At 68.3% G+C, this 115343-nt stretch carries 97 protein-coding genes and 2 tRNA genes (1 of these 99 running past the window's edge); 61 read left to right on the forward strand and 38 right to left on the reverse strand.

The genetic code is table 11. The annotated features are described in order from the left end of the window. Nucleotides 1–37: 37 nt before the first annotated feature. Nucleotides 38–1690, reverse strand: a complete 1653-nt coding sequence (locus ASE78_RS09210) for an alkaline phosphatase D family protein (protein ID WP_056495988.1) — start codon at nt 1688–1690, stop codon at nt 38–40. Between the two features lie 124 nt (nt 1691–1814). Here ASE78_RS09210 and ASE78_RS09215 point away from each other — a divergent pair, with 124 nt between their 5' ends. The 3 genes from ASE78_RS09215 (at nt 1815) to ASE78_RS09225 (ending at nt 8222) form a co-directional block, all read left to right on the forward strand. Beyond that, nucleotides 1815–4214: a TonB-dependent receptor gene (locus tag ASE78_RS09215; protein WP_056495990.1), complete on the forward strand. Its 2400-nt coding sequence runs from the start codon at nt 1815–1817 to the stop codon at nt 4212–4214. A gap of 241 nt (nt 4215–4455) precedes the next feature. Next, the gene (locus ASE78_RS09220; protein WP_235514964.1) at nt 4456–7194 is read left to right on the forward strand and encodes a TonB-dependent receptor; all 2739 of its coding nucleotides are present in this window, start codon (nt 4456–4458) and stop codon (nt 7192–7194) included. Continuing rightward, complete coding sequence (locus ASE78_RS09225; RefSeq protein WP_056495996.1) at nt 7194–8222, forward strand: phytase; 1029 nt, start codon at nt 7194–7196, stop codon at nt 8220–8222. The genes ASE78_RS09220 and ASE78_RS09225 overlap by 1 nt, the downstream gene beginning before the upstream one ends. A gap of 154 nt (nt 8223–8376) precedes the next feature. Here the strand turns inward: ASE78_RS09225 and ASE78_RS09230 are convergent, their stop codons facing one another. Together ASE78_RS09230 and ASE78_RS09235 are read right to left on the reverse strand one after the other, a co-directional pair. Further along, nucleotides 8377–9474, reverse strand: a complete 1098-nt coding sequence (locus tag ASE78_RS09230; RefSeq protein ID WP_055762882.1) for an alpha/beta hydrolase family esterase — start codon at nt 9472–9474, stop codon at nt 8377–8379. Between the two features lie 169 nt (nt 9475–9643). Next, a tRNA-Pro gene (locus ASE78_RS09235) sits at nt 9644–9720 on the reverse strand. A gap of 164 nt (nt 9721–9884) precedes the next feature. Between ASE78_RS09235 and lepA the strand changes: the two genes are divergently transcribed. The 6 genes from lepA to ASE78_RS09265 all read left to right on the forward strand — a co-directional run bounded on the left by lepA (nt 9885) and on the right by ASE78_RS09265 (nt 15385). Further along, nucleotides 9885–11693, forward strand: coding sequence for a translation elongation factor 4 (lepA, locus tag ASE78_RS09240; protein WP_055762970.1), 1809 nt, complete (start codon nt 9885–9887; stop codon nt 11691–11693). A gap of 471 nt (nt 11694–12164) precedes the next feature. After that, the gene (locus ASE78_RS09245; protein ID WP_055762967.1) at nt 12165–12506 is read left to right on the forward strand and encodes a phasin family protein; all 342 of its coding nucleotides are present in this window, start codon (nt 12165–12167) and stop codon (nt 12504–12506) included. Between the two features lie 67 nt (nt 12507–12573). Next, on the forward strand, nt 12574–13332 hold the full coding sequence (gene modA / locus ASE78_RS09250) for a molybdate ABC transporter substrate-binding protein (protein ID WP_056496454.1): 759 nt from the start codon (nt 12574–12576) through the stop codon (nt 13330–13332). Further along, on the forward strand, nt 13332–14021 hold the full coding sequence (modB, locus tag ASE78_RS09255; RefSeq protein WP_056495999.1) for a molybdate ABC transporter permease subunit: 690 nt from the start codon (nt 13332–13334) through the stop codon (nt 14019–14021). The genes modA and modB overlap by 1 nt, the downstream gene beginning before the upstream one ends. Further along, complete coding sequence (locus ASE78_RS09260; protein WP_056496003.1) at nt 14011–14631, forward strand: ATP-binding cassette domain-containing protein; 621 nt, start codon at nt 14011–14013, stop codon at nt 14629–14631. The genes modB and ASE78_RS09260 overlap by 11 nt, the downstream gene beginning before the upstream one ends. After that, nucleotides 14582–15385, forward strand: a complete 804-nt coding sequence (locus ASE78_RS09265; protein ID WP_056496006.1) for a hypothetical protein — start codon at nt 14582–14584, stop codon at nt 15383–15385. Before ASE78_RS09260 ends, ASE78_RS09265 begins: the two co-directional genes overlap by 50 nt. On the opposite strand, the gene ASE78_RS09270 is transcribed toward ASE78_RS09265, so the two are convergent. From ASE78_RS09270 to ASE78_RS09280, 3 genes are read right to left on the reverse strand one after another with little or no spacing between them, the layout of a single operon-like run. Continuing rightward, nucleotides 15372–15788, reverse strand: coding sequence for a hypothetical protein (locus ASE78_RS09270; RefSeq protein WP_056496009.1), 417 nt, complete (start codon nt 15786–15788; stop codon nt 15372–15374). The genes ASE78_RS09265 and ASE78_RS09270 overlap by 14 nt on opposite strands. Next, complete coding sequence (locus tag ASE78_RS09275) at nt 15776–16228, reverse strand: hypothetical protein (RefSeq protein ID WP_056496012.1); 453 nt, start codon at nt 16226–16228, stop codon at nt 15776–15778. Before ASE78_RS09275 ends, ASE78_RS09270 begins: the two co-directional genes overlap by 13 nt. Further along, nucleotides 16225–16785: a hypothetical protein gene (locus tag ASE78_RS09280; protein WP_056496014.1), complete on the reverse strand. Its 561-nt coding sequence runs from the start codon at nt 16783–16785 to the stop codon at nt 16225–16227. The genes ASE78_RS09275 and ASE78_RS09280 overlap by 4 nt, the downstream gene beginning before the upstream one ends. Before the next feature lie 170 nt (nt 16786–16955). Between ASE78_RS09280 and ASE78_RS09285 the strand changes: the two genes are divergently transcribed. Beyond that, entirely contained in the window at nt 16956–19448 is a 2493-nt protein-coding gene (locus ASE78_RS09285; protein ID WP_056496457.1) for a PhoX family protein, read from the forward strand. Between the two features lie 686 nt (nt 19449–20134). Here ASE78_RS09285 and gspD read toward each other — a convergent pair. The 5 genes from gspD to gspG form a co-directional block, all read right to left on the reverse strand. Continuing rightward, nucleotides 20135–22171, reverse strand: a complete 2037-nt coding sequence (gene gspD / locus ASE78_RS09290) for a type II secretion system secretin GspD (RefSeq protein ID WP_056496016.1) — start codon at nt 22169–22171, stop codon at nt 20135–20137. Nucleotides 22172–22181: 10 nt separating this feature from the next. Beyond that, nucleotides 22182–22949 (reverse strand): type II secretion system protein N, encoded by a 768-nt coding sequence (locus tag ASE78_RS09295; protein WP_156351386.1) that lies wholly within the window; start codon nt 22947–22949, stop codon nt 22182–22184. Further along, a partial coding sequence (gene gspI, locus ASE78_RS09300; RefSeq protein WP_268795706.1) for a type II secretion system minor pseudopilin GspI occupies nt 22946–23375 on the reverse strand: 430 nt, incomplete at its 5' end. The genes ASE78_RS09295 and gspI, both read right to left, overlap by 4 nt. A gap of 63 nt (nt 23376–23438) precedes the next feature. Next, nucleotides 23439–23939 carry a prepilin-type N-terminal cleavage/methylation domain-containing protein gene (locus ASE78_RS09305; RefSeq protein WP_268795707.1) on the reverse strand — a complete coding sequence of 167 codons (501 nt, stop codon included), beginning with the start codon at nt 23937–23939 and terminating at the stop codon, nt 23439–23441. 74 nt (nt 23940–24013) lie between these two features. Continuing rightward, nucleotides 24014–24466: a type II secretion system major pseudopilin GspG gene (gspG, locus tag ASE78_RS09310; protein ID WP_268795708.1), complete on the reverse strand. Its 453-nt coding sequence runs from the start codon at nt 24464–24466 to the stop codon at nt 24014–24016. Nucleotides 24467–24533: 67 nt separating this feature from the next. Here gspG and gspL point away from each other — a divergent pair, with 67 nt between their 5' ends. The 5 genes from gspL (at nt 24534) to glsA (ending at nt 30094) form a co-directional block, all read left to right on the forward strand. Next, nucleotides 24534–25616, forward strand: coding sequence for a type II secretion system protein GspL (gene gspL / locus ASE78_RS09315; protein WP_162236483.1), 1083 nt, complete (start codon nt 24534–24536; stop codon nt 25614–25616). Further along, nucleotides 25613–26107: a type II secretion system protein GspM gene (gene gspM / locus ASE78_RS09320; RefSeq protein WP_056496022.1), complete on the forward strand. Its 495-nt coding sequence runs from the start codon at nt 25613–25615 to the stop codon at nt 26105–26107. Before gspL ends, gspM begins: the two co-directional genes overlap by 4 nt. Continuing rightward, nucleotides 26104–27585 (forward strand): GspE/PulE family protein, encoded by a 1482-nt coding sequence (locus ASE78_RS09325; RefSeq protein WP_056496025.1) that lies wholly within the window; start codon nt 26104–26106, stop codon nt 27583–27585. The genes gspM and ASE78_RS09325 overlap by 4 nt, the downstream gene beginning before the upstream one ends. Nucleotides 27586–27724: 139 nt before the next feature. Then, nucleotides 27725–28951: a type II secretion system F family protein gene (locus ASE78_RS09330; protein WP_056496029.1), complete on the forward strand. Its 1227-nt coding sequence runs from the start codon at nt 27725–27727 to the stop codon at nt 28949–28951. A 231-nt stretch (nt 28952–29182) separates the two neighbouring features. Continuing rightward, nucleotides 29183–30094 (forward strand): glutaminase A, encoded by a 912-nt coding sequence (gene glsA, locus ASE78_RS09335; RefSeq protein ID WP_235514966.1) that lies wholly within the window; start codon nt 29183–29185, stop codon nt 30092–30094. 6 nt (nt 30095–30100) lie between these two features. Here the strand turns inward: glsA and ASE78_RS09340 are convergent, their stop codons facing one another. Then, a complete protein-coding gene (locus ASE78_RS09340) occupies nt 30101–31432 on the reverse strand; it encodes an amidohydrolase (protein ID WP_056496031.1) in 1332 nt (443 codons plus the stop codon). A gap of 499 nt (nt 31433–31931) precedes the next feature. On the opposite strand from ASE78_RS09340, the gene uvrB reads away from it, so the two are divergent. Both uvrB and ASE78_RS09350 read left to right on the forward strand, forming a co-directional pair. Then, nucleotides 31932–34136: an excinuclease ABC subunit UvrB gene (gene uvrB / locus ASE78_RS09345; RefSeq protein ID WP_056496033.1), complete on the forward strand. Its 2205-nt coding sequence runs from the start codon at nt 31932–31934 to the stop codon at nt 34134–34136. Between the two features lie 267 nt (nt 34137–34403). Next, a complete protein-coding gene (locus tag ASE78_RS09350) occupies nt 34404–35432 on the forward strand; it encodes a glycoside hydrolase family 5 protein (protein ID WP_235514967.1) in 1029 nt (342 codons plus the stop codon). 4 nt (nt 35433–35436) lie between these two features. Here the strand turns inward: ASE78_RS09350 and ASE78_RS09355 are convergent, their stop codons facing one another. After that, on the reverse strand, nt 35437–35715 hold the full coding sequence (locus ASE78_RS09355; protein ID WP_056496036.1) for a DUF2798 domain-containing protein: 279 nt from the start codon (nt 35713–35715) through the stop codon (nt 35437–35439). 172 nt (nt 35716–35887) lie between these two features. On the opposite strand from ASE78_RS09355, the gene ASE78_RS09360 reads away from it, so the two are divergent. From ASE78_RS09360 to ASE78_RS09400, 9 genes are all read left to right on the forward strand, one after another. Continuing rightward, the gene (locus ASE78_RS09360; protein ID WP_056496041.1) at nt 35888–37426 is read left to right on the forward strand and encodes a CoA-acylating methylmalonate-semialdehyde dehydrogenase; all 1539 of its coding nucleotides are present in this window, start codon (nt 35888–35890) and stop codon (nt 37424–37426) included. Next, nucleotides 37423–37905: a hypothetical protein gene (locus ASE78_RS09365; RefSeq protein WP_235514968.1), complete on the forward strand. Its 483-nt coding sequence runs from the start codon at nt 37423–37425 to the stop codon at nt 37903–37905. The genes ASE78_RS09360 and ASE78_RS09365 overlap by 4 nt, the downstream gene beginning before the upstream one ends. Beyond that, nucleotides 37902–38837 carry a polysaccharide deacetylase family protein gene (locus ASE78_RS09370; RefSeq protein ID WP_082467105.1) on the forward strand — a complete coding sequence of 312 codons (936 nt, stop codon included), beginning with the start codon at nt 37902–37904 and terminating at the stop codon, nt 38835–38837. Before ASE78_RS09365 ends, ASE78_RS09370 begins: the two co-directional genes overlap by 4 nt. Further along, nucleotides 38834–39223 carry a RidA family protein gene (locus tag ASE78_RS09375; protein ID WP_056496044.1) on the forward strand — a complete coding sequence of 130 codons (390 nt, stop codon included), beginning with the start codon at nt 38834–38836 and terminating at the stop codon, nt 39221–39223. Before ASE78_RS09370 ends, ASE78_RS09375 begins: the two co-directional genes overlap by 4 nt. Then, nucleotides 39220–40359 carry an acyl-CoA dehydrogenase family protein gene (locus ASE78_RS09380; protein ID WP_056496047.1) on the forward strand — a complete coding sequence of 380 codons (1140 nt, stop codon included), beginning with the start codon at nt 39220–39222 and terminating at the stop codon, nt 40357–40359. Before ASE78_RS09375 ends, ASE78_RS09380 begins: the two co-directional genes overlap by 4 nt. After that, complete coding sequence (locus tag ASE78_RS09385; RefSeq protein WP_056496049.1) at nt 40356–41393, forward strand: enoyl-CoA hydratase/isomerase family protein; 1038 nt, start codon at nt 40356–40358, stop codon at nt 41391–41393. The genes ASE78_RS09380 and ASE78_RS09385 overlap by 4 nt, the downstream gene beginning before the upstream one ends. Before the next feature lie 126 nt (nt 41394–41519). After that, nucleotides 41520–42296 carry an enoyl-CoA hydratase gene (locus ASE78_RS09390; RefSeq protein ID WP_056496052.1) on the forward strand — a complete coding sequence of 259 codons (777 nt, stop codon included), beginning with the start codon at nt 41520–41522 and terminating at the stop codon, nt 42294–42296. Then, nucleotides 42184–43227 carry a 3-hydroxyisobutyrate dehydrogenase gene (gene mmsB, locus ASE78_RS09395; protein WP_268795710.1) on the forward strand — a complete coding sequence of 348 codons (1044 nt, stop codon included), beginning with the start codon at nt 42184–42186 and terminating at the stop codon, nt 43225–43227. The genes ASE78_RS09390 and mmsB overlap by 113 nt, the downstream gene beginning before the upstream one ends. Nucleotides 43228–43453: 226 nt before the next feature. Then, the gene (locus ASE78_RS09400) at nt 43454–44386 is read left to right on the forward strand and encodes a right-handed parallel beta-helix repeat-containing protein (protein ID WP_056496477.1); all 933 of its coding nucleotides are present in this window, start codon (nt 43454–43456) and stop codon (nt 44384–44386) included. A 209-nt stretch (nt 44387–44595) separates the two neighbouring features. Here ASE78_RS09400 and ASE78_RS09405 read toward each other — a convergent pair whose 3' ends face one another. Beyond that, nucleotides 44596–45693: a DUF5694 domain-containing protein gene (locus tag ASE78_RS09405; protein ID WP_235514969.1), complete on the reverse strand. Its 1098-nt coding sequence runs from the start codon at nt 45691–45693 to the stop codon at nt 44596–44598. Nucleotides 45694–45853: 160 nt separating this feature from the next. Here ASE78_RS09405 and ASE78_RS09410 point away from each other — a divergent pair, with 160 nt between their 5' ends. From ASE78_RS09410 to ASE78_RS09460, 11 genes are all read left to right on the forward strand, one after another. Then, complete coding sequence (locus ASE78_RS09410; protein WP_056496057.1) at nt 45854–46888, forward strand: ATP-grasp domain-containing protein; 1035 nt, start codon at nt 45854–45856, stop codon at nt 46886–46888. A 110-nt stretch (nt 46889–46998) separates the two neighbouring features. After that, entirely contained in the window at nt 46999–47583 is a 585-nt protein-coding gene (locus ASE78_RS09415) for a TerD family protein (RefSeq protein WP_056496059.1), read from the forward strand. A gap of 28 nt (nt 47584–47611) precedes the next feature. Next, nucleotides 47612–48829 (forward strand): TerD family protein, encoded by a 1218-nt coding sequence (locus ASE78_RS09420; RefSeq protein ID WP_056496062.1) that lies wholly within the window; start codon nt 47612–47614, stop codon nt 48827–48829. Between the two features lie 19 nt (nt 48830–48848). Beyond that, on the forward strand, nt 48849–49427 hold the full coding sequence (locus ASE78_RS09425) for a TerD family protein (protein WP_055762799.1): 579 nt from the start codon (nt 48849–48851) through the stop codon (nt 49425–49427). A 29-nt stretch (nt 49428–49456) separates the two neighbouring features. Then, nucleotides 49457–50032, forward strand: a complete 576-nt coding sequence (locus ASE78_RS09430) for a TerD family protein (RefSeq protein WP_056496067.1) — start codon at nt 49457–49459, stop codon at nt 50030–50032. Between the two features lie 19 nt (nt 50033–50051). Then, a complete protein-coding gene (locus ASE78_RS09435; RefSeq protein WP_056496069.1) occupies nt 50052–51191 on the forward strand; it encodes a trypsin-like peptidase domain-containing protein in 1140 nt (379 codons plus the stop codon). 23 nt (nt 51192–51214) lie between these two features. Beyond that, nucleotides 51215–52288 carry a phosphoribosyltransferase domain-containing protein gene (locus tag ASE78_RS09440; protein WP_235514970.1) on the forward strand — a complete coding sequence of 358 codons (1074 nt, stop codon included), beginning with the start codon at nt 51215–51217 and terminating at the stop codon, nt 52286–52288. Next, nucleotides 52285–53034 (forward strand): hypothetical protein, encoded by a 750-nt coding sequence (locus ASE78_RS09445; RefSeq protein ID WP_056496486.1) that lies wholly within the window; start codon nt 52285–52287, stop codon nt 53032–53034. Before ASE78_RS09440 ends, ASE78_RS09445 begins: the two co-directional genes overlap by 4 nt. Beyond that, on the forward strand, nt 53024–54130 hold the full coding sequence (locus ASE78_RS09450) for a cysteine protease StiP family protein (protein WP_056496074.1): 1107 nt from the start codon (nt 53024–53026) through the stop codon (nt 54128–54130). The genes ASE78_RS09445 and ASE78_RS09450 overlap by 11 nt, the downstream gene beginning before the upstream one ends. Then, nucleotides 54127–55065 carry an HpcH/HpaI aldolase/citrate lyase family protein gene (locus tag ASE78_RS09455; RefSeq protein WP_056496077.1) on the forward strand — a complete coding sequence of 313 codons (939 nt, stop codon included), beginning with the start codon at nt 54127–54129 and terminating at the stop codon, nt 55063–55065. The genes ASE78_RS09450 and ASE78_RS09455 overlap by 4 nt, the downstream gene beginning before the upstream one ends. After that, entirely contained in the window at nt 55062–55853 is a 792-nt protein-coding gene (locus tag ASE78_RS09460) for an AIM24 family protein (protein WP_056496081.1), read from the forward strand. Before ASE78_RS09455 ends, ASE78_RS09460 begins: the two co-directional genes overlap by 4 nt. A gap of 110 nt (nt 55854–55963) precedes the next feature. On the opposite strand, the gene ASE78_RS09465 is transcribed toward ASE78_RS09460, so the two are convergent. From ASE78_RS09465 to ASE78_RS09480, 4 genes are all read right to left on the reverse strand, one after another. Continuing rightward, entirely contained in the window at nt 55964–56440 is a 477-nt protein-coding gene (locus ASE78_RS09465; protein ID WP_235514972.1) for a hypothetical protein, read from the reverse strand. A 66-nt stretch (nt 56441–56506) separates the two neighbouring features. Continuing rightward, nucleotides 56507–57343 carry a toxic anion resistance protein gene (locus ASE78_RS09470; RefSeq protein WP_056496084.1) on the reverse strand — a complete coding sequence of 279 codons (837 nt, stop codon included), beginning with the start codon at nt 57341–57343 and terminating at the stop codon, nt 56507–56509. A gap of 10 nt (nt 57344–57353) precedes the next feature. Further along, nucleotides 57354–58481 carry a sensor histidine kinase gene (locus tag ASE78_RS09475; RefSeq protein WP_056496087.1) on the reverse strand — a complete coding sequence of 376 codons (1128 nt, stop codon included), beginning with the start codon at nt 58479–58481 and terminating at the stop codon, nt 57354–57356. Between the two features lie 201 nt (nt 58482–58682). Continuing rightward, nucleotides 58683–59966 carry a response regulator gene (locus ASE78_RS09480; protein WP_082467109.1) on the reverse strand — a complete coding sequence of 428 codons (1284 nt, stop codon included), beginning with the start codon at nt 59964–59966 and terminating at the stop codon, nt 58683–58685. Between the two features lie 42 nt (nt 59967–60008). Here ASE78_RS09480 and ASE78_RS09485 point away from each other — a divergent pair, with 42 nt between their 5' ends. From ASE78_RS09485 to ASE78_RS09500, 4 genes are read left to right on the forward strand one after another with little or no spacing between them, the layout of a single operon-like run. Then, on the forward strand, nt 60009–61292 hold the full coding sequence (locus tag ASE78_RS09485) for an efflux RND transporter periplasmic adaptor subunit (RefSeq protein WP_235514974.1): 1284 nt from the start codon (nt 60009–60011) through the stop codon (nt 61290–61292). A gap of 11 nt (nt 61293–61303) precedes the next feature. After that, the gene (locus ASE78_RS09490; RefSeq protein ID WP_056496092.1) at nt 61304–61993 is read left to right on the forward strand and encodes an ABC transporter ATP-binding protein; all 690 of its coding nucleotides are present in this window, start codon (nt 61304–61306) and stop codon (nt 61991–61993) included. A gap of 16 nt (nt 61994–62009) precedes the next feature. After that, nucleotides 62010–64439, forward strand: a complete 2430-nt coding sequence (locus ASE78_RS09495; RefSeq protein ID WP_056496095.1) for an ABC transporter permease — start codon at nt 62010–62012, stop codon at nt 64437–64439. After that, the gene (locus ASE78_RS09500; protein ID WP_056496097.1) at nt 64432–65676 is read left to right on the forward strand and encodes a TolC family protein; all 1245 of its coding nucleotides are present in this window, start codon (nt 64432–64434) and stop codon (nt 65674–65676) included. Before ASE78_RS09495 ends, ASE78_RS09500 begins: the two co-directional genes overlap by 8 nt. Here the strand turns inward: ASE78_RS09500 and ASE78_RS09505 are convergent. Next, a complete protein-coding gene (locus ASE78_RS09505; protein WP_056496100.1) occupies nt 65667–66755 on the reverse strand; it encodes a helix-turn-helix domain-containing protein in 1089 nt (362 codons plus the stop codon). The two genes, ASE78_RS09500 and ASE78_RS09505, sit on opposite strands and share 10 nt — an antisense overlap. Nucleotides 66756–67050: 295 nt before the next feature. On the opposite strand from ASE78_RS09505, the gene ASE78_RS09510 reads away from it, so the two are divergent. Together ASE78_RS09510 and ASE78_RS09515 are read left to right on the forward strand one after the other, a co-directional pair. Next, entirely contained in the window at nt 67051–69864 is a 2814-nt protein-coding gene (locus ASE78_RS09510; RefSeq protein WP_055762759.1) for a TonB-dependent receptor, read from the forward strand. Beyond that, entirely contained in the window at nt 69864–71384 is a 1521-nt protein-coding gene (locus ASE78_RS09515) for a tryptophan halogenase family protein (protein ID WP_056496102.1), read from the forward strand. The genes ASE78_RS09510 and ASE78_RS09515 overlap by 1 nt, the downstream gene beginning before the upstream one ends. On the opposite strand, the gene ASE78_RS09520 is transcribed toward ASE78_RS09515, so the two are convergent. The 3 genes from ASE78_RS09520 to ASE78_RS09530 all read right to left on the reverse strand — a co-directional run bounded on the left by ASE78_RS09520 (nt 71353) and on the right by ASE78_RS09530 (nt 76508). Continuing rightward, nucleotides 71353–72096 carry an alpha/beta fold hydrolase gene (locus ASE78_RS09520; protein ID WP_056496105.1) on the reverse strand — a complete coding sequence of 248 codons (744 nt, stop codon included), beginning with the start codon at nt 72094–72096 and terminating at the stop codon, nt 71353–71355. The genes ASE78_RS09515 and ASE78_RS09520 overlap by 32 nt on opposite strands. Before the next feature lie 63 nt (nt 72097–72159). Beyond that, nucleotides 72160–73161 carry a glycosyl hydrolase gene (locus ASE78_RS09525; RefSeq protein ID WP_235514976.1) on the reverse strand — a complete coding sequence of 334 codons (1002 nt, stop codon included), beginning with the start codon at nt 73159–73161 and terminating at the stop codon, nt 72160–72162. Nucleotides 73162–73232: 71 nt separating this feature from the next. Then, a complete protein-coding gene (locus tag ASE78_RS09530) occupies nt 73233–76508 on the reverse strand; it encodes a TonB-dependent receptor (RefSeq protein ID WP_056496108.1) in 3276 nt (1091 codons plus the stop codon). Nucleotides 76509–76700: 192 nt separating this feature from the next. Between ASE78_RS09530 and ASE78_RS09535 the strand changes: the two genes are divergently transcribed. Genes ASE78_RS09535 through ASE78_RS09545 form a run of 3 tightly spaced genes read left to right on the forward strand, consistent with a single transcriptional unit; the run spans nt 76701 to nt 81021 of the window. Further along, entirely contained in the window at nt 76701–78194 is a 1494-nt protein-coding gene (locus tag ASE78_RS09535; RefSeq protein WP_268795709.1) for a tryptophan halogenase family protein, read from the forward strand. Beyond that, the gene (locus ASE78_RS09540) at nt 78191–79510 is read left to right on the forward strand and encodes a tryptophan 7-halogenase (protein WP_056496110.1); all 1320 of its coding nucleotides are present in this window, start codon (nt 78191–78193) and stop codon (nt 79508–79510) included. Before ASE78_RS09535 ends, ASE78_RS09540 begins: the two co-directional genes overlap by 4 nt. Next, nucleotides 79507–81021, forward strand: a complete 1515-nt coding sequence (locus ASE78_RS09545; RefSeq protein WP_056496113.1) for a tryptophan halogenase family protein — start codon at nt 79507–79509, stop codon at nt 81019–81021. Before ASE78_RS09540 ends, ASE78_RS09545 begins: the two co-directional genes overlap by 4 nt. A 358-nt stretch (nt 81022–81379) precedes the next feature. Here the strand turns inward: ASE78_RS09545 and ASE78_RS09550 are convergent, their stop codons facing one another. Then, a complete protein-coding gene (locus ASE78_RS09550; protein WP_056496117.1) occupies nt 81380–82390 on the reverse strand; it encodes a cupin-like domain-containing protein in 1011 nt (336 codons plus the stop codon). A 232-nt stretch (nt 82391–82622) separates the two neighbouring features. Here ASE78_RS09550 and ASE78_RS09555 point away from each other — a divergent pair, with 232 nt between their 5' ends. Together ASE78_RS09555 and guaA are read left to right on the forward strand one after the other, a co-directional pair. Further along, on the forward strand, nt 82623–84749 hold the full coding sequence (locus ASE78_RS09555) for a prolyl oligopeptidase family serine peptidase (RefSeq protein ID WP_056496121.1): 2127 nt from the start codon (nt 82623–82625) through the stop codon (nt 84747–84749). 307 nt (nt 84750–85056) lie between these two features. Continuing rightward, nucleotides 85057–86613, forward strand: a complete 1557-nt coding sequence (guaA, locus tag ASE78_RS09560; RefSeq protein ID WP_055762736.1) for a glutamine-hydrolyzing GMP synthase — start codon at nt 85057–85059, stop codon at nt 86611–86613. Nucleotides 86614–87225: 612 nt separating this feature from the next. On the opposite strand, the gene ASE78_RS09565 is transcribed toward guaA, so the two are convergent. Continuing rightward, nucleotides 87226–87301 (reverse strand) — tRNA-Ala (locus tag ASE78_RS09565). A gap of 244 nt (nt 87302–87545) precedes the next feature. Between ASE78_RS09565 and ASE78_RS09570 the strand changes: the two genes are divergently transcribed. Both ASE78_RS09570 and ASE78_RS09575 read left to right on the forward strand, forming a co-directional pair. Then, complete coding sequence (locus tag ASE78_RS09570; protein ID WP_055762733.1) at nt 87546–88742, forward strand: DUF2171 domain-containing protein; 1197 nt, start codon at nt 87546–87548, stop codon at nt 88740–88742. Between the two features lie 89 nt (nt 88743–88831). After that, complete coding sequence (locus ASE78_RS09575; RefSeq protein ID WP_082467110.1) at nt 88832–89821, forward strand: NADP-dependent oxidoreductase; 990 nt, start codon at nt 88832–88834, stop codon at nt 89819–89821. Between the two features lie 106 nt (nt 89822–89927). On the opposite strand, the gene ASE78_RS09580 is transcribed toward ASE78_RS09575, so the two are convergent. From ASE78_RS09580 to ASE78_RS09595, 4 genes are read right to left on the reverse strand one after another with little or no spacing between them, the layout of a single operon-like run. After that, entirely contained in the window at nt 89928–90107 is a 180-nt protein-coding gene (locus tag ASE78_RS09580) for a phage terminase small subunit-related protein (protein ID WP_055762730.1), read from the reverse strand. Nucleotides 90108–90117: 10 nt separating this feature from the next. Continuing rightward, entirely contained in the window at nt 90118–90567 is a 450-nt protein-coding gene (locus tag ASE78_RS09585; protein ID WP_082467129.1) for a YaiI/YqxD family protein, read from the reverse strand. Beyond that, the gene (locus ASE78_RS09590; protein ID WP_056496125.1) at nt 90567–91031 is read right to left on the reverse strand and encodes a GreA/GreB family elongation factor; all 465 of its coding nucleotides are present in this window, start codon (nt 91029–91031) and stop codon (nt 90567–90569) included. The genes ASE78_RS09585 and ASE78_RS09590 overlap by 1 nt, the downstream gene beginning before the upstream one ends. Beyond that, nucleotides 91031–91912 carry a neutral zinc metallopeptidase gene (locus ASE78_RS09595; RefSeq protein ID WP_056496127.1) on the reverse strand — a complete coding sequence of 294 codons (882 nt, stop codon included), beginning with the start codon at nt 91910–91912 and terminating at the stop codon, nt 91031–91033. Before ASE78_RS09595 ends, ASE78_RS09590 begins: the two co-directional genes overlap by 1 nt. A 129-nt stretch (nt 91913–92041) precedes the next feature. Between ASE78_RS09595 and ASE78_RS09600 the strand changes: the two genes are divergently transcribed. The 3 genes from ASE78_RS09600 to ASE78_RS09610 are packed head-to-tail and all read left to right on the forward strand — an operon-like array spanning nt 92042 to nt 94640. Further along, nucleotides 92042–93202: a patatin-like phospholipase family protein gene (locus tag ASE78_RS09600; RefSeq protein WP_056496129.1), complete on the forward strand. Its 1161-nt coding sequence runs from the start codon at nt 92042–92044 to the stop codon at nt 93200–93202. 3 nt (nt 93203–93205) lie between these two features. Then, complete coding sequence (locus ASE78_RS09605) at nt 93206–93991, forward strand: 3-hydroxybutyrate dehydrogenase (protein WP_056496132.1); 786 nt, start codon at nt 93206–93208, stop codon at nt 93989–93991. Between the two features lie 7 nt (nt 93992–93998). Beyond that, nucleotides 93999–94640 carry a DUF4893 domain-containing protein gene (locus ASE78_RS09610; RefSeq protein WP_235514977.1) on the forward strand — a complete coding sequence of 214 codons (642 nt, stop codon included), beginning with the start codon at nt 93999–94001 and terminating at the stop codon, nt 94638–94640. A gap of 29 nt (nt 94641–94669) precedes the next feature. Here ASE78_RS09610 and ASE78_RS09615 read toward each other — a convergent pair whose 3' ends face one another. After that, entirely contained in the window at nt 94670–95272 is a 603-nt protein-coding gene (locus tag ASE78_RS09615; RefSeq protein WP_082467111.1) for a hypothetical protein, read from the reverse strand. A 111-nt stretch (nt 95273–95383) separates the two neighbouring features. On the opposite strand from ASE78_RS09615, the gene ASE78_RS09620 reads away from it, so the two are divergent. Both ASE78_RS09620 and ASE78_RS09625 read left to right on the forward strand, forming a co-directional pair. Further along, nucleotides 95384–96046, forward strand: coding sequence for a response regulator transcription factor (locus ASE78_RS09620; protein ID WP_056496135.1), 663 nt, complete (start codon nt 95384–95386; stop codon nt 96044–96046). After that, the gene (locus tag ASE78_RS09625; RefSeq protein ID WP_235514978.1) at nt 96043–97395 is read left to right on the forward strand and encodes a sensor histidine kinase; all 1353 of its coding nucleotides are present in this window, start codon (nt 96043–96045) and stop codon (nt 97393–97395) included. The genes ASE78_RS09620 and ASE78_RS09625 overlap by 4 nt, the downstream gene beginning before the upstream one ends. Here the strand turns inward: ASE78_RS09625 and ASE78_RS09630 are convergent. Beyond that, nucleotides 97382–97861: a DUF6702 family protein gene (locus tag ASE78_RS09630; RefSeq protein WP_056496139.1), complete on the reverse strand. Its 480-nt coding sequence runs from the start codon at nt 97859–97861 to the stop codon at nt 97382–97384. The genes ASE78_RS09625 and ASE78_RS09630 overlap by 14 nt on opposite strands. Continuing rightward, a complete protein-coding gene (locus ASE78_RS09635; protein ID WP_156351392.1) occupies nt 97858–100329 on the reverse strand; it encodes a M1 family metallopeptidase in 2472 nt (823 codons plus the stop codon). Before ASE78_RS09635 ends, ASE78_RS09630 begins: the two co-directional genes overlap by 4 nt. A 44-nt stretch (nt 100330–100373) precedes the next feature. Between ASE78_RS09635 and ASE78_RS09640 the strand changes: the two genes are divergently transcribed. Genes ASE78_RS09640 through ASE78_RS09655 form a run of 4 tightly spaced genes read left to right on the forward strand, consistent with a single transcriptional unit; the run spans nt 100374 to nt 105035 of the window. Further along, on the forward strand, nt 100374–101372 hold the full coding sequence (locus ASE78_RS09640; protein ID WP_235514980.1) for a glycoside hydrolase family 43 protein: 999 nt from the start codon (nt 100374–100376) through the stop codon (nt 101370–101372). Between the two features lie 4 nt (nt 101373–101376). Further along, nucleotides 101377–103455, forward strand: a complete 2079-nt coding sequence (locus tag ASE78_RS09645; RefSeq protein ID WP_235514982.1) for an ATP-binding protein — start codon at nt 101377–101379, stop codon at nt 103453–103455. Between the two features lie 54 nt (nt 103456–103509). Then, nucleotides 103510–104031 (forward strand): lactoylglutathione lyase, encoded by a 522-nt coding sequence (gene gloA, locus ASE78_RS09650; protein ID WP_056496143.1) that lies wholly within the window; start codon nt 103510–103512, stop codon nt 104029–104031. Continuing rightward, nucleotides 104028–105035 carry a zinc-dependent alcohol dehydrogenase family protein gene (locus tag ASE78_RS09655; protein ID WP_056496146.1) on the forward strand — a complete coding sequence of 336 codons (1008 nt, stop codon included), beginning with the start codon at nt 104028–104030 and terminating at the stop codon, nt 105033–105035. Before gloA ends, ASE78_RS09655 begins: the two co-directional genes overlap by 4 nt. 135 nt (nt 105036–105170) lie before the next feature. On the opposite strand, the gene ASE78_RS09660 is transcribed toward ASE78_RS09655, so the two are convergent. Beyond that, on the reverse strand, nt 105171–106301 hold the full coding sequence (locus tag ASE78_RS09660) for a Gfo/Idh/MocA family protein (RefSeq protein WP_056496149.1): 1131 nt from the start codon (nt 106299–106301) through the stop codon (nt 105171–105173). Nucleotides 106302–106417: 116 nt separating this feature from the next. Between ASE78_RS09660 and ASE78_RS09665 the strand changes: the two genes are divergently transcribed. Further along, complete coding sequence (locus tag ASE78_RS09665) at nt 106418–108229, forward strand: glycoside hydrolase family 15 protein (RefSeq protein WP_056496151.1); 1812 nt, start codon at nt 106418–106420, stop codon at nt 108227–108229. Between the two features lie 60 nt (nt 108230–108289). Further along, nucleotides 108290–109093: an SDR family NAD(P)-dependent oxidoreductase gene (locus ASE78_RS09670; protein ID WP_056496153.1), complete on the forward strand. Its 804-nt coding sequence runs from the start codon at nt 108290–108292 to the stop codon at nt 109091–109093. Between the two features lie 38 nt (nt 109094–109131). Here the strand turns inward: ASE78_RS09670 and ASE78_RS09675 are convergent, their stop codons facing one another. The 6 genes from ASE78_RS09675 to ASE78_RS09700 all read right to left on the reverse strand — a co-directional run. Continuing rightward, entirely contained in the window at nt 109132–109770 is a 639-nt protein-coding gene (locus ASE78_RS09675; RefSeq protein ID WP_055762681.1) for a carbonic anhydrase, read from the reverse strand. Further along, complete coding sequence (locus ASE78_RS09680) at nt 109767–111356, reverse strand: SulP family inorganic anion transporter (protein WP_056496158.1); 1590 nt, start codon at nt 111354–111356, stop codon at nt 109767–109769. The genes ASE78_RS09675 and ASE78_RS09680 overlap by 4 nt, the downstream gene beginning before the upstream one ends. Nucleotides 111357–111488: 132 nt before the next feature. Next, complete coding sequence (locus ASE78_RS09685) at nt 111489–112184, reverse strand: carbonic anhydrase (RefSeq protein ID WP_055762675.1); 696 nt, start codon at nt 112182–112184, stop codon at nt 111489–111491. Nucleotides 112185–112285: 101 nt separating this feature from the next. Further along, a complete protein-coding gene (locus tag ASE78_RS09690; RefSeq protein WP_056496524.1) occupies nt 112286–113602 on the reverse strand; it encodes an ATP-binding protein in 1317 nt (438 codons plus the stop codon). 17 nt (nt 113603–113619) lie between these two features. Continuing rightward, nucleotides 113620–114330, reverse strand: a complete 711-nt coding sequence (locus ASE78_RS09695; protein WP_056496161.1) for a response regulator — start codon at nt 114328–114330, stop codon at nt 113620–113622. 49 nt (nt 114331–114379) lie between these two features. Next, nucleotides 114380–115343 carry the 3' portion of a M14 family metallopeptidase gene (locus ASE78_RS09700; protein WP_056496163.1) on the reverse strand. The gene runs 812 nt beyond the window's last position, so the window shows 964 of its 1776 coding nt (coding positions 813–1776); the start codon falls outside the window, past its right edge — the gene reads right to left on this strand; it ends in the stop codon at nt 114380–114382.

Consider the following 115343-nt stretch of genomic DNA (forward strand, 5'->3'; position numbering starts at 1 on the left):
AGGAAGCCATTTCGTTGAATGTCGATCGGCCCTAGTCCTACCCCTCGACGATCGGCGCGACGCTGCCCGCCGCGACCGACCAGCGCGCGGTGGTTTCGGTGGTGAAGGTCGGTTCGATCACGCTCGACACGGTGCGGAACTGCGCCTGCGCGCGCGTTGGCGTCAGGGTGAGCAGGAGATAGCCCTTGCGGTCCTGATCGCAGTAGCGGACTTCGGGGCTGCCATCGGCGATGATCGTGCCGATGCCGGGCAGGACCGAGCCATAGGACGGGCTGGAGATCGCGGTCGCGCCGAATTCGGCGGCGACGAGGCGGCCGGCATCGTCGTGCAGGTCGTTCGCCCAGCCGGCATGGCTGTCCCCCGACAGCACGATCGGCCGCGACCCCGCCCGGCGGAACGCGGCATAGAGCCGCTCGCGCGCCGGGGGATAGCCGTCCCAGCTATCGAAGTTGAACGGCAGGCCCGCCTTGTACGATGCCTGCCCCTCGGCGATCCGGTCGCGATAGGCGGCGGGTGCCTTGGCAAGAAACTCGGCATAGCCGGCATCGCCGAGGGCTGCAGCAAGGTCGGGACCGGGGACGCGCGCCATCACCACCTGATTGCCGAGCAACTGCCACGGCCGCTTCGCCGCGACCGACCGGGCCAGTTGCGCCTCGACCCAGTCCTGCTGGCCCTTGCCCAGCAGGTCGCGGTCGGGGCGGGCGCGGATCGCCATCATCCGTGCATAATCGTCGGGCGCGATGCCGGCCCCCTTGGGCGCGGCCTGTTCCGACCGGGCGAGCAGGCGGGTTTCGACCATCACCAGCGTCGCCAGATCGCCGAAGTCGAACGCGCGGTTGATCGCCGCCCATGGCTGGCCCGGCTTGGGATCGCGGATCGGCATCCATTCGAAATAGGCCTGCATCGCCGCCGCCTTGCGCTTGCCCCAGTCGCCCTCGGTCGCGGGATCGTGGTTCTCGGCCCCGCCGACCCAAGCGTCGTTGGCGCTCTCGTGATCGTCCCAGACGCAGAGGAACGCGGCGCGGGCGTGCGCCGCCTGCATCGCCGGGTCGCGCTTGGTCTGCGCATGGCGGGTGCGATAATCGGCGAGGGTGACGATCTCGTGCGCCGGTTCGGGCAGGCGGTTCAGCTTGCGGCCGATGTCGGCGCCATAGCCGTCGGGAGCATATTCATAGATATAGTCGCCAAGATGCAGCACCGCGTCCAGCCGGGGTTCGGCGGCGATCGCGGTATAGGCGTGCCAATAGCCGCCGGGATACAACTGGCACGACACCACCGCCAGCACGACATCGGCGGTGCGCCCACGCGGCAGGGTGCGGAACCGGCCGGTCGGCGAACGGGTGCCGTCACCGCAAGTGAACCAGTACCAATAGTCGCGCCCGGCGGTCAGCCGCGTGACCTCGACCTTGGCGGTGAAGTCGCGCGCGGCGCGGGCGGTGGCGCGGCCGCTGGCGACGGGTGTGCCATCCTCGCTGGTGGCGACATGCCAGTCGAGCGGAATGTCGCCCGTCGCGCCGGCGGGCGGCGTCGCGCGGGTCCACAGGATCGCGCCGTCCGCCGCCGGATCGCCGCTCGCCACGCCATGCCCGAACCGCGCGGGCGGGGTGGCCGCATGGGCCGTGACGGCGGGCAGCGCGAGCGCGGCGCTGCCGCCGATCGTGCGAAGGGCGGTGCGGCGGTTGATCGTCATGGGCGGCAAACCTTGGCAGAAACGGGATAGCCGCCCCCTATGTCGCTGATACGACAGGTCGATGACGTAACCGGACTGTCATTCCTTCCCCCTAGAGGCGGCGCCATCATTAGGGGGATATTGCATGTCGTTCTCGCGTCCGCTCGTCGCGCTGCTCGCGCTTGGTTGTTCGACCACCGCCTTCGCGCAGGCCAATGTCCAGCCGCGCACATCCGACGATGCCGATAGTGCCGCCGAGATCGTCGTGACCGCGCAAAAGATGGAACAGCGGATCGAGGACGTACCCCTCACCGTCACCGCCGTCACCGGCAAGCGGATGGCCGACCTCGGCGTATCGACGCTGGCCGATGTCGCGCAATATATCCCCGGCCTCGTCATCCAGGAACAGAGCGCCAATAATCCGGGCTTCGTGATCCGGGGCATCACGTCGGATTCGGGATCGGCGCAGCAGGGCGCGCGCGTCACTTTCTATTACAACGGCGTCGACATCAGCCGGTCGCGCGGGGCGTATCAGGACCTGTTCGACCTCGAACGGATCGAGGTGGTGAAGGGACCGCAGGCGACGCTGTTCGGCACCGCCGCCGCCGTGGGCGCGGTATCGATTATTTCCGCGCGGCCGCGCCCCGGTTTCTCGGTGGAGGCTGCTGCATCCCGGGGCAATTTCGACCGGACGCAGGTGTCGGGTGTCCTGAATGCGGGGGGCGACACGCTCGCCGGGCGGCTGGCGTTCGCGTATAAATACCGCGACGGCTATGTCCGCAACATCGCGGGCGATGCGACCATCCCGAACCAGAATCAGGGTCGGGTCGATCAGGACGACCTGAACGGGCAGGACCAGCGGGGCATTCGCGGATCGCTGCGCTGGACGCCGACCCCCGCCGTCACCGCCGACCTCGTGCTGACCTATGACGGGCAGCGCAATCCGGGCACCGCGTTCAAGAGCCGCGCGTTCGCGCCGACCGGCGGGCGGACCGGCGATTATGGCACTGCCGAACTGTCGGGATCGCCGCTCAGCGCCGAGGTGCTGGGCAAGCGCAAGCTGGGGCTCGACCGCGACGTGTATGACGCGAACCTGACCGTGCAGGTCGACCTCGCGCCGGGCGTCGTCTTCACCACGGTCAACGGCTATCGCCGCTTCAACAGCCTCGAAACGTTCGACGCCGATGGCGGCCCGGCATGGTATCTAGAATTTGCCGAGGATGCGAAGGGCGACCAGTGGAGCCACGAGGGCCGATTCGCCTTCACCGGTGAAAAGGCACGCGCGTCGTTCGGCTGGAACGCCTTCTTCGAGAATGGCTTTCAGCGCGTGCCGTTCTCGACCGAGGAAGGCACCTATCTCGCCTGTTCGGTCGCCGGGGCCTATGCCGGCGTCCGTGCCGGGCTGAACGCGGCGGGCGTGCCCACCGGCGCGGGCTGTGTCGCCGCCAACGGCACGATTCCGGCGACGCGCGCCACCGCGCTGCTGACGCGCGGGGCGGCCACCGTGCTGCCCTATGCGTCGGAATTCGCCAATTACGGCAACAACGACACCTATTCGGTATTCGCCGACGCGACATGGCTGCCGCTGCCGCAACTGGAGTTGACCGCCGGCGCGCGGGTGCTGATCGAAAATCGCCAGTCGCAGTACAGCTCGGTTCAGCCCTTCTCGCGCATCCTTGCCGGGGCCGGGGTGTTCACCAGCCTGCTCGGCACCGCGAGCACCGGGGGTGCGAAGTTCGAGGCCGAACGCAGCTTCGCCGCCGTGCTGCCGCGCTTCAACGCGCTGGTCCGCCTGAGCGATGCGGTGAACCTGTACGCGACGGTCAGCAAGGGCCGCCGTTCGCCGGTGGTGCAACTGGCCGCCGCGCGAACCGGCACGGCGGCGACCGCCGCCGTCGTTCCCGCGCTCCAGATCGTGCCGGAAGAACTGGTGTGGAACTACGAAGGCGGCATCAAGGGGCGGGTCGGGCCGTTCAGCGGAGCGGCGTCGGTCTTCTACCAACGCTATGACGGGTTTCAGGTCAGCGTGACCGACAATGGCGTGACGACCACCCGTTCGGCCGGGTCGGCCGACAACCTCGGCGTCGAGCTGGAAGGTAATCTCGCGATCGGGCGCGTCCTGTCGCTGTTCGGGACCTTCGCCTATCTCGACGGTGGGATCGGGGACGAAGCGACCAACGGCGTGTTCGCCGGCAACCGCTTCCGCCTCCAGCCCGACATGACCGCGTCGGGCGGCGCGAACCTGCGGGTGCCGCTCGGCGGGCTGACGCTATATGCGGTGCCGAGCGTCACCTATCGCTCGCGCGTGTTCTTCGAACTGCCGAACAATCCGGCGATCGCGCAGGGCGGCTATACGCTGGTCAACGCGCGTGCCGGCGTCGAGATCGGCCGCGACGGACGCTTCCTGATCGGCGGCTTCGCCCGCAACCTGACCAACGAACGCTATCTGATCGACGGCGGCAACACCGGCGGCGGCTTCGGCGTGCCCACCTATATCCGGGGCGAGCCGCGCTTCTACGGTATCGAGGTCGGCGCGCGTTTCTGATCGTACGGTGCGGGAGGCGGCCTGCTTCCCGCACCGGTTGTTGCCGATTGGCAACAGCCGCGATTGTAATGATTACGCAACGATCGCGTAACCATTCTGCCAAACCGGCCGGGCAGGGCCACCCCAACGAGAGAGCGCGACGACGTTCTCGAATGGGGAAACAGACATGGTTGGTATGTGGTCGCGGTCCGGTCGGGCCGTTTTCGTGCGCGCGCTCCTCGCCGGCGCTGCTTTCGTTCCCGTGAGCGCGTTCGCCGCACCGCGCGACGAGCCGGTCGTCGTGGTTGCCGCCGATCCGGCCGCCGTGCCCGAGGAGGATCAGGAAATCGTTGTGCGCGGATCGCGCCCGATCGCCGAATCCGAATCCGCCGCGCTCGAAATCCAGCGTAACAGCCCGGCGCTCGTGTCGGTCATCGCGTCGGACGCGGTCGGCCGTCTTCCCGACCAGAATATCGCCCAGGCGATCAGCCGCCTGCCCGGTGTCGGCGTCGAGCGCGATCAGGGGCAGGCACGCTATGTCAACCTGCGTGGCGCGCCCAAGCGCTGGACCACGCTGTCGTTCGACGGCGTCAACGTCGTCAGCCCCGAAGGCCGCGCCGCACGCTTCGATTCGATCCCCTCGGCGATCGCCAAGCAGATCGTCGTGCGCAAGGCGGTGACGCCCGACATGGTCGGCGAGACGATCTCGGGCAACGTCGACATCATCACCCGCTCGGCGTTCGACCACAACGGCCTGTTCGTCGCGGGCAAGGCCGGCGTCGGCTATGTCGAGCTGGGCGACCGTCGCGAATGGGAAGGCTCGCTGGTCGTGTCCGACCGGTTCGAAACCGGCATCGGCGAAGTCGGCATCGTGTCGTCGGCGACGATGTACCGGCGCGGCATGGTGACCGACAATTTCGAAACCGATTGGGAAGCGGTCAAGGAAGATGCCCGCCCCGGCTTCGGCGACCGCATCTGGGCGCGCGAGACCGAGAACAAGCTCTATCGCCTCGTCCGCAAGAATTATTCGCTGTCGACCCGGCTCGACTGGGAGCCGTCGGCGGGCCACCGCATCTTCGCCGAGACGATCTATTCGGCGTTTCAGGATGACGAACAGCGCAACAACTATATCTTCGATCTCGACGACCAGCAGTCGCGCACCCCGACCGGGACCGCGTCTTGCGTCGTCAACGCGACGCCGGCGGCCGGCACCACCGGCTATGCCGATGTCTGCACCGGCAACACGCCGCTGCGTGGCACCGTCTATGGCATCGATCTGAATTCCAACTTCACGGTTCGTGCCTACAAACAGTCGGTGTTCACCAACACGCTGGGCGGCGACCACGACCTCGATACGTGGCGCGTGTCGTGGCGCGCGAACTATACCCGCTCGATCGACGACCGGACGCAGCCGGCGCAGCTCAACTACGACAGCCCTTCGTTCGGCAGCAACGGCGCGAACGCCGCCAACCGGCTGACCGTCGCCTATGACCTGACCGATCCGCAACTGGCGAAGGTCGAGCTGTACCGCACCATCCGCAATGCCAATGGCACGCTGGGTCGCGGCGAGCGGGTGAGCGCAATCGAGAATTTTCCGCGCACGCTCAGCCGCCTGCGCTCGCTCTACGCCGCCGACACGACCGAGGCGTACACCGCGCGGCTCGACGTAAGCCACGACATTGATGGCCTGCTCGGCAACCGCACGACGATCGCCGCGGGCCTGCGCTTCGACGATCGCACCAAGTCGGTCGACGAACGCCTGCTCGAACTGAACAGCGCGGCGCAGTTCGCCGCTGCGGGCATCCCGACCGGCTATGACCAGATCGCGATCCCCGGCGGGTTTCAGGGTCAGGTTCCGCTGGGCTACACCTTCCAGTATTTCGGGCGCGACAAGCTCCTCGACCTCGTCGACCGGGCCAGGACGGTCGGGGTCTATCGCGACCAGACCGCCAATCTCTACAACGTGAACGAGCGCATCTATTCGGCCTATGCCATGGGCACCGTCACCACCGACTGGGGCAACGTGATCGGCGGCGCGCGGATCGAGCATATCCGCAACAATTCGTCGGCCGCCACGATCAACGGCGCGACTGGCGTCACCACTCCGATCAGCGTCGAGCGCGACATCACGCTCGTCTATCCGAGCCTGCACATCAATTATGACGTCAACGACCGGATGAAGGCGCGGCTGTCGTTCAACACCGGCGCGGCGCGGCCGGATTACGACCAGTTGCGGCCCAATCTGACGTTCAACGACGCCAATCTGACCGTGTCGGGTGGCAATCCCGACGCGAAGCCCGAAAAGGCGATGGGCGTCGATGCCTATGTCGAATATTATGTCCTGCCGCGCGGCTTCCTGTCGTTCGGTGCCTATTACAAGCGGCTGCGCGACGTGTTGTTCGATACGACGCGAACGTTCGGCAGCGATGTGCTGAACGCGAACGGGGTCGACCGCTCGCAATATGTCTATTCGACGATCGACAACGGCGGCGACGGATCGATCCTCGGCATCGAAGGCGCGATCCAGCAGCAGCTCGATCCGTTCGTCGCCGACCTTGGCCTGCCCGACTGGGTCGGCGGCTTTGGCGTGCAGGTGAACGCGACGCTGAACCGCAGCCGCGCCGAAACGCCCGATGGCCGCCGCGTGCCGCTGCCCGGCGCCTCGGACGCGGTCTACAACCTCGGCGTCTATTACGAAAAATACGGCTTCTCGGCACGGGTCCAGTATCAGAACCGCTCGCGCTGGCTCGACGATCTGGGCGATTTCCAGACGATCAACGGCGTGGTGCGCGGTGTCGACGGCGGCGATTTCTACTGGGCCAAGGACAATGAACTCGATGCGTCGGTCCGCTACGCGATCAACCAGAACGTCGAACTCTATGGCAATTTCAGCAACTTGCTGAACGGTCCGGGCCGCCGCTACGTCGGCGACACGCGCTATACGATCGAGCATGAAACCTTTGGCCCGCGCTATCAGGCCGGCGTACGGGTGACGTTCTGATGCGCGCCGCATTCCTTGCGCTGTTGCTCGGCGGATGTGCGGTGACGTCGTCGCCGGTGGCGATGCCCGTCGCAGCGCCGATGGTCGCGGCGGTGGCGGAGACCGATCCGGTCGACACCGCCGCCGATGCTGCCGACGATCCCGCGATCTGGCGCAACCGGCGCAACCCCGCCGCCAGTCTGGTGATCGGGACCGACAAGAAGGCGGGCATCCACGTCTACGACCTGTCGGGCAAGCGGTTGAGCTTCACGCCCGCCGCGCGGCTCAACAATGTCGATCTGCGCGAGATCGGCGGCCGGGTAATCGCGGTGGCGAGTGACCGCGCCGATGAAGCGCAGGCGCATGTGGCGTTGTTCACGCTCGACACGGTCGCGCGGCGGTTGGTGCCGATGGGGCGCTTTCCCGTAGGTGCGGGCGAGGCCTATGGCATGTGCCTGTGGACCCGCAAGGCGGACAAGGCGCTGTTCGGCTTCGTCGTGATGAAGGACGGGCGGATCGATCAGGTCGCGATCGACCTGCCGCCGGGCAAGCCGCCGGTAGTGCGGACGGTGCGGTCGATGAAACTCGGCACCCAGTCCGAGGGCTGCGTGGTCGATGACCGTACGGCCACGCTCTATGTCGCCGAGGAGGATGTCGGGCTGTGGCGGTTCGACGCCGATCCCGCCGCGCCGACGACGCCCACGCCGATCACGAAGGTCGACGGGACGACGCTGGTCGCCGATGCCGAAGGGCTGGCGATCGCGCCCGAGGGGCGGCGGGGCGGCTATCTGGTCGTCAGCAGCCAGGGCGACAATGCCTATAGCCTCTATCGCCTGCCCGATCTGTCCTATGCCGGGCGGTTCCGCATCGGTGGCGGCACGATCGACGGGACGAGCGACACCGACGGGATCGAGTTGATCGCCGGCAATTTCGGGCCGCGCTTTCCCCAAGGGCTGATGGTAGCCCAGGACGGCGACAATGCGCCCGAGACACAGAACTTCAAGCTGGTGTCGTGGCGCGATGTGAAGCGCGCGTTGCGGCTTCGCTGACGGTCGGAAGATTGGTTCACGCGGAGACGCAGAGGGGTTGCGTGTGCGGCGATAGCCGCACCCTTCTTGCAAACGTCGGTTAAGACGGGCGGCTATCGCCGCAGGATGCACCGCCTCCGCGTCTCGGCGCCTCCGCGTGAACCCGATCCGATGCTTAGCGCATCAGCCCGGCAGCCCGCAGCGCGCGTTCGATCGTGGCCTGTACGCCGCCCGCAACGGGTTGGCGTTCCTCGACCACCGGTTCCAGCCGGCGGACGCGCGGGGCGGGGGCGGGCGTCGCGACCGTCGTCGCCGAAGCGGCCGGGGTTCCGGTCAAACCCCATGACTGCGCGATCGCCTCGGTGCTCGACAGGCCGACGTCGAGCATGAACGGTCCCGCCGCGCCGATGCCGCTCGCCGGATCGATCGGCACGCCGTGGCCCATGCCCGCCACGCGCCATTCCTCGACCAGCGCGGTGCCGTCGGGGCCGTTCCAGCTCCGATGTTCCCAGTTCGCTCCCTTGGCGACGGCATCGGGGCCAGCGGTCAGGTCATGGACGCCGCGCCATTGCCCGACCAGCCGGTCGAGATTGCCGACGACGACCGTCGTGTCGGCGCTGCCATGCCATACCGCCACGCGCGGCGCGCCGTGGACGCCGGCTGCCGCCGCACGCACCGCCGCCGCCGCCGCCGCATCGGCCGGCGCGCCGTGCCCGCGCATCCGGTCGAGCGCCTGCGGCACGCCGGTCGCCCCGCCATAGGGCAGGCCGCCGATGATCGCGCCGCCGGCCAGCTTGTCGGGCCAGGTCGCCAGCATCACCGCGCTCATCGCGCCACCGGCCGACAGCCCGGTGACGAACACCCGCGCGGGATCGATCGGATGCAGCGCGAGCACGGCATCGATCATCGCCGCGATCGATTCCGCTTCGCCGCCCAACCGGGCAATATCGGCCGGCTCGAACCAGTTGAAACAGAGGTTGGCGTTGTTGGCCCGCTGTTGCTCGGGGAACAGGACGACGAAGCCTTCGCGATCGGCGAGCGTCGACCAGCCGGTGCCGTGATCGTAGGCGGCGGCGGTCTGGGTACAGCCGTGCAGCGCCACGACCAGTGCCGCGCCGGGCGCGATCGTATCGGGCACGTACAGCCGCCCGCGCAGATTGCCGGGGTTGGGCTGGAACGGTCCCAGCTCGCGCAGCCGGTCGGGTGTGCCGTGCGTCATGCCACCCGCCTGCATCTTGGCAAGTCGCTGGATCGTATCGGAAATCGGTCGCATGGTTCGTCTGCCTTACACGGTCACGGCACCCTTGGGACCGATGCCTTCGCCAAAGGATATGGCGACCATGCTGCGCTGCACAATAGGCAATGCGATGTATACAGGACAGCAGTCTGCCGCCCGGCCTGCCGATATGCTGTAAGGGAGCCGCGTGTCGCGGCGGTCCAAATGGTCGGGGAGAGAGGATTCGAACCTCCGGCCCCTGCCTCCCGAAGGCAGTGCTCTACCAGGCTGAGCTACTCCCCGACGGAGTATCGGCGGGGCGTCGAAAGGCGCCTGCCGTTGCTTGGAGGCGCGCCTATAGCGGGGGGATGCGGGGGCCGCAAGCGGGATTCGCATGTCCACCTGTTTGGCTTTGGGCGCGAAGCTGCTACGGGGCGGATCGACTTTCTCTTATCGATTGTGTGACCGTGGCCACTCCGCTCGACAAACTGCGTAATTTCTCGATCATCGCCCATATCGACCATGGCAAGTCGACGCTCGCCGACCGGCTGATCCAGCGCACCGGCGGGCTCGCCGAGCGTGAGATGTCGGCGCAGGTGCTCGACAATATGGACATCGAGAAGGAACGCGGCATCACCATCAAGGCGCAGACCGTGCGTCTGGAATGGAAGGGCCATGTCCTCAACCTGATGGACACGCCGGGTCATGTCGACTTCGCCTATGAAGTCTCGCGGTCACTGGCGGCGTGCGAAGGCGCGCTGCTGGTGGTCGACGCGGCGCAGGGCGTCGAGGCGCAGACGCTGGCCAATGTGTACCAGTCGATCGAGCACGATCACGAGATCATTCCGGTCATCAACAAGATCGACCTTCCTGCCGCCGAGCCGGAAAAGGTCAAGGCCGAGATCGAGGACCTGATCGGCCTCGACACCAGCCGCGCCGTGCTGGCGTCGGCCAAGGCGGGGATCGGCATCGACGAGATTCTCGACGCGATCATCGACCAGATTCCGGCCCCCAAGGGCGATGCGAGCGCACCGCTGAAAGCGATGCTGGTCGATAGCTGGTACGACCCGTATCTGGGCGTCGTCATCCTGATCCGGGTGATCGACGGGTCGATCCGCAAGGGCCAGCAGATCAAGTTCATGAACGCCGACACGACGCATCTGGTCGACCGCGTCGGCGCGTTCCGGCCGAAGATCGAGCAACTGCCCGACCTTGGCCCCGGCGAGATCGGCTTCATCACCGCGCAGATCAAGGAAGTGGCGCAGACGATGGTCGGCGACACGATCACCGACGCGCGGCGGCCGACCGCCGAGGCGCTGCCGGGGTTCAAGGAAGTCCAGTCGGTGGTGTTCTGCGGCCTGTTCCCGGTCGATGCCGCCGATTTCGACAAGCTGCGCGAATCGATCAGCAAGCTGCGCCTGAACGACGCCAGCTTCACCTTCGAGATGGAAAGCTCGGCGGCGCTCGGCTTCGGCTTCCGCTGCGGGTTCCTGGGGTTGCTGCATCTGGAGATCATCCAGGAGCGGCTGACCCGCGAATATGACCTCGACCTCATCACCACCGCGCCGTCGGTGGTGTATCAGATCGAATTCACCCATCCCGATCCGGCCGGCATCACGCAGATCGACCTGCACAATCCCGCCGACATGCCCGACGTCAACAAGATCAAGACGATCAGCGAGCCGTGGATCAAGGCGACGATCTATGTCCCCGACGAATATCTCGGCGGCATCCTGAAACTGTGTCAGGACCGGCGCGGCATCCAGCTCAACCTGACCTATGTCAGCGGGCGGGCGCAGGCGACCTATGAACTGCCGCTCAACGAAGTGGTGTTCGATTTCTATGACCGGCTCAAATCGCTGTCGAAGGGCTATGCCAGCTTCGATTACGAACAGATCGGCTATCGTGAGGGCGACCTTGTCAAGATGAGCATCCTCGTCAACGAGGAGCCGGTCGACGCGCTCAGCATGATCGTCCACCGCGGCACCGCCGAAGTGCGCGGACGCGGCATGGTGGAGCGGTTGAAGGAACTGATCCCGCGCCACCTGTTCAAGATCCCGATTCAGGCGGCGATCGGCGGTAAGGTGATCGCGCGCGAGACGATCAGCGCGATGCGCAAGGACGTGACCGCGAAATGCTATGGCGGCGACGCCAGCCGCAAGCGCAAGCTGCTCGACAAGCAGAAGAAGGGCAAGGCGAAGATGCGCGAGTACGGCTCGGTCAGCATCCCGCAGGAAGCGTTCATCGCCGCGCTGCGCATGGGCGACGAAAACTGATCGCCTGACCGCCGATCAAGGCCGACCCTGAATCAGAACGGCCCCGGCGCGAAGGGAGCACGCGCCGGGGCCGTCTGGCGTCAAGCGTTGGCGACATCGTCAGACGACGACGTGCATCACCACCTGAACGATCAGCGCCACGCCGGCCCAGCCCACGATCGTCATCCCGGCGATCGTGGCGATAGTCGTGCGCCCGGAAAATTTCGCGTGCATCCTCGGCTCCTCGTCTTTGTCCTGGTTAATCTCTACCAACGTTATTGGGTGATCGTACCGTAGAATGCAAACCCGACTTTCGAATTAACATGATCGTTTTTTACGATGATGGATATTACGGCAACTTCCATGCTGCACCGCAACCGAACCCTACGGAAATGCGGGAACGCCCATCGCGGCTTCCTGATGGAATCATGTCACAAAAGGAACAAACCCGATCTTCAAACGTCGCTTTAACCAAGTAAGCAGGAGAGGATGATGAACGACCAGACGACCAATGCCGCCGATCGCGCGGCGGCCGCGATGCAGGATGCGGGCGAGCGGATGCGCGCGGCGGGCAGCCAGATGGCGGATCAGGGATCGCAGTTCAGCCTGCGCATCCTGTCGCAAGCCGAATCGAATACGCAGGAAGCATTCCGCGCGATGCGCGCGGCGGCACAGGCGAACGACATCAACGAAGTAATGCGGATTCAGTCCGAGTATCTGCGCGCGCAGGGCGAGCGGTCGATGGCGCAGGCGCGCGAGGTCGGCGAGCTGATCGCCCAGTTCGGCCGCAACGCGGTTGGCCAGATGGGCGGCCCGACAGGCGGCCAGGGCTGAGCAACGCAACCGTCGGAGGTGCGTTGTCCCGATCGCCGGATTATGGTTCGGCGGAACGGGGGGCATGATGATTCGATTCCTGATGTGGCTGGCGCTGGCCGTGACGGCTGGCACGACGGCAATGGCGCAGCGGCGTCCGGCGACGGTGCTTGCCGCCGCCAGCCTGCAGGAATCGATGAATGCCGCCGCCGATGTCTGGGCACGACGCGGGCATCCCCGCCCGGTGCTGTCGTTCGCGGCCAGTTCGGCGCTGGCGCGACAGGCGGCGGCGGGGGCACCGGCCGATCTGTTCGTGTCGGCCGATATGGAATGGATGGACTATCTCGCCGCGCGTGGCGTGCTGGCGAGTGCCACCCGCGCGACGTTGCTCGGCAACCGGCTGGTACTGGTCGCGCCCCGGGCCAGCGCCGTGCGGATCGCGCTGCGGCCCGGCTTCGACCTGCGGCAAGCGCTGGGGCAGGGGCGGCTGGCGATGGCCGATCCCGCTGCGGTCCCCGCCGGACGCTATGGCAAGGCCGCGCTCGAACGACTGGGCGCGTGGAACGATGTCGCCCCGTTGGTGGTGCGCGCCGAGAATGTCCGCGCGGCGCTGGCGCTGGTCGAACGTGGCGTGGCGCCGCTCGGCATCGTCTATGCGACCGATGCGAAGGCATCGGCCAGGGTGCGGGTCGTCGCAGTGTTCCCGGCCGCCAGCCATCCGCCGATCGTCTATCCGATCGCGCGGTTGAAGGCGTCGCGTAATCCCGAGGGAGAAGCCTTTCGCCGGTTCCTTGTTAGCGGGGCGGGCAAGGCGGTCTTCGTGCGCTACGGCTTCACCGCGCGTTGATGCCCGATGCGGGCGAATGGGCGATCGTCGCGCTGTCGTTGAAGATCGGCGGCGTGGCGATGCTCGCCACCCTGCCGGTCGCCTATGCGATCGCATGGGTACTGGCGCGGGGGCGGTTTCCGGGGCGGGTGCTGCTCGACGGGATCGTCCACCTGCCGCTGGTGCTGCCGCCGGTCGTGACCGGGTGGCTGTTGCTGCTGGCGTTCGCGCCGCACGGCCCGGTCGGGCGGTGGCTGCTGGCATGGTTCGATGCCAACGTGCTGTTCCGCTGGACCGGCGCAGCGATCGCCGCCGGGGTGATGGCGCTGCCGCTGATGGTCCGGGCGATCCGCCTGTCGCTTGACGGCGTCGATCGCCGGCTGGAAAGCGTTGCGCGCACGCTCGGCGCATCGCGCTGGCGAGTGTTCTGGAGCGTCACCGCGCCGCTCAGCCTGCCCGGCGTATTGGCCGGCATGGTGCTGGGGTTCGCGCGCGCGCTCGGCGAGTTCGGCGCGACGATCACTTTCGTCTCCAACGTGCCGGGCGAAACGGCGACGCTGCCGCTGGCGATCTACAGCGCGTTGCAGGTGCCGGGTGCCGAGGCGAGCGTCGTGCGGCTGGCGGGCCTGTCGGTCGCGCTGTCGCTGGTCGCGCTGATCGTGTCGGAATGGCTGGTGCGACGCGGGGGGCGGCGGGTCCATGTCCTTTGAGATCGACGTGACTGTGCGGCTGGGGGAGGCAGTGGTCGGCGCGGTCGTGCCCGACGACGGCCGCGACACTGGCCTGACCGTGTTGTTCGGCCCGTCGGGGGTCGGCAAGTCGAGCGTGCTGAACATGGTCGCCGGGCTGTTGCGACCGGCGGCGGGGCATGTCCGCGTCGGCGGCGAGACGTTGTTCGACTCGGCGGCGGGAATCGACGTGCCGGTGGCGCGGCGGCGCTGCGGCTATGTGTTTCAGGAGCCGCGCCTGTTCCCGCACCGGCGGGTCGCCGCCAATCTGCGCTATGGCATGGGGCGGGGAACGCCACCGGTCGGTTATGACGATATGGTCGCGTTGCTGGGGCTGGGGCCGCTGCTTCGCCGCTGGCCGGCGACGCTGTCGGGCGGCGAGGCGAAGCGGGTGGCGATCGGACGCGCGCTGCTGTCGGGTGCGCGGTTCCTGTTGATGGACGAGCCGCTGTCCTCGCTCGACCGGGCGCGGCGCGAGGAGGTGATGGCGACGATCGAGCGATTGCGCGACGCGCTCGCCCTGCCGATCCTGTACGTCACCCATGATCTGGCGGAGGCCGAACGGCTGGCGACGCGGATCGTGCGGATGTGACCATCATCCCGCCGCAATCGGCCAGGATGACGGCGCCGAAACGATCGGGAGTTCGGCGATGCGGGTGATGGTGGCGGGTGTGGTACTGGTGATGACGGCACCGGCACCGGTGGCGGCACAGGAAACCGATGGTCCCGACATCGTCGTCACCGCGCCGGGCAAGCCGTTGCAGGTCGATGCGAAACTGTTGCGCATCGCTCAGCGGCGGCTGGCGAAGGATCGCGCTGCGCTGGCCCCGGCGGCCACGCTGCGGTTCGAACTGTGGCGCGGCGGGCAGCGGGTGGCGGCGAACGATCTTGCACTGGTGCTGACCGACGGGACGCGGCAACTGCCGGTGACGGTCGACAGCGACGGCCGTTTCGCCCTGCCGGCGATCCCGGAAGGACGTTGGTTCCTGCGCGGTGGGACGGCGGCACAGGCGCTGTCGCTGCGTCCGCTGGTCCTGTCGCCGGGTACGGGGATCGAGGACCGGCGGCTGGGCGACCTGCGCGCGCAATGCCAGGTAGCGGTGGCGATGGGCAAGGCGCAGGCGTCGATCCTCGCACTGCCGCTGATCGGCGTGTTCGACCTTGCGGGCGGATGCGCCAGCAGCCGTTTCAACTTCTATCACCGCGTCGAACGCCCGCTGGCCAGTGCGGTGGCCGATGCGCCGGGTGGGCCGGTGGTATTGCCGCTGCGCACACAATCCTATCGCCCGCCACTGGCCGACCGGACGTTTGGCAACGAGACGCGGATACGACTCAGCTATCGCTGAGTGGAACCGCCACCCGCGCGCTTTGTCCGCCGCGGGTGAAATAGGCGGCGTCGATCGCGAGGCTGCGCAACTGCCAGCCATCGACGCTGTCGCCGGGGGCGAGTGTGCGGGTGCCGTCGCTGCCACGCATCAGCGCCACCGCGTCGCGGCCCAGCCGTCCGACGATGCCGATCAGTTGCGGTGCATCGGCCGGCGGTGCGGCATCGATGACCGGGGCGGCGAACAGCGGACGGGCGAAGGCGGCGCGCAGCGGCGGGGGTGCTGGCGGCGCGGCGAGTGGCTCCTGCTCGAAACGGTCGGGCACGGGCGTTCTATCGGAGGGCTGCAACAGCCAGAGCGGCACGAGGATCGCCGCCGCGACCGCCGCGATGGCGATCCCCTGTGGCCGGGTCACCCGCGCCATGGTGCCACCATCCGCCCGACCAGCCGGATGCCGCCGGGCACCGGGGTCAATTGCCAGCGGTGCAGCCGCACCGGCGGTTCGCCGCGCTCCAGCGTGTCGACGAACGCCAGCATCGCCTTTTCCGGTCCCGATGCGCGCAGCGTCAGTGCGGCGAGCGCCGGTGGCTGGGGGCCATCGCTGCCGATCGCTTCGATCAGGACGCCGCCGCTGCGCGCCGCCGCCTGCACCCGCGCCGCCAGCCGCCGCCGGGCGTCGGCCGCGTCGTTCGCCGGAAAGGCGGCGGCGGGCACGGCGACCGGTGGCGGCGGCGGAGCGGTGGCCGCCGCCCGCATCGTATCGCGCCACCCTCTGGCCCGATCGAGATCGGCGAGCGCCCGCACGGCCGGAAGCGCGAGCACCGCGGCGAGCGCGACGGCGGCGAGGATCGGGCGGGGGTTCATCGCAGCGCCTCCAGCGTGACCTGCATCCGGCCGTCGACGCGCTTCTGCGCGGTGGGACGCAGGCGGGCGAGCGCGGGATCGCGGCGCAGCGCGGCGATCAGCCGGTCGGGATCGGGGGTGACAATGTCCAACGACAGCCGGCCGGCCGCATCGGCTTCGGCGCGGGCGAGCGAGGCTTCGGGGGGCAGCCCGCGGGCGATACCCTCCATCGTCGCGCCGAGCGGTTGCCGCGACCATGTCTGCGTCAGCGTGGCGAGCGCCGCCGTTCGTGCGTCGCGCGCGGCAATGGCCGGTGCGGCACGGGCGGCGGCGATGCGGCCGTCGGCGCGGGCCGATGCCGCCAGCCACGTCGCCCCGCCCCAGGTGAGCAGGGGGGCGACCACGATCGCGCAGGCGACTGCCAGCGTCGGCCGATCGAACGGCGCGGCGCGGCGCGGCGCTGGCGCGGGTTCGACCGGCGCAGCGTCCGTCCGGCCACGTGCCGCCGCGACCGCGCGGTCGAACAGGCTGGGCGTGCGGGGAGCGTCGTCGTTGGCGGGCAGGGGGTCGGCGGCCATCGTCCGCTCCTACGCCTGCCGCCGGGCGCGGCACAAGCGCGTCACGAAACCGTCGTCATTCCGCCATCCAACTGCCTTCGATCGGCAACCGTCGTGTCGCATGAATACGCCAACGCTGAAAAATGGAGGGCATCGGCGCGACCGATGGTCCGGGACTTAGCGGGGAAATCATGAGCGATACCAATCTGGTCGTCGGCTATTCCGACGGCGACATCGAAACCAATCCCAGCGCCGGTCCGAGCCTGCACGATCTGGTCGAGCGGCGCTATTCGCGGCGGCAGGCGTTGCGCAACGGCGCGTCGACGGCGGCGGTCGCGGTGTTCGGCGGCTCGCTGCTCGCCGCGTGCGATGACAAGGGCGACGGGATCGACAACATCCCGCCGGTGGTCGGCGGTTCGTCGAGCGGGGCGACCAGCGGCGGCCGCGTCGTGACGCTGACCGGCATCGTGACCGACGATAACGCGATCGTTGCCCAAGCGTTCACGCAGGTATCCGGCCCGACGGTCGCGCTGGCGAACGCGAACACCGGCACCGCGACCTTCATCGCGCCCGCCGTCGCCGCGACGACCAACCTCGTCTTCCGCTATTCGGCGACCGACGTGAAGGGTGCGGCGAGCACGACCGACATCACCGTCGCCGTGTCGCCCGCGACATTGGGCTTCGCCGCCGTGGGCAAGAGCCTTGCTGATGCGCTGGTCGTTCCCGATGGCTATGACGCGACCGTGCTGTACCGGCTGGGCGATCCGCTGAACGCCGCGACCGCAGCCTATGCCAACAACGGCACCGACACCGGCTTTTCGGCGCGGGCGGGCGATCATCATGACGGCATGAGCTATTTCGGCCTCGCCGCCAGCGGCACCGCGCAGGACGCGACCAGCTCGACGCGCGGCGTGCTGGTGATGAACCACGAGAATATCTCGGAGCAGTATCTCCACCCCAATGGCGTGACGCTGACGAACGGCGTGCGGCCGACCGCCGAGGTGGTGAAGGAAATGGAGTGCCACGGCGTATCGGTGGTCGAAGTGACCCGCGCGTCGACCGGCGGCTGGAGCTATGTTCAGGGATCGGCGCTCAACCGGCGCATCACCCCCTATACCCCGACCAGCTTCAGCGGTCCGGTGCGCGGCAGCGCGCTGCTCTACACCGCCTATTCGACCGATGGCACCGCCGGGCGCGGCACGATCAACAACTGCGCCAACGGCCATATGCCGTGGGAAACCTACATGACCTGCGAGGAGAATTGGGCAGGCTATTTCCGGCGGGATGCGGGCGACAATGCCCGGCGTACGGCGGTGCTGGGCGCCCGGGCGGTGCAGGCGTTCACCCGCTATGGCCTGAACACCGGCAGCGGCGATGCCTTGCGCGCCGGCAACTATGGCTGGACCACGGCGGCCGAGCAGGTCGCGGGGCAGACGCTGATCCGCAAGTTCAACGCGACGCTCGACGTGAGCCAGCCGACCAACGGCACCGGCGACTTCCGCAACGAGCCGAACCAATATGGCTGGTGCGTCGAGATCGATCCCTATGATCCCGCCGCGACTCCGCGCAAGCGCACTGCGCTTGGCCGGATGAACCACGAAGGCGTGTGGCCGGGCCGGGTCTTCGCCGGCGTCCGCCCCGCCTTCTACATGGGCGACGATGCGCAGAACGAATATATCTACAAGTTCGTATCGGCCACGCCATGGGCGGCGGCGGATGCGGCGGCGACCAGCCGTCTGGCGACCGGTGACAAGTATCTCGATACCGGCACGCTCTATGTCGCGAAGTTCAATGCCGACGGGTCGGGCGAGTGGATCGCGCTGGTGTTCGGACAGAACGGCCTCAACGCTTCCAACCCGCTCTATGCCTTTGCCGATCAGGCCGATGTGCTGACCCATTGCCGGCTGGCCGGTGACGCGGTCGGCGCGACGCGGATGGACCGGCCCGAATGGACCGCCGTCAATCCCGCGACCGGCGAGATGTACTGCACGCTGACCAACAACTCGTCGCGCGCGCCGGGGCAGGTCGATGCCGCCAACCCGCGCTCGTACATCGATCCGCGCACCAACGGCACGCGCTCGACCGGCAATGCCAACGGTCATATCGTCCGCCTGCGCGAACGCGGCGACACGACCGAGGCGACGGCCTTCACGTGGGACGTCTATGCCTTCGGTGCCGGCGCGGACCTCGATCCGACCAACATCAACCTGTCGTCGCTCGACGCGACCAACGACTTCTCCAGCCCCGACGGGCTGTGGTTCGGTCGCGCGTCGAACGCATCGGGTCAGGTGACGCCGGTGCTGTGGATCCAGACCGACGACGGTGCCTATACCGACGTCACCAACTGCATGATGCTGGCGGCGATGCCGGGCAGCGTGGGCGATGGCGGCACGCGCACCATCACCAACACCGGCGTGTCGGCGACCAGCACCGCGACGACCCGCGTGGGCAAGGCACCGGGCACGACGCTGCGCCGCTTCTTGGTCGGCCCGGTCGGCTGCGAGATCACCGGTGTCGACTCCACGCCCGATGGCCGCTCGCTGTTCGTCAACATCCAGCACCCCGGCGAGAACGGCGACCTGTCGCGCAGCACCAGCATCTGGCCGGCGACGACGGCGGGCAGCCGTCCGCGGTCGGCGACCGTCGTGATTACCAAGAAAGACGGCGGCGTGGTCGCGCTGTAAGTATTTACCAATACAGCGAAAATGGACGGGCGGTGGTCGAGGGACCGCCGCCCGTTTTGTTGTGGCGCGCCGAGCGAGGTGCAGCGCAGCAGCACCGCGCCGCACTAGGTGCGCACGGCCGACGGCGCAGGGAGCGCCGTTCGACGGCACGGGCTTTGCCCGTGGCGCGGTTTGTCGCGCGTCCAAAGTTTACAAAGTTTACACTTGCGACGCATTTTTTGCGAATGGTTCGCAGAGTTTGCGTGTGGTCGAACCCGTTGCCGGAACCGCTGGCGGGGGCGTGCGCGGAGCGGTGGATCCCGGAACGGGTCCGGGGTGACAGTGTCGGGCTGGTCAGGGGGCGTGGCCGTTTCATAGGCGCTGCTCTGCGCCGGAACGGGGGGTGTAGGACAGAGGCGGCTGGCGGTTGATCCATCTTGCCCGACAACGTCGCTCCGGCGCAGACGGGGGCCTCCAGCGGTTTCTATCGCGCGCCACTTGCCGGAGATCCCAGCTTTCGCCGGGATGACGCGCGGGTCGATAGGGATGTATCGGCTGCTCGAGGCTCTCTCGTCACCCCGGACCTGTTCCGGGGTCCACGGCGCGGCGATCGGTGCGATTGAGCCTCGATCGACAGCATTCGCGGAGCAGTGGACCCCGGAACGGGTCCGGGGTGACGTCGGGGGTGGGGCGAGCGACCGCCCCCCTCAATAAATCCCGTCGATCTCCAGCGTCAGGCGCGGGGCGGGCGGGTTGAGGAGCAGGCTGCGCTTTTCGCCCTGCAACACTTCCTCGCCGCGCAGGCGGTCGTAGCGTGCCCTTGCCGCTGCCGAGGCGTCGGCGCCGTCGCGCAGGATGGTGGGTTTGAGGAACACGAACAGCGTGCGCTTCTCGCGGATTTCGCTGCGGCCCTTGAACAGTTCGCCGAGGATCGGGATGCTGCCGAGCACCGGCACCTGGCTGCGCACGCGGTTGTAATCATCGCTGGTCAGGCCGCCCAGCACGATCGTCTGGCCATTGTCGGCGAGGACCGTCGTGGTGGTCGAGCGCTTCTGGGTGATGAGGTCGGCGGCGGTGCTGAGCTGCGTCGCCGACAAGGCCGAGGCTTCCTGACTGACCTCCAGCCGGATCGTGTCGCCGGCGTTGATGCGCGGAATGACGCGCAGCGTGATGCCGACGTCCTTGCGCTCGATCGTGGTGTACGGATTGGCGGTGCCGTTGCCGGTCAGGATCGATCCGGTGACGAACGGCACTTCCTGCGCCACCACCAGTTCGCCCAGCTTGTTGTCGAGCGTGGTGATCTGCGGGGTCGAGAGCAGGTTCGCCTTGGTCGAGGTGCTGAGCGCCTGCACCAGAATCGAGAAGTCGTTGCCGATCGACACATTGCCGGTCAGCCCGCCGGTCAGCAGTCCGGCGGCGGGCACGCCCAGCAGGCTCAGGATCTGGCCGAGCGACGCGCCGGCGTTGCCGAACGAGGTGCCGACGCCACTCACCTGATTGAGCGCCGCGCCGGCGGTGCCGATCTGCACCGCGAGCTGTTCGGCGTCGCGGCCCGAAATCTCGACGATCGCGGCCTCGATCAGTACCTGCGGGCGGCGCACGTCGAGGTCGGGGATCAGCCGTTCGATCTGGGCGATGGCGGTGGGGGTGCCGCGCACGACGACCGCGTTGATGTCGGGCGCGGGCTGCACGGTGATGTCGGGGGTGGTGAAGCCCTGCGGCGTCTGGGTCGGCTGGTTCTGGCCGATCGTGGCGGTGCCGCCCGACGACGTGCCGCCGCCCGCCGCTGCCGCGAGCCCGGCGGCGCTCGCCCCGCCGTTGGCGATCAGGCCGGACAGCGCCGCACCGGCGTTGTTGCGCTGCGACATGGTCGACAGGCTGCGCGCGACCGGGTTGGAGGCGGATTGCTGCTGACCGAGGATGCCGCGCAGCACTTCGGTCACGCTTTCCGAATCGGCGTAGTTCAGCCGGAACACACGGGTCGCCATGCTGGCACTGCCGCCGCGCGCGTCGAGCGACTGGGCGATGCGGCGCGCCTCGGCGACGGCGGCCGGCGTGCCGCGCACGAGGATGGTGTTGCTGCGCGCATCGCCCGCGACGCGCGCGCCGCCTTCGCCCAGTACGCCCTGCATCGTTGTCGCGATGTCGGCGGCGTTGCCGTTCTGGAGCGTGATGGTGGTGAAGGTCGATCCGCCGCCGCCGTCGAGCGAGCGCGCGAGCGCCTCGATCCGGCGGACGTTGTCGGCATAGTCGGTGACGACGATGGCATTGGGCTGGGTCAGCGGCTCGACGCTGCCGAAGCTGGCGACGAGCGGACGGACGATCCGCGCGGCATCGGCCGAGGGGACGTTGGACAGGCGCACCATCCGCGTGGTGAGTTCCTGCCCGCTGACGCCGCGCGCACGCACCCCGCCGTCGCGCACCGCATTGGCCTGCGGAATGATCCGCCATGCCGCGCCCGACCGCACGGCGGCGAAGCCATTGGCGCGCAGCACCGACTGGAACAATTCCCACACCCCGGCGGGCGAGAGGGGTTCGGCCGACGTCACCGTCACCTGCCCCTTGACGCTCGGGTCGAGGATCAGCGTGCGGCCGGTAATGCGGCTGATCTGGTCGGCGACGTCGGCGATCTCGACGCCGCGCATGTTGACGACGATGTCGGCGGCCTGCGGCGCTTGCGCGAGGACCGGCGACAGGCTGGTCGCGGCGAGGGCGAGGATGGCGATACGGAGCGGGTGACGCACGGGAATAGCCTTAGCGAAGGGGAACGGTGACGGTGATCGGTTTGCCGTCGCGCAGGATGGTGACTTGTGCCTGCCCCGACGTACCGGCGCTGGCGATGGCGGCGTTGACCGCCGATGGGTCGGTCATGGCCGCGCCGTTGACCGACTGGACGACATCGCCGCTGCGCATGCCGGGCGGGGCATTGGCCCCGATCGCATAGCCGCCGGCGACCGGCGTGGCGTTGAGCCGCGAGAGGACGGCCTGCGCGGTCGGTGCCGGCGGGGCGGCGGGGGCACCGGAGGCGGGTTGCGCCGGGGCCGCGCCGGGGGCCGGGATCGCCTGTCCGAACGGATCGGGGAAGGCGAGGAATTCGAGCCGGCCGGCGTTGTTCAGAATGATGCGGTCGCGCCGGATCTCGGTGATCGCCGCCCCGGCCACGGCGTCGCCGACGCGGTAGGGTTTGGGCGGTTCGGCCCCGATCGCGACGAACGCGACCGACAGTTCGGCGGGGCGGGCGGAGACGACGCCCTTCAGCACCGCCTGGATCGTGGTGGCGACGGTGGCATCGGCGGCGGTCGGGCTGCCGAACGGGTTCCACGCGATGGCAGGCCCGGTGTCGACCACGACCGCGCGGGCGCGGGCGTCGGAGGGCAGGGTGATCGCGCCGCTGTCGGCGTGCCCCGCGATCCGCCAGACGAGCCCGGCTAAGGCGATCGCGACCGAGACGATGGCGACTCCGGCGAGGATGTCGAGCGCGCGGGTCGTGTCGCGCAGGCGGAGGCGTTCGATCACGATCATGCGCCGTCCCCGCGCAGGAAGCCGTCGAGCCGCGCGAGCGGGGCGCTTTCCCCGGCGGCCGCGACGGTGATCGTCACCCGGTCGAGATCGGGATCGGCGGTGGCCACGCGGCTCACCGCGACGTTCCAGTTGCGCCCGAGCATGTCCACCTGTTCGCCATTCGCCTCGGGCGTCCCTACTTCCAGATCGGCGAGCCGGTTTTCGGCCACCCACATCGCGATCGCACGCCGTTCGACGCCGCGGGTCGAATCGATATGCTGCTCGACCGCGCCGATCAGCCCTACCGTGGCGATCGCCAGTACCGCCAGCGCGACCATCGCCTCTATCAAAGAAAAGCCGGACTGGGCGGGGTTGCCCCCCTCCCTGCGAAGGGAGGGGTCGGGGGTGGGTTGGCCCGCGAGGAAACGCTGGCACCTGCCCCGGACCNCGACCCACCCCCAACCCCTCCCTTGTCAGGGAGGGGAGTCAATAAAGCTGGATGACCGGCCGTCACGACGCCACCTTCACCGCATGCGCGGTGATGCCGTCATAGTCGACCTGCCATGTCTGGTCGCCGCCGGTGATCGTCGCCGACAGCGGCTGGCCGGTGCCGTCGACGCCGAGGATCACCGGCGGGGCGACCGACAGCGTCATCGCCATGCCGCCGGGCAGTTTGTGGAACGCCAGCGCATCGTCGGTGCGCGGCACGAGACCCTTTGCCCCCATCTGCGCGAAGCCATAGCCGTGCGGTTCGATGGTGAAGGCGATCAACTGGTCGCCGAGCATCGCGTCGTCGGCCGCCGCCTGCAACCGCGTCGCCAGCCGCCGCGCCTCCGCCTCGACGTTGGGCGCGCGGGTGGCCGAGCCGATGCCGAGGCTGACCGCGCCCGCCGCCACGCCGATGATCGCGAGGACGATCAGCATTTCGATGAGCGTCATGCCGGACTGGGCGTGCTCCCTCGTCACTCCCGCGCAGGCGGGAGTCCATAGCCGCTGACGGTCGCGATTCATGCGCGACGCCGGCGTGTATGGATTCCCGCCTTCGCGGGAATGACGACCATGGGGTACGAGGCGATGGGCGTCGCTCAGCGTGTCGTGCCGTCAATATCGGCGTCGAGGTCGGTGCCGCCGGGCTTGCCGTCCTTGCCGAGCGACTTGATCGCGAAGCGTCCGCCGGTCGATTCGTAGACATACGGGTTGCCCCACGGGTCCTGCGGCATCTGCGACAGATAGCCGTCGGGCGGATAGGCACCGGGGACCGGCGGCTGCGAAGGCTTTTCGACCAGCGCCTTCAGCCCCTGCGTCGTCGTCGGGTAATCGCCGTTGTCGAGCCGGTACATTTTCAGCGCGGCGGAGATCGACTTGATGTCGGTGCCCGCCGTCGTCACCCGCGCCTGATCGGGGCGGTTGATGACGTTGGGGACGATCAGGGCGGCGACCAGCGCGATGATCGCCAGCACGACGATCATCTCGACCAGCGTCAGGCCAGCCTCACGGTCAGGGACAGAAACCTTGCGGGCGGCGGGGTTCGCGGCCAAGGTGTCACGAAACTTTCGGAATATGATGCGCATCCACGCCCCAATGCGTCCCCACGATGAAGCCATTGTGACAATCGAACCCGCCCCCGCCGGTCCGGCCGCCGGCGTGTGGGCGATCGCCGGCGGCCGCGCCATAGTAGTCGATGCCGCCGGACCCGCAACCTTGCTCGTGCCGAGCGAGTCGGTGTTGCTGCTCGGCGTCGACCTGCCGCTGCCCAGTCGGGCGAAGCGGCTGGCGGCGCTGCCCTTCGCGATCGAGGACCGAATCGCCGATCCGATCGACGCGGTGCATCTGGTGCTGGGCGGGGCGATCGGCGACAAACGCTATCTGGTCGCGGTGGTGCGCCATGCGGTGATGGCCGAATGGATCGCGATTGCGGAGGCCGCCGGGATCGGCGGGGCGGCGTTCGTGCCCGACGCGCTGGTGCTGCCGGCCCCGGTCGAGGGGTGGAGCGTCGATCTGCGCGACGGTCGTGCGCTGGTGCGGGCGGCCGATGGCACCGCCTTCGCCATGGGGCAGGCGATGCTGGTCGCGGCGTGGAGCGCGGCAGGCAAGCCGGCAGTGCAGGCGAGCGGCGATCCGCTGCCGGAAGCGATGGCGGGGCAGGGCAGCGCCTTTCCCGCCGCCGCGCTGCCCGAACGGGTCGCGGCGGCGCCGATCGATCTGCGGCAGGGCATCTATGCCCGGCGGCGTGGGCCGTTGCCCAGCACCGCGCGCAAGGTGGCGATGATCCTTGGGCTCGCCGCGCTGGCGCATGGCGTGATCGGCATCGCCGATACGCTGATGCTCCAGCGGATCGCCGAACGGCGACAGGCGGCGCTCCAGCAACTAGTCGTGACGACCGCGCCCGGCGTTCCCACCGGCGGCGATGATTTCGCGACGCGGGTCGCCGATCTGTTGCCGCGCGCCAATGGCACCAACCGTTTCGTGCCGCTGCTGTCGCGGGTCGGTGGCGCGTTGACGCCGATCGGCGCGACGCTGATCGTACGCGGCATGACGTTCGAGGGGAATGCGCTGACCATCGAGTGCGAATCGCCCGAGACCGGCATGGCCGACCGGGTCCGCGCCGCGTTGTCGGCCGCCGGTATCGCCGCGCAGGTCGCGAACGGCCCCGGCGGGGCCTTGCGCATCGTGGCGAGGGGGGCATGATCGTGGTGCGACGCAATGCCCGGATCGAGGCGGCGCTCGCCCGGTTTGACGGCTGGTGGCAGGGGCTGACCGGCCGTGAGCGGGTGCTGGTCGGCACGTTGGCGGTGCTGATCGCCGGCACGGTGCTGGTGTATGGCGTGGTGAAGCCGGTACAGGCGGCGCGCGCGCAGGCCCGCGCCGACATCCGCCAGGCCGAGACGCTGATGGCGCGCATCCGCGCCGCCGGGCGGCTGGAGGCGGCACCACAGACGGTCGCCGCCGGCCCGCCGCAGACGATCATCACCAACGCCGCCGCCGTGCAGCAACTGCAACCGGCGATCGCGCTCGGCGCCACGGGGATCACCGCGACGCTGACCGATGCGCCTTATCCGGCGGTGGTGACGTGGCTGAGCGAGGTCGCCCGCACCAGCACGATCGGGATCGAGCGGGTGGCGATGCAGCGTGGATCGGCATCGGGCCGCGTCAACGCCACGATCGGATTCCGCCCATGACCGACACGTTGTTGCGCGCCGAACTGGTCCGGCTGCCCTATGGCTATGCCCGGAAAGGCGGCGTGCTGATCCGGCTGGGTAGCGCAGGCATGGAGTGCCTCCACCGCGCCGATGCGACGCTCGATGCGATGCTGGAGGTGCAGCGGGTGGCACCCGGCGTGCCGTTCGTGGCGGTCGCCGACGCGGCGTTCGATGCCGCGTTGCAGGCGAGCTATGGCGGCAGCGCCACCACCGCCGCCGACATCGAACTGGCCGAAACCGATCTGGCGGCATTGGCCGACAGCGCGGCGGCGGTCGACGATCTGCTCGACGCGCGCGACGATTCGCCGGTCATCCGCCTCATTAACGCGCTGCTGCTCGAAGCGATCAAGGAAGGCGCGTCCGACGTGCATGTCGAGACGCAGGAAAAGCGCCTCGTCGTCCGCTTCCGCATCGATGGCGTGCTGCGTGACATCGTCGAGCCGCCGCGCGCGCTGGCGCCGCTGCTGGTCAGCCGGATCAAGGTGATGGCCAAGCTCGACATCGCCGAGCGGCGCACGCCGCAGGACGGGCGCGTCACGCTGCGCATCGGCGGGCATGACGTCGATGCGCGGGTTTCGACCATGCCGACCCAGCATGGCGAGCGGGTGGTGCTGCGCCTGCTCGAGCGCGGCGGCATGATGCTCGATCTGGGCGGTCTCGGCATGTCCGAGCGCGACGAGAGCGTGTTCGGGCGGCTGCTCGAACGCCCGCACGGGCTGTTGCTGGTGACGGGGCCGACGGGGTCGGGCAAGACGACGACGCTCTATACCGCGCTGACCCGGCTCAATGATCGCCGGCGCAACGTGATGACGGTCGAGGACCCGATCGAGTACGAACTGTCGGGGATCGCGCAGACGCAGGTCAATCCGCGCACCGACATGACCTTCGCACGCGGGCTGCGAGCGATTCTGCGGCAGGATCCCGACGTCATCATGGTCGGCGAAATCCGCGATCAGGAGACGGCGCAGACGGCGGTGCGATCGTCGATGACCGGGCATTTCGTGCTGTCGACGCTCCACACCAATACCGCGATCGGATCGGTCACGCGGCTGATCGACATGGGGGTCGAGCGGTATCTACTGGCGCCGATGCTGGTCGGGCTGGTCGCGCAGCGGCTGGTGCGGCGGCTGTGCCGCGAATGCGCGTGGCAGGACCGCGCGACCGAGGCGGACAGCGTGTTGCTGGGCGGGGCGATCAAGCCGGGCAAGAAGCTGTGGCGCAAGGGCGGGTGCGAGGCATGCCATAACGAGGGCTATCGCGGGCGGGCCGGGCTGTACGAGGTCGTGGCGGTCGACGACCGGTTGCAGGCGATGATTCACAACGGCGTGGCCGAAGCCGAACTGGAACGCGCCGCGCGGCTGACCAATCCCGCGCTGCTCGACGACGGCGTCGCCAAGGTGAAGGCCGGCATCACCACCGTCGAGGAGGTCGCGCGCGTCGTGCGCGACGAGGCGTGACGATGGCGCGCTATGTCCCGTCACTCCCGCGAAGGCGGGAGTCCATACACGCTGCCGTATCGGCTGGAGTCGTGGCGTCAGCGTGTATGGATTCCCGCCTTCGCGGGAATGACGGACGGTTTATAGGGGCGGCCGGGCAATGACCGCCTATGCCTATCGCGCGGCGTCGCGCAGCGGGGCGACCGTCAAGGGCGTGATCGAAGCGTCGAGCCCCGCCGCCGCCCGCGCGGCCTTGCGCGAACGCGGCGAATTGCCGCTGTCGGTGGAGGAAGCGGCGGAGAAGGGGCCGAAGCTGGGCGGCGTCCAGTTGCCCCGGCTGTTCCGGCGCGGCGTGTCGTCCAAGGCGCTGGCGACATTGACGCGACAGATTTCGACGCTGGTCGGGTCGGACATTTCGATCGAGGAATCGCTGCGCATCGTCGCCGGACAGGCCGACAATGCGGCGGTCGAGGCGTTGCTGCTCGACGTGCGTGCCGCGATCCTCGACGGACGCAGTTTCGCGCAGGGGCTGGCGCGGCACCCCAAGGCGTTCCCGGAATTCTATCGCGCCTCGGTGGCGGCGGGCGAACAATCGGGGCGGCTGCCCGACGTGCTCAGTCACCTCGCCAATTTCGTCGAGACGCGGCAGGCCAATGGCCAGAAGATGCAGTTGGCGCTGATGTATCCGGCGCTGCTCGCCACCGTTAGTTTCGGCATGATGGTGTTGCTGATGGTCTATGTCGTGCCCGACATCGTCCGGGTGTTCGTGTCGCGCGGGGCGGAACTGCCGTTCCTGACGCGGGCGCTGATCGCGCTGTCGGCGTTCATCCAGAACTACGGGCTGTATGTCGCGATCGGGGGGCTGGTGCTGGTGCTGGTTGGTGCGCGCTGGTGGAAGGTGCCGGGCAACCGGCTGCGGCTCGACCGGCGGCTGGCGACGCGCGCACCGTTCCGCCGCTTCAGCCGGCAGCACAATGCCGCGCGCTTCGCCGGGAGTCTTGCGACCTTGGTCGGCAGCGCGGTGCCGCTGGTCGAGGCGCTGCACGCCGCCGCCGCCGTCACCCCTAACCGCTTCGTGCGCGACAAGGCGCTGACCGTCGCCGCGCGGGTGCGCGAGGGGCTGAGCTTGCGCGCGGCGATGGCGGAGGCGGAAATCTTTCCGTCGATGCTGGTCGCGATCGTCGCCTCGGGCGAGACGTCGGGGCGGCTGGCCCCTGCGCTCGACCGCGCGTCGGGCGAGCTGGAGCGCGAGCTGGACGCGCTGGTCGCGACGCTCGTCGCGCTGGTCGAACCGATGGTGCTGTTGCTGATGGGCGGGCTGGTGCTGATGATGGTGCTGGCGATCCTGTTGCCGATCATCAACCTCAACAATCTGGTGACGATCTGAGCGCCATCGATATTGGCGCGCGTCCGGTAAAGCTTCGTCATTCCCGCGCAGGCGGGAATCCATAAACGCTGGCGTTTCGGTTCTATCGGTGAGGTCAGCGTGTATGGACTCCCGCCTGCGCGGGAGTGACGACGGGATCGATGGCTGCCGATGGTGGCACCACCCCCGGTTCGCGTGACGCCGCGCGACCTGCTACCGCCGCCTCACCGCTTGCAAATCAAGGAATTGCCCGTGACCGATCTCGCCCGCATCGTCGCCGAGGTGACGGAGGAGATCACCGCCAACGCCGCGACGATCGAAAAGGCCGCCGCGCCCGACCTCGACTATGGTCCCGACTGGTTCGCCATGGCGGTGGCGACCGCCGACGGTGCGGTGCATCACGGCGGCTATGCGCATATCCGCTTTCCGCTCCAGAGCATCGCCAAGGTCTTCGCGCTGGAACTGGCGTTCGAGGCGGTCGGCGACGGGGTGTTCGACCGCGTCGGGCGCGAGCCGTCGGGCGATCCGTTCAATTCGATCGTCGACCTCGAACGCAACAAGGGCGTGCCGCGCAATCCGTTCATCAACGCCGGCGCGCTGGTGGTATGCGACATCCTTGCCGAGCATCACGGCGGCGATCCCCGCACCGTCGTCGATTTCGTCGGGCGCGAGGCGGGGGTGGCGCATGTCGTGCTGAACGACGACGTGCTGGCGACCGCGCGCGACAGCGGCGACCTGAACCGGGCGATGATGAGCTTCGCCAAACATCACGGCAATCTGCGCTGCGCCATCGATACGGTGATGGAAGGCTATGCCCATCAATGCGCGATCGAACTCGACTGCCGCGCGCTGGCGAAGGCCGGGCTGTTCCTCAGCCGCACCGCGCGGACCGGCGATGAGGGCGACGACGCGCGCGCCAAGCGGATGCGGCGCGTGCTGTCGCTGATGATGACCAGCGGGCAGTATGACGGATCGGGCGACTTCGCCTACCGCGTCGGCCTGCCCGCCAAGAGCGGGGTGGGCGGCGGCATCCTCGCCATCGTGCCGCAGGTCGCGTCGATCGCCGTGTGGTCGAACAACCTCGACCGGCACGGCAATTCGATCCTCGGCGTTCGCGCGCTGGAGCTGCTGGCGGACAAGGCCGACTGGTCGGTGTTCGGATAGGCGGCGTTACTGCCCCGCCGCGCCCGGCCCCAGCAGGTCGAGCACCGCCGCGGTCATCGCGATCGTGCCGGTGACGATCGCCGGTTCCGGGGCGACCTTGAACAGCGGCGAATGGTGCGAGGGCACCGCCGGCCCGCCGTTCTGCGCCGCCAGGATGTCGCGGGCAGGGGTGCCGCCGACCGCGAAATAATAGCCCTTCACCCGCGTGTCGGGCTGGACATAGGCGGCGAAATCCTCCGCGCCCATGCCGGTCTGTTCGAACGGCACGACATTACCCGCGCCCAGCGTCGTCGCCATCACCGCGTTCAACCGCCGGGCGAGCGCGGCGTCGTTGATCGTCGTCGGCGTACCCTCGATCACCTTCACCACCGGCATCCTGTCCGCCGGCATGCCGTTCAGCGTGCCGATGCCGGCCGCCACGCGGCGGATGCCGTCGAGCAACTGCTTGCGCGTCGCCTCGTCATTGGCGCGCACCGTCACCTGCAACTTCGCCTCGTCGCTGATGATGTTGTGTTTCAGGCCCGAATGGAACGAGCCGACGGTGATGACGCCGGGTTCGAGCGGCTGACGTTCGCGGCTGATGAGGCCCTGCAATGCGATCACGAGCTGCGACGCCATGTAAACCGGGTCCTTGCCGGCATGCGGGCTGGCCCCGTGCGCGCCGATGCCGGGGACGGTGATGTCGACCGAATCGGACGACGAATACTGGATGCCCTCCGATGCCGAGACCTTCCCGGTCGGCAGGCCGGCGGCGACGTGGAACGCCAGCGCATAATCGGGCCTCGCGAAGCGCGAGTAGAGGCCGTCGGCGAGCATCGCCTTGGCGCCGCCGACGCGCTCCTCGGCGGGCTGGACGATGAACACCACCGTGCCCTTCCACCGGTCCTTCAGCGCGGCCAGCCGGCGGGCGGTGCCGACCAGCGACGTGATGTGCGTGTCGTGGCCGCAGGCGTGCATCACCGGCGCCTCGACCCCGTCGACGCCGACCTGCCGCGCCTTGCTGGCGTTGGGCAGGCCCGATTTTTCCTCGACCGGCAGGCCGTCCATGTCGGCGCGGACCAGGACGGTCGGGCCGGCACCGTTCCTCAATACCGCGACGACGCCGGTGCCGCCGACGCCCGGCGTCACCACCATGCCGGGGACGGCGCGCAGCTCGGTCGCCATGCGCTCGGCGGTCTTGACCTCCTTGAACGACAGTTCGGGGTTGCGGTGGAACCAGTCCCACATCTGCCCCAGCGACGCCTGATAATCGGTGCGCACCGCGCCTGCCCAGTCGGGTTCGGCGGCGGCGGGCGTGGCGGCGAGCAGGCAGGCGGCGGTGGCGATGAGCTTGCGCATGATGTGGGTCCCCTTTGGGTGCGCAGGCTATCGGCTTTGTCCGTGGTGTCGAGGGGGTTTTGGTTCACGCGAAGGCGCGAAGGCGCGAAGGGCGCGAAGAAGGTTTGGTTCACGCGGAGGCGCGGAGGCGCGGAGGAAGAAGTAGAAGGGTTGTTCGCGCAGAGGCGCAGAGGCGCAGAGGCGCGGAGGAGGTTGTACTTGCGGAACGGCGGTGCGGCTTGGAACCGGTGGAATGTCTCCCGCCGGATAGCGTCATGCCAGCGCAGGCTGGCATCTCCCGCGGCGAGGCGCGCGCTCTACGACCGGGAGACCCCAGCCTGCGCTGGGGTGACGATGATGGTGGGGCGGATGCTTGCCGATCACGCAACCCCTCCGCGTCTCCGCGCCTCCGCGTGAACCCAACCTCCTTCTTCGCGCCCTTTGCGCCTTCGCGTGAAACACACTCCCGACACCGAGGCAGATGTTGCCGTCCCGTTCCGCGTCACCCATATTCCGGCGCATGGCGATCACGATCCGCACCGACCTGTCCGAGCCCGAAACCGGACAGACCTTCATCCCCCACCGGCCCAGCCGGCCGGCGAAGGTCGACGCCGGCAAGCGGTTCGTCATCAAGTCCGACTACGAACCCGCCGGCGACCAGCCGACCGCGATCCGCGAATTGGTCGCGGCGGCGCGGGCGGGGGAGCGCGATCAGGTGCTGCTGGGCGTCACCGGTTCGGGCAAGACCTTCACCATGGCCAAGACGATTGAGGAGCTGCAACGCCCCGCGCTGATCCTCGCGCCCAACAAAATCCTTGCCGCGCAGCTTTATGGCGAGATGAAGTCGTTCTTTCCCGACAATGCCGTCGAATATTTCGTCAGCTATTACGACTATTACCAGCCCGAAGCCTATGTCGCGCGGTCGGACACCTATATCGAAAAGGAAAGCTCGACCAACGAGGCGATCGACCGGATGCGCCATTCCGCTACCCGGTCGCTGCTGGAACGCGACGATGTCATCATCGTCGCGTCGGTGTCGTGCCTCTACGGCATCGGATCGGTCGAAACCTATTCGGCAATGATCTTCGACCTGAAGAAAGGTGACGTGGTCGACCAGCGCGAGATCGTGCGCAAGCTGGTCGCGCTGCAATACAAGCGCAACGATGCCGCGTTCCAGCGCGGCAATTTCCGCGTGCGCGGCGACAGCCTCGAACTGTTCCCGTCGCATTATGACGACAGCGCGTGGCGCATCACCTTCTTCGGCGACGACATCGAGGAGATTACCGAATTCGATCCGCTGACCGGCAAGAAGGTCGCGAACCTCAATTCGATCCGGGTCTATGCCAATTCGCACTATGTGACGCCCGGCCCGACGCTGAAACAGGCGGGCGAGGCGATCAAGCACGAGTTGGCCGAGCGGCTCAAGGAACTGGTGATCGAGGGCAAGCTGCTAGAGGCGCAGCGGCTGGAGCAACGCACCAACTTCGACCTCGAGATGATCGCCGCCACCGGTAGCTGCGCGGGGATCGAGAATTACAGCCGCTTCCTGACCGGCCGCCTGCCCGGCGAACCGCCGCCCACGTTGTTCGAATATCTGCCCGAAAGCGCGCTGCTGTTCGTCGACGAAAGCCACCAGACGATCGGCCAGATCAACGGCATGTCGCGCGGCGATCACCGGCGCAAGATCACGCTGGCCGAGTACGGCTTCCGCCTGCCCTCGGCGATCGACAACCGGCCGCTCCGCTTCAACGAATGGGACGCGATGCGCCCGCAGACCGTCTGCGTATCGGCAACGCCGGGCAGTTGGGAAATGGAGCAGACCGGCGGCGTGTTCAGCGAACAGGTCATCCGCCCGACCGGCCTCATCGATCCGCCGATCACGATCCGCCCGGTCGAGGAACAGGTCGACGATCTGATCCACGAGGCGAAGGAGACGGCGAAGAACGGCTATCGCACGCTCGTCACGACGCTGACCAAGCGCATGGCCGAGGATCTGACCGAGTTCATGCACGAGGCGGGCCTGAAGGTCCGCTACATGCACAGCGATGTCGAGACGCTCGAGCGGATCGAGCTGATCCGCGACCTGCGCATGGGCGTGTACGATGTGCTGGTCGGCATCAACCTGCTGCGCGAGGGATTGGACATTCCCGAGTGCGGGTTGGTCGCGATCCTTGATGCCGACAAGGAAGGGTTTTTGCGCAGCGAAACCTCGCTCATCCAGACGATCGGCCGCGCGGCGCGCAACGTCGACGGGCGGGTGATCCTCTATGCCGATCGCATGACCGGCAGCATGGAACGCGCCATCGCCGAAACCGACCGCCGGCGTGAGAAGCAGCGCGAATATAACGAAGCGCACGGCATCACGCCCACGACGATCAAGCGCCAGATCGGCGACATCATCGCCGACGTCGCCTCGCGCGATCAGGTGACGGTGGAGATCGACGACGACGGCCCGCGCCACATGGTCGGCCACAATCTGCGCAGCTATATCGAAAGCCTCGAAAAGCAGATGCGCGAGGCGGCGGCGAACCTCGAATTCGAGACGGCGGGGCGGCTGCGCGACGAGATCCGCAGCCTCGAGAACGAGGAACTCGGCCTGCCCGCGTCCGAACACAAGGCGCCGATCATGGGCCGGTCGAACGAGGGCAAGCCCGGCACGCGCAAGACGCACTATGGCAAGCAGAAGGCGATGCGCATGGCCGGCGGCGGCGGGCGGGGGCGGTAGGAGCGGTCGGCGTTCGCCCGGAATGCCAGCAATTGCTCCCCTCCGTGGAAGGGAGGGGCCGGGGGTGGGTCGGCCGGTTGTGGAAAGCGTACCTTCCCTCGCGGACCTACCCCCCCCCCNCCTACCCACCCCCAACCCCTCCCTTGTCAGGGAGGGGAGAAACCGACGGTCATCCAGCGTGACCACCAATCATCGTTACTTCCGACAACGCTGGACAATCGCCGCCCTCCGCGTCACGTTCCGCGCAAAACAACTGGAGGGGATTTCATGCGCCACACCATTGCCACCGCGCTCGCGCTCGCGCTGACGCTTGCCACCAGTGCCGCCGCCCAGCCCAAACCGCGCTATGCGCCGGCACCTGCCGCCGTGCCCGCGAAGGGTGCCGCGTTGAAGCTCGGCAAGTGCATCAATCTGTCGAACATGCTCGAAGCGCCGACCGAAACCGCATGGGGCCGCGCGTTCCGCGACGACGACATGACCCGGATCAAGGCGAAGGGCTTCACCGGGCTGCGGTTGCCAGTGCGCTTCTCGGCGCATGCCGATGCGAAGCCGCCCTATGCGATCGATCCCGCCTTCCTGCAGCGGGTGCGGCATATCGTCGACCTTGCCACCGCCAACGGCATCGCGGTGATCGTCGACATGCACCATTATGAGGAGCTGTTCACCGATCCCAAGGGGCAGGCGCCGCGCTTCGCCGCGCTGTGGCGACAGGTCGCGCAGGAATTTCGGACCGCGCCCGACAGCGTCTATTTCGAGCTTATCAACGAACCGCACGACAAGCTGGGTGCCGACAATCTGTTGTCGGTGCTGACCCCGGCGTTGAAGGCGGTGCGCGAGAGCAATCCGACGCGGCCGGTGGTGATTGATGGTCCCGAATGGGCCGGGCTGGACGCGATGCTGACCTCGCCCTTCCCCGACGATCCCCATGTCGTGCCGACGTTCCATTTCTACGATCCGCCCAATTTCGGGCTGGACAAGGCCGACTGGCTGACCCCGAAGGTCAAGGAAACCTATGGCGACAAGCAGGATCTGGCGCAGCTCGACGCGGCGATCGCCAAGGTCGCGGCCTATGTGAAACGCACCGGGCGCGTGCCGTTCGTCGGCGAATATGGCGCGTGGGAAGGGCGGTCGGCGGACCAGCGCGCGCGCTATTATCCGATCGTCAGCACCGCATGGGCCTCGGCCGGCATCCAGAGCTGCGCATGGGGCTATACCAACACGTTCCAGCTCTATCGCGACGACACCGGCTGGCTGGATGCCGCGGTCGACCGGATCGCCAGCCCGATCATGCGCTGAAATCTCAGTCGGGCGGATTGAGTCCGAACAGCCGGTCGACCAGCCGCTGGACGACTGGCACGACCACCAGCGACACCGGAAAGGCGGTGGCGAAGCCGATCGGCGCGCCTTGCGCGAACGCCCCCCAGAACTGGTCGGGGCCGACCCGCACCAGCGCGCCGACCGCCCCGATCAGCGTGGAAAATATCACTCCGTTGATCGCCGAGGCGACCAGCCGGTAGCGCAGCCGCGATCGGGTCTGGACGGTGGCGTGGGCGCGTTCGGCGGCGGGGGCGTGCGACATGGCCGGCAGAGCGGTCGATCGGTAGTGGTGGTTCCGTGTCCGTACCCGACGGGCGCGGCGCGGCATGGCTCGTTTTCCCGCTGACAGCCGCGCCGCGCTATGTCACAAGCAATAATATTACGCGGGATTGAGTCGGCGACAGACCGGACGGGCCGCCATCGCAGGAGAGTGTATGCGGGTCATCGATCATGTGATCGTGGGCGATACGGCGGTATCGGGCGACGAGGGCGGTCCCTTTGGCGCGGTGTTCGATCCCAATCGGGGCGAGGTGCAGGCGCATGTTCGGCTGGGCGCGGTCGCCGATGTCGAGCGCGCGGTTGCCGCCGCGCTTGCCGCGCAGCCGGCGTGGGGCGCGACCAACCCGCAGCGCCGGGCGCGCGTGCTGTTCCGCTTCAAGGAACTGGTCGAGGCGAACATGGATTCGCTCGCCGAACTGCTGTCGAGCGAGCATGGCAAGGTCATCGCCGATTCGAAGGGCGACATCCAGCGCGGGCTGGACGTCATCGAATTCGCCTGCGGCGTGCCGCATCTGTTGAAGGGCGATCATACGCAGGGCGCGGGGCCGGGCATCGACGTCTATTCGATGCGGTTGGCCGTAGGCATCGGCGCGGGGATCACGCCGTTTAATTTCCCGGCGATGATCCCGATGTGGATGTTCGGCGTCGCCATCGCGTGCGGCAACGCCTTCATCCTGAAACCCAGCGAGCGCGATCCGTCGGTGCCGGTGCGCCTCGCCGAACTGATGCGCGAGGCGGGCGCGCCCGAGGGCATCTTGCAGGTGGTCCATGGCGACAAGACCGTGGTCGATGCGATCCTCGATCATCCGGCGATCGGCGCGGTCAGCTTCGTCGGGTCGAGCGACATCGCGCATTATGTCTATCGGCGCGGCGTCGCGGCGGGCAAGCGGGTGCAGGCGATGGGCGGGGCCAAGAACCACGGCATCGTCATGCCCGACGCCGATCTCGATCAGGTCGTCGCCGACCTGTCCGGCGCGGCGTTCGGATCGGCGGGGGAGCGCTGCATGGCGCTGCCGGTGGTGGTGCCGGTGGGCGACAAGACCGCCGAGGCCTTACGCGAAAAGCTGATCCCGGCGATCCATGCGCTGCGCGTCGGCGTGTCGACCGACCCCGAGGCGCATTATGGCCCGGTGGTGAACGCGGCGCACAAGGCGCGGGTCGAAAGCTGGATCGCCAAGGGGGTCGAGGAAGGCGCCGAGCTGGTCGTCGACGGGCGCGGGTTCCGCCTGCAAGGCCATGAGCGCGGCTTCTTCATCGGGCCGACGCTGTTCGATCATGTGACTCCCGCCATGTCGGCGTATCGCGAGGAAATCTTCGGGCCGGTCCTGCAAATCGTGCGCGCGCCCGATTTCGAAAGCGCGGTGCGGCTGCCGAGCGAGCATCAATATGGCAACGGTGTCGCGATCTTTACCCGCAACGGCCATGCCGCGCGCGAGTTCGCCGCGCGGGTCAACGTCGGCATGGTCGGCATCAACGTGCCGATCCCGGTGCCGGTGGCCTATCACAGCTTCGGCGGGTGGAAGCGCAGCGCGTTCGGCGACATGAACCAGCATGGCGAGGAAGGCGTGCGCTTCTGGACCAAGGTCAAGACGATCACCCAGCGCTGGCCCGACGGATCGGCACTGGGGAGCCAAGCCGAGGATGGCGCGGCGGCGCGGACGCAGGATGCGTTCGTCATCCCGACGATGGGGTGACGGCGGTGCGGGCGCTGGCGCTGACGACGGTTGCGACGATGATGGCGAGCGCGCCGGCGGCGGCGGCGGGCGAATTGCGCGGGCCGGGGCGGTTCTGCGGCTATGCGCCGATCGTCGATCTGGTGGCGGGCGAACGCATCGTGACGCTGGAGGGCGGCATTCATGGCGGCACCTTCCGTTGGGAAGGGCCGTGGGGCGTGATGACCGTCGACGGCGTTGGCTGGGCATCGCGTCCCGGTGGGCGTGCGCTGCCGGCCCGGACGAGCGGCGGGGCGATCCGTTTCGCCGAACGGCGGGACAAGCGCGGGCATGTCGTCGCGATCTGGAACGGGCGGCGGGGCGCTGGCTATTTTCGCAGCGATAACCGCTTCACGCCGGGCCAGCTTGCTGCGATCGATCGGGTGCGGTTGTTTCAGGAGGGCGAGGAGCCTTCGGGCTGCGATCTGCGGACGGTTTTTTCGTGGGGAGACGTTGGATGACAGGGCGGTTGATCGGAATGCTGATGGCGGCGCTGCTGGCGGCGATGCCCGCCGCCGCGCAGAAGCGGATCGCGCTGACGTTCGACGATGCGCCGCGATCGGCCGGTGCGTTCCTGACGCTCGACCAGCGCACGGTGAAGCTGATCGCCGCGCTGCACCGCGCGGGCGTCACCCAGGCGGCGTTCTTCGTCAATCCGGGCAATCTGGCCGATGCGGCGGACGGCGTCGACGGGGTCGACCGGCTGACCGACTATGTCGCCGCCGGCCATGTGCTGGCCGATCATTCGTACAGCCATCCGGCCCTCACCAAGCTAACGTCCGAGCAATATCTGGCGGACATCGACCGGGCCGAACGCTGGTTGAAGGGGCGCGAGGGCTATCGTGCATGGTTCCGCTATCCCTTCCTCGACGAAGGCGGCGCGGACAAGGTCAAGCGCGACGCGGTGCGCGCGGGGCTGAAGGCGCGCGGGCTTGCCAATGGCTATGTCACGCTCGACGGATCGGACTGGCAGTTGGAGGGAATGACGATCGCCGCCAAACAGGCGGGCCGGGCGATGGACATGGCCGCCTTGCGCACGCTCTACGTCGACATGATGATGCAGGGCGTCGAGACGCATTACGCCAATGCGCAGAAGGTGTTCGGCGCGCGCCAGCCGATCCACGTCATGCTGATGCACGAAACCGATATTGCCGCGCTGTTCATCGAGGATTTCGTCAAGGCGTTGAAGGCGAAGGGCTGGACGATCGCCACCGCCGACGCCGCCTATGCCGATCCGCTGGGCAGGGTCGCGACCGATCCGGCCCATGCCAACGGCACGCTGACCGGCCAGATCGCGCAGACCCGCGGGATCGGCGGCCTTGCCAACCCGTCGCTGGGCGACGCGAAGGCGGCGCAGGCGGCGTTCGACACGCGCGTGCTGACGCGGCGGTGAGGCAGCGGACCGCCTCGGCATCGCCCTATGAGGCGGCGATCGGCTTCGCCCGCGCGGTGCGGGTGGGTGACCGCATCCTCGTGTCGGGCACCGCGCCGGTCGAGCCGGACGGCAGCAGCACGCCGGGCGATGCCGCCGCGCAGGCGACACGGTGCTTCGCGATCATCGCGCAGGCGATCGGCGAGTTGGGCGGGCGGATCGACGATGTCGTCCGTACGCGGATGTACCTGACCGATCCGGCCGATGCCGGGGCGGTCGGGCAGGTGCATGGACGAGTGATGGGCACCGCGCGGCCCGCCGCGACGATGCTGGTGGTGGCCGCGCTGCTCAGACCCGAATGGCGGGTCGAGATCGAGGCCGAAGCGATAGTGGAGAGTGAAGCGTGAACCCGTTCGACCTGACCGATGACCAGCGCGAGATCCAGGAACTGGCGCGCCGGTTCACCGCCGACGCGATCACCCCGCATGCGGCGGAATGGGACGAGCAGCACATCTTCCCGCGCGACACGATCAAGCAAGCGGCCGAACTGGGCTTCGCCGCGATCTATGTATCGGAGGAGTCAGGCGGGATCGGGCTTGGCCGGATGGAATCGGCGCTCATCATGGAGGCGATGGCCTATGGCTGTCCATCGACCTCGGCGTTCATCTCGATCCATAACATGGCGGCGTGGATGCTCGACGCCTTCGGGTCGGCCGAGCTGAAGGCGCGGTTCCTCCCTGACCTCGTCACGATGGACAAGCTGGCGAGCTATTGCCTGACCGAGCCGTCATCAGGGTCGGACGCGGCGGCACTGAGGACGAAGGCGGTGCGCGACGGCGACGACTATATCGTCACCGGCACCAAGCAGTTCATCTCGGGCGCGGGCGAGAACGAGGTGTATCTGGTGATGGTCCGCACCGGCGGGGAGGGGCCGAAGGGCATCTCGTGCCTGCTCATCGAGAAGGACATGCCCGGCGTGTCGTTCGGCGCGAACGAGCGCAAGCTCGGCTGGCATTCGCAGCCGACCCGCGCGGTGATCCTGGATCAGGTGCGCGTGCCCGCCGCCCATCTGGTCGGCGCCGAGGGACAGGGCTTTTCGATCGCGATGCAGGGGCTGGACGGCGGGCGGCTCAACATCGGCGCGTGTTCGCTCGGCGGGGCGCAGCGGTGTCTCGACGAGGCGGTGGCGTACACGAAGGCGCGCCAGCAGTTCGGCAAACCCGTCGCCGATTTTCAGAACACGCAGTTCACGCTGGCCGACATGGCGACCGAGCTGGAGGCGGCGCGCGCGCTGCTCTACACCGCCGCCGCCAAGGTGAGCGCGAACGCACCCGACAAGACGCGCTTCGCCGCGATGGCGAAACGCTTCGCCACCGACACCGGATCGAAGGTGGTCGATCAGGCGCTGCAACTCCATGGCGGTTACGGCTATCTCATGGACTATCCGATCGAGCGGTTCTGGCGCGACCTGCGCGTTCATTCGATCCTCGAAGGGACCAACCAAGTGATGCGGATGATCGTCGGACGGGATCTGGTGAAATGAGCGTTCGGGTGGAAATCGACGGCCGGGTCGGGCGTCTCCGGCTCGACCGGGCGGAGGCGTTGCATGCGCTGACGCATGGCATGTGCGACACGATGCTCGCCGCGCTGGAGGACTGGCGCGACGATCCCGCCGTGCAGGCGGTGGTGATCGACCATGCCGAGGGGCGGGGGTTCTGCGCGGGTGGCGACATTCGCATGATCGCCGCGAGCAGCGCCATCGATGGGGCGGAGGCGCGGGCGTTCTTCGCCGCCGAATATCGGCTGAACCACCGGCTGTTTACCTATGCCAAGCCGGTGATCGCGATCATGGACGGGATCGTCATGGGCGGCGGGGTCGGCATTTCGCAGCCGTGCAAGCTGCGCGTCGCGACCGAGCGCAGCCGCTTCGCGATGCCCGAAACCGCGATCGGGCTGTTCCCCGATGTGGGGGGCGGCTGGTATCTCTCGCGCCTGCCCGGCCGGATCGGCCAGTATCTGGCGCTGACCGGGGCACGGATCGACGGGGCGGAGATGCTCGCGCTGGGCCTCGCCACGCATTTCGTGGCGTCGGAGCGGGTGGCGGAGGCGACCGCCCGCATCGCTGCCGATCCGCAAGCTGCCGAGGCGATTTTGAGCGAATTGTCGGGCGAACCGGGCGAGGCGGCGATCCTGTCGCGCCAGGGCGAGATCGACCGGCTGTTCGCCAGCGACGATTTCGAGGAAATCCTGTCCGTGCTGGACGCCGATGGCGGGGAGTGGGCGAGCGAGCAACTCGGCATCCTGCGCCAGCGCGCGCCGCTGTCGTGCAAGGTGTCGCTGAAACTGCTGCTCGACGGCAGGGCGATGCCGACGTTCGAGGACGAGATGCGGCAGGAATATGCCGTCGCCACGCGCATCGTCCAGCGGCCCGACATCGTCGAGGGGGTGCGCGCGGTGATCGTCGACAAGGATCACGCGCCGCGCTGGGACCCGGCCACGCCGGACGCGGTCAGCGATCACATGATCGACCGCATCTTCGCGCCGCTCGACGCGGACGACGAATGGCAGCCGCGATGATTTTTTCCCCGTCATTCCGGCGCAGGCCGGAATCCATTGTGTCGGGAGATCGCGCTTCTATCGCTACCGTCTCGCGTCCATGGATTCCGGCCTTCGCCGGAATGACGGTTCGTTACGGGAGTTCGCATGTCTACGTATGAAACCATCCTCGTCGAGCGTCGGGGTGCCGTGACGCTCGTCACGCTCAACCGGCCGCAGGCGCTGAATGCGCTGAACGCGCAGGTGCTGGCCGAACTGCTGGACGCGATGCGCGCGTTCGATGCCGATCCGACGCAGGGCTGCGCGGTCGTCACTGGCTCTGCCAAGGCGTTCGCCGCCGGGGCCGACATCAAGGAAATGCAGGAAATGGACTTCGCCGCGATGTACGGCGGCGATCATTTCAGCGGCTGGGACGCCTTTACCCGCACCCGCAAGCCGATCATTGCTGCGGTCGCCGGCTTTGCGCTGGGCGGCGGCTGCGAGCTGGCGATGATGTGCGACTTCATCCTCGCCGCCGATACCGCGAAGTTCGGCCAGCCGGAGATCAAGCTGGCGGTGACGCCGGGCATGGGCGGGTCGCAGCGCCTCGCGCGCGCGGTCGGCAAGGCGAAGGCGATGGAGATGTGCCTGACCGGGCGGATGATCGGCGCGGAGGAGGCCGAGCGGTGCGGCCTCGTCGCGCGGATCGTCCCCGCCGACGATCTGGTCGAGGAGGCGGTCAAGACCGCGCAGACCATCGCTGCGATGGCCCCCTTGGCGGTGAAGGCGAACAAGGAAATGGTCAACGCCGCGTTCGACACGACTCTTAGCGCTGGCGTGCAGTTCGAACGTCGCCTGTTCCACGGCCTGTTCGGCACGGCGGACCAGAAGGAAGGCATGGCCGCCTTCGTCGAGAAACGGCCGGGCAACTGGACCGGGCGGTAAGGATCGGGCCGGCACCGCCTTCCGCCGGGAGGCGGACAAAACACAGGAGAGCAGCATGGCACGGATCGGCTTCATCGGCCTTGGCAACATGGGCGGGGGCATGGCCGCCAATCTGGCGAAGGCGGGGCATGACGTGCGCGCGTTCGATCTGTCGGCCGAAGCCCTCGCGCGCGCCAAGGCCGCCGGCTGCCTGCCCGCCGCCGGCGCGGTCGAGGCGGCGGCGCGCGCGCAGGCGGTCGTCACCATGCTGCCCGCCGGCACCCATGTCGCCGAGGTCTATGGCGGCGGACTGTTCGAGGCGGTCGATACCGGCGCGGTGCTGATCGATTGCTCGACGATCGACGTCGATACCGCGAAGACGGTGGCGCAGGCGGCGCGTGCGAAAGGGCTGCACGCGGTCGACGCGCCGGTGTCGGGCGGGATCGCGGCGGCCAACGCCGGCGCGCTGACCTTCATGGTCGGCGGCAGCGAAGCGGCCTTCGCCAAGGCCGAGCCGTTCCTGTCCGACATGGGCAAGGCGGTGATCCATGCGGGCGACAGTGGCGCGGGACAGGCGGCCAAGATGTGCAACAACATGCTGCTCGGCGCATCGATGATCGCGACGTGCGAGGCGTTCGCGCTGGCCGAACGGCTGGGGCTGGACGCGCAGACCTTCTACGACATTGCCTCGGTCAGTTCGGGACAATGCTGGTCGATGACGAGCTATTGCCCGGTGGCGGGCGTTGGCCCGGAGACGCCGGCCGATCGCGGGTTTCAGGGCGGGTTCGCAGCGGCATTGATGCTCAAGGACCTGCGCCTTGCGATGCAGGCCGCCGCCGGGGTCGGTGCGGATACGCCGATGGGCGCGCGGGCGGCCGAACTGTACGGCCGCTTCGTCGAGGGCGGGCAGGGCGCGACCGATTTTTCGGGGATCATTCAGACGCTGCGGTAATTCACAGGTCGTCGCCCCGGTCGTATCCCCGCGCAGGCGGGGATCCAGAGCCATGGATACAGGCCGTTGTTCTGCCTGACTCTGGACCCCCGCCTGCGCGGGGGTACGCCATGTTTCAGACAAGCGGCACCTATCGTCCCAGCAAGGGACAGAGGGTGATCGCCCCTTGCCGCCCGCCACCGGCAACGCCCATGTCGGCCCGATCCACTGCGACAGGAACCATCCGATGCGCCGTCTGCTCCCCCTCGCCTTGCTTGCCGTCGCCGCGCCGCTGCCCGCGCAAACCCCGGCACCGTTCGTCATCGAGCAGACCGGGCAGGGGTTCGCGACGATCGATGCGGCGGTCAGCGCGGTGCGCGACGGCACCGCCACCATCCTGATCGCGCCGGGCACCTACCGCGACTGCACGGTGCAGACCGGCGGCGACATCACCTATCGCGCGCGGACCCCCGGCAGCGTCATCTTCGACGGTGCGGCGTGCGAGGACAAGGCGACGTTCGTGCTGCGCGGCCGGCGATCGACGGTCGACGGCATCGTGTTCCGCCGTATCCGCGTGCCCGACGGCAATGGCGCGGGCATCCGTACCGAGATCGGCGACCTGACCGTCGTCAACTCGACCTTCCTCGACAGTCAGGAAGGCATTCTGGGCGGCAACCCGGAGGGGCGGCAGCGGATCGTGATTGACCGGTCGACCTTCGCTGGTCTGGGCCAATGCGATGAATCGACCGACTGCGCGCATTCGGTCTATCTGTCGAACAACGGGTCGATCACCATCACCCGCTCACGCTTCGAGCGCGGGACCGGCGGCCATTACGTGAAGATCCGCGCGCCGCGCATCGACATCACCGACAGCAGCTTCGACGACAGCCGGGGGGCCAAGACCAACTACATGATCGACCTGCCCGAAGGGGCGACGGGCAGGATCGCGGGCAACACCTTCGTCCAGGGCAAGGCGAAGGAGAACTGGACCGGCTTCATCGTCGTCGGCGCGGAGAAGCGGACCTTCCCGGCAACGGGCCTCAGCGTCGAGAACAATGTCGCGACGCTGGCACCGGGGGTGGACAAGAGCCCGGCGTTCGTCGCCGATTATACTGGCGACGGGGTCAATGTGGGGGCTAACCGGCTGGGGCCGGGGGTGCGCAGGTTCGAGACGCGGTAGGGCGGACGCGACATTCCTGTCCGTGCCGTCACCCCGGACCTGTTCCGGGGTCCACGGTGCGGCGATCGGTGTAGTCAAAGGCTCGAACGGCAGCGTGTGCTGCTGGGTGGACCCCGGAACAGGTCCGGGGTGACGAAGCGGATAGCGCGTTCGACCCAAAACGTCGGGTCGTGTGCCGCTCAAAGCCGAATGTCGATCGGACCTGAACCCTACTCCCGCAGCAACGGCATCACGTCGGCCAGCGTCACGTCGTGCATCTGGTGCAGATACGCCTCGTAGTAGCCCTTGTGCGAGGCTCCCACGACCGCGAGCATCCGCGTGCCGGGAGTGCGGCCCAGCACGTCGCGCATGTTGGCGACCATGCGCAGGTTGCGTGTCTCCCAATAGCCGACATAGTCGCGGGCGAGGCCGGTGGGTTCGGCCAGCGCCGCGCCGAAATCGGACCGATAGACCAGCGCGGGCGCGTCCGGCGCGTTCATCGAGCGATAGAGCGCCAGCACGCCGCCCGGCGTGCCGAGGCCGGCGGTCAGCCGTTCGTCGTCGGCACGGCGCTGGCGCGAGGCGGGATTGTCCCATGCCCGCAGGACCGCGTCGTCCGCCGCCTTGCGGCGCGCGGGATCGGCGTCCCCCGGGCTGTCGGCGGAGTGATCGTCGACGCTCCACGTCCGCTCGAGCCCCAGGCGCGCGGCGAGGACGGCGGAAATCTGGCTGCTTTCGCCGCTATGCGCGGCCAGCCTGGTCAGCATCGTCACCAGCGGCGCGTCGAGCCCGTCGCCCGCGCGCCGTTCGGCGGGCGGCAGGCGCAGCCACTGGACCAGCGCCGAGTAGCGCTCGCCCGCCGCCAGCCATACCGCCGCCAGCCGCCGGCGCTGCGCCGGGGTCGGCGCCTTGCCGAGCGCCGCGACCAGCCGCTCGCCCTCGGCATTGGCGGCGGGCACGTCCAGCCCGGTCGCGGTATTGGCGGGGGTGGGGTCGTAGCAATAGGTTTCGACCGTCTCGGCATAGCGCACCGGATAGCGGCGCAGCGCGTCGCATTGCAGCCCCGAGAGATCCTCGGTCGCGATCGCGGTCGGCTTCCACGCCGCCAGCCGGTCGAGCAGGGGGCCAAGCACCGCCGGCTGGAAGCTTTCGGGCAGGTTGGCCAGATGCGTCGTGCCCAGCACCAGGACGATATTGGGATTGGCGGTGCCGGTCCGTTTCAGTGTTTCGGGGCGGAAGGTCGGTCGATACCCCGATTCCTGCGCCGCGACGTCAGGGGCAAGCAACAGGGTCGCGCCGATCAGGGCGGCGGGCAGGAACGACGGCATGGATTGACCCCCAATGTGTATTGCCAATATAATACGCTATCGTGCCCGGCGACGGTACGCAAGCGTGCGTGGCATGGCGCTTTCCCCTCTCGACGTCCGTCGCATCCTCGCGCGATAGGGGGCCGTCGCAATCATGCGGCATGTTTCCCCGAAAGTTCCGATGAAGATCTGGTTCAATCAGTCGTTTTCGCTTCGCAACGTCATCGCGAACATGGTCGCCGCCCGGCCGGGGCTGGACATCGCGGTCAGCACCATCGACGGCGACGCGCCGGTGCGCGACGTGGCGCCGGACTTCTGGGTCGAGCCGGCGCGCGGGGCGACCGATTATGTCGAATGGGCGCTCGCCACCGCGATCGATCGCGGCGTGACGCATCTGGTCGCCGGACGGGGGCGCACGGGCATCGCCGCGCAGCGCGAGCGGTTCGCGGCGGCGGGGATCGCGCTGCACGTCGCGGCCGATGCCGCCACGCTCGACCTGCTTGATGACAAGGCCGCGTTCACCGTGTCGCTGGGCGACGATCCGCATCGCTGCCCGTCGATCGCGGTGACGACCGCCGACGGCTTCGACGCGGCGGTGGCCACGTTGACGCGAGGCGGCCGGGCGGCGTGCGTCAAGCCGGTGCGCGGCGTCTATGGCGCGGGATACTGGACGCTCGACGGGGTGACGCCGCTGGCGCATCTCGCCGATCCCGATGCCCGCCGGATCGCGCCTGCGCTGTACGTCGACGCGCTGCGCCATGCCGAGGTGCAAGGAGAAACCTTCGCGCTGCTGGTGATGGAGCATCTGCCGGGGCTGGAGGCATCGGTCGACATCGTCGCCGACCATGGCCGGGTGCTGCTGGCGGCGGTGCGCACCAAGCTCGACCCCAATCGCCAGCGGATCGAGACGCGCCATCCGCTGATCGCCCATGCGACGATGCTGGTCGCCCGCCATGCCCTGCACGGGGCGCTCAACGTCCAGTATAAGCAGGACGCCGGGGGCCAGTGGCGCATCCTCGAGATCAACAGCCGCGCGGCCGGCGGGGCGTCTTACGGTGATGCGGTGGGGATTCCGTTCTGCGCGACATGGATCGATGTCGTCACCGGCACCGCGCAGGCATTCGATGGAGCGATCGATGCGCAGGTCGTCGCGGTGGTCCATGCGACGCCGCGCGCACAGCAGAAAAGCGGGACTCCGTCAAACCCCCGCCAGTGAAATTTACCTGTCGTTCCGGCCGCTTTCGGGGGTTGCGGCCTGTCGCGCGCCGGTCATAATCGCCGCCCACAAGGGTCGCCGTGACGCGACGCAACGAGAGGAAGAAGCCGATGGTCAGTCTGCAGAAGGGTCAGAGCGTCCGTCTCGAGAAATCGGGTGGCGGCACGCTGACCCGCGTTGCGATGGGCCTCGGCTGGGACGTGCGCAAGGCCAAGGGGCTGCTCGGGCTGTTCGGCGGCGGCGGGGGCGGCGATGTCGATCTCGACGCCTCGTGCCTCGCCTTCGATGCGTCGGGCCGGCAGCTCGACGTGGTGTGGTTCCGCAAGCTGACCAGCGACGACGGCAGCATCGTCCATAGCGGCGACAACCGCACCGGTGCCGGCGACGGCGACGACGAGACGATCGCGGTCGACCTGACGCGGCTGCCCCCGGGCGTGCGGACGCTGATCTTCACCGTCAACAGCTTCACCGGCGACAGCTTCGACCGGATCGAGAACGCCTATTGCCGGCTGGTCGATGCGACCAACAGCAAGGAACTGGCGCGCTATGATCTCAGCGGGGCGGGGTCGCATACCGGACAGGTCATGGCCAAGCTGGTGCGCAGCGGCGACGGCTGGGAGATGAAGGCGCTGGGCGAGCGGACCTCGGGCCGGACGTTCCAGGAGATGATGGGCGCGATCACCGGCGCGCTGTGATCCCGACCGCGTTGATACAGGACCCGGCATGACCGAACTGCAACAAGGCGGCAACGCCGCCGTGCCGCCCGGCACGCTGACCATCGATCTCGACTGGACCGCGCCTGCGGGCGTGGAGGCGGATGGCTCGGCCTATCTGCTGCTCGGGAACGGGCGGGTACGCGGCGACGCCGACATGATCTTCTATAACCAGAGCGAGGGCGACGGCGGTGCGATCCGTTTCGCCGCGCGAACCGGCGCCGGCGGGCGCTTCACCGTCGATCCGGCGCGGCTGTCGGGCGAGGTCGAGCGGATCGTGTTCTGCGTGACGATCGACGAGGCGACCGCGCGGCGGCAGACGCTGGCGATGTTGCAGGGCGTGGCCGTCACGCTCTCCGGGCAGGGCGGCGATACGCTGTCGTTCCGCCCGTCGCTGGGGCAGGCGACCGAGGCGGCGATGATGCTGGCCGAACTCTACCGCCGGGGCGGCCAGTGGAAGTTCCGCGCGGTCGGGCAGGGGTTCAACGGCGGCCTTGGGCCGCTCGCGCGCTCGTTCGGCATCGACGTCGCCGAGGAAACCGCCGCGCCGCCGCCGCCGCCGCCGCCGCCCGCTGCTCCGCCGCCACCGCCCGCTGCTCCGCCACCGCCGCCACCTGCTCCGCCGCCGCCGTCGATCAGCCTGTCGAAAGTGACGCTGGAGAAGCAGGGGCAGACCGTCAGCCTGCAAAAGCGCGGGAGCAGCTTCGGCGAGGTGACGATCAACCTCAACTGGTCGCGCGGCAAGAAAGGGTTCTTCGGCGGCGGCAGCGCGATCGATCTCGATCTGGGCTGCCTCTACGAGCTGAGCGACGGGCGCAAGGGCGTGGTGCAGGCGCTCGGCAACAGCTTCGGGTCGTACAACAGCCTGCCGTTCATCGCGCTGTCGGGCGACGACCGCACCGGCGACGTGTCGCAGGGCGAGACGATCCGCGTGAACGGCGGCCAGTGGAGCGCGATCCGCCGCATCGCCATCTTCGCCAATATCTACGAAGGCGTGCCCAACTGGCAGGCGACCGACGGCGTCGTCCTCGTCACCATGCCCGACCAGCCGCCGATCGAGGTGCGCATGACCGAGGGGCGCAACGACCGCCGCCTGTGCGGCATCGTGCTGATCGAGAATATCGGCGGCCAGATGAAGGTGACGCGGATCGTCGACTATGTCCGCGACCAGCAGGTGCTCGACGAGCAGCTCGGCTGGGGCCTGCGCTGGGTCGCGGGGCGCAAATGATCGACCAAGGGAGAGTCAAATGTCGGTAAGCCTGTCCAAAGGCGGCAATGTCAGCCTGTCGAAAGAAGAGCCCGGCCTTACCCGTATCCTGATCGGGCTCGGCTGGGACACGCGCGTGACGGACGGGGCCGATTTCGACCTCGACGCCAGCGCGTTCCTGCTGGGCGCGGGGGACCGGGTGCGCAGCGACGGCGACTTCATCTTCTACAACAACCTGCGTTCGGCCGACGGATCGGTCGAACATACCGGCGACAACCGCACCGGCGAGGGTGACGGCGACGACGAGGCGCTGACCGTCGACCTCTCCCGCCTGCCCGCCGATGTGCAGAAGATCGCGGTCGCGGTGACGATCCACGAGGGCGAGGGCCGGCGGCAGAGCTTCGGCATGGTGTCGAACGCCTTCATCCGCATCGTCAACGATGCGACCGGCCGCGAGATTTCGCGTTATGATCTCGCCGAGGATGCCTCGACCGAAACCGCGATGATCTTCGGCGAAGTCTATCGCCACAACGCCGAGTGGAAATTCCGCGCGGTGGGGCAGGGGTATAAAGGCGGGCTCGGCCCGATGGCGCGCAACTATGGCGTCAACATCGGCTGATCCCGGGCGTTCAAACTAAGGATAACATCATGGCAGTATCTCTCTCCAAGGGCGGCAACGTCAGCCTGAGCAAGGAAGCACCGGGGCTGAAGGCGGTTCGCGTCGGGCTCGGCTGGGACACGCGCGTCACCGACGGCAGCGCGTTCGATCTCGACGCCAGCGTGTTCCTGACCGACGAGGCCGGCAAGGTCCGCTCCGACGCCGATTTCGTGTTCTACAACAACAAGGAAGGCGCCGGCGGCTCGGTCGTCCATCAGGGCGACAATACCACCGGTGAGGGCAGCGGCGACGACGAGGTGGTCGCGGTGTCGCTCGATCAGGTGCCGGCCGAGATCACGAAGCTGAACTTCGCGGTCACGATCCACGAGGCGGAGGGCCGTCGCCAGAATTTCGGCATGGTGTCGAACGCCTTCATCCGCGTGCTGAACGCCGATGGCGGCACCGAGCTTGCGCGCTACGACCTGTCGGAAGACGCCTCGACCGAGACGGCGATGATCTTCGGCGAACTCTATCGTCACAATGGCGAATGGAAGTTCAAGGCGATCGGTCAGGGCTTCGCCGGGGGTCTCGGGCCGCTGGCGCGGTCGTTCGGCGTCAACGTCTGATCTGACGGACCTGCCCGCGATGCGTGATCTGATCGCGGGCGAACGGGCACCGGCGGCCGGCACGACCACGTTCGTGCTGGCCGGCGGTGCGCCGCCGCCCATGGCGCTGGTGGCACTGGGCGCGGACCGGCGGGTGGCGGCGGATTTCGCGCCGATCGATTCGATCACCCGCGAACTGCGCAGCGGCGTCGGCTTCGAGGAGGCGACACGGCTGCGGATCGATCCCGCCGCGCTGCCGGCCGGGGTCGATCGCCTGTTGCTGATCGCGTTCGATCCCGCCAACCGCCCGATCGACACCCGGCTGACCATCGCGAGCGACACGCTGCGCTTCGCGGTCGATCCGGGCGGGCAGGCCGCGGCGGCGGTGATCCTGATCGAGCTGTACCGCCATCAGGGCGGCTGGCGGATCGCCGCCAACGGGCAGGGGTTCGCGGTCGGCCTCTCCGCCATCGCTGCCGCCTATGGCCTCGACCGGGCATGGTGCGACCGGCTCAACCCCCGGTTGCAGGACGACACGCCCGATCGCGGCGACCGCTCCGGCCAGTCGAGCGGCAGCGGCATCGCGATCGAGGCGCATCACATCCTGACCAACGCCCATGTCGTCGAGGACGTCCGCACGATCAGCGTCCATGTCGGCGGGCGGACATTGGCGGCGGAGATGGTGTTCGCCGATCCGCGCAACGACCTCGCGCTGCTCCGCGTCGACACGCCGCTCATGCAGATCGCGCAGTTCCGCTCGCAGGTCGGACTCCATCTGGGCGAGGATGTCGTGGCGCTCGGCTTTCCGTTGCAGGGGCTGCTCGGCACCGGGCCGCAGGCGAGCGCCGGAAATATCGCCGCGCTGTGCGGGATCGGCAACGACAGCAGCGTGTTTCAGTTCACCGCGCCGATCGCCAGCGGCAACAGTGGCGGTCCGATTCTCGACATGGCGGGCCATCTGATCGGCCTCGTCAGCTCCTCGCTCAACCTCGACCGGATCCGCCGGTCGGGGGCCAGCGCGGAAAACATCAACTTCGGCATCAAGGGTGCGATGATCCTCAGTTTTCTCGATTCTCACGGATTGGAACCGCAGATGGCGCACGACGCCACGCCGATCGGCCGGACGGCGGTGGTGGCCCGTACCCGCAGCGCGATCGCACGGATCGCATGCCAGTGCTGACGACCCCGAACCCGCATCGCAGCGTGGCCTTGCCTACCGGCCGGCTCGACATCGCGGTCGAGGAGGCGGTGTGGCCCTTGGACGACCTGTGCGCCTTCGCCGCGCGCGAGAACCCCAAACGCGGCTTCCTGATCGTGTCGCGCGTGCTCGGCCGGCATCTGCCCGCCAGCCCGCAGGTGATGCGCGCCAGCGTGCGCGATCTGGTGGCGCGCATCCCCGCCGATCTGCCCGGACCGGTGATGGTGGTGGGGCTGGCGGAAACCGCCGTGTGCTTGGGGCAAACGGTCCATGGCGAACTGCGCGCGGCGCTGGGGCGGGAGGATGTGCACTTCCTCCATTCGACCCGCCAGCGGATCGACCATCCGTTGCTGTGCCGGTTCGAGGAACCGCACAGTCACGCCTCGGCGCATCTGATCTACCGCCCCGACCTGCCGACCCCGCGCACGCTCGTGATCGTCGATGACGAGGTGTCGACCGGCACCACCCTCACCAATCTGGCGCAGGCGCTGGTGGCGGCATGGCCCGGTGTCGAGCGGATCGTCGTCGCGACGCTGACCGACTGGTCGGTCGGGCGCGACTGGCAGGCGCGGATGCCGCGCCCGACGGCAATCGCCGCGCTGCTCCACGGCCGGCTGGAATGGACGCAGGGCGACATCGCCCCGGCCGATGCCGCGTTCGACATGGCGGCGGCGTCGCTCGGCACCCTGGCGACGCATCGCAACATGGGGCGCACCGGCATCACCAGCGCCGCCGCGCCGCCGCCGATCGGTCCGTTGCCGCCCGTCACCGGCCCGCTCAGGATCATCGGCACCGGCGAATTCACCTATCCCCCGTTCCGTCTGGCGGAAACGCTTGCCGACGCGGGCCATGACGTGGTCGTGCAGGCGACCAGCCGCAGCCCGGCGCGGATCGGCTGGGCGATGGCCAGCAAACTTTGTTTCACCGACAATTATGGAACCGGCGTGCCCAATTATCTCTACAACGCCGATCCCGCCGATGGGCGGACCAACTGGATCGCGCACGAGACGGGGGCGGCGACGATCGACCCCGCGCTGGTCGCGGCGCTGAACGCCACGCTGATCGGATGGGCGGCATGATCCGCGCGATCGCACTCGTCGATCTCGACGACACGCTGTTCCAGACGCTGCGTAAATGCCCGGCCGACGTGCCGCCCGAACGGCTGACCCCGCTGGGCTTCGCCAAGGACGGATCGCCGCTGAGCTATGCGACGCCGGTGCAGATGCGCTTCCTCGACTGGCTGGCGGAGACGACGCATCTGGTGCCGGTGACGGCGCGCAGCCTCGACGCGCTGCGCCGCGCGCATATTCCGTTCAAGGCGGCGGTGTGCGCGCATGGCGGGGTGATCCTGAACGACGAGAGCGAGGTCGATGCCGAATGGGCGGCGATCGTCGCCGGGCGCGCCGCCGAACATCGCGCCGTGCTGGACGAACTGGTGGCGGCCATCGCTGCCGAGGCGGCGCTGCGCGACGTGCCGATCAACGCGCGGGTGCTGATGGAGGGCGATCTCGCGCTCTACGCGCTGGCCAAACATGCCGATGCCGATGCCGATGCGCTGTTCGGCGTCGTTGACGCGGCGGTGCCCGCGCTGCCGCCGGGCTGGACCGACCATCGCAACGGCAACAACGTCGCGCTGATGCCGCCCTATCTGGGCAAGGCGCATGCGGTGGCGCGCATCCTGCCGGGATTGCGCGCGCGTTTTCCCGATGCACCGGTGATCGGCATCGGCGACAGCCTGACCGATGCGCCGTTTATGGGGCTGTGCGACTTCGCGATGCTGCCGCCGCGCTCGCAGCTTGCCGGGGGCATGTTCGATGCCGGTTGAGGCGGTCCGGGCCGACCCCGCGCCGTTTTCGGGCAGCTATGACCCCGCCGACGTCACCTTCCTCATGAAACCGGTGGCGCTCGCCCCTACGGCGGTCGCTGACAAGGAAGCGGCGATCCAGTCGGGCAAGCGCCATTATTCGGAGATGATCGCTCCCGAACGGGTGCCCGGTCCCGACTATCTCGCGCTGTACGACGCGGCGCTCGCGCGCAACGGCGCGCGGCTGGCGCAGGATGTCGCCAGCCTCGCCGCGCATTTGGCCGAGCGGGCGGACGGGCGCGAGGTGGTGCTGGTATCGCTCGCCCGCGCCGGCACGCCGATCGGGGTGCTGCTCGCGCGGACGCTGCGCGCGCACGGCCACGCTGCGGTGCATTATTCGGTCAGCATCATCCGCGACCGCGGTATCGACCGGGTCGCGCTGGCGCATATCGCCGCGCGGCACGATCCAACGCAAGCCGTGTTCATCGACGGGTGGACCGGCAAGGGCGCGATCGGTGGCGAATTGCGCGCGACCCTGGCCGACCGGCCGATGGGGTTCGCGCCGACGCTGGCGGTGATCGCCGATCCGGCGGGGCAGGCGGACATCGCCGCGACCGACGATGATTATCTGATCGCCTCGGGCCTGCTCAACGGCATCGTCTCCGGCCTCGTCAGCCGATCGATCCTGAACGACGCGGTGGTGGGGCCGGGCGATTTTCACGCCTGCGTCACCTATCCGCAGTTCGCCGCCGCCGACCGGTCGCAGGCGTTCGTCGATACGCTGGCGCCGCTGGCCATCGCCGCCGTGCCGCAACCGATCGATGGCCATGCCGCCCGCCGCCCGGCGCTCGTCGACGCCTGCGAGGCGATGCTGGCCGACCTGCTGGTGCGGGCGGGCACGCAGGATCGCAACCGCATCAAACCCGGCATCGCCGAGGCGACACGCGCGCTGTTGCGGCGGATGCCCGAACGACTGCTGGTGCGCGATGCGGCCGACCCCGATGTCGCGCATCTGCTGCACCTCGCCACCGAACACGGCATTCCGGTCGAACCGCTGGATGCCGCTTCCCGTTATCGCGCGGTCGCGATCATCCGTTCGCTGGGGGACGATCAATGAACCATGGACCCGTCACCGCGCTCGAACTCGGCGCGACGCTGTATCTGCCCGCGACCCGTGCCGATCTGGTCGAGGTGCTGCTCGGCAACCGCCGGGTGGCCGGTCTGCGCTCGGCGGTGATCTGCCTTGAGGATGCGGTGCGCGAGAGCGACCTGCCGCTGGCGATGTCGCGGCTCGCGGCGTTCCTGCGCACGCTCGGCAACCGCGAGGGTGGCCCGGCCGAACCGCTGCTGTTCGTGCGCCCACGCGATGCGGCAATGCTGGGGCACATCCTGTGCATGCCCGGCGTCGAGCGGCTGACCGGCTTCGTCGTGCCCAAGGCGCATGCCGAATCGATGCCGGCGTATCTGGCGCTGCCGCTCCACGACCGGCACCGGCTGATGCCGACGCTGGAGACGCGCGAGTCGCTCGACCCGCAGGAAATCCGCCGCCTGCGCGACCAGTTGCTGGCGGTGCAGGACCGCATTCTCGCGCTGCGTATCGGCGGCAACGACCTGCTGCGCGCGATGGGGCTGCGGCGCACGCCCGGCCGCACCGCCTATGACGGGCCATTGGGCGGAGTCATCGCGATGCTGGTCACGAGCTTCGTGCCATGGGGCTTCGCGATGAGCGCGCCGGTGCTCGAACAGTTCGGCGATACCGACCTGCTGCGCGCTGAGATCGCCCGCGACATCGAACACGGCCTGTTCACCAAGACCGCGATCCACCCCGATCAGGTAGCGGTGATCCACGCCGCGCTGGCCCCGTGCGAGCGGCAGGTCGCCGAGGCGCGGCTGATCCTGGCGGACAACGCCCCGGCGGTGTTCGCGTGCGACGGGGTGATGTGCGAACCCGCCACCCATGCCGCCTGGGCCGAACGGCTGCTCGGCCGCGCCGCGCTGTTCGGGGTCGCCGACGCCCATTCCCTTCGCCTGATAGCAGGAACCGACCAATGACCATGCGCAGCAAGATCGACGAACAGAAGAGCCCCGGCGTCCGCTTCGAGGTTCATGAGTTCAACCGCAAGGCGCATAGCCTCGGCCATCAGCCGGTGACGGTCGCCGGCGCGGGCGGGGCCGGGGCGGAAGGAGGGATTCATGTCCACCTGCCGCATCCGGTCAGCGCACGGCAGGTCCGCATCGTGCTGGAGGGCGGCGCGGCGCTGCTCGAACCCGGCGCGCTGCAATATGCGCACGGCAAGTTGCAGGTCGACGTGCAGAAGAACGCCGGCGCGGGCGGGTTCTTCTCGCGCGCGATCACCTCGGCCGGCTCGGGCGAAAGCGCGTTCGCGACCCGCTATGCCGGGCATGGCGAGGTGTGGACCGAAGTCACGACCAAGCATTTCATCCTCGCGGCGATGGACGGGCCGCAGGATTCGCTGATCCTCGACGACGGGGCCTTTTACGCCTGCGACGCCAACATCGCGGTGTCGACCCATGTCCATCGATCGGTATCGGGGATCATGTCGGGCAACGGGCTGATGCAGCCCAAGCTGACCGGGGCGGGCGCGTTCGCGATCGAATCGCCGGTCCCGGTCGACGAGATCGAGGTGATCGAGCTCGACGGCCAGAACGAGCTGATCGTCGATGGCGACCTGATGCTGATGTACACCGCGACGTTGCAGGTCGAACTGCGCCCGCTGGTCCGGGGCTTGCGCAACGCGATGCGCACCGGCGAGGGGCTGGTGTTCGTGTTCCGTGGGCGCGGCACGGTGTGGCTCACGCCGACGATGCGGCTGGGCTGACCCTGTTCGTCGTCCCCGCGCAGGCGGGGACCCATAGACGCTGACGCTGGTGATGAAGCCGCGACGTCGGCGTTTATGGCTTCCCGCCTGCGCGGGAATGACGAAGGCTATTATCGCGCCGGATCGTCGTCGCCGTAGCGCCGTTCGATGAAGCGCAGATTGTCGGCGAAGCTGTCGAGATCGTCCTGTGCCAGCGAGCGCGATAGCGTCTGCAACCGCTCGACCATCCGTTCGATCCCCTGGTTCAGCTTGTAGCTGGCCGAGCGGCCGGTCTGGCGAAAGATCTCGGCGCGGTGCGCGGGCGGGATTTCGGCATAGCTGGCGATCAGGCGCGGCAGGTGATCGTCGCGCATCTGGCGGATTTCGGTCAGCGTCGCGATCAGCACCGCATCGCGCCCCGCGCGCGCCTCCAGATCGTCAATCAGCCCCAGCAACCGCGCGACCAGCGGACGCGAGGTATCGGGCAGGCGTGGATCGTCGGGCTGGATGCCGGCGCGGGCAGGAGTGGGCGTCGGTCCGGGCGCATCGGTCGCCGGCGGCAGCGGACCGCCGAGCCATGTTGCGAGCTTGTCGAGAAAACCGGTCACAATCGACGTCCCGTTGCCTGTGCCCGCGCATGATAGTGCATGGTGACACGATGCCGCTAGAGGCAGTTAGTTCCCTTCGATCGCGGCGATCGCGCGGCGGGCCTGCATCACCGCGTCGCCCAGCGCGCGGCTGGCCGCCGGGGCGGACAGGGTGCTGCCGTCCGCCGCTGCCGCCGCCCGATCGAGCGCGCGTGCCTGATCGGCCAGCGCCCGGCTGCCCGCCACCGCACCCCGCGCGGCGGCGGCGGTGCGCAGCGCGGCGATGCTGGTTTCCTGCGCGCGGGCCAGCGCCTGTGCCAGCGTGGCGTGGCTGTCGATCAGGATGCCGATCGTCAGCAGCCCTTGCCGTGTCACCGCCGACTGCGTCAGGATGTCCTGTTCGCGCGCCAGCAGCCGTTCGGTAGCTGTCTCGCGCAGGAACGCGGCGCGCTCGGGCCGGTCGTGGCGCAGTTCGCGCGCGGCGGCCTCCAGCGCGGGGCGGAGCGCGGCGATCAGCGCGCCGGCTTCGTCCAGTGCGGCGACGGCGGCGGCGAACCGGTCGCGATCGGTTTCCAGCGACAGGATCGACCGGGCGACGCCATCGCGCTCGCGCGCCAGCCGTTCGACCAGCGCGTCGATCCGCGCCGGCACGGGCGGTGCGGGAGGGGCGGCGAACAACGATCGCCAGCCCGAGGGCGGCGGCGGCGTGTCGAGCGCCTGCGCCACCGCTTCGACTTCGGCGAGGCCGGTCTTGGCGCTCTCGGTATGGATCGCGCCGCGCGACAGCCGCGCGCTGGCATCGGCCGCCGAGGTTATCGCGCGCCGGCCGATCGCGTCGATCGCCTGCACCACCCCGTCCTCATCGGCATGCAGCCATTGCCGCAGCAGCGCGCGGGCATCGGTGATGGGGGAAGCATCGGGCACGACCCGATTTCTATACGTCGCCGTCCCCGACCGCAATTCGGTCGCGCGGCGGCAGCGTCAGATGGAAGCGCGTCGGCAGGCCGGGCACCAGCGCCAGCGTGCCGCCATGGGCATGGGCGATCTGCCGCGCGAGGCTGAGGCCGACCCCGGTCCCGTCGACCTTGGTGGTGTGGAACGGGCGGAAAATGCGCGCGGCATCGTCCGGGGCCACGCCGTTGCCGCTGTCGGCGACCTCGATCGTCAGCCCGGCCGCCTCGATCGACACGGCGAGCGCGACCCATGCCGGTCGCTGTTGGCCGGCCGCCGCCGCCTCCGCCGCATTCTGGAGCAGCGCGAGTACCCCCTGCGTCACCTGATCGCGGTCGAGCGGCCAGTCGGCGTCGGCCGCGACCGACAGGTCGAGCCGCACCCCCGGCCAGCGTCCCGCGAACAGCCGCGCCCAGTCCGCCGCCAGTCCGGCAGGCGACGTAGCGCGCGGCTGCGGCACCGGCAGCCGGGCCAGCGTGCGATAGGCGGTGGTGAACCGCTCCAGTCCTTCGGCCCGCCTTGCCAGCGTGCCGATAATCTCGTGCAGCAGCGCCGGATCGGTCCCCGGCGTCTCGATCGCCTGCAACGCGCTGTCGGCCAGCGAGGTGATCGGGGCAAGGCCGTTGAGCAGTTCATGGCCCAGCACATGGATCATCTCGGCGGTCGCCCGCGCCTCGGCCAGACGGGCTTCCTGTTCGACGTCGATCAGCGTGGCGATCGTCCGCGCGTCGCTCAGCGTCACCCGCTCGATCCGCCAGTGGCGTGCCTCGTGGCGCAGGTCGCGTGCCTGCGGGTCGGCGAGCGCCGGGGGCAGGGCGACGATCCGGTCGTCGGTCGCGAACAGCCGCCGCGCGGCGCGGTTGAGCGCGCGGCCATGGCCGTCGTGCAGCGCGATCATCGGCGTCGGCGCGGCATCGAGCAGCAGCCGGTTGCCGGCGTCGTCACCCTGCGCCGGAGCCGCCGCGCTCGCTACCCCCGCCTCGCGCCACCCGGCCGACAGCGTCAGCAGCAGCGCGACCAGCGCCGCCCCGGCGAGCGAGCCCCATGCGCCTTGCTGCCACGCAAACAGACCGGCCCCGCCCGCCGCGACCAGCAATATTGCGCGCGTCATCGTGCGCAGGCCGGGGATGCGGGACGTACTCCTCTCCCTGACAAGAGTTTCGGGTCGGTCATGCCCCCGGCATGACCTGAACAGTGCGGGGCACTGNCGGGGGTGGGTAGGTTCGGGGCAGGTGCTGCCGTTCCCTCGCAGGCCGACCCACCCCCAGCCCCTCCCTGGTCAGGGAGGGGAGTCGCCGGGCCGTGAACGTGGTTATAGCCCATAGCGCGCCATCCGCCGGTACAGCGCGCCCCGGCTCAACCCCAGCGCGGTCGCGGCATGGGTGACGTTGTGGCGATGTTCGCGCAGCGCCGCCTCGATCATCGCCCGCTCGGCATCGGACAGCGCGAAATTCGCTTCCGCGCCCGGATCGGTGACGACGACCGGCGGTGGCGGCACCACCGCCGCCGCGTCGATCGCGCCGTCGTCGCTCAGCAGCACCGCGCGTTCGATCGCCAGCGCCAGCCCGCGCACCTCGTCGGGCCATGGTGCCGCGCGGATCGCCGCTTCGGCCGCCGGGGTCAGCCGCACTTCGCCCCGGCCGAAGCGTTCGGCGGCATCGCGCGCGAAATGGCGGGCGAGCAGCAGCACGTCGTCGCCCCGGCCGGCCAGCGGCGGCACCGCGATCTCCACGGTCGCCAGCCGCCGGCGCAGCGCCGGGGTGAGCAGCGCGACCTCCTGCACGATGGCGATCGGGCGGACGCCGCCGGGCAGCCGGTCGAGCAGCCGGTCCTGCGCCACCGCGTCGATCCGGTCGGGATGGCGCAGGATCACGCCGCCGCTCGCCGTGTCCAGCCGGTCCCATGCGGAACCATCGCGCAGGTCGATCCGCAGCGGTTCGCCCGGTTCACCCGACGCGGCGTGCAGCGCGCGCGCCGCCAGCATCCGCCCGCTGCCCGGCCGTCCGGTGATGGTCACGCCCGCGCCGCTTGGTCCCACCCGGCGGATCAGGTCGCGCAACCGCGCCATCGCCGGATGTTCGCCGAGCAGCATCGCCGGCGACACGCCACTGCCGCGCGGCGTCGCGGGTGCCGCCACCGGCACGCGCGCCATCGCCGCTGTGACCTTGGCGATTAGTTCGGCGTTGCGCCACGGCTTCATCACGAAGTCGCGCGCGCCCGCCTGCATCGCCGCCACCGCGATGCGGATGCCGCTGTGCGCCGTCACCGCGACCACGCAGGCACCGGGATCGTCGGCGACGATCCGCTTGAGGCAGGCCAGCCCCTCCTCACCATCGGCCGACCCTTGCGTGAAGTTCATGTCGAGCAGGATCGCGCCATAGCGCCGCTGCGCCAGCCGCGAATAGGCCTCCTGCGGCCCGGCCACCGTGTCGAGCCGGTGGCCGGCGATGCGAAACGCGATTTCCATCGCGCGGGCGACCGCCGGATTATCGTCGATCAGCAGGATTGACGGGTCCCCCGACTGTCCATTCGTGGACGGTGCGTCCGCCGCCGGACGGTCGCCGGTGGGCGATGACGGTGAAAATCCATTGTTCATAGTGGTTTAGGTTTTTGCCCGGGTTTCAGCGACAGTGTCCGCATGATGAGCGAACACTCTGCACATGCCAATGGCGCTCCGGGCGCGGCGATGGACCGGCGGATCGAACGACCGCGCAAACGCTGGTGGCGGCACCGGGCGGTGCTGGCCGGCGTTTTGCTGGTGGCGGCGGCGGTGCTGGTGTGGCGGTTCCTGCCCGCCAGCGGATCGACCGACATCGCCGCCGACCAGATCGAGACGGGCACCGCGCAGCGCGCGCCCTTCGCCGATTATCTGCCGGTGCGCGCCAGCGTCGCGCCGCGCCTGACCACGTTGGTCGGCGTGCTGTCGGGCGGACAGGTCGAGAAGCTGCTGGTGCAGGACGGGGCGATGGTCGCGGAGGGCCAGCCGCTCGCCACGCTCGCCAACCCGAGCCTGCAACTCGACGTGCTGACCCGCGAGGCACAGATCGCCAGCCAGTTGGGCGGCATCGCCGGCGAGGACCTCGGCATCGCCCGCACCCGGCTCGACCGCGCCGGACAGATCGCGCAGGCGAACTATGATCTCATCAAGGCGCGCCGCGATCTGTCGATCCGCGAGCAGCTCCACGACAAGGGTTTCGTCTCCGACGCCGGCGTCAAAAGCTATGCCGAGGAAGTCGCCTATCAGCAGAAGCGCCTCGCCCAGCTTCAGAGCGGCGGTGCTGCCGAGGCACGGATCACGGCGACGCAAGGGGCGCGGCTCGACGATACCCGCGCCCGGCTCGAACGTAACCTGTCGGCGGTCCGCGCCGGGCTGGGCACGCTCATCGTGCGCGCGCCCGCCGGCGGGCGGCTGACCAACTTCACGCTGCGACCCGGCCAGGCGCTGAAACCCGGCGATCCGGCGGGACAGGTCGACAGCGAGGGGTCGTGGAAGCTCGTCGCCGATGTCGACGAATATTATCTCGGCCGCGTCGCGGTGGGGCAGGCGGCGAGCGCCGAGGGCATGGGCTTGCGCGTCGCCAAGGTGCTGCCCCAAGTCACCGATGGCCGCTTCCGCGTCGAGCTGTTGTTCGCCTCGCCCCCGCCCGCCGGGCTCAATCGCGGGCAGACGATCGACACGCGCATCACGCTCGGCAGCACCGCGCCCGCGCTGGTCGTGCCGGTCGGCGGCTGGCTGCAATCGGGCGGCGGCACCAGCGCCTTCGTGCTCGACGCCGATGGCGCGCATGCCCGCCGCCGGACGATCCGCACCGGCCGGCGCAATCCCGAACAGGTCGAGGTGCTCGACGGGCTGAACCCCGGCGAGCGCATCGTCACCAGCAATACCGCGTCCGTGAAGGGCGACATCCTCAATCTCCGCTGAAAGGCACTGTCATGATCCGCATGGAAAAGATCGAACGCCGCTATGTCTCCGACGATGTCGAGACGACCGCGCTGCACGCCATCGACCTGTCGATCGCGGCGGGCGAGTTCGTCGCGATCATGGGGCCGTCGGGCTGCGGCAAGTCGACGCTGCTCAACACGCTCGGCACCGTCGACCGGCCGACGGGGGGCAAGTACCTGTTCGGCGACCGCGATCTGGCGGCGATGGACGAGAAGGAACTGGCGAAGTTCCGCGGCAGTACGCTGGGCTTCGTGTTCCAGAGCTTCAACCTGATCGACGAGCTGACGATCGAGGAGAATATCGCGCTCGGCCTCGCCTATCGCCACGATGCCGGCGCCAAGGAAGGGGGGCGGCGCGGGCGCGTGGCAGCGGCGATGGACAAGGTCGGCATTGCGCATCGCGCCCGTCACTTCCCGCACCAATTGTCGGGCGGGCAGCAGCAGCGCGCGGCCATCGCCCGCGCGATCGTCGGCGATCCGAAACTGATCCTGGCGGACGAACCGACCGGCAACCTCGACACCGCGAACGGCGAGCAGGTGATGAACATCCTCGCCGGTCTCAACGACGAAGGGGCGACGATCGTGATGGTCACGCACTCGCCGAGCCATGCCGACATGGCGAAGCGCCGGATCGACATGCTCGACGGTCGCATCGTCGCCAGCGCCATGCGCGCGCTCTGACGCGAAAGGGAGAACCATGAACGGCTTCGCGCTTCGCTCGCTCTATCGCTCGCTCACCCGGCACAAACGCTATGGTGCGCTCAACATCGGCGGCCTCGCCATCGGCATCGCGGTGTTCCTCGTCCTTGGCCTCTATGTCCGGTTCGAGACGGGGTTCGAGAAATGGCTGCCCGACCATGACAAGACCTATGTCGTGCAGACGGTGTGGAGCCTGCCTGAAAGCCCGGCGAACGGGGCGTATCCCTATACGATGGGCGGCCTGCTCGAACAGATGCGCGAGGATTTTCCGGGCACGATCGGCACCCGCATCCGCGGCGGCGAGAACGGCGGCAGCGTGCTGCGCGCGGGCCGTGCCACCAGCGAGAATGTGGCGCAGGTCGACCCGAGCTTTTTCCAGGTGCTGCGCATTCCCTTGGAGAAGGGCGATCCGGCGAGCGTGCTGGCGCAGCCGGGCAACGTCGTCATCAGCGAGAGCATCGCCCGCAAATATTTCGGCACCACCGACCCGATCGGCCAGCCGATGGTCGTCGCGTTCGACCAGCCGAACAACTACCGGGTGAGCGGCGTATTCCGCGACCTGCCCGATAACAGCGATTTCAAGCTGACGATCCTGATCCCGCTGCCCCGGACCCCGACGTCGGAAAACTGGTATCATTGGGGCAGCGCGTCGCTCGCCACCTATCTGCGCTTTCCCGATTCCACCGCGGCGCGCGCGTTCGAATCGAAGCTGACCGCCTTCGTCGACCGGCGCGGCAAGGAACTGGCCGCCCCCGGCGAGCGGCCGTCGGCGGTCCAGCAACTGAAACTGCTGCCGCTCGCCGACGCCCATCTCGTGCCCCAGGGACAGGACAGCGCCAGCCGCAAGACGACGATCGTCACGCTGGGGCTGGTCGGGTTCCTGACCCTGCTGATCGCGATCGTCAATTACGTGAACCTCGCCACCGCCCGTGCGGGCTTGCGTGCGCGCGAAGTCGCGATGCGCAAGGTGCTGGGCGCCGACCGGGCGACGCTGGTGCGCCAGTTCCTCGGCGAAGCAGTGCTGACCGTCGCGCTCGCTTCGCTCGTCGGGCTGATCCTTGCCGAAATCGGCCTGCCGCTGGTCAATGCGGCGGGCGGGCTGTCGCTCACCATTCCGTACGTGGTGGTCGTACCGGCGCTGGTGCTGCTGACGCTGATCGTCGGGCTGGCGGCGGGGGTATACCCTGCGTTGCTGCTGTCGGGATTTCCGGCGGCGGCGGTGCTGGCGTCGGCGCGGTCGCCCGGTGGCGGTCGCGCGGGCACCCGCATCCGCGAGCTGCTGGTCGTCGCGCAGTTCGGCCTCGCCATCGCGTTCATGATCGGCACCGCCGTCCTGTTCGCGCAGACCCGCCATGTCCGCCAGACCGACCTCGGCTTTCAGCGCGACGGGCTACTCGTCGTCCGTTCGCTGGCGGATTCACTGGTTGAAGCCAGCAGCAAGCCGGGAATCATCACCGCGATCCGCGCCTTGCCGCAGGTCCGCGAGGTGACGATCGCCAATCTCGCGGTCGGTGGCAGCGGCGAGGACAATAACAACAACGTACCGCTGCCCGGCGTCGCCGGATCGGGGCCGTCGCTCACCTGGGGGATCGTCGGTCCGCGCTTCTTCGAGACGCACGGCGCGCGGCTGATCGCCGGCCGGCTGTTCGACGATGCGCACGGCGCGGACGATGCCGAGCTGCACAAGGTGACCGACGGGTTCAACATCGTTATCAACCGCCGTGCGCTCGCCAGCCTGCGGTTCCGTTCGCCCGAGGAAGCCGTCGGCAAGACCGTCGGCGGTGGCAATCCGCGCACCATCATCGGCGTCGTCGACGATCTGCGCTTCGGCTCGCCGCGCTCGCCCACCCCGCCGACCTATTATCTCTACTATCGTCGTCCCGAAAAGCTCGGCACGACGGTCGCCACCGTCCGCTTCTCGGGCGATCCGCGCACCGCGCTCGCCTCGGTCCGGTCGCTGTGGCAGCGGATGGCGCCGCAGGTGCCGTTCAACGGCGACACCGCCGACACCCGCCTCGCGCAATTCTATGAGGATGACGACCGCGCGGCGCGGCTGTTCGGCATCGGCGCAGGCTTGGCGGTGCTGATCGGCTGCGTCGGCCTCTGGGGCCTCGCCTCGTTCAACATGCAGCGGCGGGTGAAGGAGATCGGCATCCGCAAGACGCTGGGCGCATCGGCGACCGACATCGTGCGGCTGCTGGTCGGGCAGTTCCTGCGCCCGGTGCTGATCGCCAACGTCATCGCATGGCCGATCGCGTGGCTGGCGATGCGAAGCTGGCTGACCGGCTTCGAGGATCGCATCACGCTCTCGCCGCTCTACTTCCTTGGCGCGACGCTGCTCGCCACGACGATCGCGGTGCTGACCGTGCTCGGCCAGTCGCTGCGCGCCAGCCGTGCCGCCCCGGCATGGGCGCTGCGCCATGAATAGGGGGTGGATCGCTGCGCTGGCGCTGTGCACCGCCACGCCGGCCTCGGCCGAGACGCTGCGCGAGGCGATCGCCGCCGCCTATGCCACCAACCCGCAACTGGCCGCCGCGCAGGCGCGGCAGGCGGCCTTGGCCGAAACCCCGGCACAGGCGCGCGCGCTCGCCCGGCCGGTCGTGTCGGCGGGCGGCAGCACCGGATACGACCGGCTGAACGGGGGCGGCAGCGGCGCGGCGGTGGCCAGCGTCGCGCTACCGATCTGGACCGGCGGGCGCGCCGCCGCCGCCATCCGCGCCGCCAACCGCGACGTGGCGGCGGGCGCGGCGGGCCTGCGCGATGCCGAAGCGGCGATCCTCGAAAGCGTCGTCACCGCCTATGCCGCGCTGCTCTACAACCAGCAGGCGGTCGAGGTCGCGCGCGTCGGCATCGAACGGCTCGACCGGCAGGTGGCGGAGGCCCGCTCGCGCTACGGGCTGGGGCAGGCGACCCGCACCGACGTCGCGCAACTCGAAGCACAGCGCGCCAGCGTCGTCGCCAACCTCGCCGATGCCGAAGGCGCGCTGGCACAGGCCGCCGCCGCGTACCGCGCGGCGGTGGGGCAGGACGCCGGCACGCTGTCGGCGGAGGTCATGCCCCCGGCCACGCTGCCCGCGACCCGCGATGCCGCGCGTGATGCGGCGCAGGCGGGCAATCCGCTGCTGCTGCGCCAGCGGCAGGTGGTCGCGGCATCGGCGGCGCGGATCGATCAGGCCCGCGCCGAACGCGCGCCCGCGATCGATGCGACCGGCAGCGTCGGGCCGGGCGGCCTCTACCGCGACGACCGGCTGCGCGGCGTCACCGCCGCCAGCGCCGGCCTGTCGCTGCGCATTCCGCTGCTGACCGGCGGGCTGGTCCCCGCGCGCGTCCGTCAGGCCGAGGCGCTGAACCGCGCCGAACGCTTCGACGCCGATGCCGCCGAGCGCGAGGCGATCCGGGCGAGCGATGCGGCGTGGGCGACGCTGATCGCGGCGCAGGGCCGGCTGCGCGCCAATGTCGAGGGGCTGGCGGCAGCCGACGTCGCGCTGAACGGCGTGCGCGCCGAATATGGCTTTGGCCTGCGTTCGACGATCGACATCCTCGTCGCCGACCAGTCGCTGCGCGCCGCGCAACTGGCGGTCGCGGCGGCACGCGCCGACGTGCTGGTCGCGCAGGCGGCGCTGCTGCGCGCGACCGGCCGACTCGATGCCGCCGCTTATGGCTGATCGCCGGCCGGCCCGGCGGCGTGGAGTGAGCGCATCCATCCGGCGAAGTCGCGCGGATCGGTTTCGCTCGCGCCATTGCCCGGCGTGAAGAAGGCAAGGCAGCGTTCGCGCGCGTCGCTGGGCGCGATGCCGAACGCCTGCTGGAACGCGCGGCTGAAGCTGCGATCGGTGGCGAAGCCCCAGCGCTGCGCGACCTCGCCCACCCGCACGCGGCGCAATGGATCGGCCAGTTCCAGCGCCGCGCCGCTCAGCCGCCGCCGGCGGATGTGCCGCGCGACCCCGCCCGCCGGCGCGAACAGCCGGTAGAGCGCGGCGCGCGAGACGCCGGCGACATGCGCGATCCGCTCGGCGTCGAGCGCGGGGTTGCCGATCTCGGCATCGATCAACCGGTTGATTCGCAGCAACGCCGATCGCGGGCACGACGGCGTCCGGCTGCGTCCCTCGCGCCGCCGCTCGCTTGCCAGCACCATGGCCGTGAGCGTGACCGTGGCATGCGCCGCCAGCGTCGCCTCGGCGGTCGTCAGCCCGGGCAGGCGTCGCGCGACCGAACGGAGATGGTCGCACAGCAACCCGCCGACCGCCGAACCGGCGGGCACCACCATGCCGTGCAGGCTGGCGATGTCGCCGACGATCGGCGCGATCGACGCGCGCGGGAGCAGCAGGCTGAGATTGCAGAACGCGCTGGTCGTCGTCGACAGCGTATCGGCAAGGTCGAACACGCAGATGTCGCCCGCCCGCACCGCGACCGGTTCGCCGCCGGCATCGCCGGTGAAGCCGCCCGTCTCGTAATATTGCACCAGCAGATGATCGAGCCCGCTGCTCGCGACCAGCGTGGCCGGCCGGTCGAACCGCAGCGCAGGCCCCGCGAAACGGCCGAACATCGCGGTGCCCAGATGCCATGCCAACGTCTCGACCTCGGCCGGATCGGCCGGGTCGACCCGCGCGATATGGAACACGTCGCGCACCGCCATCCCGAAGGCGGCGATACTGTTCGCGTCCCCGCCGTCACGCGGAATCGCGAACTGCGGGATCTGTCGGATCGCCGGGTCGTCGCACCGGACCGGGTCGCTGTCGGCCATCGGTCAGGCGAGGCCGGACGCGATGCCCGGGCCGGCCGGACGGGGTGTGGTGTTTCCACGATTCATCGGCGTCGCCCCTGTCGCTATCCGCGGTCGAGCCCCGGTTCCGCCGGTCGCGCTGCCACGACGTCCCGTCCGGCACAAGCCGCCAGTGAGCGACTGTTTTTCAATCAAGTCGTACGTAATGTAATATTATATATTGTCACATAAATGATGGTGGATTAATATGTCAGATAACTGGGGGCGACAGCGCGATCACGCGCGGCGACCACCCGGTGCATAGGGGAGGACACTGATGAAGGCATTCGCCAAATCCATTCGTCTGGGCGTATCGCTGTCGGCGATCGGTATCGCCGGGCTCGCGCAACCCGCCTTGGCGCAGGACGCCCCGACGGGCGGTTCGCTCAACGCCGCGCAGGTCGCCGAACGCGGCGAGAACGCCGACGAGATCGTCGTCACCGGCGTGCGCGAGAGTCTGCGCTCGGCACAGGCGATCAAGCGCAACGCCGACCAGATCGTCGATTCGGTGAATGCCCAGGACATCGGCAAGCTGCCCGACGCGAACACCGTCGAGGCGCTGCAACGGATTACCGGCGTGCAGATCCAGCGCCGCTACGGCGAAGGTGCTACCGACTTCGACCATCGTACCCAGCCGGCGATCACCGTGCGCGGTCTGACGCAGGTGCAGAATTTCATCGACGGCCGCGCCAGCTATTCGGCGTCGGGCGGCCGGGCGTTCGACCTCGAAGGGGTGCCGCCCGAACTGCTCTCGGGCATCGACGTGTACAAGAACGCGCCGTCGAACATCATCGAGGGCGGCGTCGGCGGCGCGGTGAACCTGCGCACCCGCAAGCCGTTCGATGCGGCGGGACAGGTCGTCAGCATGACCGCCAAGGGCAATTACTACGACCGGGTCGACAAGTTCGGCGGATCGATCTCCGGCCTCTACAGCAACCGCTATGACACCGGCATCGGCGAAATCGGCGTGCTGTTCAACGCGGTCTATTCCAAGAGCCAGTATCGCCAGGACGGCCTGCTCGCCGGACCGTTCGGGCCGATCCCGACCGGCACGACCATCGCCGGCGCGCCGACCAATGCGCAGGTGCCGTTCGGCTTCGAAATCTATGACGACACCGGCGACCGCAAGCGGCTGGGCGTCGCGGCGGCGATCCAGTGGCAGGCGAGCGACGCGGTGCTGGTGACGGCGCAGTATCAGGGGACCAAATACTGGTTCAACCGTACCGGCGCCTATTACTACGACTATAACAACCGCAACGTCACCGATCCGTTGCCCGGCGGCACCTTCACCTGGAACGACGAAGGCTATGCGACGTCGGGGTCGATCCGCAACCAGACGTTCGAAACCGGCCGGTTCGACCAGGAATTGTGGAGCGCGACCCAGAATATGACGTTCAACGTCGCATGGGACGTGAACGACCGGATGAAGGCCACGTTCGATGCCCAGTATCTGACGTCCTATTACAACGCCGACCGTAACGGTCACGTCCTGTCGCTCTATACCCAGGCCGGGCAGACCGCGCTGACCACGCCGCACGCCACCACGGTCGACTTCGACCTGCGCGGCAAATATCCGCGCTGGGACGTGCGCAACCCGGGGCTGCTCAACACCGCGGCGAATTACACCACGCCGTTCGTCGCCGATTCGCTCCAGCGCAACGAGGCCGACCAGTTGGCGCTCGCCTACGACCTCGAATATGACATGGAGGGCAGTTTCCTGTCGAAGCTGCGCGGCGGCGCGCGCTATGCCGACAATACCATCAACCTGCGCGGTACGTGGAACGGCGTCTGCCTGAGCGCGCTCGGCGCCGATCCGTCCTGCTCGGCCCCGGCGGGCACCGCGCTCATCCCGCTGACCCGCAATCCGCAACTGGCGATGCCGGGACCGTCCAAGAACTGGTTCGACGGCAACACGGTGGTCAACGGGCTGCTCTATCCGGCCTTCCCGGCGGGTGACGGCGTCTGGGCACAGACCAAGGCGCTGTATGCGCTGTTCGGCGCGCGCACCAAGGATGCGTTCACCCCGGGCGACCTGAACGAACAGACCGAAAAGACCTACACCGTCTGGGGCGTCGCCGATTATGCTGGCGAACTGGGCGGCATCCGTATCGACGGTGGCGTCGGCGTCCGGCTGGTCAAGACCGAGGCGACCTCGATCGGCACCCAGTTCGCGACGGTGGCGGTGCCCGGCGGCGGCACGCGGCAGGTGCTCAGCCCGATCAGCGTGGTGAATGACTATACCCGCGCGCTGCCGAGCTTCAACGTCCGCGCCCGCTTCACCGACGAACTCCAGGCCCGTTTCGCCTTTTCCAAGGGGCTGGCCCGGCCGAACTTCGACCAGTTGTCGACCAACCTGACGCTCAACAACCCCAATCAGGTCAACCCGATCACCGGCCGGCCGAGCGCCGGATCGGGCAATCCCCGGCTGCGCCCGATCGAATCGGACAATTACGACCTGACGCTCGAATGGTATTTCGCATCGGCCGGATCGCTGACCGGCGGCGTGTTCTACAAGAAGGTCAACGGCTTCCTGGCGGGCGGCACCGTCGTGCAGAGCTATAACGGCGTCGCCTACGACGTCGGCACCACGGTCAATTCGGGCAACGGCACCGTCAAGGGCGCGGAAATCGGCTATCAGCAATTCTACGATTTCCTGCCCGGCCTGCTGAGCGGTCTGGGGCTTCAGGCGAACTACACCTATGTCGACAGCAACGTGTCGAACCCGTTCGCCAGCCCCGGCACGAATATCCCGCAGCAGGTGCCGCTCGAAAAACTGTCGAAGCACAGCTACAATCTCGTCGGCCTGTACGAAAAGGGCCCGGTGACGGCGCGGCTGGCATGGTCGTGGCGCAGCCGCTATCTCGACACCACCTTCGGCAGCGGCGCGAACGGCATTCCGCAATATGCCAATCCCTACGCCTCGCTCGATGCGTCGGTGAACGTCAACATCAACCGCCATCTCGCGCTGTCGGTCGATGCGGTGAACGTCAACAACCGGATGAACGTGACCTATATCGGAACCCCGTCGCAGCCGCTGCAATATCAGTTGAACGACCGGCGCTTCGGCGTGTCGCTGCGCGCGACCTACTGATGTCGCCCGCCGCCGACCATGACGCTCCGCACCTGCGGCGGATCGCGATCGTCGGCGGCGGCACGGCCGGATGGATGGCGGCCGCCGCGCTGTCGCGGGTGCTGAAAGGGTCGGTCGCCATCGCCTTGGTCGAATCGGACGCGATCGGCACCGTCGGCGTGGGCGAGGCGACCATCCCGCCGATCCGCGCCTTCAACGCGCTCCTCGGCATCGACGAGGATGCGTTCCTCCGCGCGACCGGCGGCACCTTCAAGCTCGGCATCGAATTCGCCGGCTGGGGCGATGTCGGCGAGCGGTATTTCCACCCGTTCGGCGTCTATGGCGTCGACGTCGGCGCGGTTCCGTTCGAGGCGCTGTGGCACCGGCTGCGTGCCGAGCCAGGCGCCCGGCCGCTTTCCGCCTATTCGATCTGCGCCGCAGCGGCCGCGACCGGCCGGTTCCAGCGGCCCCGCACCGACCCCGGCAATACCCCGCTGCACCAGATCGGCCATGCCTTTCATTTCGATGCCGCGCGCTATGCCGCCTATCTCCGCCGCCTGGCGCAAGCCGCCGGCGTCGTCCGCCACGAAGGCCGCATCGCCACCGTCGAGCGTGGCGGCGACCGCATCGACGCGGTGCTGCTCGACGATGGTCGGCGGATCGAGGCGGATTTCTTCATCGACTGTTCGGGGTTCGCCTCGCTGCTGCTGGGCGGGGCGATGGGCAGCGCGTTTCTCGACTGGTCGCACTGGTTGCCCAACGACCGCGCCGTGGCGGTGCCGAGCACGGCGATCCCCGCGCCGCCACCCTATACCCGCGCCACCGCGCATGGCGCGGGATGGCAATGGCGCATCCCGCTGCAACATCGCACCGGCAACGGCGTGGTCTTTGCCAGCGCCCATCTGGACGAGAACGCCGCGACCGACCTGCTGCTCGCGAACCTCGACGGCACGCCGCTTGGCGATCCGCGCGTGCTGCGGTTCAAGGCCGGGCGTCGCGCGGAAAGCTGGGTCGGCAACTGCGTCGCGCTGGGGCTGTCGGCGGGGTTTCTCGAACCGCTTGAATCGACCAGCATCCATCTGATCCAGGCGGGTATCGCCCGGTTGCTGGAGATGCTGCCGGCGCGCGATCCCGATCCCGCGATGGTCCGCCGCTACAACCGGCTGATGGGCGAGGAGTTCGACCGCATCCGCGACTTCATCATCCTGCACTTCCACGCCACGCGGCGCGATGACACCCCCTATTGGCGGCACCTGCGCACCATGGCGATTCCCGACAGCCTTGCCGGGCGCATCGCCGAATATCGCGCGACCGGCCGGGTATACCGCGACGGCGACGAGCTGTTCACCCGTACCAGTTGGCTGGCGGTGCTCGAGGGGCAGGGAGTGCGCGCCACCGGGGTCGATCCGCTGGCGATGACGCTGTCGCTGGACGAGGCCCGCGCCCGCCTCGACCGTATCGCGCAGGTGACGCAGGCCGCCGCCGATCGCATGCCCACCCACGCCGATTTCATCGCGGCGCACTGCCAGGCAGCGTCCTGATCGCTTCGCGCAGGACAGCGGCCAGCGCGCCGGGCTTTTCATAGGGGATCAGATGCGCCGCCCCGGCGACGACCTCGACCGTTCCCCGGGGATAATGCGGCAGGTTCAGCCGCCGCTGCGCCGCCTCGCCCAGATCGCCGTCCCCGCCGCCCGCGACGATCGTCGCGGGCAGGTCGATCGTCCCGACCCGCGCGGCCCAGTCCTCGTCCGCCCCGGCGTCCAGCCAGCCACGCCACGCCGCCGGGTTCGACCGGCACACATCCGCGACCGCCCGTTCGCGAACGGCATCGGGCAGGGGGGTGGCGCAATTCGCATCGACGAACGCCTCGGCATGGGGTCGCGCGATCGTCGCACCGTCCAGCCAGCCGAGCATGTCGCTGCGCCGCGCGTCCTCGATCGGTTCGGGCGAGGGGGGTGATCCCGCCACCAGCACCACGCCCGCCACCGGCAGCGTGCGCCGCGCTGCCAGCACCGTGGCGATCTTGCCGCCCATGCTGTGCCCGACGAGGATACAGCGTTCCGCGCCCCGCGCCGCGATCGTCCGCGCGACATCGTCCGCCATGCCGGCGACGTCGCGATATGCCTCGCCCGACCGATCGCCGAACCCCGGCAGGTCGAGCGCGACACAGGCCATGCCCTCCAGCCGCGCGATGACGGCATCGAAGCTGCGCGCGCTGGCCCCCAGCGCGTGGAGAAAGAACAACGTCGCCATGGGCACCCCTTCGCAACGGACCGGTCGCCGCACGACGAGCGGCCCCGCCCGGAGGTTCCGCCGCTACCGCGACAGGCTGCGCGGCAGTTCGTCCTTCGTCACATAGCGCTCCGAGTTGTAATAGGCCTTCAACCGCGCCGCCGTGTTCTGCGCCGGATCGGTCAGCCAGCGGGTGTGCCACGTCATGAACCACAGCCAGTCGGCCTGTGGTCCCAAGGTCGCCGGATCGGGGATGGGGCCGTTCTCGTGCAGGCAGATCGGCACGCTGTCGCCGACGATGGCCTTCACCTGCGCGAACATCGGCGCGAGATTGCCATGATCCTCGACATAGATGTCCGCGCCCGCGACATCGACATAGCGCCGGCCGGGGTAATAGCGCGGATCGACATTCTGCCCCGCCCAGCCGAGCACCCAGATCAGATTGTCCAGCTTCCGCTCATGGACATAATAGTCGTACATCATCCGCCACAGGCCCTTGAACGCCTCCGGCCCGTGCTTCCCCCACCAGAACCAGTCGCCGCCGAATTCGTGGAACGGCCGCCACAGCACCGGCACCTTGCGGTCGCGCAGTTGTTGCAGCAGGTCGGCGGTCTGCGCCATCTGCGCGCGCATCGCCACATTCTGCGGCGTGCCCGGCGTCAGCGCCTTGGGCACGTCGAAATCCTTTTTCGAATTCTCATACCCCGTGCCGATGTCGGGCGCCCCCCAATGCCAGCAGATGGTCGCGATCCCGCCCGACTTCACCCATTCGGTCGCACGGCGGTTCACGTTCGCATTGTCGTTGGGATCGATATAGTCGAGCCCAAGGATCGCCGGCAGCTTGCCCGTGGTCCGCTCGATATAGGTCAGTTCGGCCCGCTGCCCCCCGCTATCCTCGAAGCCTTCCTGCTGCCCGGCCAGCGTGCGCCTGCCATATTGCGACCAGAGATAGGCATAGAGCGCCTTCGCCTCGCGCGAGGCGGCGGGGTTGCTGAGCACGCGGGGCGACGCCGCCTGCGCGTCGAGCGATATGGCAAGGCCGAGCGCCGCCGCCCCGACCATGGTGTCGCGTCGGTTGAGCCGCATGTCGTTCTCCCGTGAATACAAAAAAAGGGCGGGCGATCCGGTGAAGGATCGCCCGCCCCGTCAAACCGTCGTCACAGGGTCAAACGGACCGAGAGCGAGAAGCGACGGTCGTTGATGAACGCCGCACGCTTCGAACGGACGACTTCGCCATCGTCGTCGGCATAGAGGCCGAAGCTGGTGCGGGTGATCTCGTTCAGCATGTTCTGCACCTGCACGCCGATCTTGAACTTCTCGTTGACCGTGTAGAACAGCGATCCGTCGAGCTGGCCGGTCGGTTCCGAATAGACCGGCAGGAACGGGAAGCAGCAGTCGCGGGTCGAGATCAGGTACGACGAGCGCCAGCTATATGCCAGACGGGCATACAGGCCGTACTTGTCATAGAAACCGGCGACGTTGACGTTGTGCTTCGAGAGCTGTTGCAGCGGCAGCACGCTGTACAGTTCGGCGACCTGGCCCGGCGGACGGCTGCCGTCAGCCGAGTTGTTCGCTGGTGTCGGATTCGGGAAGGTACCGGTATCGACGAAGGTGTAGGTCGCCTGCGTGCCGAGACCCGACAACACACCCGGCAGGAACTCGAAGGTCTGCTGGTACGAGATTTCGGCACCCTTGATCGTCGCCGAACCGTCGACGTTAGCCGGACCCTGCACCACGACCGGGAAGGTTACGCCGTTGTTGGTGGTCGTCAGCACCGACTGGCTGTTGTCGTCGATCAGGTTGGTCAGCCGCTTCCAGAACACCGCACCCGTCAGCGAGCCGACACGGTTGAAATACCATTCGGCGGTCACGTCGGCCTGCGTCGCTTCGACCGGTTCGAGGAACGGGTTCTGCGACCGGGCGCTGAACACTAACTGACCCGATTGGTTGACGTCGGGATTGACCCCGATGAACGCGCGCAGATTGCCGAAGTTCGGCCGCGAGATCGCCCGCGATCCGGCGACGCGGAACTGGAGCTTCTCGGTCGGCTTGAAGCGCAGGTTGATGCTGGGCAGCCAGTGGCCGAAGCGGTTGCGACCGACGTAGGGCGTCGCCGCGGAGTTGCCGTAGGCGATCGCGCGCTGCTGATCGGCGGCGCTGAGCTGGCAGATTGGACGGGTCTGGCCCGGCTCCGGCGCTTGGGCGCAGAATTCGGCGAGCGTCAGCCTACGCCCGTTCGCATCCGTCGGCGGGTTGAACACCGCATTGGGCGTCGGGAACGACAGCGCGCCGAACGAGCGCTCGAGTGTGTCGACGTACCGCACACCGATGTTGCCGTCGAACACTGAATCACCGATATCGGTTCCGAAATCGAGCCGTGCGTAGCCTGCGATCGTTGACTCCGAATTGTTGTACACTTCATTCGGGCAGAAGAAGCGGTTGATCTTGGGCGCATTGTTCTGACAAGCGCGATCTTCAAGCGGGGTGTAGTTGCCCTGACCCGCCTTGGTGATCTGGCGCAGCAGGTTCTGCGACCGATCATAGTCGAGCAGCAGATCGGGATTTAGGAAGTTCGCAGCGGGCGGAGTTGGTGCGGCACCCCTGAAGAAATTCTGGAAGCCATAGACGCTGTAGTTGCTTCTATCGATCGATGCGAAGGTCTGTGGGCCACCACCGGTCCACGTCTCGGACGGCGCGCCCCAGTTGTTGTAGCCGTTGTTACGCACCACCTGATCGCGATCGGCGTAACGACCGCCGACGCGGATGCGGCGCAGGAAGCCGGTATCCGACAGGTCGTATTCGGCATCGGCGCGGAACGCCCATTCCTCGCCATTGTTGTCGTTGATGTCAGTGAACGCATCGCGGAAATAGATGCTGTTCGGGTTGCTGAAATACTCGCTCGCGCTCGGCGTGCGGCCGTTATAGTTCGGCACGTCACCGATCGAGAAACCGACCTGCGGGATCTTGCCCGACGTGTCGAGCGAGATGTTCGACCAAGTGCCGGTGTCGATGATGTTGTCGAGCGCGTTCAGCTTCGACTTGATGTACTGGCCATCAAAGTTGAAGCGCAGCCGGTCGCTCGGCGTTACCTTGAAGTTCAGCGAGTAATCGTCGGTCTGCGCTTCGGTGGTCAGTGCACGGTTGGAGAAGGTGGTGAAGATGCCGCCCGACTGGAAGTTGTTGAGGCGACCATAGCCGCCGCCGCCGGGAATATTGCCTTCCTTGTATCCGCCGGGGCGACGGATGTTACCCGAAACGAACACACCGTCATCATCAAAGGTATAGCTGGTGCCCGGTGCCGGGAAGCTGGCGTTGACGTCGCCGTACCATACGTTCGGCTCGATCGTGCGCTCGACCCACGTCGTCTTGCCGTTGGTGCGCAGGAACTGTGCGGTCGCGATCAGTTCGTCACCCGCCGTCGCGAACTGCGCGGCGGCCGAGATGCCATAACGGCGGCGGTCGAAGTCCTGCGTACGGACGCCGGCACCGGCCGGCGCATAGCAGCTCGTCAGCCCGCTGCCGCAGTTGAACGTGTCGGTGATCGGGGTCGACGCATAGGGCGTACCGGCGTTGAAGACGCGCGTGCCGTTGAACCGCTCGAACGGCGAGGAGACGAACGACGAATGCGCCTGCGAATAGAGCTGCGAATAGGTGCCCGACACCAGCAGGCCGACGCGCGATCCACCCGGCAGTTCCCACTGGTCGGAGAACAGGCCGGTGAAGGTCGGCGCCGACTTTCCGATCAGGTCGGCATAGTTCATTTCGGCCGACAGATAGACCAGCCGCTTCTTCGAATCGAACGGCTTGCGGGTGTTGATGTTGACGGTGCCGGCGATGCCGCCTTCGATCAGGTCGGCGGTCAGGTTCTTGAACACCTCGACCGAACCGACGAGTTCAGGCGCCACGTCGTTGAAGCCGATCTCGCGCCCGCCCGAGGTCGAGAAGGTGTCGCGACCGTTGAATTCACCACGTACGAAGGTGAGGCCGCGGATGACCACGCCCGATCCCTCGACCGAGAAGTGCGCCGAATCGCCTGCCGCCGCGAAGCGGGTGATGGCGACGCCGGGAACGCGCTGAAGCGCTTCGTTGACCGAACGGTCGGGCAGCGCGCCAATGTCCTCGGCGGTGATCGCGTCGACCACGGTCGCGCTGTCGCGCTTGATGTCCTGCGCCTTGGCGAGCGAGGCGCGGATGCCGGTGACGATGATCTCGTCGCCCGACTCGGCGCTGTCGTCCTTGGCGGTCGACGGCTGGTCGGTCGGGTTGGCCGGCGCGCCGGTCGGCGTTTCGGTCGCGGTCGAGGTCTGCGATTCCGGCGCGACCGTATCCTGTGCCCACGCACCCTGTGCGACGAGCGCCAGCGCGAGTGCCGATGCACCGCCAGCCGACTTCAGAAACTGCGTATAAGACAAGCGCGTGCGCTCGGTAGCCATGACGTCCTCCCCTGCAGGCCGGTCTGATGCCGGCTGCCACCCTGTCGCGACCTGCCAACCGGGCGTCGCGTGACGGTCTGCTTATGCTTTCTGACACCGTCAGACAATCGGCCAAACCCAATTTGCTTTCGTTATTACGGATGATTGTTGTCAGCGTTGTCTTTTTGCCACAACCTGCCGCCGGAGAGAGACGTGGACAAGGCACTGATCGAAGTCGTGATTGTCGGCGGGGGCACCGCCGGATGGATGGTGGCCGCCGCGCTGGCGCGCCATCTGGGCGGGGCCGTGCGTGTCCGCCTGATCGAATCGGCCGAGATCGGCATCGTCGGCGTGGGCGAGGCGACGCTGCCGCACATTCGCCAGTTCGTCACCCGTCTGGGCATCGACGAGGGCGAGTTCATGGCCGCGACCGACGCCACCTATAAGCTCGGCATCGCGTTCGAGGATTTCGGTGCGCTCGGCGATCGCTACGTCCATCCCTTCGGCACGTTCGGGCGCGACCTTGCCGGGGTTGGCTTCCACCATTTCTGGCTGCGTACCGCCGCTGACGGCCACAACACCCCGATCGGCGCCTATTCGCTGGGCATCGCGGCGGCGGAGGCATGTCGCTTCGCGGTCCCGCGCGACGACGATCTCTCGCTCGCCGCCAGCTATGGCTATGCCTATCAGTTCGACGCGACGAAGTTTGGCCCGTTCCTGCGCGCCTTCGCCGAACCTTTGGGTGTCGAGCGGACCGAGGCGAAAGTCGTCTCGGTCGATCGCGATTCCGCCAGCGGCGACGTCACCACGCTGCACCTCGACAGTGGCGAAGCGGTACACGGCGACCTGTTCATCGACTGTTCGGGGTTCCGCAGCCTGTTGCTGGGGCAGACGATGGGGGAGGCGTGGGAGGACTGGTCGCACTGGCTGCCGTGCGACCGTGCCGTCGCGGTTCCCTGCGCCTCGCCGCCCGGCGAGATCGAGCCCTATACCCGCGCCACCGCGATGGCGGCGGGCTGGCGCTGGCGCATCCCGCTGACCAGCCGGGTCGGCAACGGCTATGTCTTTTCCTCCGCGCATCTCGACGAGGACGCCGCCACCGCCGCGCTGCTCGGCGCGATCGAGGGGCCGCCGCTCGCCGATCCGCGTGTGCTGCGCTTCAGGGCAGGGCGGCGCGCGCGAAGCTGGGTCGGCAACGTCGTCGCGGTCGGCCTCGCCTCGGGCTTTCTCGAACCGCTCGAATCGACCTCGATCTACCTCGTCCAGATGGCGATCGCCCGGCTGATCGAGCTGTTCCCGGTCGATGGCGGCGACGATGCCGACCGCGCCGAATTCAATCGGCTGGTCGACATGGAATATGATCGCATCCGCGACTTCCTGATCCTCCATTATCACGCCACCCGCCGGACCGACTCGTCGTTCTGGAACCATGTCCGCACGATGGACGTGCCCGACACGCTGGCGGCCAAGCTCGACCTGTGGCGCGCGACCGGGCGGGTCGAACGCTATGGCGAGGGGCTGTTCTTCGAGCCGAGCTGGATCGCGGTCTATCTGGGGCAGGGGGTGATCCCCAAGGGGTACGATCCGCGCGCCGACATCCCGCCCGATGCGGCGCTGGCGCGGGCGTTGCAGGGGCTGCAAGGCGAGATCGCTGCGAGCGTGGCGGCGATGCCCGGCCACGCCCGTGCGCTGGGCCGGCGACCATGAACCGCCGCACCCCGCCAGCCACGATCGCGGTGGTCGGCGGCGGACAGGTCGCGCTGCTCGCCGCCTGCGCGCTCGCCCGCACGCTGCCAATCGCGCGCGTCCGCCTGCTGCCCACCCCGGTCCCGCCGCACGCCATGGCCGATCGGGCGCATTGCGCGCTGCCGTCGCTTGCACGCCTGCACGACCGGATCGGCATCGACGAGGCCGGGCTGCTCGCCCGCGCCGGGGCCAGCCACCGCCTCGCCACGCGCCATGGCGGTGGCTGGCGTTCGGACGGCAGCGACTGGTGGATCGGGCATGGCGCAGTCGCCGATCCCGCCGCGCACGGCTGGACCGGCCGCGATACGACGGGCGCGACCGCCCCCAGCGGCCCCGCCGTCGCGCTGGCGCTGGCCGAACGCTTCGCGCCTGCCGCCGACGATCCCGCCTCGCCGCTCAGCGACATCGACCATGGCCTGCGCTGGGCACCCGAAGCCTATCGCCGCCATCTGGCGTCGCTTGCCCGCCACCTCGGTGTCGCGATCGAGGCGCCGGGCGATACCGTGCCCGACGCGGTCGACGCCGATCTGGTGATCGATGCGACCGGGCGGCGCGGCGACGACTGGATCGACTGGTCGGCCGAGCTGCCGATCGACCGCGTCGCCATCGCCCATGCCGATCCGGCGCTGTCGCTCGCCGATCATGTCACGCTGGACGACACCGCGCTCCACCTGATCTCGCCCGGCCGCGACGTCACCCGCCGCGTGACGATGCGCCACGGCGGCGAGGGCACCGAAATCGCCAGCGGGCGACGCCGGAACCCGTGGACTGGACGGATCGTCGCGCTGGGCGATGCCGCCGCGCTGCTCCCGCCGCTGGGGCACACCAATCTCGCGCTCGCCGCGCAGGCGATCGACCTGCTCGTCGAACTGCTGCCGGGGCGTGACATCCATCCGCTCGAACGTGCCGAATATAATCGCCGCGCGGGGCAGGCGGCCGATGCGGCACGCGATTTCGTCGCCGCGCATCTGGTCGCCCTGCCCGAAGGCCACCCCTTGCGCAGCCAGCCCTCGCCGTTGCTCGCGCTGCGGCTGCGCGAATTCGCCCGCCGCGCCCGTCTGCCGCATGTCGAGGAGGATTTCCTGCCCCGCGATCTGTGGACGCAACTCCTGACCGGCATCGGCCTCGAACCCGGCACCCCCGCGCATCTCGCCGCCGCCGACCCCGCCGTCACCGCCGCCGCGCGCACCGCGCAGGCGCAGCGCAGCACACAGGCGGTGGCGCTCGCCGAACCCTATCCGCTATGGCTCGCGCGCACATTGGGAGAGCGTGGATGAGCGAAGCGGCAGCGCCGATCGAATCGGTGGTGATCGTCGGCGGCGGCACCGCCGGCTGGATGGCGGCGGCGGCGGCCTCGCGCTACCTGAACGACGGGCGGCGCAGCATCACGCTGGTCGAGTCCGACGCGATCGGCACCGTCGGCGTCGGCGAGGCGACGATCCCGCCGATCCTGCAGTTCAACGGCCTGCTCGGCATCGACGAAAAGGAGTTCGTCGCCAAGACCGGCGCGACGTTCAAGCTCGGCATCGAATTCGTGAACTGGGGCGGGGTGGGGGAGCGCTATCTCCACCCCTTCGGCACGATCGGCCGCGATTTCGAGGGCGTGGCGTTCCACCAGCACTGGCTGAAACATCGCCGCGCGGGCGGCATGGCCGATTTCGAGCGTTTCTCGATGTCGGCGCAGGCCGCCGCCGCGCATCGCTTCGCAGCCCCGGTGTCTGATCCGCGCAGCCCCGCGTCGCAGCTCGCCTACGCCTATCATTTCGACGCCGGCCTCTATGCCAAATTCCTGCGCGAGCGCGCCGAGGGGCAGGGCGTCCGCCGGGTCGAGGGCCGTATCGCCTCGGTCGAGCGCGATGGCGAGAGCGGGCATGTCACCGCGCTCGTCCTCGACGACGGCCGGCGGGTCGCGGGGCAGTTCTTCATCGACTGTTCGGGCTTCCGCTCGCTCCTGTTGGGTGAGACGCTGGGGGTGGGCTATCGCGACTGGTCGCACTGGCTGCCGTGCGACCGGGCGATCGCGGTGCCATCGCAGCGCACCGATCCGCTGCTGCCCTATACCCGCGCCACCGCGCGCGAGGCGGGCTGGCAATGGCGCATCCCGCTCCAGCACCGCACCGGCAACGGCCATGTCTATTCCAGCGGCTTCACCACCGACGATCGCGCGCAGGAAATCCTCCTCGCCAATCTCGACGGTGCCCCCACCGCCGATCCGCGCCGGCTGTCGTTCAAGGCCGGGGTGCGCGAAAAGCTGTGGGAGAAGAACGTCGTCGCGCTGGGCCTGTCGGGCGGGTTCCTCGAACCGCTCGAATCGACCTCGATCCACCTGATCCAGACCGGCATTTCCAAGCTGTTCTGGCTGTTCCCCGATACCGCCCATGCCGAGGTCGAGCGGCGCGAATACAACCGGCTGATGTCGGAACAGTTCGACTATATCCGCGACTTCATCATCCTGCATTACAAGGCGACGACGCGCGCCGACACGCCGTTCTGGCAATATGTCCGTGACATGCCCATCCCCGACACGCTGGCGCACAAGATCGAGCTGTTCCGTGAGAAAGGCCGCATCCTGCGCTACGACCATGATCTGTTCGAGGTGCCGAGCTGGGTATCGGTGATGTTCGGGCAGGGCATCTGGCCAACCGGGCACGACGCGGTGGCGGACTCGCTCGACGAGGCGCTGGTCGCCGGGACGATGGAGCGCATGGTCGCCGCCTATGCCGATCTGGCGCAGCGCATGCCGCCCCACGCCGACCATGTCGCCCGCACCGCGCCGATGCGGGGGTAGGGCAGGCCGGAAGGCTCAACCGCGCTCCCTCGCAACAACCGTCATCCCAGCGAAGGCTGGGATCTCCCGGTAATGGCGCGGGACAAGAGCCGCGTGATGCCCCAGCCTTCGCTGGGGCGACGGTTCGATACAGATGAATCAAACGTCAAGGCGGATCGGCATTCGGCTATTCCGGCACAACGCTCGATTGAAACCGCCGCCCTCCTTCGTCACCCCGGACTTGTTCCGGGGTCCACCCAGCCGCCTACGTTGTCGATCGTGCCTCGGGCGGCATCGATCGCCGCGCCGTGGACCCCGGAACAGGTCCGGGGTGACGATGCGGCCATGACTGTCGTTTCCGGCCTGGCGTAATTACGCCCTACCCCAGCGCCCGACGCAGATACGCCCGCATCGCCTGTTCGCGCGCCGGCGACGGCGGCCCCGCAACCCCTTGCGCATGCGGCGGCAGATGGTCGGCACTGGTCGCCGCATCGGCGCGGAACACATACTGGTCGAACCACACCCCCCATGCCGCGCGCTGCGGCGCGGGCAGGTCGCGGATCGCCAGCATCGCGTGCAGCATCGCCGCGAACGGCGATCCGGCGGGCGGCTGGTTGTACCAATAGTTGACGAGGATGTTGACCGGATCGAGCGCCTCGACCGCATGCCACCACAAGGTCGGCACGAAGATCGCATCGCCCGGCTCCAGCACCACGCTCAGCGCCTGTTCCATCGCGTGCGCGAAGCGCGGATAGCGTTCGAGATCGGGGGCCGCCAGATCGACCATGCTCACCGGCTGCCCGGCGATCGTCACGTCGAGCGGTCCGACATACAGGTCGGGCGTGGCAGCGGGCGGGAACAGCGTGAAGCGCCGCCGCCCCATCGCCACCACCGCGACATTGTCCGACACGTCGTAATGCGCCGCTACCCGCGTCTTGTTGCCGACCCAGATGCGCGGCGGCCCATCGGGACGGGCGAGCGGCATCGGATGCGCCTCGGCAAAGCCCGGCAGGTGCTGCGCGGTCGGCGCCGATCCGGCATAGAGGCCCGGCGGCGATGCGTGCCCGTCCAGCGCGATCAGCTCGCCCATCAGCGTCGACAGCGGCGCGCGCTCGACCTTGAAATTGAACCCGCGCAGCGCATCGTCATAGAAGAATCGCCCGCCGACCTCCGCCGGCGCGCGCATCACATGCGTCGGCTCGCCCCGGTCGTAGCGCGCGAGCAGTTCGGCCGCCGCCGGTGCCCCCTCGCCCCCGGCCCGCACCAGCGGCCAGTCGGCGACGAGGCCGCGCAGCACCACCGGTTCGTACGCCGTGCCATGCGTCGTCGCGAAGTCCGCCGCATCGCCGGCCGGCACCTCGCGCACCCGTCCCGTGGGGGTCCAGTCCATGGCCTGCTCCTCAACCCGTTGCGCCGATCGCCGGTCCGCTATCGCGCGCGATGCCGCCGGCAGGCAAGCGCCAATGACAACGTCGGCCAAAAGGACAAGCCGTTGCAACCACAGCCCAAAGCCACGTCGACGATATGCTGTATCCTCCCCCTTGCACCGAAACCGCCATGGCGTATCCTGCACCGGTAACGCCGGATACTGGTCCGGCACCGTTTCCGTCGCTGGAGCCCGAATGTACCGTCATGCCCTTGTCGCGATCGCCTGCCTGATGAGCACCACCGCCGCCGTGGCCCAGACCATCGCCTATCCCGAAACGCGGACCGTGCCCCAGGTCGACGAACAGTTCGGGGTGAAGGTCGCCGATCCCTATCGCTGGCTGGAGAACGACGTTCGTAACGATCCGCAGGTGGCGGCATGGGTCGCGGCGGAAAACAAGGCGACCGACGCCTATCTGTCCACGCTGCCCGGCCGCGACATCTTCAAGCGCCGGCTGACCGCGCTGTTTGATTACGAACGCTTCGGCGTGCCGCATCGCGAGGGTGGCCGTTATTTCTACAGCCGCAATTCGGGGTTGCAGAACCAGTCGGTGCTCTATGTCCGCGACAGCCTGACCGGCCCCGGCCGCGTGCTGATCGATCCCAATGGCTGGTCGAAGGACGGCGCCACCGCACTCGCCGAATGGTCGCCGTCGAAGGACGGCAAGAAGCTGCTCTATTCGATCCAGGACGGCGGCAGCGACTGGCGCAAGCTGCGCGTCCTCGACGTCGACACCGGCCGCATCCTCGACGACCAGATCGACTGGGTGAAATACGGCCTGACCGCGTCATGGGCCAAGGATGGATCGGGCTTCTATTATTCGCGCTTCCCGACGCCGGAGAAGGGGCAGGAGTTCCAGAGCCAGAACCTCAACAGCCGCCTGTATTTCCACAAGCTCGGCACGCCGCAGAGCGCCGACCGGCTGGTCCATGAACGCCCCGACCAGCCGAAATACACGCTGTCGCCCAGCGTCACCGACGATGGCCGCTGGCTGGTGATCGGCATCGATGGTCCGGGCAACCACGCCGAATATGCCGTGGTCGACCTGACCAAGCCCAACGATCGCCCGCGCACGATTATCAACACCGACGATGTCGACTGGGGCCTGTCGGGGGCGAAGGGTAACACGCTCTATTTCACCACCACCCAGGGCGCACCCCGCCTGCGCGTCGTCGCGATCGACCTGACGTCGCCCACACCCACCCCGCGCGAAGTGGTGGCCGAGGACAAGGCGGTGCTGGGCGGCGCGAACCTCGTCGGGCAGCGGCTGTTCGCGACCTATCTGGTCGACGCCAAGACCGAGGTGCGGCGCTTCACCCTCGACGGCAAGCCCGACGGCACGATCGCCTTGCCCGGCATCGGCACGGTCGGCGGGGTGGGCGGCGACCTCGACGACAACGAAGGCTTCTTCGCTTTCTCCAGCTTCGCGACGCCGACGACCATCTATCGCTACGACGTCGCCACCCGCGCGGTGACGCCATGGGCGCAACCCAAGGCGGCGTTCGACCCGGCGCGATATGACGTGCGCCAGCGCTTCTACACCTCGAAGGACGGGACGAAGGTCCCGATGTTCATCGTGCGCGCCAAGGACGTGACCGGCCCCGCGCCGACATTGCTCTATGCCTATGGCGGGTTCAACATCCCGGTCCTCCCCGGCTTCTCGCCCGGCCGCATCGCGTGGCTGGAGCAGGGCGGAGTGCTCGCGGTCGCCAACATCCGCGGCGGCGGCGAATATGGCAAGGCGTGGCACGACGGCGGCAAGCTGCTCAACAAGCAGAATGTGTTCGACGACTTCATCGGCGCGGGCGAGGACCTGATCGCGCAGGGGATAACCGGCAAGGGCCAGCTCGCCATTCAGGGCGGCTCGAACGGCGGCCTGCTGGTCGGCGCGGTCGTCAACCAGCGGCCGGACCTGTTCGCCGCCGCCCTCCCGGCGGTGGGGGTGATGGACATGCTGCGCTTCGACCGGTTCACCGCCGGGCGGTACTGGGTCGATGACTATGGCGTGCCGGCCAAGGAGGCGGATTTCCGCAACCTGCTGGCCTATTCGCCCTATCACAACGTGAAGGCGGGCGTGACCTATCCCGCGATCCTCGCCACCACCGCCGATACCGACGACCGCGTGGTGCCGGGCCACACCTTCAAATACACCGCGATGCTGCAATCGAAGGACATCGGCCCCAAGCCGCACCTCGTCCGCATCGAAACCCGTGCCGGCCACGGCTCGGGCAAGCCGACCGACAAGGTGATCGAGGAAACCGCCGACCTCTGGGCATTCATCGCCAAATGGACCGGCATGCAGGTGAAGCCGATCGGGCAGTAAGGGTTCTGGTTCACGCGAAGGCGCGAAGGGCGCGAAGAAAGCAGAAAAACAAGAGAGTTTGTTCGCGCAGAGGCGCAGAGGCGCGGAGGGGTTGCGATCGCGGCAACCCTTCCGCCGCGCCAGCGGCCTTCAAGCTCGTGCCAACAGCGGGAACGTCTCCCGATCGCGAGACATTCGCCCTGATCGCAACCTCTCTGCGCCTCTGCGCCTCTGCGCGAAAAACCCTTCTTCCTTCTCCTTCGCGCCTTCGCGTGAAACCCAAACCCAAAGGGCTGGCACACCCCCCAAGCTCTGCTATCGGGACACGATGCAAGAGACCCCCGATTCCATCCTGATCGTCGACTTCGGCAGCCAGGTGACGCAGCTCATCGCCCGTCGCGTCCGCGAGGCCGGCGTCTATTCCGAGATCGTGCCGTTCCAGAAGGCCGACGAAGCCTTCGCCCGCATGGCGCCAAAGGGCGTGATCCTCTCGGGCGGCCCCGCCTCGGTCTGTGACGAAGGCTCCCCCCGCGCCCCGCAGGCGATCTTCGACTCCGGCGTGCCCGTCCTCGGCATCTGCTACGGCCAGCAGGTCATGACCGAGCAACTCGGCGGCAAGGTCGAGAAGGGCCATTCGGGCGAATTCGGCGAAGCCTATGTCGAGGTGGCCGAAACCTGCGGCCTGTTCGACGGCCTGTGGGCGACGGGCGAGCGGCATCAGGTGTGGATGAGCCACGGCGACAAGGTCGCGGCGATCGCGCCCGGCTTCCACGTCGTCGCGACCAGCCCCGGCGCGCCGTTCGCGATCATCGCCGACGACGCCCGGCGCTATTACGGCGTGCAGTTCCACCCGGAGGTGTTCCACACCCCCGATGGCGCGAAGCTGATCGCCAATTTCGCGCGCCATGTCTGCGGGCTGTCGGGCGACTGGACGATGGCCGAGTTCCGCGACCTCAAGATCGCCGAAATCCGCGAACAGGTCGGCTCGGCCAAGGTCATCTGCGGCCTCTCGGGTGGCGTCGACAGCTCGGTCGCGGCGCTGCTGCTGCACGAGGCGATCGGCGACCAGCTCACCTGCGTGTTCGTCGACGGCGGCATCCTGCGCATGGGTGAGGCCGAACAGGTCGTCAGCCTGTTCCGCGGCCATTACAACATCCCGCTCGTCCACGTCGACGCGCAGGACCTGTTCATGGACGGCTTGGCGGGCGTCACCGACCCCGAAGCCAAGCGCAAGTTCATCGGCAAGACCTTCATCGACGTGTTCGAGGCGGAGGCGAACAGGATCGGCGGCGCGGACTTCCTCGCGCAAGGCACGCTCTACCCCGACGTGATCGAGAGCGTCAGCTTCACCGGCGGGCCATCGGTCACGATCAAGAGCCACCACAATGTCGGCGGCCTGCCCGAGCGCATGAATATGAAGCTGGTCGAACCGCTGCGCGAGCTGTTCAAGGACGAGGTCCGCGCGCTCGGCCGCGAACTCGGCCTGCCCGACATCTTCGTCGGCCGCCACCCGTTCCCCGGACCCGGCCTCGCCATCCGCATCCCCGGCGAAGTGACCCGCGAGCGCTGCGACATCCTGCGGAAAGCCGACCAGATCTACCTCGACGAGATCCGCGCGGCGGGGCTGTACGACACCATCTGGCAGGCGTTCGCGGTGCTGCTGCCGGTGCGCAGCGTCGGCGTGATGGGCGACGGGCGCACATACGACAATGTGCTGGCGCTGCGTGCCGTCACCTCGACCGACGGCATGACCGCGCAGGCGTTCCAGTTCCCCGGCGACTTCCTGCCGCGCGTTGCCACCCGCATCATCAACGAGGTGAAGGGCATCAACCGCGTCACCTACGATTACACCAGCAAGCCGCCCGGCACGATCGAGTGGGAATGAAGCGGAGAGGCAATCGCCCGGGGGGCGATTGACCCCGCTTCATTCGCCTCGCGCAAGCGAGGTGCTGAGGAGGACTCAAATCGCCCGGGGGGCGATTTGTGCTTCGTCATCCGGCCCGCGATAGCCGGCCGGGGTGGGCGCAAGACGTATGCTCCGGCAATATCTACCGATCCCTGCATATTGCCGCACGAGATAGAATCGCACCGCCCCCATCTCGTCACCCCGGACCCGTTCCGGGGTCCACCGTGCGGCGAGCGCTGACGCTCGAAGTTCGGGCGATGCCTTTGCGGGTCGGTGGACCCCGGAACAGGTCCGGGGTGACGAAGCGCCGTCGGCCATCGGCTGTCCTACACGCGAGGTTCACGCCATACCCGAACCGCCGGCGGCCAGACCCGCCGGTTCTTTCCCATCGTCGACCCGCGCGAAAAGCCCCACGACCGGGCAAAGGCAACACCGCCACGAACACGCCGTTAGTGTAAACTTTGTAAACTTTGGACCACGCAATCCTGCCGCCCGGCACGAACAACAACCCGCAACCCACGGAAAACCAACGCTATCCCGAAAACCACCCCGATCCCGAGCGAATCCCGCTCAAAGGCATCGGCGGCGGGGTGGTGGAGCTGAGGGGAATCGAACCCCTGACCTCTGCAGTGCGATTGCAGCGCTCTCCCATCTGAGCTACAGCCCCGCCCCTTATCCGGCCATCGGCCGGGGCCGCCGCTTTAGCCGGCCCCACAGACCGATGCAACGGCCCAGTTGGATTTTCCGCACCGATTTCCCGACCAAAACGACAGGGCGCAACCGCGATGTATCTCGTCGCACGCGCCACCGTGCGCCGGAACCAACGCCGCCATCGTCCTTTGTGATGTTACGACGCGGCAGCATCGGGCTGCTGCGCCGCAACAATATCGTGCAAGTGCAGGAGATACTCCATGGCGTACGATCGCTATACCCGTAACGACGAACGGTCGCAGGGCGGCCGTTACCGGAATGAAGATCGCTCGAACAACCGCGATGATCGCAACGACCGCGGCGGTGGTTCCTTCGGCGGCGGTGGCGGTTCCTACGGATATGGCGGTTCGTCATGGCAGGGTGAGGATCGCGGTGGCCGCGACAACTATGGCCAGAGCCGCGATTACTATGGCGGCCGTCAGGACGAACGCGGTGATCGCTACGGCAGCAACTATGGCAGCGAGCGCAGCCAGAGCGGTGATCGCGGTTATGGCAACCGCGACCAGTCGCGCGGACCGGCACAGGGCGGCAATTATCGCGGCAGCTACGCCAGCGACGGCCATCGTTTCGCCGACTATCGCCCCAACGACCGCGACGACAACCGCAACCGGGACGAGTATCGCGGCCGCGAGCGCAACGAACGCCCGGATTACGATAGCGACGACCGTGGCTTCCTTGCCCGCGCTGGCGACGAGGTCCGCTCGTGGTTCGGCGATGAGGAGGCGGAGCGCCGCCGCGAACGCGATCAGCGCTATGACGAACAGATGGCGCGCTATGACGAACGTCACAGCGACCACGCCTATCGCTCGTGGCGCGACACGCAGGTCAGCGCGTTCGACCGCGACTATGACGAATATCGTCAGGAAAACTCGACCAAATTCCAGAACGAGTTCAGTGCCTTCCGCACCGAACGCCAAGGCCAGCGCGACAGCCTGACCCGCGTGCAGGAGCATCAGGAAGTGGTCGGCTCGGACGGCGAGCATGTCGGCACCGTCGACAAGGTGCGCGGCGATCGTATCATCCTGACCAAAACCGATGTCGACGCCGGTGGCCACCACCACTCGATCCCGTCGCGCTGGGTCCAGACTGTCGACGACAAGGTGACGCTGCGCAAGACCAAGGCTGAAGCGCAAAGCGCATGGCGTGACGAGGAGCAGAACCAGGCGCTGTTCAACGATCGCGGCCAGTCGCAGCAGCGCAGCTACGGCAACGACCGGTTCGGCAGCGGCGACAATGATTCGGATCGCAACCGCTACGGCGCGTCGGCGACCACCGGTCAGGCGCTGAATGCCGGCACCTCGACCACCGCCGGCACCGGCATCGGCGGCAACACCGATACCAGCGCGACCGGCAGCAGCGATACGAACCTCAATCGCAGCTTCTCCGGCACCTATTGATCGGCTGTCCTACACCGGCTGAACAGGGCAGGGGGTCCGGGCAACCGGGCCCCCTCGCTTGTTCGGCGATTCAAGAAAGAACGCTCACGATGGCGCAAGCCTGGAACCTGATCCACCGCCCCAAGGGCCTGCCGACCCACGCCGATTTCGCGTTGCGCGCCCTCGACAACCGCGACCTTGCCGATGGCGAAGTCCGTATCGCCAACCGCTGGCTGTCGGTCGATCCCTATATGCGCGGGCGGATGAACGACACGAAAAGCTATGTCCCGCCATTCGTGCTCGACGAACCGATGACCGGCGGCGCGGTCGGCGAGGTGATCGAGAGCCGCGCCGACACGCTGCCGGTCGGCACCCGCGTCCAGCACATGGCCGGCTGGCGCGACGAAGCGATCCTTCCCGTCGATCAGGCGCAACGCCTGCCCGACGGTGACATCCCGATGCAGGCCTATCTCGGCGCGCTCGGCATGCCCGGCATGACCGCGTGGTTCGGCCTGCTGGCGGTCGCCGAAGCGAAGGCTGGCGACACGGTGTTCGTCTCCGCCGCCGCCGGCGCGGTCGGATCGAGCGTGGTGCAGATCGCCAAGGCCAAGGGCATGACCGTCATCGGATCGGCCGGCGGGCCTGACAAGGTCGACTGGGTCCGCTCGCTCGGCGCCGACGCGGTGGTCGATTACAAGGGCGACGTGCCGCTGGTGAAGGCACTGGCCAAAGCTGCACCCAATGGCATCGACGTCTATTTCGACAATGTCGGCGGCGATCATCTCGACGCGGCGCTGGCCCATGCCAATCAGAACGCGCGCTTCGCGGTCTGCGGGATGATCGACGGCTACAACGCCTCCGAACCGGTCGCCTTGCGCTATCTGATGCGGATCATCTCGCAACGCGTCCGTATCCGCGGCTTCATCGTCAGCGACTTCCTGTCGCGCATCGCCGAATTCCATCAGGGCATGGGCGAGATCGTCGCGAACGGTCGGTTCCAGCGTGAGGAAACCGTGGTCGAGGGGCTGGACGCCATGCCCGACGCCTTCCTCGGCCTGTTCTCCGGCAAGAACCGCGGCAAGATGCTGGTGAAGCTGTAAGTAAGCTCCCCTCCCTGACAGGGAGGGGCTGGGGGTGGGTTGGTCCGCGAGGGAACGTCGCGATTGCCTCAAACCGACCCCTTCCTTGTCAGGAAGGCGGGGAAGGTCAGCGCAGCTTCGCGATCTTCAACCCGTCGTCCTTCGCCCGGTCCCTGACCGATTCCTCGCTGCGGGTCAGTGCCTTGGCGATGGCCTTCAACGCCATGCCCTTGCCCGCTAGTTGATGCAGTTTCTGGATCTCGTCCGGCCGCCATGGCTGGCGGTGACGCTCGAACTTCTCGGCCATGACAGGCTCCTCACAAGGTCCGCTGGAGCCGCACCACGGCGGCATCGAGCGATTGCAGAAAACGCGAGCGGTCGGCCTTGGCGAAGGGTGCCGGGCCACCAAGCTGGTCGCCGCCCGCGCGCAGATCGGCCATGATCGCCCGCGTCGCGATGGCGCCGCCGATCGATGCGCCGGTGAACGGCTTGCCATTGGGGGCCAGAACGCTCGCCCCGGCTTTCAGGCACCGGTCGGCGAGCAGGATGTCGGCGGTCACGACGACACAGTGCCGGTCGGCCGCCCCGGCGATCCAGTCGTCGGCGGCATCGAACCCGTCCGACACGATCACCCGTTCGACGAATGGCAGTGGCGGCACGCGAAACGCGCTGTTGCTGACGATCTTGACCGCCGCGCCATGCCGCTCGGCGACGCGATATACCTCGTCCTTGACCGGGCAGGCATCGGCATCGACGAGGATGCGGATCACGGTTCGATCGCTTGGGTGTCGATCACCTCGATCGCATCGGCCCGCCCGGCGAAGTCGACGGTTTCCCCCGCCATCAAGCCCGTCAGCGCCACCGCCAGCGGCGCGGTGAAGGCAACCCGCCCCGCCGCCGGATCGGCCTCGTCGCTGCCGACCAGTTCGATCGTCTTCTGCTGACCGTTCAATCGATAGGTGACGCGCGCCCCGAAGGCTACCTCGTCGGTCGGCACCGGCGCGATCTCGGCGGTCGAATGGCGCGTGCGCCAATAGCGCAGGTCGCGTTTCAGCGCCGTCTGCCGCTCGGCGTCGCTTTCCGCCGCCAGGTCGCGTTCCAGCCGCACGACCTGCTCGGCCATCGCCGCCAGTCCCCGCCGTGTGACGAGATTGGGGCCGGGGGGGAGCGGCAGTTCGAAGCGCGGTTCCTTATGCTCGTCGTCATCCTCCCGCCGGAACGCCACGCTCATCAGATCGCACCCGAAAACGTGTCGCACTGGGCAGGATCACCGGTCTGATACCCCCGGTTCAGCCAGCTACGACGCTGTGCCGAAGTGCCATGGGTAAAGCTCTCGGGCGAGGCGTTGCTGCCTTGCAGCGTGTCGTCGCCGATCGCTTCGGCCGCTTTAAGCCCTTCTTCCAGATCGCCCGGCTCCATCCGTCCGCTGCGCTTGCCCCATACGCCGGCATAGCAATCGGCCTGCAGTTCGAGGCGGACTGACTGGGCATTGCCCTGCGCCTTGGGCAGCGACTGCTGCGCCCGGCTGACCGCTTCGGCCTGTCCGGTCAGGTTCTGGATATGATGGCCGACCTCGTGCGCGACGACATAGGCCTGCGCGAAGTCGCCGCCCGCGCCGAAGCGTTGCGACAATTCGCGGAAGAAGCCGGTGTCGAGATACACGCCGCGATCGGGCGGGCAGTAGAACGGCCCCATCGCCGATTGCGCCGCGCCGCAACCCGACCGGCCATTGTCCTGATAGAAGCGCAACCGCGGCGGCGCATAGGTCTGCCCCTGTTGCGCATAGATTTCGCCCCATACCTGCTCGGTCGATTTGAGCACGCGGCAGGCGAACAGTTCCTCGGCGGTGTCGCACGGCACGTCGCCCTGCGCCGATCCCTGCTGCTGCGTCGTGGGAGCGCTGCTTCCGCCGCCCAGCATGCCGCCACCACCCGAGAACAACAGGAACGCGACCCCGACGATCGCAAGGATGCCGATCGTCCCGCAGCCAAGGCCACGCCCGAGCAGCAGCGGCAACAGGCCGAACAGGTTGAAGCCGCCCCCACCAAGCCCGCCGCCGCCACGGCCAAGATCGTCGACGTTGCTGGATGGATCGAGATCGTCGAGGCGCATGGGCGGCGGTCCGGTTCGTTAAAGCTGCGTATTGAAATGCGCGAAGGGGCACGCGCGTTGCAACCCTCGCCGATGAAATCGGTTGTACGGGCATTGAACCCCTGCACGAGAACGCACAAGGTGCCCGCGATGGCCGAAGCCGACCCCCGCCCGCGCCGCGCCGCACTCCCCGGACTGCCGCTTCCCGACTGCGTCGCACTGGTGTTGCAGGGCGGCGGCGCGCTCGGCAGCTATCAGGCCGGCGTGATCGAGCGGCTGGGCGAGGCGGGCGTCGAGATCGACTGGGTCGCCGGCATCTCGATCGGCGCGATCAATGCCGCGATCGTCGCGGGCAATCCGCCCGCCGCCCGTGTCGAACGCCTGCGACAGTTCTGGAACCAGGCGGGGGGCGTGCTGCCGTGGTTCCCGATCCTGCCCGACGATCAGGTGCGCGAATGGGTGCATGAATGGTCGGCGGGCGTGGTGTTGGCGACCGGGGTGCCGGGCTTCTTCCGCCCGCGCATGCTCGCGCCGCAGTTCGCCTCGCCCGGCACGCCCGCCGCGCTCAGCTATTACGATACGACCCCCTTGCGCGAGACGCTCGACACGCTGGTCGACTGGGATCTGGTCAACGGCGGACCGGTGCGCCTGTCGGTCGGCGCGGTGGATATTGAGAGCGGCAATTTCGTGTATTTCGACAGCGCGCGCGAACGGCTCGACGCGCGCCATGTCATGGCATCAGGCGCACTGCCGCCGGGGCTGCCTCCGGTCGAGATCGACGGGCGGTGGTATTGGGACGGCGGCCTCGTCAGCAATACGCCGCTCACCCACATCCTCGACCATCAGCGCGATCCGATGCTGGTGTTCCAGGTCGATTTGTTCGCCGCCGAAGCCACGATGCCGCGCACGATCGGCGACGTGGTGGCGCGCGAAAAGGAAATCCGTTTCTCCAGCCGCACCCGGCAGGTGTCGGCCGAACGGCTGCATCTGCGGCAGGAACGCGAACTGATCCGCCGTCTGGTCGCCCGCCTGCCCGCCGACCTGCGTGACGATGCCGACGTCCGCGCGCTGGAGGCGCTGGCCGACGAACATCCCCTGAGCCTCGTCCACCTGATCTACCGCGCCAATGCGTGGGAGGGCGGGGCGCGCGACTATGAATTTTCGGCACGGGCGATGGAGGAGCATTGGGCCGCCGGCCGTGCCGCCATCGCCGAGACGATGGCCAATGCGCAGGTCGTCGCCGCCAATATCGTCGACGGGCGGACCGCCGCGTTCGACCTCACCCCCAATCCCCACAAGCGCCAAGGATAGTTCATGTTCCTGAAGGGCAAGACCGCGATCGTCACCGGCTCCACCTCGGGCATCGGCCTCGCCTATGCCAAGGCGTTCGCCGCCGAGGGCGCGACGGTCGTCATCAACGGCTTCGGTGACGCCGACGCGATCGAGAAGGAACGTACCGCGCTGGCGGCGGCGAGCGGCGCGGAAGCGCGCTACGACGCGGCCGACATGACCAAGCCCGATCAGATCGCGGCGATGGTCGATCACGCAGCGGCGGAGTTCGGATCGGTCGACATCATCGTCAACAACGCCGGTATCCAGCATGTCGCGAAGATCGAGGATTTCCCCGTCGACAAATGGGACACGATCCTCGCGATCAACCTGTCGTCGGCGTTCCACATGATCCGCGCCGCCGTGCCGCACATGAAGAAGGCGGGCTGGGGCCGGATCATCAATACCGCGTCGGCGCACAGCCTTGTCGCCAGCCCCAATAAATCGGCCTATGTCACCGCCAAGCACGGGCTGGCTGGGCTGACCAAGACGGTCGCGCTCGAAGCCGCGACCTGCGGCATTACCGCCAACTGCATCTCGCCCGGCTATGTCTGGACCCCGCTGGTCGAACAGCAGATCCCCGACACCATGGCCTCGCGTGGCCTTACCCGCGAGCAGGTGATGAACGACGTGCTGCTGGCGGCGCAACCGACCAAGGAATTCGTCACCGCCGAACAGGTCGCGTCGCTCGCGCTCTATCTCTGCCGCGACGAAGCAAAGGCGATCACCGGCACCAATTTGTCGATCGACGGCGGCTGGACGGCGGCGTGACGATCGCATGACGCGCTACGCAACGATTCCGGCCCTGTGCCTCGGGGCGATGCTGGGGGCCTGCGGGGGCGGGGGGGCACCGGTCGCATCCGCCGCCGCCACGCCGCCACCCCCGGTCCGCGACGACTGGCGGCGGGTGGCGACGCCGAACGATCGCGACCGGTTGCGGCGCTGGCGCGATGCGTGGCTGGCGGCGCTGCCCCGCGCCCGTGCCGCCGATGCCGCCGGCGTCGCGGCGCAGGGCATGTTGTTCGATCCCGACCGGCGACTGGCAGGGGACGCTCCGGCTGGTCGCTACCGCTGTCGGGTGTTCAAGCTGGGTGGGGTGGGCACCGCGTCACGCGACTTCACCGCCTATCCGGCGTTCGATTGCCGGATTGACGATGAGGGATCGGTGCGCAGTTTCTACAAGCTTAGCGGGTCGCAGCGGCCGGTGGGGCTCTTGTTTGCCGATGGTGACCGCACCGTGTTCCTCGGTACGCTGCTGCTCGGCGACGAGCGGGCGGCGCTGCAATATGGGCAGGACCGCGACCGTGACATGGCCGGCTGGCTGGAGCGGGTCGGAGAGCGGCGCTGGCGGCTGGTGCTGCCCTATCCGCGGTTCGAATCGACGCTTGACGTGATCGAACTCATCCCCGCCGAGGGGTAAGGGGAAGGGCGGACCCTTCCCCTCGTGCGTCACTGTGCCGGTGCGGCGGGGGCAGCGACCGGAGTGGGCGGCGTCACCCCGGCAACGGCGGCCGGCGGGGGCGGTGGCGGGACGGCACCCGCCGCGCACGGCGGACCACCAGCGGCCAGGCGCGGATCGGGACCGCGACCGTCCGGGCCGGGACCGCCCGGGCCACCCGGACCCTTGGGACCACGCGGACCATCACGCCCGGGGCCATGCGGGCCGTGGCGCGGATCGGGGCCGACCGCCGTCACCTTGCCCGCCGGATCGACGAGGTAGGACGCGCGCAACTGTCCGTTGTCATAGCGGCCCTGTACCTGCACTGCCTGTCCCTTCGCAGGCGCGGTGTCCCGTCCGGCGTCGACCATCGCCCGGCCGGTGGCGTCCTGCACCACGAACCGGTCGCCATAGACTTCGGCAACCCGGCCCTTGACCGTCACCACGCCGTCGCTGGCGGACAGACGGTTGACCGGCGTCGCGACGGTCGGTGCCATCTCGACGCCCGGCCGGGTCAGCGACACCGCACCTGCGCCGCCGGCGGCACCGATCGCCAGACCGAGGCCCATGCCCAGCGCCACCTTGCCGACGCCCGGAAAACGAAATTTCGTCATGTCTTCTGCTCCTTCATGCTGCGATGGCATCGCTCTAGCCGAGTCGTCCCCGCGCCTCGCTGAACCCGGCGGTTCAGATTGGGTTTAGACAGGCGGCGTAGCGGAGGGCCCATGCGTATCCTGTTGGTGGAAGACGATCCCGATCTCGGCCCCGCGATCCAGCGGGCACTGCGCGCGGAGCAATGCGCGGTCGATCTGGTGCCAAGCGGCATCGACGCGCAGCATCTGGGCGATACCGAACGCTATGACGTGGCAGTGCTCGACCTCGGCCTGCCCGACCGCGAGGGCACACAGGTATTGCGCGCATGGCGCGAGGGCGGCCGTACCCTGCCGGTGCTGATCCTGACCGCGCGCGATGGCTGGTCGGACAAGGTCGCCGGGTTCAAGGCCGGTGCCGACGATTTCCTGACCAAGCCGTTCCGTATCGAGGAACTGATGATGCGACTGCGCGCGCTGGTTCGCCGCGCCGCCGGGCATGGCGCCACCCGGCTGACCTGCGGGCCACTCGCGTTCGAGAGCCAGACCGGGGTGTTCGAACTGGACGGGCTGCCGCTTCGGCTCACCGCGCTCGAATATCGTGTCCTGTCGGCGCTGATGCTTGCCAAGGAAGCGGTGATCGAGCGGCTCGACCTGATGGAGCGGGTCTATGAAGGCGATGCCGACGTCGATTCGAACAGCCTTGAGGTCATCATCGGGCGGTTGCGCAAGAAGATCGGCGCGTCGCTGATCGAAACGGTGCGCGGGCGCGGCTATCGCCTCACCGCCGGGACATGAGGCTGCCGCGTTCGATCCATGGCCGCATGCTGGCGCTGTCGGCGGTGACGACATTGGTCGCGCTGCCGGTGGCGGGGTTCGCGATCGGCGGGGTGCTCGAACATTTCGTGACGCGCAACATCGACGAGCGGCTAAGCGACAAGCTGCGGCTGGCTGGGGCGGTGGTGCGGCCCGACGGAACGATCGATCAGGCGTTGCTCGACCGGGCATCGGTCAAGCGTGCCTTCGCTGCCGATACCGCGTGGCGGATCGACGCACCGGCCGGTACGATCGGGAGCGGGACCCTGCCCGGCGATATCGTGCGCCGCGATAGCGACCGGATCGCACCGGCGGAACGCGGCCGCCGGCATCCGCCGCTGCCGGGACGCGACGACCCCGGGATGCAGCCGTTCGAGGCCGAATTGGTCGATGGCACGCGCGCCCATGGCCTGACCGATACGATCGCGACCACCGCCGGGCCGGTCCGCGTGGCGGTGGCCGTCCCGCGTTGGCAGATCGATGCGCCGCTGCGCTTAGCGATGCTGCCGCTGATCGCGACGTTGATGATCGTCGCGATCGTGCTGGCGACGGCGACACTGGTGCAGCTTCGCTATGGCCTGCGTCCGTTGCGGCTGCTGCGCGACCGGGTGGCGGCGATTCGGCAGGGGGCGGCGGAGGGCGTGCCCGAGGGTCAGCCCGACGAACTCCGCCCGCTGGCGATCGAACTGAACGCGCTGATCCGCGACAATGCCGCCGCGCTGGCAACCGCGCGGGGCTCGGCGGCGAACCTCGCCCATGCGCTCAAGACCCCGGTGGCGACGCTGGCGCTCGACCTCCACGGCGATCCGCGGGGCGCGCAGGTGGCGCGGATCGATGCGACGATCCGCCACCACCTTGCCCGCGCGCGCGACGGCATGGTCGACCGGCGTGGCGCGACGCCACTCTGTCCAGCGATCGAGGGACTGATAGTGGCGGTCGAGGCGCTGCACCGGGGATCGGCCGTCACCATCGAAGCGACCGTTCCCGACCTGATCGTCGCGGTCGATGCCGCCGATCTCGACGAACTGGCGGGCAATCTGATCGACAATGCCGCGCGCCATGCCCGCTCGATCGTCCGGGTATCGGCCGCACGCGATGAAGCGATGGCGGCGCTGACCGTCACCGACGACGGCCCCGGCATTCCCGCCACCGACCGTGCCCGTGCGACCGATCCCGGTATCCGGCTGGACGAACGCGGCGACGGGCATGGCTTCGGCCTGACGATCGTTCGCGATCTGGCGGCGCTCTATGGCGGCGCGCTGACGCTGGGCGAGGCACCGAGCGGCGGACTTGCCGCCACCGTGACGCTACCGTTGGTCAGCCGAGCGTGACGCTGCCGGCGGCACCGCCGCGCAGCGTCAGCGACTTCACCACCGTCCCGCGCCGCACGTTCACCTGATTGACCTGCGCGCGGTAGACGTCGCTCAGCACGCTCGACCGGACGGCGACGACCTTTGCCCGCTTCGGCACACGGCCGCGATACTCGATCCGCACCTCGGCATGTGACAGGTCGGTTTTGACGTGGGTCAGCGCCACCGGCTTGCCGTCGATCGTCAGCGTAAAGCGCCGCAGGACATAGGCTTCCAGTGCCGCCAGCGCCACCGGATCGTCGAGGCTGGTCTGCGCGGTCGGCGCGATCTTCGCCAGTGCCGGTTCGATGTCATGCGCCTCGAACCGGTGCGACACGGTGACGCTGCCGTCGGCGAGCGTCACCACCGCGAGCGAATCATGCCCGCGATGCGCCTGCGCCGGGGCGACGATCGCCAGCCCCAGCGCGAGTGCCGCCCAACGCCTCACTTCGCCGCCGCCGGATAGGTGCGTACCGATCCCGGCTTCACCTGCACGTCGAAGTCCTTCATCCGGTTTTCCAGCTCGTCAATATCCTCGATCTCCAGCACCACCGGGCGGATGGCGCCGCGCCATGCGTTGTTCGACCGGTCGGCATCGGCGATTTCCAGCAGCGGGTCGATCTCCGCCGCCGTGACGGTCTTTGGCGTCACATATTGCCACGTCACCTGTTTGGGATCGTAACGCCAGACCTCGGCGGGGATGCGGGCGATCTCGGTCGATCCGTCGCTGAACGTCAGTTTCAGCGGCACCGGCATCACCAGCCCGCCGATGTTGCGGAAGGTGAAGCGATAGAAATTGTCGGTCACGGCGAACGCGGCGCGCTGCTGCGGGGTAAGCCCTTGCAGCTTCTCGGCGAGATCGCGGCGCTGCTGCGGGCTGACCGCCAGCCGGTCGGTCTGGTCGTAGAAGTCGCGGGTCGCCGGATCGCGCTCGGTCACGGTACGCTGCCCGGCGTTGCGCTGAACGGTCAGCGAGACATTGTCCCCATCGCGGATCGCGCGGCGTTGCCGCTCGGTCGCCGGCAGGTCGCCGCCGGCGACACGGCCCTGCACGACGTTGGTCAGCGCGACATCGACATGGTCGGTCGAATAGAACCAGCCGCGCCAGAACCAGTCGAGATCTACCCCTGAGCTTTCCTCCATCGTGCGGAAGAAGTCGTAGGGCGTCGGCCGCTTGAACCGCCAGCGGTTGGCATATTCGCGGAACGCCCGGTCGAACAGGTCGCGGCCCAGCACCGTCTCTCGTAGGATGGTGAGCGCGGTCGCCGGCTTGCCATAGCCGTTGGCACCGAATTGCAGCACCGAATCGGACTGGGTCATCAGCGGGACCTGATTGTCCGACAGCATGTATTCGGCGATGTCCTTCGGCTCGCCCCGCCGCGAAGGGAAGTCCTTGTCCCACAGCTTTTCGGCCTGGAACTGGAGGAAGGTGTTCAGCCCCTCGTCCATCCACGTCCACTGGCGTTCGTCGCTGTTGACGATCATCGGGAACCAGTCGTGGCCGACCTCGTGGATCACCACGCCGATCAGCCCGGTCTTGGCGCGTTCGGTATAGGTCAGCGCCCCGGTCTTGGCGTCCTTCACCGGCCGGGGACCGTTGAAGGTAATCATGGGATATTCCATGCCGCCGACCGGACCGTTGACCGATTGCGCCACGGGATAGGGGTAGGGGAAGGCGAATTTTCCATAGACGTCGATGGTGTGGGCGATCGCCTTGGTCGAGTACGCATCCCACAGCGGACGTGCTTCCTTGGGGTAGAACGACATCGCCATGACGTGCGGGTTCGCGGCATAGTCCTGCCGAACGCCCATCGCGTCCCATGCGAACTTGCGCGACGATGCCCAGCCGAAATCGCGCACGTTCTGCGCGGCGAAGGTCCACGTCTTGCTGCCCGACGCGCGGCTGCGCTCGGCAGCGACTGCTTCCTCGGGGGTGACGATATAGGTCGGGCTGCTCGCGGTCTTCGCCGTTTCCAGCCTCTGGCGCTGCACAGGGGTCAGCACCTGATCGGGGTTCTGGAGCACGCCGGTCGCCGAGACGACATGGTCGGCGGGCACGGTCAGCGCGACGCGATAGTCGCCGAATTCGAGCGTGAATTCGCCCGCGCCCAGAAACGCCTTGTTATGCCAGCCTTCGTAATCCGAATAGACCGCAAGGCGCGGGAACCACTGTGCGCCCTCGAAGATGCAATTACCGTCCTGTCCGGGATCGGTGAAACATTCATAGCCCGACCGGCCGTCGACGACCTTCTGTTCGGCCATCGGGAACGACCAGTCGATGCTGATCGTGACTTCGCCGCCGTTGCCCGCGACCGGGGCGGGCAGTTCGATGCGCAGCAGGCTGTCGGTAACGCGGTGGGCCAGCGGCTGGCCGTCGGGGCCGCGCACGGCAGCGATGGTGAAGCCGCCTTCCCAGTCCTGCATCCGCTTGGCGCGGTTGATGTCGCCGATGCTGATCGTCGCGGTATCCGCCACCGTCTGGCTCATCTGCGCGATCGAGCTGCGCTTGTAGTCGTTCTGGTCGAGCAGCAGCCAGAGATACGGCAGCGCGTCGGGCGAGTTGTTGCGATAGCGGATCGTCTCGCTGCCGGTCACGACCTTGGTCGCTTCGTTCAGCGCGACGCGGACGTCGTAATCGACCTTCTGCTGCCAGTAGCGATGGCCCGGCGCCCCCGATGCGCCGCGATAGTCGGTCGGCGTCGGCCAGTCCTCACCCTCCAGTTGGCGGAACTTGTCCTGCCAGTCGCCCTTGGTCTGGCGGATCGGATCGGCGAATGCTGGCGGCGCGGCCAGCAGCAGGAGGCCGAGCGCGAGGCGGGAAGCGGAGGTCTTGAGCAACGGACGGTTCTTTCGCAGCGGGTCGGCGGTGATCGTCGCTGCGGATACCGGATACGTCAACCGTCGATTGCCGATCATCGCGCCAATGGTTGCAGTCGCCGCGCCCATGCGGCAAGCGACCCATGGAATCAACGCTCTGGGAGCCAAAGGCGATGATGCTCAATCGGCGGACGGCGCTTGCCGGGCTGGCGCTTCCCCTGATCGGTGGGCGTGCCTCTGCCTTGGCACGGCAGGGCGATCCGTTGCTGTTCGCCTATTTCGGCACCGGACGCGGTGAGGCAACGGGGTTGAAGCTGGCGCTGAGCGACGACGGCTTCGCCTTTCGCGAACTGGCCGGGGGGCGGAGTTTCCTAAAACCCATGGTCGGCGAATCGAAGCTGATGCGCGATCCGTTCCTGTTCCGGGGCGAAGGGCGGAGCGCCCCATGGCACCTGTTGTGGACCACCGCATGGGACGGGGTGACGATCGGCCATGCCACCAGCCGCGATCTGCGCCACTGGACGCCGCAGCGCGCGTTGCCGGTGATGGCCGGGGTGGCGGGCACCCGCAACTGCTGGGCACCCGAGGCGATCTGGGACGCGCGGCGGCGTGTGTATGTCGTCTTCTGGTCGAGCACGGTGCGCGGACGATTTCCCGAAACCGACGGCAGTTCGGAATCGGGCTACAACCACCGGCTCTGGTATGTGACGACGCGCGATTTCGTGACGTTCGGCCCGCCGCAGGTGCTGTACGATCCGGGGTTCAGCGTGATCGACGGGACGTTCGCGCGGGGGGACGACGGCAGCCTCCACCTGATCGTCAAGGACGAGACGGTGCAGCCGCCGCGCAAATATCTGCAGGTCGCGCGTGCCGCCACTCCGACCGGGCCGTTCGCGCCGCTTGGGGCAGCGTTCACGCCGTCGTGGGTCGAAGGACCGATGACCGCGCAGGTGGGCGGGGAGACGATCTGTTACTGGGACGTGTATCGCGACGGTCATTGGGGCGCGGCGGCGACGCGCGACTTCCGCGAATGGCGCGACGTGACCGCGCGGCTGACGATGCCCGGGGGCGCCCGCCACGGATCGCTGGTGCGGATACCGCGCGCGCTGGCCGAAGGGCTGGTGGCAGGACCGGTGGCATAAGGCGGTGACGATCGCCCCGTTCCTGAATGGCGGTGGCCGGGCGGCCGACATGATCCGCGCGCGCGACTGGTCGGACCATGTGCTGGGGCCGCCCGAAACCTGGCCCGACGCGCTGTGCAGCGCGCTCAGCCTCGTCGTCAATTCGCCCGAATCGATGATCCTGTGCTGGGGGCCGGACCTCACCTTCTTCTTCAACGAAGCCTATTTTCCGCTGCTGGGGCCACGGCTCGACTGGGCGATGGGCGAGCGGTTCGACCGGGTCTGGGCCGACGGGCTGGAACAGGCGATGCCGATCATTGCGGCGGCCTATGCCGGAACCAGCCCGCGCTATGTCGACGTGCCGTGGAAGCTCGATACCGATCGTGGCGCGGCGGATACGTGGTGGAGCTTTTCCTATTCGCGGATTCTCGACCGTGACGGTGCGATTGCCGGACTGTTCATCTTCACCAACGAGACCACGTCGCGGGTCCTGTCCGACGCGGCGCTGAAGCGCAGCCAGGCCGAACTGACCACCGCGCTGGAGGATCTGCGCGAGCTGAACCACACGCTGGAGGCGCGCGTCGCCGAACGCACTGCCGAGCGCAATATCCTGGCCAGCATTCTCGAGACGACCGACGCGACCGTGAACGTCCTCGACCTCGACTACACTTGGCTGGCGATCAACGGTGCCGGCGTGACCGAATTCGAGCGGGTGTTCGGCGTGCGGCCGCGGGTGGGAGACAATCTGCTCGCGCTGATCGCCGATCAGCCCGAACAGATGGCGTTGGTGCGATCGGTCTGGGACCGGGCGCTGGCGGGCGAGGAATTCACCGCGATCGAAGTGTTCGGCGATACCGACCGCGGCCATGCCCGCCGCGCCTATGAGATGAAGTTCAACCGGCTGTACGACGATGCCGGCAACCGGATCGGCGCGTTCCAGTTCGTCACCGACGTGACCGACCGGCTGCGCGCCGAGGCCGACCTGCGCGAGGCGCAGGACGCGCTGCGACAGGCGCAGAAGATGGAGGCGATGGGCCAGTTGACTGGCGGCGTCGCGCACGACTTCAACAATCTGCTGACCCCGATCCTCGGCAGCCTCGACCTGCTCCAGCGGCGCGCCGGCCTGTCGCCGCGCGAACTGCGGCTGATCGACGGCGCGTTGCAATCGGCCGAGCGCGCGCGGACGCTGGTCCAGCGGCTGCTGGCGTTCGCGCGGCGGCAACCGTTGCAGCGCGGTGCCGTCGACCTGTCGGCGCTGATCGGCGGCATGGCCGATCTGATCGGCAGCACCATCGGGCCGCAGACGGCGCTGACTACCATGGTGTCCGCCGACCTGCCGCCCGCGCTGGCCGATGCCAACCAGTTGGAAATGGCTGTTTTGAACCTGTGCGTGAACGCGCGTGACGCGATGCCGGGCGGGGGGCGGATCACCATCGCCGCCGACCTGCCCGACGCGGCCGAGGCGCGCGATGCCGGGGTGAGTGCCGGGCGCTATGTCCGGCTGTCGGTGATCGATACCGGCACCGGCATGACCGCCGACATCGCCGTCCGCGCGATCGAGCCGTTTTTTTCGACCAAGGGGATCGGCAAGGGCACCGGGCTTGGCCTGTCGATGGTCCATGGCCTCGCGCTGCAACTGGGCGGCACGATGGCGATCGTCAGCGCGCCGGGGGTCGGCACGCGCATCGACCTGTGGTTGCCGGTCAGCGCGGCGGCGGTGGTGGAGAACGGCGGTGGCGAGGATGCCGATCCGCTGCAATTCCGGGGCCGCGCGCTGGTGGTCGACGACGAACCGCTGGTGCGGATGACCACTGCCGTCATGCTCCAGAACCTTGGCTATGATACGGTCGAGGTCGACAGCGCGACCGAGGCGGAGCGGGTGCTCAACACCCGCCGGTTCGATCTGGTCGTGACCGATCACTTGATGCCCGGCCCGTCGGGCGCGTGGCTGGCGCGGACGGTGCGTGACCGCATGCCGGGCGTCGCCGTGCTGATCGTGTCGGGCTATGCCGAGGTCGACGGGCTGCCCGCCGACCTGCCGCGCCTGACCAAGCCGTTCCGCGAAGCCGAGCTGGCCCGCGCCATCGCCGCGCTGGGCGGCTGAACCGCACGCACCGTTGCCGCGTTCGAGCCGCTCCAATCGCACAGGAGCGTTTCGATGACCCGACCCGACGGCACCCGGGGCTTCGTCCTCAACCAGACGATGCTGCGCGTGCGCGACCCGAGCGCCAGCCTGTCCTTCTATCAGGACGTGCTGGGCATGACGCTGATCCAGAAGCTGGATTTCGAGGAGATGGCGTTCTCGCTGTATTTCCTCGCCTATCTCAAGGACGGCGAGACGATCCCCGCCGACCCGGCGGAACGCGCCCGCTTCCTGTTCACGCGCGAGACGACGCTGGAACTGACGCATAACTGGGGCACCGAGGACGATGCCGACTTCGCCGGCTATCACAATGGCAATGCCGATCCGCGCGGCTTCGGTCATATCGGCATTTCGGTGCCCGACGTCGCCGCCGCCTGCGCGCGGTTCGAGGAACTGGGCGTATCCTTCGTCAAGCGGCCCGACGAGGGCAAGATGAAGGACATCGCCTTCATCGCCGATCCCGATGGCTATTGGATCGAGATCCTGTCGCCGAACGGCATGACCGATGCCGTCGTTCAGGCGGAGGATGCGGCATGAAGGCGACGACCCTGCGCGCCCCCGGCGGCCTCGACCGGCTGGAATGGATCGAGCGCGCCGATCCGGGGCAGCCGGGGCCGGGCGACATCCGCGTCGCGCTGCATGGAAGTTCGCTCAACTTCCACGACTATATCGTCGTCAGCGGCAAGTCGCCCGCCGCCGATGGCCGCGTGCCGATGGCGGACGGCGCGGGTGTGGTCGAGGCGGTGGGCGAGGGCGTCACCGCCTTCGCGGTCGGTGACACCGTCGTCTCGTGCTTCTTCCCCGACTGGCAGGACGGCCCGCCGACGATCGGCGATTTCGCGCGGACGCCGGGCGACGGCATCGACGGGTTCGCGCAAGGGACGGTCGTGCTGCCCGCCACCGCCTTCACCCACGCGCCCAAGGGCTGGGACGCGGTCGAGGCGGCGACGATCACCACCGCCGGCCTCACCGCATGGCGCGCGCTGGTGGTCGATGGCGGATTGAAGGCGGGCGACCGGGTGCTGCTGCTCGGCACCGGTGGCGTCTCGATCTGGGCGTTGCAGATCGCCAAGGCGATGGGGGCGGTGGTCGCCATCACCTCGTCGAGCGACGCGAAGCTGGCGCGGGCGCGCGACCTCGGCGCGGACTTCACCGTCAATTATCGCAGCGATCAGGACTGGGGCGCGACCGTCGCGGCATGGGCGGACGGGCGCGGCGTCGATCATGTGGTCGAGGTCGGCGGCCCGGCCACGCTCGCCCAGTCGATCGCGGCGGTGCGGGTCGGTGGGCATATTTCGCTGATCGGCGTGCTGACCGGGCGCGGCGGCGAGGTGCCGACGGCGGCGCTGATGGCGAAACAGGCGCGGTTGCAGGGGCTGATCGTCGGCAGCCGGCGCGCGCAACAGGATTTCGTCTGCGCGCTTGATGCGACCGGCATTCGCCCAGTCGTCGACCGCCGCTTCGCGCTGACCGATCTGGCCGAGGCGTTCCGGTTTCAGGAGGGCGGCGAGCATTTCGGCAAGATCGGGGTGGAGTGGTAAGCCGGTAAAGCCCCTCCCTGACAGGGAGGGGTTGGGGTGGGTTGGTCCGTGGTGCGAGCGTGCCTTCCCTCGCAGGCCGGGGCCCCCCCCCCCCCCCCCCCCCCCCCCCNTCCCTTCCAGGGAGGGGAGTAGTGGTTACTGACCACTCGGCGTCTTAGCCTTTACCGTTTCGGGCGGCGTCACCGGAGACAGCGTCTGCTTCTGCGTCGCGGTGTTGATCCGCCGCTTGCGCTCGAACGGCGGCAGGTCGACGCGGCGACCGGTCTTGAGCGCCTCGACGATGCCTTCGATGACGCGCAGATCGGCCAGACCCTCCTCGGCATCGGGTTCGGGATCGTCGCCGTTCAGGATGCAGTCGGAGAAATATTTCATCTCGCCCCCGAACTGGTCGGTTGGCTTGAACTTCTCTTCGGACTTGGTCGTATCGATCGTGATCGTCTGATGCTGGGTATCGCCATAGCCGAACGCGGGATCGATATGGATGCTGCCCTTGGCGCCGCAGATCGTCAGATAGTCGACGTTGCCGGCGTAATAGCTGACGGTGAAGCTCGCGAGGCGATCACCCGGCATCCGCAGCACGACCGCGAACGTATCGTCGAGATCGCCGAAGCCGGCCTTCGCCTGCCGGGTTGCCACCGCCGATTCAACCGCGACCGGTTCCTCGCCGAACAGGTAGCGGATGGCGTTGATCGGATACGGCCCCATGTCGAACAGCGGCCCGGCGACGATGCCGTGGCTGGCGCGGTGGTTCTCGGGGTCGAGCGACTGGCTGAACGTCGCGGTAAAGGTGACGAGATCGCCCAGCTTGCCGTCGCGCACCTTGTCGATCGCCGACAGCGTGCCGGGTTCGAAATGCAGGCGATAGGCGGTCATCAGCTTCGCCGACGACGCCTGCTGCGCGGCAAGGATCGCGCGACCCTGTTCGGTCGAGATTTCGAGTGGCTTTTCGCACAGCACATGGATGCCCGCCGCGAGTGCGGGCACCGCGAATTCAGCATGCCGCCAGTTGGGCGTACCGAGATACACCGCATCGATCGTGCCCGATGCCAGCAGTTCGTGATATTCGTCATAGCTATAGGTGCGATCGAGGCCGTACATCTCGGCCAGTGCCGTCGCCTTGTCGCTGTCGCCGGTGACGACGGTGACGAGCTTCGAATTGCCGGTGTGTTTGATGCCGGGCAGCATCGAACGCTGGGTGATGTCGCCGGCACCGACGACGGCGTAGCGGACCTTCTTGCCAAGGCCCAGGGCGGAAGCGAGGCTCATGCGGCGGTTCTCCGAACTATCGTTTTCAGGGGAGGTGAAGCCACGCAAACGCACGTCGCCGCCGCTGTCTCCCCGCGATCACGGACATTTGCGCGCTATCACGGGTTATCGGGCGCATGTTCCTGCGATCCTCGTCCGCCTCTGCTCCCGCCTCGCTGCGCGATACCGACGGCTATCTGCCGCTTGCCCGCTACGGTGCGCTGGGGGACGGGCGGGCGGTGGTGCTGTCGGGCGCGGACGGATCGATCGACTGGTGGTGCGTGCCCAACATGGATTCGCCGCCGCTGTTCGACCGGCTGCTCGATGCGGGGCAGGGCGGCTATTTCGCGATCACCCCGGTCGAACCGTTCACCAGCGAACAACGCTACCGCGACGACAGCAACGTGCTGGAGACGATCTTCACGACCGCCAGTGGCCGCGCCAAGCTGGTCGAGAGCCTGAACAGCGGCACTGCCGGGCGATTGCCCTGGGCCGAACTCGCCCGCCGGGTGGAGGGGCTCGACGGGCGCGTCGCCTTCACGCTGACGCTGCGTTTCGGGCGGCGGGCCGATACCGTCAGCCCCTATTTCGCGCGGGCCGGGGGGCACGACGTGTTCCATGTCGGCGCGGTGCTGGGGCTGGTGCGTTGCTCGGACAATGTCACGATCGACCGGCAGGGCGACGACGGTATCGACGGGCGGATCGCGGTGGGGCCGGGCGAGCGCGCGACGATCGGCATCGTCGCCGGCGCCGACGAGCCGCTGGTGGTGCCGACGATTCAAGCGGTCGACGAACGCATCGACCTGTCCGACAAGGAATGGCGCGACTGGACGCAGCGGCTCCACTGTGTCGGCGATCACCGCGCGACCGCGATCCGCAGCGCGCTGGCGCTGAAGCTGCTGCTCTACTCGCCCTCGGGTGCGATCGTCGCCGCCGCGACGACGTCGCTGCCCGAACGGATCGGCGGCAACAAGAACTGGGACTATCGCTACGCCTGGATTCGCGACGCGGGCTACACGATCAAGGCGTTCCTGCGGATCGGTGCGCTGGGCGAGGCGAAGGCGGGGTTCACCTGGCTGCTCAAGCGGCTGGGCGAGGGTGCCCCGCGCGTCTGTTACACGCTGGCCGGCGACCGGGTGCCCGACGAACGGCGGGTCGACCTGCCCGGTTATCGCGGGTCGCAGCCGGTGGTCGCGGGCAATCTTGCCACCAACCAGCACCAGCACGGCATTTATGGCGACATCTTCGAGACGGCCGAACGCTTCGTCGCCTGTGGCAACATCCTCGATTCGACCAGTGCCGAGACGCTGTCGCACCTCGCCGACCAATGCGCCGATCGTTGGCGGCAGAAGGATGCCGGCATCTGGGAGCTGGAAGAGGTCCAGCATTACACCATGTCGAAGATCAGTTGCTGGCAGGCGCTGGAGCGCGCCGTCGAACTGGCCGATGCCGGGCAGCTTCCCACCACCTGCCGCGACCGCTGGGCGCGCGAGCGCGACCGGATCATGGACTGGATCGGCGAGCATTGCTGGTCGGAGGAGCGCGGCGCCTATCTCTGCTATCCGGGCGCGGACGGCCTCGATGCGTCGCTGGCGCTGGCGGTGCGGTTCCGCTTCGACGGGCAGGACCGGCTGGCGCGCACGCTCGACGCGATCGACCGCGAGCTTGGCGCGGGGGCCTATCACTATCGCTACACCGGCATGGACAAGGAAGAAGGCTGTTTCCTTGCCTGTACTTTCTGGATGGTCGAGGCGCGGGCGATCCTTGGCCAGCACGACCGCGCGGCGGCGGCGTTCGACGCGGCGATGGCGGGGCTGGCGGACGGCGTCGGCATCCTGCCGGAAATGATCGATCCGAAGACGCACGAGTATCTCGGCAATTTGCCGCAAGGTTTGAGCCACTTAGCACTGATCCAGGCGATTGCCACGCTGAACGGTACGCAATTGTGACGGAACTTCGCGTCATTTCAAGAGCTTGGCCGTCCGGTGTTGCTGGATTGGAGAGACAGGATGAACTTCGGGCTTGATGGAAAGATCGCGTTGGTGACGGGATCGGACAGCGGGATCGGCCGGGAAACCGCGCGCATGCTGCTGGAGGAAGGCGTGCGGGTCGCGATCAGCGACCGACCCGGCGGTGACATCGAATCCACGCTCGAAGGCTTGAAGCAATATGGCGAGGTGGTCGCGGTGCCGGCCGACGTTACCAAGCTGGCCGACGTGCAGGCGCTGTTCGCCAAGGTGCGCGACTTGCTCGGCGATCCGGAGATCGTGGTCAATGCGGCCGGCGTGACCGGGGCGACCGGTGATTTCCTCGAGGTCGACGATGCCGGCTGGGCGGAGACGCTGGAGATCAACCTGATGGGTGCGGTCCGCGTCGCGCGCGAGGCAATTCCGGCGATGCGCAAGGCGGGCGGCGGGCGGATCGTGCTGATCGCGTCCGAGGATGCAGTGCAGCCCTATGTCGACGAGCTTGCCTATTGCGCGTCCAAGGCCGGGTTGCTGAACCTGACGAAAGGGCTGTCCAAGGCCTATGGCTGCGACAATGTGCTGGTGAACAGTGTGTCGCCCGCCTTTATCGAAACGCCGATGACCGACGCGATGATGGAAAAGCGCGCAAAGGAACTCGGCACCGACATGGACTCGGCGATCGAGAGTTTCCTGAAGGAAGAGCGCCCCGGCATGGTGCTCAAGCGCCGCGGCAAGGCGGAGGAAGTGGCCGCCGCGATCGTGTTCCTGTGCTCGGGACCGGCGAGCTTCATCAACGGTGCAAACATCCGCGTCGATTCGGGCGCGGTGATGACGATGGCGGGCTGAACCGGAGCGGCTCCCCCCGGAAGGGGGGAGCCGTTCGCTTAGGTCAGCACCTTTTCCGGCACCGGCACCGCCGCCAGCGGCGTCGTCGCGTCGATCTCCATCAGCGGCTTGAGCAGCCCGTCGCGCAGATCATAGATCCAGCCGTGCAGTTCGAGCGGCTTGCCCGATGCAAAGGCGTTCTGGATCACATCGGTCCGGGCCAGCTTCACCAACTGGTCGCGGACGTTCAGTTCGACCAGCCGGTTGCTGCGCAACTCGCCGGCGGGCAGGCCGTCGAGTTCATCGCGGTGGTCGCGGATCACGTCGCGCAGGATGTTGAGCCAGTCGTCGATATGGCCGTCGACCTCGCCCGACAGCACGGTTTCGACGCCGCCGCAGCCATAATGACCGCAGACGATGATGTGGCGCACCCCGACGGTTTCGACCGCATATTGCACCAGCGACATCAGATTCTGGTCGTTCGGATCGATCAGATTGGCGATGTTGCGGTGCATCAGCATCTCGCCCGGCTGGGCATTGGTCAACTGGTCGGGCGCGACGCGGCTGTCCGATGGCCCGATCCATAGGAAATCGGGTTGTTCGCCTTGCGTCTGGCGCGTGAAATACCGGGGGTTCTCCTCCAGCTTTTCCGACGCCCATGCCTTGTTGGCGAGCAGCAGGTGTTTGTATTCCCTCATGCGTAGGCGACCTCCTTGCGCGGCGCCTTGATCTGCGGCGCGGTCTTTTCACCGATGTCGCCGCGGACCAGCACGTTGACGCCCCGATACTGGGCATTCTTGATGAAGCCGTTGATGATGTCGATATTGTCGAGATCGACATAGCTGGTCGCCGACAGGTCGATCACCACGGTGCAGTCGTCGGGCACCTTGTCGAGTTCGCGGGTCAGTTCGACCTTGTGGATGAAGTACAGGTTGCGCTTGGCGCGCACCATGCAGCTTGCCCCCGGGCCTTCGCCGTCCTGCACGAACGTCACCGCCGGGCGGAAATTGCGCGCGATGACGAACACGAAGCCGATGACGAGACCGATCACGATGCCCTTGAGCAGATCGGTGAACAGGATCGCCACCACGGTCACGACGAACGGGACGAACTGGGTATAGCCCTGCTTCCAGCGCTTCACGAACAGCTCGGGCTTGGTCAGCTTGTACCCGGTCTGGATCAGCACCGCCGCCAGTGCCGACAGCGGGATGAGGTTGAGCAGCACCGGGATCAGCAGCACCGACAGCAGCAGCCAGCTACCGTGCAGGATCGTCGACATCTTGGACGCGGCGTTGGCACCGACGTTGGCCGACGACCGCACGATCACCGACGTGACCGGCAGGCCGCCGATCAGGCCGGAGATGATGTTGCCGCCACCCTGCGCCAGCAGTTCGTGGTTCTTGTCGGTCACGCGACGCTTGGGGTCGATCTCGTCCACCGCCTTGACCGACAACAGCGATTCGAGGCTGGCGACGATCGCGAGCGTCACCGCCACGGTCCATACCGTCGCATTGCCGATCTGGCCGAAGTCGGGGAAGCTGAACAGCTTGACGAACCCGCCAAGACTCTCGGCGATCGGCACGCTGACCAGATGGGTCGGCTTGACCTGCAACGCCGGCGCGACCAACCCGAACAGCGCGTTGAGCGCGACCGATCCGACCACGACGACCAGCGGGCCGGGAATGAATTTCAGGAAACCGTCGCTGGGCTTCGCCTTTTCCCACCAGAACAGGAAGGCAAGGCTGATCGCGGCGATGACCGCCGCGCCCCAGACCACCTGTTCGCGCAGCACGAAGATGATGGTGTTGAAGGTGTTGCGCCCGTCGTCCTGCCGGAAGGCGAAGTCGCCGCCCGGATCGCCGTCATAGCCGATCGCGTGTGGCACCTGCTTCAAGATCAGGATCAGGCCGATCGCCGCCAGCATGCCGGTGATGACCGACGACGGCACGAATTCGCCAAGCACGCCCGACCGCGAAAAGGACAGCAGCACCTGGAGGATGCCGGCGAGCATCACCGCGAGCAGGAACGCCTCGAACGAGGGGAGGCGGGTGATCGCGTCGAGCACGATCACGGTCAGGCCGGCGGCGGGGCCGCTGACCGACAACGGCGATTTCGACAGCGCACCGACGACGATGCCGCCGACGATCCCGGAGATCAGCCCGGAAAACAACGGCGCGCCCGACGCCAGCGCGACGCCGAGGCAGAGGGGCAGCGCGACGAGCGCGACGACGATCGACGCCGGCAAATCCTGCCGAAGATTGGCGATCAGGGATGGTTGCGACATGGCGGCAGGGATGCCTTGTGGTTGAACGGGGTGCGCCGGCCATGCCTCGGGGGAAGCATGGCCGGCGCGGAACCCGCTAGGCCGACGGGACGGGGGAGGGAAGAATCGCCCCGCCGGACATGCGGGAACGGCTTATTCGGCAGCTTCGGCCGTATAGAAATCGGCGGCCAGCCGCTTCGCGGCGGGCAACGCCACCGGCAGCGGGCGATCTTCGTTGATCGGCGCGAACCGGCCGGTTTCGCCGTCGAGCGCGAGGATCACCCCGGCATGGATGTCGACGAACCAGCCGTGCAGCGTCAGATCACCCTTGGCGATGCGCGAGGCGACGGCGGGATGGGTGCGCAGGTGCGAGATCTGCACCACGACGTTCTCGAGGCTGGCGGCGCGGACCGCGGCCTGATCGTCAAGATCGGGATAGCTGTGCGAGACGACCGAATGGGCAGCATGGCTGTGGCGCAGCCACGCCGCGACGCTCGGCAGGCCTGCCAGCGTCTCCGGCTTCATCAGCGCGCCCATCGCGCCGCAGCCCGAATGGCCCGATACGATGATGTCGGTGACGCCGAGCACCGCGACCGCATATTCGACCGTGGAGGTCGTGCCGCCGTTCTGCTGGGTGAAGGGGGGGACGATGTTGCCGGCGTTGCGGATGACGAACACGTCGCCCGGCTTCGCCTGGAGGATATGTTCGGGAACGACGCGCGAATCCGAACACGAGATCATCAGCACCTTGGGGCTCTGCCCATCGGTCGCCAGCTTTGAATAAAGGTCGGCATCGGTGCCGAACACGTCCTTTTCGAATCCGAAGACCCGGCCAATGACGTCGTTCATATCGCTTGTTCCCAATCCAGAGGGCATGGGCCGCAGCCATGCCGGTCGAGATCAGCGTATACGGCCAAGATAATTGCTGCGTTCGACGGCCGTGTAACGAATTATTGCCGCTGCACTGCGGCAGGAAGCACGATTGCAACGCACAACCCGCCCCCGTCGCGATTGGCGAGTTCGAGCCGTCCACCCTCCGCCTCGACCGCGCGGGCGACGATCGACAGGCCAAGGCCGAAGCCGACCGTGTCGCGCTTGCGCGCGGTGTCCAGCCGCACGAACGGTTCGAGGACATGGCCGAGCGATTCCTCGGGGATACCCGGGCCGTCGTCCTCGACCCGGACGATGGTGACATCCGCCTCGCGCACCAGCGTGAGCCGCGCGCTGCCGCCGTAATGGATCGCATTCTCGACCAGATTGATGACCGCGCGGCGGAAGTTGGACCGGCGCACGACCCGTTCGCAATGGTCGGGGCCGTGATAGCTGGCGTCATGGCCGTGATCGGTCGCGTCGTCGACGATGCTGGCGCACAGCACGGCGATGTCGACCAGTGTCGGCTTTTCCGGCTCCCCCTCCCCGCCGAGGAAGGCGAGCAGCGAGAGGACCATCGCCTCCATTTCGGCCAGATCATTCTGCACCGTGGTGCGCACCTGGCGATCGGCGATCGCATCGGTGCGCAGCCGCAGCCGGGCGAGCGGGGTGCGCAGGTCATGGCCGACCGCCGCCAGCGCGCGGGTGCGATCCTCGATCAACCGGTGGATGCGCGCCTGCAATCCGTTGAACGCCACCACCAGCCGGCGGACCTCGCCCGGTCCCGCCTCCTCGACCGGCGGCAGCGCGGCGGCACCGCCCGCGCCGAAGCGATCGACCGCATCGGCCAGTTGCCGCATCGGCCGCAGCGTCCGGCGGATCAACAGCCCGCCCGCGACCATCAACGCGATCGCCGGGATCAGCGCGAGCAGGATGCGCCCGAGCGCCAGATCGAAGGCGCGGAGCGGCTCCAGCGTGCGGAAATACAGCCAGCTCCCGTCATCCAGCCGCAGCACGCCGGTGACGACCGATCGCCCGCCGGGCGACGCCAGCGTCAGGTGCAGCCCGGTGTCGGCGAGCGTCGGTTCCCATGCCAGCACCTGCTGTTCCATCTCGCGCAACTCGGTGCCGCGCACGGGCAGGGCGGGGAGGGTCGGCCGCCACTGGACGGCATAGCGTTCGGTGGTCAGTTCGGCGGCCATCCCCGGCCGTTCGGCGATGGCGCGTTCGTCGACGATCCGCCGCGCGATCACCAGATGCTCGGCCAGCCGCCGCGCCTCGTCATCGCGTACCGAAAACTGGCTGGCGCGTTCGTAGAGCAGGACCGAGACGCCGAATTCGATGACGATCGTCAGCAGCAGGATCGCGACGATCCGCCCGATCAACCCGAACGGCATCGCCGGCAGGGTGCGTTTCACCGCCGCTCGACCGGCACGTTCAGCATATAGCCGACGCCGCGCACCGTCACGATCGGCGGGGTGGCGCCGGCGGTCGACAGCTTGCGGCGCAGCCGGCTGATGAGGACGTCGATGCTGCGGTCCGAACTGTCGCCGAGCCGGGTGCGCGACAGCTCGATCAGCCGTTCGCGGGCGATCACCCGCTGCGCATGGTCGAGCAGCACGACCAGCAGGTCGAATTCCGCCCCGGTCAGGTCGACCGACGCGCCGGTCGGCGAGGTCAGCTCGCGCCGCGGCAGGTTCGCGGTCCAGCCTTCGAAGGTATAGATGCCCTCCTCGCGCTGCGTCGTCTGCGCGTTCAGTTCGCCCCGGCGCAGCACGGCGCGGACGCGGGCGATCAGCTCGCGCGTGCCGAACGGCTTGGGCAGATAATCGTCGGCCCCCAGTTCGAGGCCGATGACACGGTCGACCTCGCTCCCCTTGGCCGAGACGAAGATGATCGGCACCGCGCTGGTCTGGCGGATCTGGCGGCACAGGTCGATGCCGCTGGTGCCCGGCAGCATGATGTCGAGCAGGATCAGATCGACCGGCCCCTGTTCGAGCGCCAGCCACATCTCGGGCGCGGCCGAGCAGGTGCGCACGAGATAGCCGTTTTCCTGCAACGCGCGGGCGGTGAGGGTGCGCAGCGCGGGATCGTCCTCGACGACGATGATGGACGGGGCGGTCATGCGGGCAAACTCGTCATGTCGCGTGGGCTAGGGACGTGGGCCATCAAGGTCAATTCACCTCGCGCCCGATCGGATACAGTAGATAGCGTTCGTCGTAATAGGGCGTGCGGGCATAGAACCATTGCAGCCGTGCCGTCGGATCGGCGGCGAAGGCGGGATCGGCGGCCAGTTTCGCCTCGAACGCGGCCCGGAGCGCGGGATCGTTCGCCAGCATCCGGTCGGCGAGCGGGGCGATGGCATAGCCTTCGATATATTCGGTGCGCTGGAGCATGGCCGGCGCCAGGTTCCATGCCAGCACGCCTTCCCCGCTTTCGGGTTCGAGGAGATAGGCGGCGAGCAGGCCCAGCGGCTGATCGGCGGGAACGCGGACCGATCCGGCGGGCATCGTCTCGCGCCGGTTCTCATGGACGATCGTGGCGTCGAGCGGAACATGCCCCTCGCTCGCCGGCCTAAGTTTCGGGTTGGCGGCGCGCGCCATGTCGAGCGGGCGGGTGACGGGCGCGCTCACCGGCTCCATCGTCACGCCATGCAGCCGCAACAGGTCGATGACGTGCGGCAGGGTGGCCGGCACCCACCATGCGCGCGGCAGTTGCACCACCTTGTCGGGCAGGCTGCCGAACACCGGCATCCTGAACGTCACCGGTCTGGACAGCCAGCGCAGTTCGTCGCGACCGGAGGCGGGCGAGCGATAGCTGTCGTGCGCCAATCCGAGGAAGTCGACCGAATAGAGCGGCACCGGGTTCGGCTTCCATGTCGCGGTCAGGGTGGTCGGCCGCGCGGCACGATCGCGGTCGATCGCCGCGCGCAGGTCGCTGCCCCGGTCGCCCGCGAAGCGGAGGGCCTCCTCGACGAACACATAGGTGCCGAGCACGCGCTGGCGGTAGGGTTTGAGCGAATGCGTCTCGACCAGCAGCGTCGGGATATGCGCGGTGTCGCCATAGCCGGTCGAGAAGCGCGGCGTGTCGACGTCCTGGGTCATGCCCTTTTCGGGGGCGCGATTGTCGATCGTGCTG

Origin of the sequence: Sphingomonas sp. Leaf25 (genome assembly GCF_001421635.1) — a bacterium.
Classification (GTDB): Bacteria; Pseudomonadota; Alphaproteobacteria; order Sphingomonadales; family Sphingomonadaceae; genus Sphingomonas.

Excerpts from the sequence above, each read along its gene's own strand:
- ASE78_RS09615 (WP_082467111.1), bottom strand. The coding sequence starts at position 95,272 with ATGACGAAATTTCGTTTTCCGGGCGTCGGCAAGGTGGCGCTGGGCATG.
- ASE78_RS09340 (WP_056496031.1), bottom strand. The coding sequence starts at position 31,432 with ATGCGCAAGCTCATCGCCACCGCCGCCTGCCTGCTCGCCGCCACGCCC.
- ASE78_RS09510 (WP_055762759.1), top strand. The coding sequence starts at position 67,051 with ATGAAGGCATTCGCCAAATCCATTCGTCTGGGCGTATCGCTGTCGGCG.
- ASE78_RS09325 (WP_056496025.1), top strand. The coding sequence starts at position 26,104 with ATGACCGACACGTTGTTGCGCGCCGAACTGGTCCGGCTGCCCTATGGC.
- ASE78_RS09595 (WP_056496127.1), bottom strand. The coding sequence starts at position 91,912 with ATGCGCCTCGACGATCTCGATCCATCCAGCAACGTCGACGATCTTGGC.
- ASE78_RS09275 (WP_056496012.1), bottom strand. The coding sequence starts at position 16,228 with ATGAACCCCCGCCCGATCCTCGCCGCCGTCGCGCTCGCCGCGGTGCTC.
- ASE78_RS09660 (WP_056496149.1), bottom strand. The coding sequence starts at position 106,301 with ATGAGCCTCGCTTCCGCCCTGGGCCTTGGCAAGAAGGTCCGCTACGCC.
- ASE78_RS09330 (WP_056496029.1), top strand. The coding sequence starts at position 27,725 with ATGACCGCCTATGCCTATCGCGCGGCGTCGCGCAGCGGGGCGACCGTC.
- ASE78_RS09445 (WP_056496486.1), top strand. The coding sequence starts at position 52,285 with ATGATCCGCGCGATCGCACTCGTCGATCTCGACGACACGCTGTTCCAG.
- ASE78_RS09350 (WP_235514967.1), top strand. The coding sequence starts at position 34,404 with ATGCGCCACACCATTGCCACCGCGCTCGCGCTCGCGCTGACGCTTGCC.
- ASE78_RS09525 (WP_235514976.1), bottom strand. The coding sequence starts at position 73,161 with ATGCGGCTCAACCGACGCGACACCATGGTCGGGGCGGCGGCGCTCGGC.
- modB (WP_056495999.1), top strand. The coding sequence starts at position 13,332 with ATGCCCGATGCGGGCGAATGGGCGATCGTCGCGCTGTCGTTGAAGATC.
- ASE78_RS09685 (WP_055762675.1), bottom strand. The coding sequence starts at position 112,184 with ATGAACGACGTCATTGGCCGGGTCTTCGGATTCGAAAAGGACGTGTTC.
- ASE78_RS09570 (WP_055762733.1), top strand. The coding sequence starts at position 87,546 with ATGGCGTACGATCGCTATACCCGTAACGACGAACGGTCGCAGGGCGGC.
- gspM (WP_056496022.1), top strand. The coding sequence starts at position 25,613 with ATGATCGTGGTGCGACGCAATGCCCGGATCGAGGCGGCGCTCGCCCGG.
- ASE78_RS09545 (WP_056496113.1), top strand. The coding sequence starts at position 79,507 with ATGAGCGAAGCGGCAGCGCCGATCGAATCGGTGGTGATCGTCGGCGGC.
- ASE78_RS09490 (WP_056496092.1), top strand. The coding sequence starts at position 61,304 with ATGATCCGCATGGAAAAGATCGAACGCCGCTATGTCTCCGACGATGTC.
- ASE78_RS09225 (WP_056495996.1), top strand. The coding sequence starts at position 7,194 with ATGCGCGCCGCATTCCTTGCGCTGTTGCTCGGCGGATGTGCGGTGACG.
- ASE78_RS09550 (WP_056496117.1), bottom strand. The coding sequence starts at position 82,390 with ATGGACTGGACCCCCACGGGACGGGTGCGCGAGGTGCCGGCCGGCGAT.
- guaA (WP_055762736.1), top strand. The coding sequence starts at position 85,057 with ATGCAAGAGACCCCCGATTCCATCCTGATCGTCGACTTCGGCAGCCAG.
- ASE78_RS09265 (WP_056496006.1), top strand. The coding sequence starts at position 14,582 with ATGATCTGGCGGAGGCCGAACGGCTGGCGACGCGGATCGTGCGGATGT.
- ASE78_RS09455 (WP_056496077.1), top strand. The coding sequence starts at position 54,127 with ATGAACCATGGACCCGTCACCGCGCTCGAACTCGGCGCGACGCTGTAT.
- ASE78_RS09215 (WP_056495990.1), top strand. The coding sequence starts at position 1,815 with ATGTCGTTCTCGCGTCCGCTCGTCGCGCTGCTCGCGCTTGGTTGTTCG.
- ASE78_RS09655 (WP_056496146.1), top strand. The coding sequence starts at position 104,028 with ATGAAGGCGACGACCCTGCGCGCCCCCGGCGGCCTCGACCGGCTGGAA.
- ASE78_RS09500 (WP_056496097.1), top strand. The coding sequence starts at position 64,432 with ATGAATAGGGGGTGGATCGCTGCGCTGGCGCTGTGCACCGCCACGCCG.
- ASE78_RS09575 (WP_082467110.1), top strand. The coding sequence starts at position 88,832 with ATGGCGCAAGCCTGGAACCTGATCCACCGCCCCAAGGGCCTGCCGACC.
- ASE78_RS09370 (WP_082467105.1), top strand. The coding sequence starts at position 37,902 with ATGACAGGGCGGTTGATCGGAATGCTGATGGCGGCGCTGCTGGCGGCG.
- ASE78_RS09675 (WP_055762681.1), bottom strand. The coding sequence starts at position 109,770 with ATGAGGGAATACAAACACCTGCTGCTCGCCAACAAGGCATGGGCGTCG.
- ASE78_RS09590 (WP_056496125.1), bottom strand. The coding sequence starts at position 91,031 with ATGAGCGTGGCGTTCCGGCGGGAGGATGACGACGAGCATAAGGAACCG.
- ASE78_RS09385 (WP_056496049.1), top strand. The coding sequence starts at position 40,356 with ATGAGCGTTCGGGTGGAAATCGACGGCCGGGTCGGGCGTCTCCGGCTC.
- ASE78_RS09665 (WP_056496151.1), top strand. The coding sequence starts at position 106,418 with ATGTTCCTGCGATCCTCGTCCGCCTCTGCTCCCGCCTCGCTGCGCGAT.
- ASE78_RS09625 (WP_235514978.1), top strand. The coding sequence starts at position 96,043 with ATGAGGCTGCCGCGTTCGATCCATGGCCGCATGCTGGCGCTGTCGGCG.
- ASE78_RS09495 (WP_056496095.1), top strand. The coding sequence starts at position 62,010 with ATGAACGGCTTCGCGCTTCGCTCGCTCTATCGCTCGCTCACCCGGCAC.
- ASE78_RS09555 (WP_056496121.1), top strand. The coding sequence starts at position 82,623 with ATGTACCGTCATGCCCTTGTCGCGATCGCCTGCCTGATGAGCACCACC.
- ASE78_RS09295 (WP_156351386.1), bottom strand. The coding sequence starts at position 22,949 with ATGATCGTGATCGAACGCCTCCGCCTGCGCGACACGACCCGCGCGCTC.
- ASE78_RS09620 (WP_056496135.1), top strand. The coding sequence starts at position 95,384 with ATGCGTATCCTGTTGGTGGAAGACGATCCCGATCTCGGCCCCGCGATC.
- ASE78_RS09690 (WP_056496524.1), bottom strand. The coding sequence starts at position 113,602 with ATGCCGTTCGGGTTGATCGGGCGGATCGTCGCGATCCTGCTGCTGACG.
- ASE78_RS09245 (WP_055762967.1), top strand. The coding sequence starts at position 12,165 with ATGAACGACCAGACGACCAATGCCGCCGATCGCGCGGCGGCCGCGATG.
- ASE78_RS09635 (WP_156351392.1), bottom strand. The coding sequence starts at position 100,329 with ATGATCGGCAATCGACGGTTGACGTATCCGGTATCCGCAGCGACGATC.
- ASE78_RS09360 (WP_056496041.1), top strand. The coding sequence starts at position 35,888 with ATGCGGGTCATCGATCATGTGATCGTGGGCGATACGGCGGTATCGGGC.
- ASE78_RS09605 (WP_056496132.1), top strand. The coding sequence starts at position 93,206 with ATGTTCCTGAAGGGCAAGACCGCGATCGTCACCGGCTCCACCTCGGGC.
- ASE78_RS09640 (WP_235514980.1), top strand. The coding sequence starts at position 100,374 with ATGGAATCAACGCTCTGGGAGCCAAAGGCGATGATGCTCAATCGGCGG.
- uvrB (WP_056496033.1), top strand. The coding sequence starts at position 31,932 with ATGGCGATCACGATCCGCACCGACCTGTCCGAGCCCGAAACCGGACAG.
- ASE78_RS09405 (WP_235514969.1), bottom strand. The coding sequence starts at position 45,693 with ATGCCGTCGTTCCTGCCCGCCGCCCTGATCGGCGCGACCCTGTTGCTT.
- ASE78_RS09420 (WP_056496062.1), top strand. The coding sequence starts at position 47,612 with ATGACCGAACTGCAACAAGGCGGCAACGCCGCCGTGCCGCCCGGCACG.
- ASE78_RS09505 (WP_056496100.1), bottom strand. The coding sequence starts at position 66,755 with ATGGCCGACAGCGACCCGGTCCGGTGCGACGACCCGGCGATCCGACAG.
- ASE78_RS09390 (WP_056496052.1), top strand. The coding sequence starts at position 41,520 with ATGTCTACGTATGAAACCATCCTCGTCGAGCGTCGGGGTGCCGTGACG.
- ASE78_RS09305 (WP_268795707.1), bottom strand. The coding sequence starts at position 23,939 with ATGAATCGCGACCGTCAGCGGCTATGGACTCCCGCCTGCGCGGGAGTG.
- ASE78_RS09355 (WP_056496036.1), bottom strand. The coding sequence starts at position 35,715 with ATGTCGCACGCCCCCGCCGCCGAACGCGCCCACGCCACCGTCCAGACC.
- ASE78_RS09410 (WP_056496057.1), top strand. The coding sequence starts at position 45,854 with ATGAAGATCTGGTTCAATCAGTCGTTTTCGCTTCGCAACGTCATCGCG.
- ASE78_RS09460 (WP_056496081.1), top strand. The coding sequence starts at position 55,062 with ATGACCATGCGCAGCAAGATCGACGAACAGAAGAGCCCCGGCGTCCGC.
- ASE78_RS09480 (WP_082467109.1), bottom strand. The coding sequence starts at position 59,966 with ATGAACAATGGATTTTCACCGTCATCGCCCACCGGCGACCGTCCGGCG.
- ASE78_RS09230 (WP_055762882.1), bottom strand. The coding sequence starts at position 9,474 with ATGCGACCGATTTCCGATACGATCCAGCGACTTGCCAAGATGCAGGCG.
- ASE78_RS09580 (WP_055762730.1), bottom strand. The coding sequence starts at position 90,107 with ATGGCCGAGAAGTTCGAGCGTCACCGCCAGCCATGGCGGCCGGACGAG.
- ASE78_RS09210 (WP_056495988.1), bottom strand. The coding sequence starts at position 1,690 with ATGACGATCAACCGCCGCACCGCCCTTCGCACGATCGGCGGCAGCGCC.
- ASE78_RS09280 (WP_056496014.1), bottom strand. The coding sequence starts at position 16,785 with ATGGCCGCCGACCCCCTGCCCGCCAACGACGACGCTCCCCGCACGCCC.
- ASE78_RS09400 (WP_056496477.1), top strand. The coding sequence starts at position 43,454 with ATGCGCCGTCTGCTCCCCCTCGCCTTGCTTGCCGTCGCCGCGCCGCTG.
- ASE78_RS09600 (WP_056496129.1), top strand. The coding sequence starts at position 92,042 with ATGGCCGAAGCCGACCCCCGCCCGCGCCGCGCCGCACTCCCCGGACTG.
- ASE78_RS09430 (WP_056496067.1), top strand. The coding sequence starts at position 49,457 with ATGGCAGTATCTCTCTCCAAGGGCGGCAACGTCAGCCTGAGCAAGGAA.
- gloA (WP_056496143.1), top strand. The coding sequence starts at position 103,510 with ATGACCCGACCCGACGGCACCCGGGGCTTCGTCCTCAACCAGACGATG.
- ASE78_RS09530 (WP_056496108.1), bottom strand. The coding sequence starts at position 76,508 with ATGGCTACCGAGCGCACGCGCTTGTCTTATACGCAGTTTCTGAAGTCG.
- ASE78_RS09515 (WP_056496102.1), top strand. The coding sequence starts at position 69,864 with ATGTCGCCCGCCGCCGACCATGACGCTCCGCACCTGCGGCGGATCGCG.
- ASE78_RS09540 (WP_056496110.1), top strand. The coding sequence starts at position 78,191 with ATGAACCGCCGCACCCCGCCAGCCACGATCGCGGTGGTCGGCGGCGGA.
- ASE78_RS09260 (WP_056496003.1), top strand. The coding sequence starts at position 14,011 with ATGTCCTTTGAGATCGACGTGACTGTGCGGCTGGGGGAGGCAGTGGTC.
- ASE78_RS09695 (WP_056496161.1), bottom strand. The coding sequence starts at position 114,330 with ATGACCGCCCCGTCCATCATCGTCGTCGAGGACGATCCCGCGCTGCGC.
- ASE78_RS09680 (WP_056496158.1), bottom strand. The coding sequence starts at position 111,356 with ATGTCGCAACCATCCCTGATCGCCAATCTTCGGCAGGATTTGCCGGCG.
- modA (WP_056496454.1), top strand. The coding sequence starts at position 12,574 with ATGATTCGATTCCTGATGTGGCTGGCGCTGGCCGTGACGGCTGGCACG.
- ASE78_RS09270 (WP_056496009.1), bottom strand. The coding sequence starts at position 15,788 with ATGGCGCGGGTGACCCGGCCACAGGGGATCGCCATCGCGGCGGTCGCG.
- ASE78_RS09285 (WP_056496457.1), top strand. The coding sequence starts at position 16,956 with ATGAGCGATACCAATCTGGTCGTCGGCTATTCCGACGGCGACATCGAA.
- ASE78_RS09475 (WP_056496087.1), bottom strand. The coding sequence starts at position 58,481 with ATGACGCGCGCAATATTGCTGGTCGCGGCGGGCGGGGCCGGTCTGTTT.
- ASE78_RS09520 (WP_056496105.1), bottom strand. The coding sequence starts at position 72,096 with ATGGCGACGTTGTTCTTTCTCCACGCGCTGGGGGCCAGCGCGCGCAGC.
- ASE78_RS09415 (WP_056496059.1), top strand. The coding sequence starts at position 46,999 with ATGGTCAGTCTGCAGAAGGGTCAGAGCGTCCGTCTCGAGAAATCGGGT.
- ASE78_RS09610 (WP_235514977.1), top strand. The coding sequence starts at position 93,999 with ATGACGCGCTACGCAACGATTCCGGCCCTGTGCCTCGGGGCGATGCTG.
- ASE78_RS09435 (WP_056496069.1), top strand. The coding sequence starts at position 50,052 with ATGCGTGATCTGATCGCGGGCGAACGGGCACCGGCGGCCGGCACGACC.
- ASE78_RS09670 (WP_056496153.1), top strand. The coding sequence starts at position 108,290 with ATGAACTTCGGGCTTGATGGAAAGATCGCGTTGGTGACGGGATCGGAC.
- ASE78_RS09450 (WP_056496074.1), top strand. The coding sequence starts at position 53,024 with ATGCCGGTTGAGGCGGTCCGGGCCGACCCCGCGCCGTTTTCGGGCAGC.
- ASE78_RS09485 (WP_235514974.1), top strand. The coding sequence starts at position 60,009 with ATGATGAGCGAACACTCTGCACATGCCAATGGCGCTCCGGGCGCGGCG.
- ASE78_RS09425 (WP_055762799.1), top strand. The coding sequence starts at position 48,849 with ATGTCGGTAAGCCTGTCCAAAGGCGGCAATGTCAGCCTGTCGAAAGAA.